The organism is Arthrobacter sp. Y3224198 (assembly GCF_059090025.1).
The window spans coordinates 1-115,343 of the sequence record NZ_JBNHFG010000008.1 but is presented as its reverse complement, the minus strand read 5'-3'; the positions used below and the strand labels follow the sequence as shown (position 1 = coordinate 115,343).

Below are 115,343 nucleotides of genomic sequence, written 5' to 3'. Positions count from 1 at the left end.
GAGCCCCGCACCGGTTTCATCGACCGCGCCCTGGTGGCCGCCTATGACGCCGGCATCTCCCCGGTCCTGTGCATCACCAAGGCGGATATCAAGGACCCCGCCGACCTGCTGGCCAATTACGAACATCTGGACCTGCAGGTCATCATCAGCCGCACTGCGGCCGCAGATGCGTCCGGCATCGATGCCCGGTCCGACGACGGGCTGTCCGCCCGGCTGCAGGGCACCGCCGTCGAGGCCCTGCACGAGGTTCTCCAAGGCCACGTCAGCGTCCTGGTGGGACCCTCCGGCGTAGGCAAATCCACCCTGGTCAACGCCCTCACCGGATCGGCGCGTGCCACCGGCGGCGTCAACGCCGTGACCGGGCGCGGCCGGCACACCTCATCCTCTGCGCTGGCCCTGCGGCTCAGCGACTCGCCCGCCGGCAGCTGGATCATCGACACCCCGGGCATCCGTTCCTTCGGCCTGGCGCATGTGGACCCGGACCGGATCCTGCAGGCCTTCCCGGACCTGGAGCCCGGCACCGCGGACTGTGAACGCGGCTGCCGGCACGATTCGGTGGCGGTCGGGTGCGGACTGGACCCCTACGTGGAGCAGGGCCATGCCGGCCCGGCCGGACCGGCCCGCCTGGCCTCCCTGCGGCGGCTGCTTGGCACCGGCACCCGCACGGAGAACAAGTCCTCCGCCAAGGAGCTGGGCGAACAGTAACCGCAGACCCCGCCGGTGCGCCCAAGGCACAGGACACTGCCTGCATTGCAGGCGTAATGCCGGGCAGTGCCCGCCGAATAAGGATAAGTTGAACAGTATGCCGTTCGTTCAGAACTACAACGATGACCTCCGCCTGGCCCATGTGATGGCCGATTCCGTGGATGACCAGACCATGTCCCGGTTCCGGGCGCTCGATTTGAAGATCGAAACCAAACCCGACTTCACCCCCGTGACCGACGCCGACAAGGCGGCCGAAGACGCCATCCGCGGCCAGCTCTCGCGTGCCCGGCCCCGCGACGCGGTATTGGGCGAGGAATTCGGCTCCAGCGGATCCGGGCCCCGGCGCTGGATCGTGGACCCGATCGACGGCACCAAGAACTTCATCCGCGGAGTCCCCGTCTGGGCCACGCTGATTGCCCTGGTCGACGACGGCGTGCCCGTCCTCGGCGTGGTCAGCGCCCCGGCGCTGGGCAAGCGCTGGTGGGCAGCCACCGGCACCGGTGCCTATATGGGCCGTTCCCTGGCCTCCGCCACCCGGCTGCGCGTCTCCAACGTCTCCCGGCTCTCCGACGCCTCGCTGTCCTACTCCAGCCTGGGCGGTTGGAAGGACCGTGGGAACCTGGAGGAATTCCTGGACCTGACCGAGTCCGTGTGGCGCACCCGGGCCTACGGAGATTTCTGGTCCTACTGCATGGTGGCCGAAGGCGCCGTCGACATTGCGTGCGAACCGGAACTGAACCTTTATGACATGGCGGCACTGGTGCCGATCGTGACCGAGGCCGGCGGCCGGTTCTCCTCCCTCGAAGGCGAGGACGGGCCGTTTGGCGGCAACGCGCTGGCCACCAACGGAACACTCCACAGCGAAGTGCTGCAGCGCCTGAACCCCGATCTGGACGATCTGCTCTAGCAATGGGCGCCTCCGGACCCCGGCTTGAGGCGCTGCGGCGCCGGCAGCTGGCCGACAGTTACCAGGAGGGCGGGGAGCACTACGACCGCATCCGGCCCGGCTACCCCGCCGAGGCCGTACGCTGGCTTGTGACCCGGCCCGGCTCCCCCGCCGTCCGTGACGTGGCCGACGTCGGCGCCGGCACCGGCAAGTACACCCGCGAACTGCACGCGGCCGGCCTCAGCGTCCACGCCGTGGACCCGTCCCGGGACATGCTCGTCCAGCTCTCCCGGTCCCTGCCCGGGGTTCCCGTACGGGTGGGCACGGCCGAGGACACGGGCCTGCCCGACGCCTCGATGGACGCCGTCACCGTGGCCCAGGCATGGCACTGGTGCGATCCGGAAGCAGCCAGCCGCGAGTTCGCCCGCGTGCTGCGGCCGGACGGAATCCTCGGACTGGTCTGGAACCAGCTGGACGTCAGTGTGCCGTGGGTGCACCGCTACTCGCGCATCATCCACGCCGGGGACGTCCTGCGGCCCGGGTTCCGCCCCGAGCTGGGCCCGGCATTCACCCTCGACACCTTCTCCACCGTGCCTTGGGTGCAGCAAATGACACCCGAAGACCTCTTTGACCTGGCCAAGTCCCGTGCCTTCTACCTGTCGGCGGACACCGCCGCCCGCGAACGGCTGCAGGCCAACCTCACCTGGTATCTGTACGAGCACCTCGGCTACCGGCCGGGCGAGGTCCTGGACCTGCCCTATCTCACCCTGACCTGGCGGGCGCTGCGGGCCTGACCGGTCCCCAGGGACACGAGGCCCGACGCCCTCCTGTCCGCTTCGGCCTGGTGCTTCACCGCCCCGCACTACATAGAATTGGTTGGATCCGGCCGGGCGGCGCAGGGAGAAAGCACGCATGGTCCATACCTTCGGGATCGAGGAGGAATTCCTCCTCCTCGATCCACTCACGGGGCTTCCCTCCGGAGCCCAGGAACCCACCCGGGCATTCCTGTCCGCTGCGCCGGGCGGCTTCACCGGTTCGGCGGAGTTGCTGGATGCCCAGGTGGAGGGCGCCACCCCCATCTGCACCGACCGGTTCCAGGCGTTGGACGCCCTCCTCGGCTTCCGGACCGGACTGGCGTCTGCGGCAGCAGCCGCAGGGGTTTCCGTGGCCGCCACCGGGGCCGCCCCACGCATCCCGGCAACGCCCGCCGTGCTCAATTCCTCCGCGCGCTACCGGAAGATGGGCCTGCTGACCGGTGCAGTGGGCAATGAACAGTACGTCAACGGCACCCATATCCACGTGGGCGTCCCCACCCGGGAAGCGGGCGTGCGCGTCCTGAACGGGCTGCGGCCCTGGTTGGGGCTGCTCGGCGCACTGAGCGCCAACTCGCCTTATTGGCGCGGGGAGGACAGCAGTTTCGCCAGCTGGCGTATGGTCCACTACCGCCGCTGGTCGGTCCAGGGCTGCCCGCCGTTTTTCCAGGATGCGGCGGACTATGCCCGCAGGCTCGGCAACCTGCTGGCCAGCGACGTGGTGCCCGACGCCGGGCACGTGGGCTGGGCGGCCAGGCTCTCCGAACGCTTCCCCACCGTCGAGGTCCGGATAGCCGACGCCCAGCTTCAGGCACAGGACTCCGTCCTGCTCGCCGTGCTCGTGCGTGCGTTGGTGGCCACCCTGGCCGCCGACGACGACGGAACCGCCCCCGCGGACCCCGACCCGGAGCTGCTGGACGCGGGGCTCTGGCAGGCAGCCCGTTTTGGCCTGCGCGGAAACCTGCTGGCCCATCCCGGTGGCAACACCCCGGCCGCCGGGCATCTTGCCGCACTGCTGGATTACGTGACACCGGCTTTGGAGGAAAGCGGGGACCGGGACTACGCAACGGCGGGCATCGACCGGGTCCGGAACCTGGGCACCGGCTCGGAAAGACAGCGCGACGCCGTCCGGGCGGGCGGTTTCGTAGCGCTCATGGAGCTGTTTGACCGTTCACTGGGCGCGGGAACGTCCTAGCTGCGACGCGGGGCATTTGGTGCGCACCCGGGTTGCCGCACTAGTCTCGGGGAAGACGAAATCACCAGCGGTGCCGTTCGGGGACGGCCTGAGTCCACGGGAGAATCACATATGGCGACACTGGGCATTGAAGAGGAATACCTGCTGCTGGATCCGTCCAGCGGCCTTCCGGTCCACAAGGCCGCGGAGGTGGAGGCGTTCCTGCACAGCTCCCCGCGGGTCACTGAGTCGGAGGTCCAGCGCGAACTGCTGAGCTGCCAGATCGAAACGGCCACCCCGGTCTCCTCCACCCTCACCGAAGCGGAAGAGTACCTGCTGAACTTCCGCACCCAGCTGGAGGCCGGAGCGCGCAAGGCCGGAGTTGTTGCGGCAGGCACCGCCAGCGCCCCGCGCATTGAGGAGCATTACCCCGAGCTCACGGACAAGGACCGTTACCGGGACCTGCAGGCCAGCGCCCCGGGCATTGTGGGCGACCAGTTCGTCAACGGCCTGCACGTACACGTCTCGGTCCCGGACCGGGAAACCGGCGTGCAGGCACTGAACCGGATCCGCGAATGGCTGCCGGCCGTTATCGCGCTGAGCACCAACTCGCCCTTCTGGCTGGACCGTGACAGCGGATTCGGCAGCTGGCGCGTGGTGCACTACCGGCGCTGGCCGGTCCAGGGCTGCGCACCGGTATTCCGTGACGCTGCCGACTATGAACGCCGTATCCAGGCCCTGGTGGACACCGGGGCCATCATTGACCGCGGTGTGCTGACCTGGATGGCCCGGCTCTCGGACAGCTACCCCACCCTTGAAGTCCGGGCCGGCGACGCACAGCTGAAGGCACGGGATTCCGTCCTGCTCGGCGGCATCATCCGCGGCCTGGTCAGCACGGCCGTTGCCCAGGCGCGCGCCGGCATCCCCTACTCGCAGCCGGACGACGAACTGCTGGATGCTGCCATGTGGCAGGCCGCGCGGGACGGACTCACCGGGAACCTGGTGGACCCGGTTTCTGCCGGGCTGGTCCCGGCCCGGGAGCGGATTGGAAAGCTGCTCGGCTTCATTGGCGGCGCCCTTGCCGAGGAAGGCGACACGGACTGGGTACACGCCGGACTCGAGGACCTGTGGCGGAACGGGACCGGCGCTCAGCAGCAGCGCCGGGCCATGGCCGGGGGCGGAATGCCGGCGCTGCTGGACCTGTACGCCGGCTCGCTGACCTCGGAATAGTCCCGTTCGGAGCAGGCCGGCTGCGCGGACTCAGCCACCGGGATAGATGGAAATATCCAGCACCCGTGCCTCCCACGGCCGCAGCACATGGTGGTCGCCGGCGTCGGCGTAGTTGCCCAGGACCAGTTCACCGGATCCAAGGTTGGACGGGACGCCCAGCTCCCCGCCGGACACGTTGCCCAGCACCAGCAGGGCCTGGTCTCCCCTGCTGCGCCGAAACGCGAACAGCGTGGGGTGGGCAGGGTCCAGCATGCGGAAGTCGCCCAGTGACACCAGCTTCGACTCGTGCCGGAGCCGGATCAGGCGCTGGTAGTAGCCGAAGACGGACTTCCCGGCGGCGCGGTCCGCTTCGACGCTCACCGACGGATAACCTGCGCCCAGGGGTATCCACGGTTCCACTGTGCTGAAGCCGGCATTCGGTCCGGAGGTCCACTGCATGGGCGTGCGGGCATTGTCGCGGCTCATCCGGCGCAGCGCCTCCAGCGCTGCTTCCCGGTCCATTCCCTGGGCCAGTGCCTCCGCGTAGTAGTTCAGCGACTCGACGTCCCGGTACTGGTCAATCGAGGTGAAACCCGCACTGGGCATGCCGATTTCCTCGCCCTGGTAGACGTAGGGGGTGCCGCGCTGCAGGTGCAGCAGGGTGGCCCACAGTGTGGCCGACTCATACCTGTACCCGGACTCGTCCCCGAAACGGGAGACCACGCGCGGCTGGTCATGGTTGTTCAGGTACAGGCTGTTCCAGCCGGTCTCGGACAGTCCGCGCTGCCACCGGTTCCAACTGGTCTTCAGGTCGGCCAGGTTCAGGCCGCGGTAATCGAACTTCCCGCCCGGGCCGTGGTCCAGGCTCACGTGCTCGAACTGGAAGACCATGTCCACTTCGTGCCGCCGCCGGTCCGTATACAGCTTGGCCTGCTCCACGGTGGCGCCGGGTGTTTCGCCCACGCTCAGGTAATCGCCCCCGCGTTCGCTGAAGACCTTCCGGTGCATCTCCTGCAGGTATTCGTGGATCCGCGGCCCGTTGACGTAGTAGGGGCTGCCGTCGCCCCAGACCCCCGACGAATCCGCCACGCCGTCCGGGAGCGCGGGATCCTTGGAGATGAAATTGATGACGTCCATGCGGAAGCCGTCCACCCCCTTGTCCAGCCACCAGTTCATCATCGCGTACACCCGCTCACGGACCCGGGCGGTCTCCCAGTTCAGGTCCGGCTGCTGCGGAGTAAAGAGGTGAAGGTAGTACTGCCGGGTGTGCTGGTCATAGGTCCAGGCCGACCCGCCGAACATGGACCGCCAGTTGTTTGGCTCGGCGCCGGGCTCCCCAGGGGCGAATCCGGGCCGGGCATCCCGCCACCAGTAACTGTCCCGGCGCGGAGAGTTGCGGGAGGACCTGGACTCCACAAAGCCCGGATACTCGCTGGAGGTGTGGTTGACCACCAGGTCCATGATCAGTTTGATGCCGCGGCGGTGCAGCCCGGCCAGCAACTCCTCATACTGTTCGTTGGTCCCGAACAGGGCATCGATCTGACGGTAGTCGCTGATGTCGTAGCCGTTATCGAACTGCGGCGACTGATGCACAGGGGAAAGCCAAAGAACATCGATGCCAAGATCAACAAGGTGGTCCAGGTGCTCGATGATGCCGCCGATATCTCCGATCCCGTCACCGGTGGAGTCGGCAAAGCTGCGCGGATAGATCTGGTACACGACGGCGTCGGCCCACCACGCCGGATGCTGCGGATCCTCCATGGACGGCCGTCCTTTCGCGGGTGTCACAGCATAGTACGTCCCGCCGCCCGGCTGGCACAGGGCTGCCGCAGGTTCCCGGGCCAGCTGCTCCGGGGACGCCGGTTTTCCTTGAACCCGGCAGGGCCCAACACTAACGTTGGCGCTGCAGACGGGTCCCGTGTGCGGTCACCGTCTGGAACCCTAACGTTTGGAGTAACTGCCATGGCAACACTGACCGTTTGGAAATTCTCTGATGCCGGGGCTGCTGAGCGCGCCACGGAAACCCTCGCCAGCCTGCAGTCGCAGGGGCTCATCAATGTCCAGGATGAAGCAGTGGTCACCTGGCCCGACGACAAGAAAAAGCCGAAGACCATCCAGGAGCACCATCTGGTGGGAGCAGGCGCCCTGGGCGGCGGCTTCTGGGGACTCCTGTTCGGCCTGATTTTCTTTGTTCCCCTGATCGGTGCCGCAGTGGGTGCCGCAGTCGGTGCGTTGTCGGCGTCCATGGTCGACGTGGGGATCAACGATGACTTCATCGCCCAGGTCCGCCAGGAAGTCACGCCGGGCACGTCCGCCCTGTTCGTGCTGTCCACCGATGCCGTGGAGGACCGGGTGGCCGAAGCCTTCAAGGACTACCAGGGTGCCAAGCTCATCTACACCAACCTCTCGAAGGATCAGGAAAGCAACCTCCGCGAGGCTTTCTTCGAGTCCACCCCGGCATGACCGGCCGGCAGGCCGCACCGGCCACGCAGCCGGCGAGGGACTGACACGCGAGCGGGACGGCGGCCGGACTGCCGTCCCGCTTCGCGTGCCCGCGCGGGGCCGGGAGCGGCTGCGGCTCCCGGTTCCGCGTATCGTTTAACCGATGACTACACGACGCCAAGCCGCACAGATTCTTGATATTCCGCTGGAAATGGCCACCCGGCACGGGATCCCGGCACACATCAGCGATGCCGAACTTGCCAAGCTGCAGGCGGACCCGCCCGGGTGGCTGCTCCAGTCCCGGGCCAACCGGACCGGCAAGCGTCCGGTGTGGGTTGAACTGACCTGCACGGTGTGCGGTTACAGCGAGACTGCCCGCCCGAAGAAGTGGTGGCCGGAGTTTACGTTCCTGGCCTGCTTCGACCACAGCGTCCGCGAGCTGCCGGCCGTGCCGGACGGTGCCGTGCGAAGCGAGTATGAAGGCGTCGGCTCCCGGTTTATCGGAGTGGTCGACTCTCCGGTAGAGCGGGCCTGACCCGGGTCTGACAGGAGGCGCCTGGTCCGCCCGGCGGCCGACCGGGCCGGGGCGGGCCGGGGCGGACCGGGCGGCCGGCGCGGCCGGGGCGGACCGTCCTGCGGGAACGCACGGCCCGCCCCGGTTCGTCCTACCGGGCGGCGGTGAGCCCGGTACGTGCCATGGCATCGGTGTAGGCCGCACGCATGTCGTCCAGCGCTTCCTGCTGGCGTTCCGCCGTGGCGCCGAAGGAACGGCCGTAGAGGGAGCGGGCCTTGTACACCTTGAAGCTGCGGCGGTAGATCATCCGGTTCTCCGTCTTGAGGAACGCCGCGGCAAGCCGCTGGGCCTCCGTGCCATGGGCCACGATCACCGAGGCACGGGGCACCAGTGCCAGGAACCGCAGCAAGGGCCGCAGGCCTTCCTGGATCTGTTCCTTGGTCAGCTTGCCGTTCGGCTCCCCCGGCACATGCCAGGGATAGGTATTCCAGGGCATAACGAACTCGGGCCGCAGGCCTGCCTGCCAGTGCACGCCCAAGAGGCGGGCAACGGCGTCGTTGTCCCCCGCCGTAATGAAGCCTGACTCGTGGGCCTCGCCGATGTTGGAGAAAAGGCTGACAATCCGGCATTCGCCGATGTCGTGCATCGGGTCGATGTAGGGCACCTGGCTTCCCGGCTTCACTTCGGCCAGGGAGTCGCAAAGCTGGTTCACTTCCGCAACATTGGGGTCATACCGTCGGTTCCAAAGATCGTCATGCTGGGATTCAAGTGCCGGGCTTTGCATAAGGTGGTGCGTCTCCTACAAGGTCTTGCGACCGGTTATATCGCCCGCTCCGGGGGAAGCCGGCGCGGGTACTGCGTACGTCAAAGTTTACCAACGAGCCCCGCCCCGCCCGGCGGGAAAAAGCGCGGAGGACCGCCGAAAGGGCGCGGGTGTGACAAATGACTCTTGCTCTTTTGCAGGTTCCGGCGGCGGTTTAACGCAAACGGCGGGGAGTGTCCGAAGACACTCCCCGCCGTGGTGGCAACTGCTGCAATGCACGTGGAGATGGGGGGAATCGAACCCCCGTCCGATGTCGCTTTGTCAGGGCTTCTCCGGGCGCAGTCTGCAGCGGATTTTCTCGGTCCCAGCCATCACGCAGACAAGTGGCTGATCCGGACCCAGCCGTCTAAAAGTCCCGAACACCCCAACGGCGAAAGTGTTCAGCAGTGGCCCTCTAAATGACGCCAGGCACCGGGGCGAGAGCATCCCCGGGCTGACGGACTATGCCTTACTGCTTAGGCAGCAAGAGCGAAGTCAGTGCGCTTTGATTCGGCACTTATTGGTTTACAGAGATCGTTAACGAGATAACCCTGTATCCTCGGCCCGCTTCCCCTGTCTCAACAAAACATCGTCGAAACCGGTCATCCCCTTATTGAGTTGCCAATCCGGCCGAAGCCGGAACACCTATTGTAGCCCATGGGCGCGCAAAGCCTAGAAGGTGAACCCGAGCACGGTGACCGGCGCCTGCCAGACCAGCAGCAGGACCCAGGAGACGGCCACGAAAAACACCGTCAGGATGCCCAGCGCCGTCATCCCGGCTGCCTTCCGGCGGAAGGCCCACAGGAACAGGGCAACGTTGGCTCCGACCAGCAGCGGAGCGACCCAGACCAGCAAATGCGCCAGGTACAGGTAATAGACCGCAAAGAAGGGCACCACCACGAGGATGACCACCGGCACCACGGCCAGCACAATGATCAGGTCGACAACGGCAACCACCCAGGTCCAGGCCGGTTTCCGCACGGCCGTTTCCTCAACGGTTTCGGTCTGGACTTCCCAGAAGGTCCCGCTCATGCGCCGCGGTTCTTGTCCCGCATGGCCCTCAGTGCCTCGCGGTTGTCCTGCTTTTCGCGCAGGCTCTGGCGCTTGTCGTACTCGCGCTTGCCTCGGGCAACGGCGATCTCCACCTTGGCGCGGCCGTCCAGGAAGTACAGCTGCAGCGGGACGATCGTGTAGCCCGATTCGCTGGTCTTGCGCATGATCTTTTCCAGCTGTTCGCGGTGCAGCAGCAGCTTGCGCCGGCGGCGCGCAGAGTGGTTGGTCCAGCTTCCGTTGAGGTATTCGGGAATGTAGGCAGCCTCGAGCCAGAGCTCATTGTTATAGAAGGTGGCGAAGCCGTCCACCAGCGACGCCCTGCCCTCACGCAACGACTTGACCTCGGTTCCCATCAGGACCATGCCGGCCTCATAGGTGTCGAGGATTTCGTAGTCATGCCGGGCCTTGCGATTGGTGGCCACTACCTTCCGGCCACTTTCCTTAGGCACGGGGCAACTCCTTAGTAGGTTTTTGCGAAAGGTCTATTGTAGGCCTACAGCAGCGACATCGGGTTCACGAGCTTACCGTTCAGGACGGTCTCGAAGTGCAGGTGGCAGCCATTCGAGTTGCCGGTGGTGCCCACGTAACCGATCAGCTGTCCCGCATTTACCCACTGCCCTTGCTGCACGACGTACTGCTGCAGGTGGTAGTAGTTCGTGGCCAGTACGTTGCCGCTCACCACGCCGTGGTTCAGCACCACATAATTGCCGGCACCGATCATCTCGCGCTGGTCATTCAGCGGCACCGCGCGCCATACCTCTCCCGCCGCGGCGGCATATACCGGCGCACCGCAGCCCGGCGCAAAGTCGATTCCGGTGTGCATGCTGCCAAGTTCCAGGGTTCCCGGAGGCGTGGGACGGTTTCCAAAGCCGGAGGAAATGGGTGCGTTGAGAACCGGGTAACGAAGCCCGAACGAGGACGACGGGTTGCCCGGTGCCGGGATCTGCTGCGGCGCCCCGCCGCCTCCGCTGCCGCGGTTTGCCGCGTCGATCCGGGCCTGCTCGCGCTTGCGGTATTCCTCCAGCAGGACGCGCTGCCGCTCCGCAATGTCGGCGTTGATCTGGGCGCTTTCCTGTTCAAGGCTGGCCATCTGCGCCTGGAGCTTCGGCTTCTGTGCCTCAAGCTCCTGGTTCATGGCCGTGGTCTGGGCAATGAGCCCGTCCACCTTTTCCTTTTCGGCCGCTGCCGCATCACGGGCGGCCTGCTCAGCCTTCAGTGCCTCTTCGGCCTGTGCCTTGAGCTTGTTGATCTCCTCAGCCACGGCTGCCAGCCGGGCTTCCGAGTTCACGTTGTTGGCATTCTGCTGCGAGAGCTTTTCCACCGCAGCGTTCTGCCCCTTCAGCGCCTGTTCGGCCATGCCGAGGGAATCCGTCAGGCTGTCGGCGCCCTTGGCACCGAACATCAGCGAGAGGGTGGAGGGAACCCCGCCGTTTTTATACGCCTGCGAGGCGATCTGCCCGATGGCCTTTTCCGTGGCCGCAATGTCCTCGCGGTCCTTCTCGATCTGGGCAGAGATGGTCTTGTGGGTTTCCTGTGCCAGGGCCACCCGGTCATTCAGGGCGCTGACCTTGCCGGCGGCAGTGTCCACCCGCCCTTCGGCGTCCGCCAGCTGCTGCTGAGCGGCGGGGAGCTGGCCGTTGTAGATGTTGAGCTTGGCGATGGTTTCGGCAATGTCGGCGCTGAGGTACTCGTAGGTCTGCTGGACCTTCTGCTTCTCGGCCTCGACGCCTGCCAGCCGGTTATCCAGATCATCCGCATTCGCTGCGGGTCCGGTGAACGCCACGGACAGGGTCAGGGCCAGGAGCGCGGCAACAGCCGCGGCGGCCCGGACTCCCGGAGTACGCCTGGACCTGTGGGGCACTGCATCAACCATCGATGGGACTCTCCATGATCTTCCGCGTTTGTTTCCGGCGTTCATATGCTGCTCATGACTTTAGACCTTCAGATACCGGCGGAGCGTCAGCAGCGAGGATACCCCCGCCAACAGCGCTCCGAGAACAAGTAGGACGGGTGTCAGGTAAAGGACCTGCTCCGAGGAAATAAAGGCCGTGGTGGGATACTGGCGTGCCAGTGCACCGATGAAGAAGTGCGCGGTGCTCCACAGCGCCGCGGAGGCCAGGATGGCGCCGATGACGGCGGCGATGACGCCCTCCAGCACGAAGGGCAGCTGGATGATCGCCTTGGAGGCGCCCACCAGGCGCATGATGCCCGTTTCCCGCCGCCGGCTGAAGGCGGAGAGCCGGATGGTGGTGGCTATCAGCAGGATGGCACAGATCAGCATGACGGCGGCCACGCCCAGGGCCGCGACCGAGGCAAGGTTCAGGTAGGTGAACATTTTCTCGAACAGTTCTCGCTGGTCACTCACCGATTCCACGCCTGGTTTCGAGGAGAAGGCCTCGTTGATGACCTCATACTTCTCGGGATCCACCAGCGACACACGGAAGGACTCCGGCAGCATCTCAGCAGTGATGCTGTCAACGATGGGTGAGTTCGCAAACTGCTCGCGGAAGTGCGAAAGCGCTGTCTCCTGGTCTTCGTACTCGACCGACTCCACGTACTTGTCCGCACGCAGGTCCGCTTCGACCGCGTCGCGTTGCTCGTCGGTGACGGCGCCGGAGGCACACGAGGCCGAAACGTCGTTGTCGGTGCACAGGTAAACGGCAACCTGCACGCGGTCGTACCAGTAGCCCTTCATCTGGCCGATCTGCAGCTGCAGCAGGCCGGCCGCGCCCACGAAGGTCAGCGACACAAAGGTCACCAGGACAACGGAGACCACCATGGAGAGGTTGCGGCGCAGGCCGGAACCGATCTCGCCGAGGACAAACGCGAGCCTCATTCCGCCACCCCGCTCTCCCGGCGTGCCGGCTCATCGGGCCGGTTGTCCGTTTCCGGGGCCGGTTCGCCCAGGTAGATGCCTTCGTGCTCGTCGCGGATGATCTTGCCGTTGCGCAGTTCCACCACGCGCTTGCGCATCGCGTTCACAATGTCGTCGTCGTGCGTGGCCATAACCACGGTGGTGCCGTTCTGGTTCACCCGGTCCAGCACCTTCATGATGCCCAGGGAGGTGGCCGGGTCCAGGTTTCCGGTGGGTTCGTCGGCCAGCAGGATGCCCGGCTTGTTGACGATTGCCCGCGCGATGGCAACGCGCTGCTGCTCGCCGCCGGAGAGCTCGTGCGGCATGCGGTTGTCCTTGCCTTCCAGCCCCACCGTCTTCAGGACCTCGGGGACGGAATCCCGGATGACGGCCCGGCTGCGGCCGATGACCTGCATGGCAAAGGCCACGTTGGCGAACACGGTTTTGTTGGGCAGCAGGCGGAAGTCCTGGAAGACGACGCCGATCCCACGCCGCAGCCGCGGCACCCGCCAGCTGGGGATCTTCGCAACGTTGGCGCCGGCCACGTAGACCGTTCCCCGGGTGGCGTGCTCTTCCTTCATGATCAGCCGGATGAAGGTGGACTTGCCGGATCCGGACGCACCCACCAGAAAGACGAACTCCCCGCGGTCAACGTCAAGGCTGACGGAGTTGAGCGCGGGCCGGGAGTTCCGGTCGTAGAGCTTGGTGACATTGTCGAAGGTAATCATGACTACTTAGCGCCCATGGAGCCGCCGGAGACACGGGCCTTGGTTCGGGGTATGGGCACCGGCCTCTCGACTATAGCCAGCAATCACGGCAATCCTCCACAACCCGTCTGCGCGTGTCGGGTGATATACCGGCGAGCCGACTTCTGGCCACTGAAGGCCTTCGGGTAGAGTCCACCAGTGCCTATAGTTCAGGCCGGAGACTCAGCCGGTAACGTCGACTCTGCTTCCCTTCCCAGCACCCCCGCTTCCCGCGCGGCGGCCTGGGACCTTTCCCGCGCGTCCCGGCGACCCTCCCGCGGTCCAACCGCCCGGTTCCGGCCGGATATCCAAGGACTGCGCACCCTGGCAGTGGGATTGGTTGTCATCTACCACGTCTGGCCCGGTGCCTTACCCGGCGGATTTGTTGGGGTGGACGTCTTTTTTGTCATTTCCGGTTACCTGATCGTCGGGTCCTTGGTGCGGGAGCTCAGCCGGACCGGAGCCATCGGGCTCACCGCCTTCTACGGGCGCCGCATCCGCAGGCTCCTGCCTGCGGCCTCCGCCGTCCTTCTGGTGACGCTGGCCATGACCGTGCTCATCTTCCCGGAAGGCCGCTGGCAGGGAGTTGCTCGCGACGCGGTGGCCTCCAGCCTGAACATACAGAACTGGAACCAGGCTTTCAGTACCACCAGCTACGCCGGCGCGACCGCTTCGGTTTCGCCCCTGCAGCATTACTGGTCCCTGGCGGTGGAGGAACAGTTCTACCTGCTGGTGCCGGTCCTGCTCCTGGGCATGGCGGCAGCTGTCCGACGGCTCCGGCTCCGGTGCAGCCTGCGGACCGCCGCCCTGGCCATGGTCAGCGCCGTCACCGTGCTGTCCTTCGTCCATTCGGTCCTGTTTTCGGCGACGTCCCCGGATCTGGCCTACTTCTTTACCACCACCCGGATCTGGGAACTCGGTCTGGGCGGCATACTGGCCGTCGCCGCCGCGAACCGGGCCCTCCCACGCGCACTGTCCGTAGCCGCGGGCTGGGCAGGCATCCTGCTGATCTGCATCTGCGCAGCGACGTTCTCCACCGCCATGTTCTTCCCCGGCTGGGTTGCCCTGGGCCCCACCGTGGGTGCTGCTTTGTGTATCCTGGCCGGCAGCCGCAGCGACGCCGTGCTTCCATGGGCCTCCGCTGCTTGGTGGCAGTCGTTGCGTCCGGTCGCCTACCTCGGCGACATCTCATATTCGCTCTACCTCTGGCACTGGCCCGTGACCGTTTTCGCCGTCTACGTTCTCGGCCGCGGCCCGGGCCCGTATTCCGGGGCAATGATCGTGGGCACCAGTGTGGTCCTGGGTGCGCTTTCCACCCGGTACGTCGAAAAGCCTTTCCGGCGGTTCGAAGGAAAATCTCCCGCCCCGGGACGGCACGGAGCCGTCCGGGTAAGCTACCGGCCGGTTTATGCCCTGGCAGCGGTGCTGATCACGGTGCCCGTTGTTTTCGCCGCCGTGCCCTACGCGATGGTGCAGCAGAAGATTGACGCCCTTGCCGCGGACTACGACTTTGATTCCTACCCGGGCGCCATGGCGCTCGACCCCGCCAACCCTGCCGAGGTACCCGAGGGCCAGCCACTCCGACCCGCTCCTGCTGCCGCCATGTCGGACCAGCCCACGCTTGCCGAGGGGTGCATCGCCTACGATCCGGCGGAGACCGAGTACTCCGAGTGCGTCTACGGTGACCCGAACGGAAGTAAGAGCATTGTCCTGGTGGGCGATTCCCACGCCGCGCATTTCATGAGTCCGCTGGACATCGCGGCCAAGGAAAACGGTTTCCGGCTGTATGTGCTGACCCGCAACGGCTGCCCGTTCAATTCCATGCCCCTGCGCAGCGATACGTTCACCTACACCAACTGTTCCTCCCAGAATCTGCAGACAGTGCAGGACATCCTGGACATTGCGCCTGAGCTGGTAGTCACCTCAGCAATGCGTCCGTCAAGCTATGCGAAGGCCCTGGGGTGGACGTGGAACGCGCCGCAGGACGCTGTGGACGGGTATGTAGCAGTGCTCGAGCCCTTGCAGAAGGCCGGGATAAGGATCGGCGTCATCGGGGATGTTCCGTATCCCGAATCCAGCATTCCGGAATGCATCGTCGAAAAGGCCGATGCAGCGGACTGTTCCGTGCCCGACCCGTCGTTGTCGGGCGAGTCGGATCCGCTGCTTCAGGCAGCCGCACGGGTTGACGGCGGCAGGGCGGTGGACCTGACCGGGTACTTCTGTGCTGACTCGCAGTGCCCCGGCGCGATCGGCAACGTACTGGTGTACCGGGACAACCACATCACCGACACCTTCGCGCGGACCCTGGTCCAGCCGCTGCGGACGGGTCTGGGGCTGTAGTTTCCGGCGCGCCGGGAACTACACGGTGGCGGGCCTACTTCGTGGCGGGGATGCTGCCGGTGGCGCGCCAGCGGATACCGGCGTCTATGAAGTCGTCAATCTCGCCGTCGAACACCGCTGAAGTGTTGCCCACCTCGTGTTCCGTCCGCAGGTCCTTGACCATCTGGTACGGGTTCAGGACGTAGGAACGCATCTGGTCGCCCCAGGAGGCCTTCACATCGCCGGCGAACGCCTTCTTTTCCGCGTCCTCCTGCTCCTTCTTCAGCAGCAGCAGCCGGGACTGCAGCACGCGCATCGCGGCAGCGCGGTTCTGCAGCTGCGACTTTTCGTTCTGCATGGACACCACCGTGCCCGTGGGGATGTGCGTCAGGCGCACGGCCGAGTCGGTGGTGTTCACGGACTGGCCGCCGGGGCCGGAGGAACGGAAGACGTCCACGCGGATCTCATTGTCCGGGATGTCGATGTGGTCGGTGGGTTCGATCAGCGGGATGACCTCAACGGCGGCAAAGGAGGTCTGCCGGCGGCCCTGGTTGTCGAAGGGACTGATGCGGACCAGGCGGTGCGTGCCTGCCTCCACCACCAGGGTGCCGAAGGCGTAGGGTGCCTTGACCTCGAAGGTCGCGGATTTCAGGCCTGCTTCTTCAGCGTACGAGGTATCCAGCACCTGGGTCGGGTAGCCGTGGCGTTCCGCCCAGCGCAGGTACATCCGCAGCAGCATTTCGGCGAAGTCGGCGGCATCCACTCCCCCGGCGCCGGAGCGGATGGTCACCACGGCCTCGCGGGCATCGTATTCACCGGAGAGGAGGGTGACCACCTCAAGCTGGGACAGGGCCTTGCGCAGGGATTCCAGCTCCGCGGCGGCCTCGGCCTTGGAATCGGCGTCGGACTCGTCCTGGGCCAGTTCCACCAGCACCTCCAGGTCGTCGATCCGGGACTGGATGGTTTCCAGGCGTTCCAACTCGGACTGGCGGTGCGAGAGCTTTGAGGTGATCTTCTGCGCTTCCGCGGGGTCATCCCAAAGATCGGGGACGCCGGCCATCTCGCTGAGCTCTTCGATGTCCTCTTTGATCTTTGCCACGTCCGAGACCTCTTCAATGGAGGCGAAGGTGGAGCGGAGGGCGCGGATTTCTGCGGGAAAATCTATATCTGCCATGGTGCTTACAGACTACGCCATGTCCCTGCACCGCTGCCGGGCGCTGTGCGGCCGGCCATCGCCGTCGGGCTGGATCCCTGCCTCCCCAGGTCCGATCATCCGCCCTGCAGAGAGCGGATCCGGGACGCGCCGGGCACGCCGCACGGCGGTGCCTGCGGGCGGCGTTAGATTAAGGGAACGGACAAGGAAATATCTGCCTTCCGGAAGGAGCCAGCAGTGGCCGATCAGCAGGTCCACCCCCAGCGCGGACGCATGTACACCCTCGATGAGCTGAACGAACTCGCCGAACAGGGCGACCCGTGGGCCATGGGCAAGGTGGACGAGTGGGAGCAGCACTTCGCCAACGAGTACGTCGGCAATATGAAGGACAGGTGCCCGGATCCGGACTGCGAGCAGTACGGCGAGCCGGTCACCATTTGCTACAGCGAAGACAACCGCATCCTGGACATCGACCACGGCGGATGGGGCCACGGCCCGGCGCGGGATGAGCAGGGGCAGAAGAAGGCTTCCTAGCTCCATGCAGCCTGGCCCGGCTACGGACCTATGTACTCCCCCGTGTAGCTGTCCACCGTGCCTGATTCGATGCCGATGCACTGGGACTCGCCCTCGGGTGTCACCGGGACGTAGTTGAGGCAGAACGCTTCGTAATACGGCATCCCCTGCTGCCATGCCGTATATGCCTCGTAATAGGTGAATCTGTACCGGGTCGGACTGTCCCGCCAGGACCGTTCGCTGTAGTCGGGAGGCGGAAGGGTGATCTCGGGATGATTGAAGTAGTAGCACATCTGGGTGTCGCCCGAGGTAAGGAACGTATCCCGGGAGCAATACTCGGCCATCGTGATTTGCCCGTTGATGGCGGCATTCATGGCCTCTTCGGGTGTCATGTCCAGAGCCGATTTCCGTTCGGTCCGGGGCGCCGGGGTGACGGGAGGCCCGGTGGAAGAAGGCGCAGGGGAAGGAGCCACCGTGGCCGGATCCGGGTCCGTTACCCGCGGGCTTCCCTCGGTCGCCCCGGATCCGCTCGGATTCGGCGCGGACGTGCTTTCCCCTGTAGCTGGTGCAGTTGACGTGGTTCCGCCGGACGCGCCGCCCTGGGACGTAGGAGAGGGCGATGCCGAACCGGACCCGTCCTCCTGTGCCGCGGTACAGGCGGCCAGCCCCAGGCAGAGGGTGGCGGAGCCGACGGCCAGCTTGGAGATACCTTTCATAACGCGCTTCCTTCGGGCGTTGCGAAGCCGTGTATCGTCCTCCCAGACTGGCCGCTCTCCACCACGTGTTTCAAGGTCAAACCACAACTAAAACACCGTATGCGCATCCAGTCCGGCCTCCCCAGGAACGGCCTCGCCCTACTGCACCAGCCGTGCCCTTGCCTCGCTGACGGCGGTGACCTGGATGCCGTCCGGGACCAGGAAGTTCACAATCGGCGGATGCACCCGCGCAGTCAGCACCACGCGGGCAGTCCGTCCGTCTGCAGTACCGGTTCCCTCCACAACGGCAAGCTCCTCGAACCGGTCCCCGGCCCCGGTGTCGGCCAGATAGGTGCGCACCGCAGCCTGAACCGCGTCCGCGTTCAGCACGGCAGCCGGGGCATCCCCGGCTGCCGACGCACCAAGGGAGAAGGTATCGGCGGCTGCCACCGCTGCCCCGTCCGCCGCGGACAGCAACTTCTTCTGACCGATGTACACCGAAGAGGCCGCGGCCATCACTGTGACGGTCAGCAGCGCCAGCAGAGTGTAGCCAATGATCAGCACACCCACCTGGCCGCTGTCCCGGGACGGGGCGGACCCGCACACCCGCCGCAACGTGCCGGGCCGGCGGACTGCCTGGCTCATCCGAAGAGCTCCACAATCTGGGTGGATTCAGAGTCGACGGTCACCACTGAAGCCTCAGCCCAGGCCAGTCCGGGCAGCGGAACGTCCACGGACACCCGGACGGTGACACTCGTGCCCGGTTGCAGGCACTCCTGTGAGCAGATGATGTCCAGCCGCATCAGGTCGCGTGCCAGCCCGAAATCGTCCAGCGCGAGTTCTGCAGCCGCAGCAGCCCGGTCCTCCGCGGTCGCACCGTCCGGTGCCGCGGCATATGTCTTTGCCGCTGCATCCGCCGCCCCGACGGCCGCGAACGACGCCGCCTGGACCTGCCCGACCGAGATCACAAGGTAGACCACCGGCACTAGCAGGAGCAGCCCCAGGAAAATGAATTCAACAATGGCGCTGCCGGACTCGTCCGCCCCGGATGACGTACCGCGCCCACTGTCCGGGGGCAGGGGACCACCCCATGGCCTACCTCCGGGCAGCATGCCCTGTCACCTCGATTCCGTCCCGGGGGCCGATCAATCCAATGACCGGCAGCGGCGCCCGTACCGTGATTTCCAGCAGGCGGGTGTCCTGAACCCTCTCTTCGGCGCTGCTGACGTCCAGGGCGTACCGCCGGCCGAGGGTTCCCTCGATCAGAGTGGAGGTGCGCTCCACCCCGTCTTCCGGGGACCGGTCCGAAAGGGTTCCATAGCGGGCACCGGCAGCAGCCGCATCAATGAGGGTGTTGCGCACATGCAGCACCAGGGCCAACTGGATGACAGCCATGAACATCAAACTGACCAACGCCCCCACGAGCACGAAATCCACGACGGCCGACCCCCGGTCCGAACCCTCCGACCGGGGGCGCCAACCGCGCCGGAGTACGTGCCGGGCTATGGCTGTACCTGTTCCATCGCGGAGTCGAACAGCTGTTCCAAGGCAGGTTGGACCACAACCAGCAGGGCCGCCACCAAAATGGCGGACATGAGGGTGATCATGACCCAGCCGGGGACATCACCCCGCTCCCGGTCGCCGGGGAAGGCGGCAGTCCTGAACCGGCGGCCGGCCCGGTGCCACCACCCTGCGAGCACGGCAACAGCCGTCTTCCAGCCTTCGACGGGGGCACCCGTGGAGTCCCGATGCCTGCTGTGACCTTGCGCCATCTTGTTCCTTTCGTTTGGATCCCTGTCTCCCACGGTGATTCCCCCTCCGGCCGCCGCTTACAGACCCAGCCGCAACAGAGCCAGCCCGGGGAACACCGCAAACAGGACAGTTAAGGGAAGAATGCCGAAAATGACCGGGGCCATCATTCCGATTTCTTTTTTGCCCGCTGTTTCCATCAAGTCCCGCCGGGCCGCGTCCCTCACGTCCTGGGCCTGGGCGCGCATCACGTCCGCCAGCGGCGTCCCGCGGTCCACCGCCACACTGACCCCGTCCACGAAACGGGCCAGCGGTGCCAGCCTGATCCGGTCGGAAAAATCCTGCAGGGCCTCCGTCAACGGCGTCCCGGACCTTGTCCGGGCCAGGACTTTCCGGAACTCTCCCGCCAGTTCCCCCTGCGCCGAGGAAACGCGTTCCAAGGCCCCCACGGCGCTCTCCCCCGCACCCACGGCGAGCGCCATCATTTCGGCCAGGCTCGGGAACTCCGCGAGGATGCGGGTATTTCGGCGGCGGATCTGCTGTGTCAGCAGGTAATCACGCAGTAGGAAACCGGCCACGGCACAAGCCGCCGTGCCCAGCACCACGCCCGCGGCTCCCATGCGGCCGTTCCCTGCCAGGAACAGGCCCATAGCTCCCCCGGCGAGGAATCCGGCACCGCTCCAAAGAACCTGTTCCGCACGGAAATCGAGCACGGTTTTCCCTCCCCCCGCCTGCTCGAGCCGGACGGCGAGGGGACCATTGGCCGGGGAAAGCCGGTTCAAGCGGCGGCCGGCGTCCCGAAGCACCGGCCGCAGGATGCGTTCCAGGGTTCCAAACGGTGTCCGGTCCGCCGGACCGGGGGAAAGCAGGCGCGACGCCGGTATCACCGAGCGCAGGTGCGGTGCCACCCGGTCGGCAAAAGTCGTCCTATGCAGCAACCTCTCCAGTACCAGCAGCAGCCCGCTTCCGAACACAGCCCCGGCCAGCACGGCAAGGGGCTCGACGGCGCTCACCGCAGAACCCTCACATCGTCCGGAAGCGCTCCGATACGGAGCATCAGCCGGTAGCACACCACCGAGACGGCAAGCCCGGCGGCCAATACGCCAGCACCCGCGCCGCTATTGTAGGCCCCCGCTGTTTCGGGCCGGGCGGAGAGGAGCAGCAACACCACCCAGGGAGCGGCTACGGCCAAGCGGGCCGCGTTCACGGTCCACGACTGCCGGGCAAGCAGTTCGCTGCGGGTCCGCGCATTTTCACGCAGGAAACCAGCCAGTGTGCCCAACAGCCTGCCCAGATCCGTGCCGCCTACCTGCCGGGTGATCCTCAGTGCTTCGACGATCCTGTCGGCCACGGGGTCGGCCAGCGCGTCCTTAAGCCTGGTCAACGCTTCCTCGAAATCGCCGGCGGACCGGTAGTCGGCGGCAAAACCTTGAAAATGGTCCCGGAGCTCGGCCGGTCCGTTGTGCGCGAGCTGGCTGAGTGCCTCCGGCAGGGACAGACCGGCCCTTATCGCCGAGCGCAGGTGATCAACGACGTCGGGCCACAGTTCGGCAAGCGACGCACGCCGCCGGCGGGCCTGCACCCGGACAAGGGCATAGGGCAGGCCGGCGCCGAAAAGACCGAAACAGCCCGCGATCGGCAGGGACAGGGTGGCGGCGAATACTGCGGCCAGGACACAGCCTCCGATTGCTGCACTGGTCGCGAGCAGTCCGGCGGCGCTGACCCGTTCAATCCCTGCCTGCCGCAACAGTTCGTCGAGATAACCGGTGCGCCTGCGCCTCGGAACCGGCGGTGTGGCCCAGCAGGACTGCCACAGAAGCAGCAGTCCCAAGCCAAGGCACAGCCCGACGGCGGCACTCATGCTCCTGCCTCAAGCAATACGGCAACGTTGATGCCGGCCTGCGCGAACTTCTCCGTTGCCGGCATGGACGACGCAGTGACGGACAGCCGGCCGTCCAGCCGGGTAAACACCGGCGAACTCTCGATAATGCCCCCTTCCACCCGGCGGCCCAGCGCCAGGATCTCCGTGACTTCCCGTTTCCCCGACGGCATCCGGGCGCAGTGGACCACCAGGTCGATGCAGGACGCCACGGTCGGGACCACGAAGGAACTGGAAATGTTGCTGCCTGCGAGCAGCGGCAAGGTGCACAGCTTGGTCACAGCGTCTCTGGCATTGTTGGCGTGGATGGTGCACATGCCCGGCAGGCCGGCGTTCAGAGCAATCAGCATGTCCAGGCTTTCCGCTTCCCGGACCTCTCCTACGATCAGCCGGTCGGGGCGCATCCGCAGTGCTTCCTTCACCAGCCGGCGCAACGGAATCTCGCCCTCCCCTTCCAGGTTTGGCTGCCGGCACTGCAGGCCCACCACGTCACGCAGCGGCAGTTGGAGCTCGAAAATTTCCTCCACGGTCACCACCCGCTCCCGGGCCCCGATCGAAGCACCAAGGCAATTGAGCATGGTGGTCTTTCCCGCTTGCGTGGCACCCGAGACAAGGATGTTCAGGCCGGCGGCGACGGCGGCGGCAAGGAACCGCGCCGCCGGCGCGGTCAGTGTTCCCAGCTCCACCAGTTGGTCGAGGCGGCGGGCCCGGGCCACGAATTTGCGGATGTTCACGGCCCAGTGCCGCCTGGTGATGTCCGGAATTGCTACGTGCAGGCGGGACCCGTCCGGTAACGAGGCATCGACAAAAGGCGAGGACAGATCCAGCCGCCGCCCGGAGGACTTCAGCATCCGTTCCACAAGGAGGCGTACCTGTTCGGGAGCCAGCGTCAGCGACGTCAGTTCGGAGCGGCCGTCCCGGGCCAGATAAATTTCCGTGGGAGAGTTCAGCCAGATCTCCTCCACACCGGGATCATCCAGGAGTGGCTGGAGCACTCCGAACCCCGCGACGGCGTCGAACACCTGCCGCCGGACGCTCTCCCGCCCGCCCAGGGGCGGCAGCGAACCGACGAGGGACCGCTCGTCGTAGTCGGAGACGGCTGCGTCCACAAGCTGCCGTACCTCGTTCACCTGCGTCTGGGGATCCAGCCCGCGCACCCGGATCAGCTCACGTACTTCGTCTTCGACGATATGAAAAGCGTCCATCAGCTTCCCCCGTTACCTGCCGGACGTAGTGGCCGGAATAAGACCGGGTGGCCGTGCCCGGGCCACGGGCCACAGGCTAGGGCGCAGGAGGCCACCGCGGGAGGGTACGGGAAGGACTTGTGGATAACTCCGGCCGGCCCGGTGCCGGCCCGCCGTCCTCAGCCCCTGGCCAGGGCCCGGAAATGGACTGCAAGTCCTGCCAGCGGCCCGATCAGCAGACTCAGCAGGCAACGGACCTCCGTGGAATACGGCAGCAGGAGAATCAGGAAACCCAGCGCGGACGCGGTAACCCAACCCGTGGTGTATGCCCGGTGCCGGCCGAGGGCCAGCAGCGCTGTCCCGGACAGCGTCAGTACGGCAACCCCGGCCGTGGCAACGGTGAGGCCCGCCAGGATCCATCCCGGAAGCCGATAATCCGGCCCGAAGAACGTCATCAGCCACGGCCCTATCCACCAGGCCAGCACGGCGCCGCCGGCGCCCAGGGCTATCACCGAGAGAATCGGCCGGGACAGTGCCTTCCAGCCCTTGCCCTCCTCCGCGCGCAGCACCGCCGTGATGGCCAGGCCCTGGAATGCCACGAGCGGCAGCATGATCGGTGCCCGGGTCAGGGAAACGGCCAGCAGCACGGGGGCAGCACGGGCGAACTCCTCCGGCGATGTGGTTGCTTTCACCAGCAGCGGATAGGAAACCACCAGGGCAGCCGAGGCCGCGGCGGAAACACAGGCCTGGCCGGTACGGCGCAGCAGCAGTCCCAATCCGACGTCGCCGCGTGCCCGCAGCCCCGCCCGCGCGTCCGGTGAGAACAGGACCAAAACGGGCCAGGCCAGCAGTGCGGCCAGGCACGCCGCCTCCAACCCATCCAAGCCCAGGCCCAGCCACCCGGCAGCCGCAACGGCAGCCAGCCGAAGCCCGGCTTCCAACAGCACCAGGGTGGAATAGCGGTGCCATTTGCCCATGGCCTGCAACGCTCCCGCCAAGGCGGCATGAACGGCAAACAGGAGGCAGGTGGCCAGCAGGATACCGAAGACCAGGCGGCCGCCCCGGGCGGACCCGCCCATACCGGACAGCACGGCCGCCAGCGTCACGAGCGCGGCGAGCACCGTGCCGGCAACCAACCCGCCCGCCGTTGTCGAACCGCCCGGTGGTGTCCCCGCAGGCGCCAGGAGAGCCCGGCCCACGGCACGCGTCGATTCGGCTGCCACCCCGTTCAGGATCCCGTAGACGGCAAAGAGTGCACCCCAGAAGGCGAGGAACTCGGCATTCGCCGGTGCGGAAAGGCTCCGCGCGGCAACAATCAGGATGAGGAACCCGGACAACGCGGCAATGACGGACGCGGCCCCCACACCCGTCGCCTCTCTGGAATCGATGCCCGGCACTCGGTATTCTCCTCCTTGCCTGCTCCTCGGAATCCCGCCAAACACTACGCGCTGTAGCGGTTTATGCGCCACAGCTTCAATCCCTGCAGGTTTAGCACCACAGCTTGTCCGGTCCGGAGCGTCCGGCCCGCCACCTGATTCGCCGTTGTCCGGATGGAAGGCAGCAGCCATGGAAACCGTCGACGTGCTCCTCCCCTACTACGGGGACGTGGACTACCTGAAAACGGCCGTGCTCAGCGTACTGAACCAGGATTATCCCGCCTGGCGGCTGCTGGTTTTGGATGACGCCTACCCGGATGAGGAACCGGCCCGTTGGTTTGCAGCCCTCGCCGATCCCAGGGTGACCTACATCCGGAACCCTGCCAACCTTGGTGCCAGCGGCAATTACCGCAAAGCCCTCGCGCTGGCGCAGTCACCCATTGTGGTGATGATGGGTGCCGACGATGTGATGCTGCCGCCTTTTCTCCGCGCGGTGGCTGACGCCCTGGCGGAACATCCGGACGCGGCAGTGATCCAGCCCGGTGTGGAGGTCATTGATGAACACGGTGAGCGGACACGCACCCTCGCCGATGCGGTCAAGCGTCTCAGCGCGCCCCGGCCCCGCCCGGAACTGACCATCGGCGGCGAGGCGATGGCAGCCAGCCTGCTGCACGCCGGCTGGCACTATTTCCCTTCCCTCGCCTGGCGGACGGTTCAGATGCAGCGCTTCGGGTTCCGTCCGGGATACGACGTCGTGCAGGACCTGGCACTGCTGCTGGACATAGCTGCCGCCGGCGGCTCAATGCTCCTGCTCCGGGACCCGGTATTCCAGTACCGGCGGCACAGCAGGTCGGACTCCTCGGTGCGGGCGGCCGACGGCAGGAGGTTTGCCGAGGAGAAGCGGTTCTTCCGCGGGGAAGCGGCCCGGTTCCGGGAGCTGGGGTGGAAAAAAGCGGCGCTGGCCGCGGATCTGCATTGGACGTCCCGCCTGCATGCACTCCTCGTCCTGCTGCACAGCGCCCGCAGGCCCAGCCTGCAGGGAACGCTCGTGTTAGCCAGGCATGTGCTGACGTAGGCAGCCCGGCGCGGGTCCAGCGGCCAGGAATTCTTCTTCTTTGCCGGGTTGATTTCGGCAGCCACCCTTCACCGATATTCATTTGAAGGTGAAGTGTTACCTCAAACGTGGCGTGCCTGCTCCGGGGTTCCCGCATTGGTTCCGGTACGCTTTAGGTCGGCTTACGGCGAATTCGCCGGCTTCTGGTTCCGCGCTGTGTCTGGAGAAACCCTTGAAAAAACCATACTTTTTCCGGATAGGAGCCGTTGCCCTGGCTATTGGGCTCACCTGCGGCATAGTCCAGCAGCCGGCCCCCGGCTGGGCCCAGGACCGGAATGCAGGGCAGGCTGTGGAAACAGCAACGGAGGATGCCCCGGCGGCCGCAACGCCCGACCAAACCCTTCCCGCCGCCGGCGAGGATGCCGGACTTCCCCCTTCATCTGCGCCCACGACGCCGGAACCGGCGCAGCCGGCGGCGCCCGGGCCCACCGCTGTTCCCGCACCTGCCAACGACACCGGGGCCGGCGAAGAGCCAACCGGCGATGAGGAGCTGCTGGACGAGGTTGGCCCGCTGGGTGCCCGCATGGGACAGGGGTTGGAACGGCTCCTGACCACCGGTGACCCGCAGGTAGCCACACCCGAGGAAGTCGGGCTCCGCGAGGAGGCCGAGGCCGGTGCGCTGCCCGAACCGGAGGCCGTGCCGCCGAATCCGGTGGCCGGCCCGGCCGCAGCGGTGAATCCCGCCGCCCCCGCGCTCTCCGCCGGCAAGGCCCGGATCGGGACGGCGTTTACGACAACCGGGGATGCCACGATTTCCCCCGCGGCCGATTGGCGGCCGCAGGGGCTTCAGGGCCTTGATGTCAGCAGCCACCAGAAGAACGTCGACTGGGCCGGAGCCTGGAACCAAGGCGCCCGCTTCGCCTATGTGAAGGCAACTGAAGGAACGTATTACAAAAACGAATATTACGGGCAGCAATACAACGGTGCCGCGAATGTGGGAATGTACCGCGGGGCGTACCACTTTGCCATTCCGAGCACGGAGGAAAGCGGAGCAGCGCAGGCAAACTTCTTCCTGGATAACGGTGGCAACTGGATTTCAAACACCGGTACGCTGCCGCCGCTGCTCGACATCGAATACAACCCGTATCCGTCACTGGGCAACACCTGCTACGGCCTGTCCCACGGACAGATGGTTTCCTGGATATCTTCCTTTTCCAACGCCGTCTACTCACGCACCGGCACGCTGCCCCTGATCTACACCACCACCGACTGGTGGCGTACCTGCACCGGAAACTCCGCCCAGTTCGCGAACCACAAGCTGCACATCGCCAACTACAACACCGTGGGGGCGGGGACACTCCCCAACGGCTGGTCCTCATACGCCATCTGGCAGTACAGCAGCGCGGGCCCTTTCGTCGGGGACTCGAATGTCTGGAACGGCAACGAAGCGAGCCTTGAAGCAGTCACCAGGTATGAAGTTCCGGCGTCTTACGAACCCGTTCGCGCGGCCAGCGGCGTGGGGATCCCCGTATCCTGGCTTGCCTGCGGTTTGAAGGACGGCGGCTGCCTTCAGGACTTCCAATATGGCACCATCTACTCCTCGCCGGCCACGGGCACCCATGCCGTCAGCGGGACCATCCGGTCGGCCTGGTGGGCGACGGGCGGCCAGGGCGGCGCCTACGGATACCCCGTCTCCGACCTGGTCTGCGGTTTGAAGGGCGGCGGCTGCCTGCAGGACTTCCAGAACGGCACCTTTTATGCCACGCCCTCCAACGGCACCCGCGGCGTCAGCGGCAGCATCCGTAACACCTGGTGGGCAGCTAAAGGCCAGGACGGACCGCAGGGCTACCCCATCTCCGACCTGGTCTGCGGCTTGAAGGACGGCGGCTGCCTGCAGGACTTCCAAAACGGCACCTTCTACGCCAGCCCGGCCACCGCCGCACGCGCCGTGAACGGCAGCATCCGATCGGCCTGGTGGGCCGCCGGCGGGCAGAACAGCCCGTACGGCTACCCCGTCTCGGACCAGGTCTGCGGCCTCAAGGACGGCGGCTGCCTGCAGGACTTCCAAAACGGCACCTACTACGTCACCCCGGCCAACGGCACCCGCCCTGTGAGCGGCTCCATCCGGGCGGCCTGGTGGGCCGCCGGCGGACAGAACAGCTCCTACGGCTACCCGGTCTCCGACCAGGTCTGCACCACCGACGGCAGTTGCCGGCAGGACTTCGAGAAGGGTTCCATCCGTAAATGAGCGCTTGGTCCCGGATCCCGGCAGAGCCTGGGAAAGCGGAGCAGGAGGCCGTCATTGGTATGATGACCTCAATGCCTTCCACAACCCGAACCCTAGTGATAATTCCGGCCTGGAATGAAGAAGCCGCGCTTCCGGACACTATCCGCGAGATCCAGGCAGCCGTCCCGGACTGCGACGTCCTGGTAGTCGACGACGGCTCTACTGACGGTACCCGGCAAAGCGCGTTGTCCGCCCAGGTGGACGTGCTGACGCTTCCCTTCAACCTCGGAGTGGGCGGTGCCATGCGTGCCGGCTTCAAGTACGCCTACTGGCGGAACTATGATGCCGTGATCCAGGTGGATGCCGACGGACAGCATGACCCGCGCGATATCCGCCGGGTGCTTGAGGGCCTGGAGTCTTCGGACATCTCGATCGGCGCCCGCTTCGCCGACCGGGGCAGCTATGAGGTCCGGGGCCCGCGGAAGTGGGCCATGCAGTTCCTTGCCGGAGTGATGTCCCGCCTGTCCGGGACCCGGCTCACCGACGTCACGTCGGGCTTCCGTGCCGGCAACCGCAGGGCAATCCGCCAGTACCTGGAGCACTACCCGGCGGAATACCTCGGCGATACCATCGACTCGCTGGTCGTGGCGATCCGCAGCGGGTGCTCAGTCACACAGGTTCCGGTGGAAATGCGTCCGCGCCAGGCCGGCGTTCCCAGCCACGATCCGTTTAAGTCCACGATCTACCTCGCGAGGTCCGGACTGGCCCTGCTCCTGGCACTGACTCGAAAGCGCTCTACGCTTACCCCCGCAGAAAGCAACTCCTAATGTCGCCCGGCAGCATCATCACCTTCGCCATTGCCTTCCTCACCGTCGCGCTGGTCTTCCGCATGCTCCGCCGCGGCCAGCTTCGCGAGAAGTATGCCATCCTCTGGCTGTCCCTCGGGCTGGTGACACTGGTACTCACCGCCTTCCCGCAGATCCTCCTCTGGACCAGCCGGCTGCTGGGCGTGCAGGTGCCCGCAAACCTCATTTTCGCCGTCGCACTGACGCTCCTGGTAGGCGTGACCCTTCATCTGTCGTGGGAACTGTCAACGGTTGAAGAGGAAGCCCGGACCCTGGCCGAGGAGGTCGGGATCCTGCGCACCAGCCTGGAGCGGGTCGAGCGCACCCTCGACAGCCTGGCCGAACGGCCCCTGCTCGAGCAGCCCACCGATGAGGCCGGCCGTACGGACCGAAGGAACTAAGTGCCAGAGCAGCGCCACCACATTGCATTTGTCGTTAACAACTATCCGCCCAAGGTCGGCGGCCTGGAACAGCATGTCTTCGCGCTGGCCCGAAGCCTCGCCAAGCTGGGCGTGCAGGTTACGGTCATTGCCCTGGGCCGGGATACCGGCGACTGGGACGATGACGGGCTCCATGTCATCCGGCTGCGCGCCACTCCCCTGGTGGCCGGCGTTATCTCGTGGCCCATGCCCGGAACCACCCTCCGGCTGACCCGCTACCTCCGCTCCATCGGCGTTACCCACGTTTCCACCCATACGCGTTTCTTCCCGATGTCCGTGGTGGGCGTCCGTGCAGCGCGCCGGCTGAAAGTGCCCGCCATCCACACCGAACACGGCTCGGACTATGTCCGGGGCGTCTCCCCACTGGTAGGGATGGCCAGCAAGCTCGTGGACCACACCCTTGGCCGGTACGTCCTGCGCACCGCCACCCAGGTCCTGGCCATCTCCGAATCCGCCCAAGCGTTTGTGCACCGGCTGTCTGGCCGCCAGGCCACTGTGTTCCACAACGCCATCGATGTTGCCGGCTTCACCGGCCATACGGCAGAACACGGCGACGAAAAGCTGGTCTTCCTGGGCCGGATCGTTCCGGGGAAGGGGTGGGAGCGCGCCCTTGCAGCGGCATCGAAGATCCTCGCGGAACGGCCCGCGGCCAGTATGCACTTCATCGGCGACGGCGCCGAACGGGCTGCCCTGGAAGCGGCCATTGCGCCCCTTCCGTTCCGGGACCGGATCCACGTGCACGGGTATCTCCGCGCCGCCGACATCAGCCGCATCCTCACCGGTGCCGTCCTGCTGAATCCCACGAAGCTGGCCGAAGGGTTCCAGACAACGCTGCTTGAAGCGGTTGCCGCCGGCGCAGCGGTAGTCAGTACCCCCGTTACGGCCGCAGAGTACCTTGCCGCGCGGGTGCCCTCGGTCGCCGTGGTGCACGAGGATACCGATGCCGCCTGGATCTCGGCGGCCCGGCAGCTCCTGGCGGAGGGCTGGTCGCCCGCCCCCGCGGATTTGATTGCCTCCTTCGACTGGGCCGAGCGCGGCAAGGAATACTTCGCTTTCCTGGAACAGAAGTGAGAGCTGAGCGCACCGGGGCCCGCCCATGAAGGCCTCGCGCTTCCGGCTCCTCCTGCACACCGCCTTCGGAGCACTGGCCTCGGCACTGGTTCCCATGCTGGCGCTGCTGACGCTCGACGCCGCCGAGTACGGCACTTTCTCCCTGGCCTACCTGATGTTCGCCTTCGGCTGGTCCCTGGAGCTGTCGGTCATCTGCGATACCTGGGCCAGGTCCCTCCGCGCGAAGGCCCTGCCCAACGGCTGGCGGGAGGTCAGCCATGCCCTCATCCAGCTGTGTGCCCTGGCGGGCCTGCTGGGCGGGGTTTTGGTGCTCCTGTTCTTCGGAGACGCCTCCAACGCGGCGGCGATGGGCCTCGCGGTATTCTTCAACCTCTACCGCCTGGGCGGCCGCTTCTTCACCGCGGCCTCGGCCAACTCCGGGCGCGCCGCCGTATCCGACGCCTTGACGGTCCTGGTCTTCGCGGCCGGTTGGGCCGCCGGACTGGCGACGGGGCATACCGGGCTGCTTGCTTTCGCCATAGCCTGGGGCGCGTCCAACCTGGCGGGCGCCCTGGTCTTCCTGCCGGCGTGGGGCGGACGTCCGTACGGCATCGGCAGCTGGATCGGCAGCCACCGGAAAACCATCAAACCCCTGCTCACGGACTCCATCCTCATGGACGTCGGTGCCATTGCCGTGCCAACGCTGTTCGCACCGTCCCTTGGGCCGGCAAATTTCGGTATCTACAGGGGCATCGCCAGCGTTGCCACGCCTGTTCAGCTGATCCTTGATCCGTTGCGGCCGGTTCTGTCCCAGGTGGAGCCGAAGACCTCCAGCAGCCCCAAGCTCCTGGCCGGCGTGCTCGGGGCAGCGGCCCTCCTGTCAGTGGCTTGCTATGCCGTCCTGGTCTTTGCCGTGCCGCATACGTTCCTGTCCGGCACCGTCTTGGGCAGCGTCGCCGCGTACGCGCTGCCCGCCTCCGTATTCGTGGCATCCAACCTGTTCGGCCACTTTTACTATGTGTGTTCGCGCGGCCAGCTCGAAGCCCGGCGCCTGTATCTGGGCCGGGTCGTCCAAACGGTGCTCAGCGTGCTGGCTCCCACGGCGGGCCTGCTGGCCAACGGGCTCACCGGCGCCATCTGGGGATTCACCCTCGCCAGCGTTGCGTCGTCGGTTGTCTGGTATGCCTTGCTGAGGCAGCAGGCCACGGCGGCTGCTCCCAGCGCCGCGGCCCGGCCCTAAGCTGCCAGCACCTGCATCCATTCATTGCGCCAAGCCTGGAAACTGAATCCTTCGGTGACGGTCGTGTAGGCACGGGCACCAAGCGCCGCCCGCTCAGGTTCGCTGGAATCCAGGAAACCGTGCAGGGAAGCTTCCCACTCATCCGTCGTCGACGGAGCCTCGGCGCCCATGGCCGAAAGCACAGAGCGGTTCGTTCCCACCGGACTGCCGAGCACAGGGAGGGCAGCAGCACCGTACTGCAGCAGCTTGTAGGCGCACTTCCCCCGGGCAAACGGATCATCCGCCAGGGGCATGATGCCCAGGTCCGCCCTGCACAGTTCGCGCGCAAAGCCCTGCTCGCTCCATTGGACCCGTTCCACAATGGCGTCCAGCGGTCCCAGGGAACGCTCCCCGGCGCTGATCACCCGCAGCCGGATAGGCCTGGTGCGGTGCACCCGCAGCAGTGCCTCGGCGATCGGGGGCAGGAACTGCTCGGTAGCCGGGGATCCCAGCCAGACCAGGGTGGGCACCTCGTTGAGCGCGTAATCCGATTTCTTCGGGTATAGGTCCGGGTTCACGCAGCTCGGGATCATGGTTACGTTGCGGGAGAACTTCGAAGCCTCCTCGGCGAGGTAGTCATTGCCCGCTATGACCCGGTCTGCGGCCTCCACGGAGCGCCGCCACACCTTGTCCTTGGGCCACAGGCTGTAGGGGAACGGGGCCGCCGAGTGGAAGATCGCGTCGTCGAAGTCATATACCGACAGCTCCGCGCGCTGCAGCAGCTTCGCTTCCAACCGTCCGTTGCTGAGCGGAGACGCTTCCCTGCTCATCAGGAGCGTGCCCGGAATCCGGCCTGAGGCCAGGCGGCGGAGGCCTATCTCCGACCCAACAGCCTTATCCAGGTTACGGCCCAGCGTGGAGATGCTGTTGTCCCCCTGGTCCGTGTAGGTGTACTTCCGCGCCTCCAGCCCCAGGAAGTCCAGCCACTCGTATATCCGTACCCGGGCGCTACTGCCCTTGCGGCCGTAGCTGGCCACGGTGGTCAGGCCCTGCAGCGCGCTCATTCAGCCTGCTCCCGGTCCCCCGCCAGACCGGCGACGTAGGCCGCCAGGCGGTCGTGGGCGGGTGCGGGCGTGAAGCCGGTGGCGCGCAGTTTCGTCAGATCCAGCATGCTGTTGAGCGGACGCGGCGCCGCCCGGCGGCCGGCAAAATAGTCCGCGGTACTGAGGCCGGTGACCTGTTCTGCAGGTTTGCCCATGAGCACAAAGACGTCCCGGGCGATGTCTGCCCAGGACATGGCCGGGCCCTCATTGCTGACGTTATAGGTTCCGTAGGCCGCCCCGGAATCGAGCAGGTGCACAGCTGCCTGCGCAATATCCCCGGCAAAACTCAGCCTGCCGATCTGGTCCTCCACAACGCCCGGGGAAATGTCCCGACCGGCAAGGGACGCCATGGTGCGTACGAAGTTGTTGCCTTCCCCGATGACCCAGCTGGTACGCAGGATGTAGTGGCGGGGCACCGTGGCAACCGCCAGGTCCCCGGCCGCCTTTGTCTGCCCGTATACGCCCAACGGGGTGAACGGCTCGTCTTCGGAATGGGTATCGCGTGTTCCGTCAAAGACGTAATCGGTGGAGACATGCACCAGGGTGAGGTCGTGATCCCGGGCGATGCGGGCCAACTCGGCCACTGCCGCTGCATTGACCCGCCAGGCGGCGGCGCGGCCGCTGTCCTCGGCCTCGTCCACAGCCGTGTAGGCCGCCGCGTTGATGACGGTGGAGTAGTCCTTCCAATTGACCTGGCCCAGCGCCTCAGGATCGCCGAGGTCCAGTTCCGCCCGGCCGGCGAAGTCCACATCGTTCCGTGCTGCCAGCACCGAGCGCAGGGCCCTGCCCAGCTGCCCGTTGGCCCCCAGGACCAACGTCCGGCGCGGCGGCATGGGCGGAACATCGGCGAGCCGCGGGTGGTCACGGTCCTTGGCCGAAATTTCCGCGTCAGCCAGGCTCACAGGCCATGGGATCGCCACCGTTTCATCTGCCAGGTTCAGGAACACGTAGCGGGACTGGGCGTCCGCTGACCAGTGGTCGTTCACCAGATACGTGTAGGCCGTGTTGTCCTCGAGGGTCTGGAACGCGTTGCCGACTCCGCGGGGGACGAAGATTGCTTTGCCGGGATCGAGTTCGGCAGTGAAGACCGTACCGAAGGACGGGCCTTCCCTCAGGTCCACCCAGGCACCAAAGACACGGCCGGTCGCCACGGAAATGTACTTATCCCACGGTTCAGCGTGGATTCCGCGGGTGGTGCCCGCCTTCTCGTTAAAGGAGATGTTGTTCTGCACGGGACCGAAGTCCGGCAGGCCCAGGGCGGTCATCTTCCCGCGCTGCCAGTTCTCCTTGAACCAGCCGCGGTTGTCACCGTGGACCGGCAGGTCATACAGGACGACGCCGGGGATCGGGGTGGGGTGGGCAGCCAGCGGCTTGGAGAATTCCGGAGCCACTACTGCCCCTGTTCCTTGTACTTGGCTTCGGTCTGTTCCTTTTGCGGCCGCCACCAGTCCTCGTTGGCCCGGTACCACGCGATGGTGTCCGCAATACCCTGCTCGAAGTTGGCGTATCGGGGTTCCCACCCCAACTCCGTACGCAGGCGGGTGGAGTCGATGGCATAGCGCATGTCGTGGCCGGGGCGGTCAATGACCTGGTCGTAGGCGTCCGCCGGCTGGCCCATGTGCTTGAGGATCAGTTCGACAACGTCCTTGTTGCTTTTCTCCCCGTCGGCGCCGATCAGGTAGGTCTGCCCAATCTCGCCCTTCTCGATGATCCGCAGGACAGCCGAGGAATGGTCATTTGCATGGATCCAGTCCCGCACGTTCTCACCTGCGCCGTAAAGCTTGGGGCGGACGCCGTCGAGCACATTGGTGATCTGCCGGGGAATGAATTTCTCTACGTGCTGGTACGGCCCGTAGTTGTTGGAGCAGTTGCTGATGGTTGCCTGCAGGCCGAAGGAGCGCACCCAGGCACGCACCAGCAGATCCGACCCTGCCTTGGTGGAGGAGTACGGGCTGGACGGATTGTAGGGGGTCTTCTCGGTGAACCGCTGCGGATCATCCAGCTCCAAGTCGCCGTAAACCTCATCGGTCGAGACATGGTGGAACCGCGTTCCATAGCGGCGCGCTGCTTCGATCAGGGTGTAGGTGCCGATGATGTTCGTGTCCAGGAAGGGACGCGGATCATGGAGCGAATTGTCATTATGCGATTCAGCGGCAAAGTGGACCACGACGTCGGCGGCCGCTACCAGCGGATCCACAACTCCGGCATCGCAGATGTCGCCGACAACCAGCCGGACACGGTCCTGCGGCAGCGACTCGATAGAGCGGGGATTTGCAGCGTAGGTCAGTTTATCCAGGACCGTCACGGTGTAATCGGTATGCCCAACCAGATGGTGGACGAAGTTGGAACCAATGAATCCGGCTCCGCCGGTCACAAGAATGTTTCGCATGAATCCAGCCTACTAGTTTGGTGAGGCCAGCATTGGCACGCGATGATGGACCCATGCGTGGAATAATTCTCGCCGGCGGCACAGGATCCCGGCTTCATCCAATCACCATGGGCATCAGCAAACAGCTGGTGCCGGTCTATGACAAGCCGATGATCTATTACCCGCTGTCGACCCTGATGCTGGCCGGCATCCGCGACATCCAGATCATCACCACCCCCGCAGATTCCGAACAGTTCCAGCGGCTCCTGGGCGATGGTTCACGCTTCGGCGTGAACCTGTCCTATGTCGAACAGAAATCCCCTGACGGGCTTGCCCAGGCCTTCATCCTCGGCGCGGACCACATCGGCAACGGCCCCGTTGGGCTGGTGCTCGGTGACAACATCTTCTACGGCCCCGGCATGGGAACCCAGCTGCGCCGTTTCACGTCCCCGGACGGCGCCGTGATTTTCGGCTACCAGGTGGCTGACCCGACGGCCTACGGCGTGGTCGAGTTCGCCGAGGACGGCAAGGTGTTGTCCCTGGAAGAAAAGCCGGCACATCCCAAGAGCAACTTCGCAGTCCCCGGACTGTACTTCTATGACAACGACGTCATTGAAATCGCCCGAAACCTCCGCCCTTCCAGCCGTGGCGAGCTGGAGATCACCGATGTGAACTCCACGTACCTGGCCGAAGGACGGCTGAAGGTCGACATCCTGCCGCGCGGCACTGCCTGGCTGGACACCGGCACCTTCGATTCCCTCAGTGAAGCCACAGACTTTATCAAGACGGTGCAGAAGCGCCAGGGCCTGTCCATCGGCTGCCCGGAAGAGATCGCCTGGCGGCTGGGCTACCTCAGTGACGAGGACCTGCTCAGCCGGGCCGAACCCCTGGTCAAGAGCGGATACGGTGCCTACCTGAGGAACCTTGTGCACGCGGCCGAAGGACAGGGTTCCGGCCTGTGAGCGATTGGTTAGCCACAATCCCCTACTTCATGTCCGGCTTTGCCATCCTTGTAGTGCCGGGCATTGCCGTGGGACTGGCTTTGAAACTCCGCGGGCTCCCCCTGCTGGGACTCGCCGCACCGCTTTCAATCACCATAATTTCGGGCACCGCCGTGGCGTGCGGCATCCTGGGGCTCCCCTGGGGATTGCCGGCTGTCGCGGCGTCGACCGTGCTTGCCGCCGCAGCGGTGTTGCTTGTCCGCCTGCTGATCGGCCGGCTGAGTCCCCGTGCCGGCATGCCCGGCCGCAGGGCCGCCGTCGCAGACGTGCCTGCTGCCCCGCCGTGGCAGGGAACCGCTGCCGCGCTTGCCGGTATGGCGGCCGGCGCCCTGATCATCGCGTGGCGCTTCATCCACATGATTCACCGCCCGGAAAACATCTCCCAGACCTTCGACGGCATCTTCCACCTCAACGCCACCGAATACATCCTGGAAACGGGCACGGCCTCGTCGCTGACGATCGGGCGGATGGTTAATGCCAGTGCGGACATCTCGTTCTACCCGGCGGCCTGGCATGACTACATCTCCCTCGTTGCGTTTACGGGCGGCATATCCGTTCCCGAAGCGATCAACGTGGGCAACATGCTTATTGCCGGCGTCGTCTGGACCAGCGGATGTATCTTCCTGGTCAGCCGCATACTCGGCACCCGTGCCATGCCGATGCTGCTGACTGGTGTCCTATCGGCTGCTTTTGCTGCCTTCCCGTACCTCATGATCGACTTCGGTGTCCTGTACCCGAACCTGCTCGCCATTGCCCTGATGCCTGCCTGCCTGGGCCTGGCAGTAGTCGCGGCGGGCGCCTGCGTGCGAAAGGATCAGGGCCGCTGGACCGCACTGGTTGCCCTGATCCTCGTTCTCCCGGGGATGCTCCTGGCCCATCCGAGCACGTTGATCTCCTTCATCGCACTGACCCTCCCGCTCGCCGGGGTGGCCGCAGCGGGCTGGTGGCGGAACCTCCGGGGCCGGGGAGCCCTTCGCGCACTCCCCCTCGCCGGGGCAGCACTGTATGCGCTGGTGGCCATGGTGCTGTGGAGCAAGGTCCGCCCGGATCCCACTGCGGCCACCTGGTATCCAGTGGAGTCCGCCGCCCAGGCGGCCGGTGAAGCTTTCCTGAACGCTCCGCTTGGCCGTCCGGTGCCCCTGGTCGTCGCCGCCCTTACCGTTGCCGGCGTGCTGTACTGCATCCGCAACTTCCGCCGTTTGTGGTGGCTGTTGGCCTCCTTTGCCGTCAGCTGCATGCTTTTCGTTATTGTGGCGGGCTTCCCGTGGGGTGAACTCCGGACTGCGTTCGCCGGGGTCTGGTACAACGACCCGTACCGCCTGGCAGCCCTGTTGCCCGTCCTGGGGCTCCCGATGGCTGCAGTGGGCGCCTGGTCCCTGCTCGAGGCCCTCCTTGGCCGCGTACGGGGCGTCCGGGGCTCCCGGAACCCCGACGGTACGGAGCCCGGGACGTCCGCGGTTCGGGCACGTCGTGCCCTGCCCGCGGCCGCCGTCGTGGTCCTGGCCCTTCTGGCACTGAGCACGCAGGGCAGAAGCATAGATGTTGCCCAGGCCTCCGGTGCCGCCAACTTTGCCCTCTCGGAGGACTCGCCCCTGCTATCCGCCGACGAAGCCGAGCTGCTTGAGCGCGTCCCTGAGGAAGTCCCGGAAGACGCCCTTGTGCTGGGAAGCCCCTGGACCGGCGCATCCCTGGTGTACGCCTTGTCAGGCCGCGAAACGCTGATGCCGCATATCTTCTATTCGCTCTCCCCCGCTGGCCAGACGCTGGCGGACCGGCTGGACGAGATGCTGACGGACCCTTCCGTCTGTCAGGCGGTTGAGGAACTGGACGCCTTCTATCTCCTGGACTTCGGCAGCAAGGAAGTCCACGGCGGCGACCATCCCTTCGGCGGATGGGACAACATCAGCCCGGCGACCGGGTTCGAACTCCTGGACGAGGAAGGCGACGCGAAGCTCTACCGGGTGGCAGGCTGCAGCTAGCCCTCCGCTTAACCGACTGCGCCCGGTGCCCCTTTCGGGGGGCACCGGGCGCAGTCGTTTAAGGCGCTGTTGCGGCTAGGCCCGCAGGCGGGCGACGACGTCGTCCACCGGCCCGTCCATGATGATCTGGCCGTGCTCAAGCAGCACACCGCGCTTGCAGATCCGGGAGACCAGATCCAGGTCATGGCTGACCACCACAAGGGTTTTGCCTTCCCCCGCCAGTTCCTTGATCTTGTCGATGCACTTTTTCTGGAACGGCTCATCGCCTACGGCCAGGATCTCATCCACCAGGAAGACCTCGGGGTCGGTATGGACCGCCACGGAGAAGGCGAGCCGGAGGTACATACCGGAGGAATAGAACTTCACTTCGGTATCAATGAACTGGCCAATCTCGGAGAATTCGACGATGGAGTCGAACTTCTCGTCGATTTCCTGCTCCGTCATACCCAGGATCGCCCCGTTCAGGTAGACGTTGTCCCGGCCGCTGAGGTCATGATGGAAGCCTGCTCCCACCTCGATCAATCCGGCCACCCGCCCGCGGGTTCCCACGGTGCCGCTGTCGGGACGCATCACACCGGAGATGTGCTTGAGCAACGTGGACTTTCCGGACCCGTTCAGGCCCAGCAAGGCCACGGTCTCCCCCTGCTCGATATCCAGGGAGACGCCCTTGAGCGCATGGAACTTCTCTGAGAGGTCGCCTTTCCGGCCCTTAATGAGCCACACAAAAGCTTCCTTCATGGAGCGGGTATGCCGCAGGACAAACTGCTTGTTGACGTTACGTACTTCAATGGCATTTGCCACGGTTCACAGCTCCTGCGCGAAACGGCCTTCAAGGCGGCGGAAAACGAACTGGCCGAGCAGCAGGACTGCAGCGGAGACGGCCAGGGCAACAGGTATCCACACCGACAGCAGGTGCGGCGGAATAGCCTCGGCACCGTCGGTCGTGGGAAGCCAGAAGGCATAGTGGAACGTCTCCACGCCTACGGTGATCGGGTTCAGCTGGTACAGGTGGAAGAAGGTCTCCCCCAGCTTGCCCTGGACCATCTGCCAGGAATAGAGCACCGGTGAAGCCCAGGTGGCGATCATCAGCAGCATATCGACCAGGTTCTCGGCGTCCCGGAAATAAACGTTGATGGCACCGAACAACAGGCCCAGGCCGGTGGCCAGCAGGGCCACGATGAGGAACCCCGCAACTGCAGCAGCCAATTGGAGCAGCGATGGACGCCACCCGTTGAACAGGCAGGCCACGATCAGGATCACGATCTGCGGGACGAAGTGCACCCCGGAGACCCACACGGATGCCACCGGGAAAAGCTGGCGCGGGAGGTAGATCTTTTTGATCAGCCCCCCGTTTCCGACAATGGAACGGGAGGCGTTGCCCAGTGCTTCAGTGAAGAAGTTGATCAGGACGATGCCGGAGAACAGGTAGATCGCATAGTTGGGCAGCCCGTCAGGATTCCCGGGACTCTGCTCGAGGTTCAGGAAAACGCCGAGGGCAATGTAGAACACGACGAACTGCACGCCGGGTTTCACATAGGACCACAGCAGGCCCAGGATGGAACCGCGGTAGCGGACCTTCAGTTCCTTGGAGACGAGGAGCTTGAGCAGGAAGCGGGACCGGAGGATATCCGCCAGTCCCGCTCCGCGGCCCGGAGTTTCGAGTGCGCCGGTGGACAAGCCTATTTACTCTCTTCCGAGTGCTGGGCGAAGGTCTTCTTCCACGCTTCAAAGGACGTGATCTCAGGAAGCGCCTCACGGTACTGTTCGCTGAGCTTCTGCCAGTTCTTCAGGATTTCGGCGTTCAGCTTGACGGCCTCAGCCAGGAGGACCCGCAGCTGCTTGGGATCACGCTTGTACCAGGAAGCTCCGGTACCCTCGGCGTTGGACACCACTGCACTGTCGTACTGGGACATCCGCCACCACTTGTTGTCCTGGTGGGCAATGTAGGCCTGCGGGTGTTCCAGGCTCGAGGCAGGAACCTTCTTGGTCAGCTGCCGGACCACGGTCTTGGCAGCCCAGGGAATCAGCGTGGCGTAGGACGGGGCGGAGAAGCCCTGCCCGTGCCGCGGCGGCTTATGCATCACAGGGGCTGGGAACGCCTCGGGCTCGGCCTCAATCTGCGAGTCGCTGAAGTCCTTGCTCATCGCCCGGATCTCCGGCAGCTTGCTGGGCAGGATCTCGTGGAGGTGGTCCGGTCCCTTCAACAGGTCCCGCAGGGCCATGACACGTCCCTGGGCAGTGAAGTACTGCATGGAGATCAGGTGCTTGAGGTCAATGTAACCGGTTTCCCGGACCACCCGGCCACCGTGCTCGTACGGGCTGTGGATCAGGGCGGCGATCATGCGGTTGCGCGTGTGGAAGTAGGCCTGCCAGCCCACAAGGTCGTCCTTGTCGATCCAGGAGACATGCCAGACGGCCGCGCCGGGCATGGACACCGTCGGGTAGCCGGCGCTCTTGGCCCGGAGCCCGTATTCGGCATCGTCCCACTTGATGAAGACCGGCAGGGAAAGGCCGATGTCACGGATGACCTGGGTGGGGATCAGGCACATCCACCACCCGTTGTAGTCCACGTCCACGCGGCGGTGCAGCCAGGGGGTGTTACGCAGGTTGGAGCGCACGAAATCGTGGCCCAGGGTCATCTCGTCGTGCGGCCGGTCCGGCTGGAAACGGTAGGGGTTCACCGTCTCGCCGAAAGTGTGCAGCACTGTCCGGTTGTACAGGTCGAACATATGCCCGCCCACGATGGTGGGGGTCTTGCACCGGTCGGCAAAGGTCAGCAGGCGCGAGATGCTCTCGGGTTCCATCACGACGTCGTCGTCCAGCAGGAGGACGTAGTCGCTTCCAGTTTCCACGGCTTCGTACATGCCGCGGGCAAAACCGCCCGAGCCGCCGAGGTTTGCCTGGTTGATGATCCGCAGCTTGCCGCCGAGCATTGCCTCGACTTCGGCAAAGCCCTCGGCGTCGGCGACCTTCTGGGTGCCCTGGTCAACAATCAGGACTTCCTTGACGAAGTCCAGCGCTTCCGGGTTTTCGCCAAGGATCCGCAGGTTGTTGATGCAGAAAGAGGTCTTGTTGAGGGTGGTGATTTCCAGCGTTACGCTCCCGCGCTTCACCGGCTCCCCCGGAGCCTGCCATTCGGCTTCCTCCAGGACGAGGGCTTCGGATCCTGCCACCAGCTCGAACCAATACCAGCCGCCGTCGCCAAAGGGCTTAAGGCTGAGTTCGAATGTGCTGGTGGAGGGAGAATCCACCCGCTGCGTCTGCACGTGCTGCAGCGAGCCGCGGGCGTTGGACTTGTAGACACTGACCGCGCCGGTGCCGGTAGTGCGCACGGAGAGGCGGACCGTATCCAGGTTGGTCCAGCGCCGCCAGTAACTGGCGGGGAACGCATTGAAGTACGTTCCGAAGGACACCCGCTCGCCGGGGCGGACGGAGGTGGAACGGCGGGAAAGGAAATCCTCGGCGTGGACTTCTTTGCCCGGAACAGCTGCGGACTGGGCACGCGAATCCTTGTGCGCGTCGCCGTTCATGGTGGAGAGCTGGACGCCTGTGGCGCTGCCCGTGTCCATGTACAGCGGAACCGTGTCCAGCTGGTCCAGCGACGGAAGGATGACCCGTTGCAGGGATGACCAGGTCTGTTCCTGAACGTCCGTTTTTGCGGCCTGTTCTACGATTGCGTTGCTCACGCGTCTACTCCTCCGCTTTCCAGCTTTGCGCCCCCGGTGAAGTGGGGCTTGATCTTATTGTCGTACATCGACAACGCCGATCCGATCGCCATGTGCATGTCGAGGTACTTGTAGGTGCCCAGCCGGCCGCCGAAGAGGACCGACTTTTCACCCTTCGCCAGGTCGCGGTATGCGAGCAGTTTCGCACGGTCCTCCGCAGTGTTCACGGGGTAATAGGGCTCGTCGCCCTTTTCCGCGAAACGGGAGAATTCACGCATGATCACCGTGGCGTCCTTGGTGTAGTCGCGCTCGGGGTGGAAGTGGCGGAACTCATGGATGCGGGTGTAGGGGACGTCTTCGTCCGGATAGTTCATGACCGATGTGCCCTGGAAGTCCTCGATCGGCAGGACCTCCTCTTCCAGGTCAATGGTGCGCCAGGACAGGTCGCCTTCGGCGTAATCGAAGTAGCGGTCAACCGGACCTGTGTAGATCACGGGAACCTGGCCGAGCGTGTTGCTGCGGGAGAACTCGTGGCCCTCATCGAAGAAATCAGTCTTCAGATGCACCTGGATGTTCGGGTGGTCGGCCATCCGCTCGATCCATGCGGTATAGCCGTCTACCGGCAGTCCCTCGTATTTGTCGTTGAAGTACCGGTTGTCATAGTTGTAGCGCACGGGCAGGCGGCTGATGATCTCGGCCGGGAGGTCCTTGGGATCGGTCTGCCACTGCTTGCCGGTGTAGTACTTGATGAACGCCTCGTACAGCGGGCGGCCGATCAGCGAGATGCCCTTGTCATTGAGGTTCGCGGGGTTGGTGCCGGCCAGCTCCCCGGCCTGTTCCTGGATCAGTGCCCGTGCTTCGCCCGGACCCATCGAGGAGCGGAAGAACTGGTTAATGGTGCCCAGGTTGATGGGCATGGAGTACACCTCGCCCTTGTGGCTGGTGTAGACCTTGTGAACGTAGTTGGTGAACTCGGTGAACCGGTTGACGTACTCCCACACCCGCTCATTGGAGGTGTGGAACAGGTGTGCACCGTAGCGGTGCACCTCGATTCCCGTCTGCGCTTCGTTCTCGCTATAGGCGTTGCCGCCAATGTGGTGCCGGCGGTCCAAAACCGCGACCTTCAGGCCCAGTTCCTTCGCGGCGCGTTCGGCTACGGTCAGGCCGAAAAAGCCGGACCCGACGACGACGAGGTCAACGTTCACATTTACTCCTGTAGATTTCCGATACGCCCATGCGGGCAGGCACCCGACGGTCAAGGTTATCCGAGATTTTGGCGCGGGGCATTCCGGCAGGCTGACATCACCATCCCACTACGTCCAGAAACCGTTGTCCAAACCGGGGTGCCGTGGTCTCCACATAGGTTCGGGTGAGGTGGTTGTTGTCCAGATAAACCCGCACGTTTCCGATGACGGCCGGACACACACCGTCGGGGCAGACGAGGTCATCGAGATCAAGCAGGCCCATCCCCGGAACCAGGTCCCCCATGACGGACAGCGACTCTTCCTCCGTGTTCCGCACACTCAGATAGGGCCGGTTGCATTCCCCGGCGTCGGCCCCGAAGAGTTCGGGGCACAGCCCCATGTCCATGTCGTAGCGGGGGTTGTCCCGGATGCCCACCAACTGGACACCCAGGTTGATGATTTCCTGGGCCGCTCCCGCGAATCCTCCCGGCAGGATTTCGTAGGGCGGCGTTTCGATGGCGTATGTAGCCGTAGTGATAACGGCGTCGGGCTGCAGGTCGGCAATGTATTTCAAGGACTGTTCATTGCGGCCGTTACACTCCTGGTCGTATTCCGCCCGCTCGGACTCGAACTGGCATCCGCCCTTGACCAGGGCGATCAATGCCCAGTTCCGCTCGGCGGATACCGGTGCCAGGGCGGCAAGCCACTGCTGGACGTGGCTGTTGCCGACGGCGACGATGACCTTGTCCGGGTTCTCCGAGGAAACGATTTCCGCGCAGTTGTAGCCCTGGAGTTCACTGGCTCCGGTGGCATACCGTCCGGTGCACCGGCTCTCCAGGCTCACATAGTCCTGCTTGACCGTATCCGCCGTCGGCAGCAGCGGAGCATCCGGGTCGCCCTCAAAGGTGAAATACGGATCCAGCACCGCGGCTCCGGGGTTGTTCCGGTCCGCGCCTGCCAGCAGGCTTTCGGACTGCAGGCGCAGCGAGGTCTGCCAGGAGAAAACAGGCACAGCCACCAGTGCCGCACAGGCGGCAATAACGAGGACGCCGTTCAACGGCCTCCGCCCCGCCCAGTCCATCCGGCGCAGGGGACGTTCGATCAACCGCGTCGTCAGGTGGGCGAGGATCAGCGATACGGCGATAATCGCTGCCCCGGACAATGGTCCGGCGGTTACCCGATCCCGGCTGATCAGGTAGATAACCAGGACCGGCCAGTGCCACAGGTAGAGCGCATACGACATATCACCCATCCGGACCAAGGGCTGCCACGAGAGCAGCCGGTCGGCACCGAAACGGCTGCCTGTCTGCCCGGCAACAATGACCAGAGCCGCGGCAGCCAAGGGCCACAGCGCCACGAATCCGGGGAACTGCCCCTGCACGTCCAGGATGAACCCGCCCGAAAGGATGGCGGCCAGGCCGAGCCATCCGGCGGCCACCCTGAGCCGTCTGCCCGGTTTCAGGTAGGGCAGGGCGAGGGCCAGCAGGGTGCCGAACGCGAACTCCCACAGGCGTGCACGCGTATCGAAGTACGCGAAGGCCTGGTTGCTGTAGGTCTCGTTCACCGAGAACGCCAGCGAGACGGCGAACACACACCCGAAGACCACCAGCACCACGGTTCGGAACCGAAGGTGCGCCGAGCGGGCGATCAGTGCGCAGAACGCAAAGAGCAGGGGCCAGAGAATAAAGACCTGGCCCTGGACCGACAGCGACCAGAAATGCTGGAACGGGCTGGCGCTGCTGTCATCAACGGCATAGTAGTCGACCGAGTCCGCCGCGAGGGCCCAGTTCTGGACGTACAGGAGCGAAGACCATGCCTGTGAAAGGATCTCCGGCCAGCGGTTCCTGGGGACAAAGAGGGCCGTGGCGGCGAGGGTGCCCGTCAGCACTATCGCGGCGGCGGGCAACAGCCGTTTGAATACGTGGAGCCAGTAGGACCGCAGGCTTATGCCGCGACCGTCTTCGACCTTCCGGATGAAGGACAGGGATAGCAGGAAGGCGGAGATCAGAAGGAAAACGTCCACCCCGCCGGACACACGGTTAAACCAGATGTGGTAGATCACGACCATAAGCACGGCAAGGGCGCGGAGTCCTTGGACTTCGGGCCGGTAGGACGGTTTACCGTTCACCGGTTCCCGTTCCCTGCCGGCGTTCAATACTGATTCTGGGTGAGTCACAGATGCCTTTCCCCGGACGGAGTTCCCCCGTGCAGTTTACTGCCCCTTGCCTGCCCGTCCTCCACAGCCCTCTCCCGCCACCGGGTTATCCCGGCACCTGCCGACTGCACGGCGGGCCCGGCAGCCCCGGATTAGCCTTTCTGCCGGCGGCTGACCCTTGTCTGAGGAGGACCCTTGTTGCTTCATGTAACCCTGGCGGAGGCGCCGGGCTGCCGGTCCGCTCAGACCGGCGGGCGGATACCTGACCGGGAGGTGGTCATCAACGCCGGCTCCACGCTGGACGGTGCCGGGGTGGCCGCCCTGCTGGCCGAACGCTACGGTCCGGCGCGCTTCAGCATTGACGGTTCGCCTCTTGATGACCTGGTCCCGGGCCAGGCTCCCTTTGCCAACGGCGCTGTCATCGCGTGTGCCCCCGGTTCCCTGCCTGCCGGCGACCGCAGCGGGTTGCCGCGGCCCGGCGCCAAGGAGGCTCCGCTGCTGCTGGTGGTGTGCAGCGGGCCGGACGCCGGCAACATCATCCCCCTGCAGCGGCGAACGTACTCCATCGGCCGGCTCTCCCCCTCCGGCGCCGGATCACGGATAGGGATCGCGGATCCGGCGCTCTCGCGCAACCATGCCCTGCTGGTGGTCGGAAAGGACTCGGTGCAGCTCCACGACCAGGGGTCGGCCAACGGAACCTGGGTTGACGGCAGGCGTGTCCGTTCGGCTGATGTGGATACCGGCTCGACCCTGGGGTTCGGCTACAGCTCCTGCCGGCTGTCGGTACCGGCGGACTTTGCCGCACCCATCCCCGGCACCGATGATCCCTTCACGCCGCTGGCCGTTCAGCTCCAGGAACAGGGGTCTAAAACGGGCCTGCTGCTGGTCGGCGGACTGCTTCCGCTCGTTATGGGCGTGGTCCTTGCCCTGGTTACGGGCATGTGGATGTTCCTGGCGTTCAGTGCACTGTCCGCCGTAACGGCCGTGCTAGGCGCTGCCGGGGCACGACGCCGCCGCCGGGAGCAGGCACACACCGTTTCCCACGCAGCGGAAGAGGACGCCCGACGGCGGCGGCAGGCGGCGCCGGACGCCGGCTCAATGGCACTAGCCGCCGTCCTGGGACTTGGCGGACCCGCGAACCCCGGCCCGGAAGCGTCCACACCGGGCAGACCGGCGGCAGATTGCCCGGTGCGTATCGGAACCGCTGCCCAGGCCGCAAACCTTCTGCCGGTGCCTGCCCGGCCCCGTTTCGTCCCTCCGGTGACGCCCGATCTGCCGGTGATCCTCCGGCTGGGCAGTGACCGGGACATTTGCCTGCGCGGAGCTGACGGCGGGGCACTGTTCCGGACCATCCTGCTGCAGGCCGCGTCATCACCGGCTGCCGGAACCCGGCTGCATGTTGTCTGCGCCGGCACCCCTGACGGCCTGGAGCCGGATGCGCGGTTCCTGCCCGGCGTCACCCTGGCGGCGTTGCCCGAAGCCGCGCCGGGGGCGGTTACCGCTGCCGCTGCCGGCATAGCCGCCCTGCATGAGGATGTGGGCCCGGGCGACGCCGCCGTGCTGGTCCTGTGCCTGCAGGGCGGCTGGGCGCACTACGGCGGCGATCTCGTTGCGGCCCTGCCCGCCAAGCTGCGTGAGAGCACGAGCCTCATCCGGCTGGGCGGCCCTCCCGCCGGGCTGACGGTCTCCCTGTCCTCGGGCCGCGGCACCGTCACCGGCGGCACCGACCTGTTGGAGTTCGTTCCGGACCTCATACAGGGGACCACCTTCGAACGCCTCAGCAGGGCGCTGGGCACGGCCCGGGCGCAGGACGCGGTGATCCGGGCGGCCCATCCCGTTCCCGGCCGGCTTCCGCCATCGGCCGCCTTCACCGGACACCACCAGCTGGACCCCGAGGTGCTCCTGAGTGCCTGGACCTCGGGCAGCGCTGGTGCCAGGGCTGTTGTCGGGGTTTCGGCGGCCGGTCCGGTGACCCTGGACCTGGTTCGGGACGGTCCCCATTTCCTGGTGGCGGGTACCACCGGTTCCGGCAAATCCGAGTTCCTGCGCAGTTTCGTCGCCTCTCTGGCAGCCAGCCAGCCACCCAGTGCCGTCGCTGTCCTGCTGATCGATTTCAAGGGCGGGGCGGGACTGGGCCCGTTGGTCCGGCTGCCGCATGCTGTGGGACTGCTGACCGATCTGTCCGCCGGGGATGTGTCCCGGGCGCTGGCATCCCTGCGGGCAGAGGTCCGCCGCAGGGAGGCCCTGCTTGCTGATGCCGGGGCGGACAATCTCGACCGATACAATTCCCGCCGGGAGTCCGCCGAAACGCTGCCGCGGCTGGTGGTGGTGGTTGACGAGTTCCGGATGCTGGCGGACGAAGTGCCGGCAGCACTGCAGGAGCTGCTGCGGATTGCGGCCGTGGGACGGTCCCTCGGCCTGCATTTGGTCCTGGCTACGCAACGGCCCCAGGGAGCCGTGACTGCCGACATCCGTGCGAACATTGCGACCAGCATCGCCCTCCGGGTCTCTTCCGCTGCCGAGTCCCGCGACGTCCTCAATTCCGACTGTGCTGCCGGCATTGCCCCGGACCTGCCGGGCCGGGCCTTCGTCAGTAAGGGAGGCGGCCCGCCGTTGGCCTTCCAGAGCGTGTCCACGGCGTTCGGCCAACCCTGCAGCGGGAACCTGCTGATGGAGCTGGACGAATACTTCCGCAGCGGGCAGGTGGCCCCGCCGGCCGACCCCTTGCCCGAAGCGGACGGCTTGGACCGCATTTGCTCGGCCGTCCGCCTGGCGGCGGCACGGGGGTGCTATCCGGAGCCGTTCCACCCCATCGCTCCTCCGCTCCCCCGGACCCTGGCCCCCGGCAGCCTCCCGGGGCACGCGGAGTCCGCCGGACCTTCCTGCGCCGGATCGGTGGTTCTCGGGCTGCTGGACGACCCCGAAAAACAGCAACAGCGCCTCCTGTCGTGGCATCCGGTCCGGGATTCGCATTTGGCCGTCCTCGGTTCACCGCGGTCCGGGGCTGCTGATTGCCTTCAGCTGGCCACTGCGGGGCTGCTCGCAGCCGGACCGGGCAGCCATCTGTACGTCCTGGACTCCGACGGTAGCCTGGCCTGCCTGGCCGACGCCGAACAGACCGGCGCCTATGTCGGGCCGCAGGAGGTGAAACGGGCGGCACGGGTCCTTGCCTACCTCGCCGCCGAAGCAGTGCACAAACGCGGCCGGGCCGATCCAGGCACCCGCGGTCCGGCCGGTGCCTCGGCCGGTCCCGGAATCATCCTGGCCGTCTCCGGCTGGGCACGGTGGTGCGCCGCGTTCCGCAGCGGGCGGGGCCTCACTGGCGAAGAGGACCTGGCAGACATCATCCGGGACGGAGAACATGCCGGCGTCTGCGTAGTCATTACGGGCGACCGGGAGCTGTTCAATTCCCGGTGCTTTCCGTTAATCCCCAACCGCGTATTATTCCCCGCCGATGCCACGCCGGAAACTCTCCTGCTCTGGCCCCGGCTGCCGTCCATGGACCGGGTCAGGGGACGTGCCCTGGCACAGGGACGGATCGCCACCGGGGACGGACTGGTGGCCCAGATCTACACCGCGGACCCGGACCCGGTGCGGCGGGCCGGTGACGGGGCATTCCCCGGCCTACCGCCGGGATGCGCTCCTCCGCACCGGATAGCGCCCCTTCCGGCGCTGGTGCAGCCCGAACACCTGTCCCCGGCCGGCGGTGCCGACTATCTGCCCGTGGGTGTCGGCGGGGATGAACTGGAGACCGTCATGGCGCGGATACCGCGGGGATCGGTTTTCCTGGTTGCCGGGCCCCGGGGGTCCGGGCGCACGTCCTTCCTGCGGCAGCTGGAACGGGCCGCGGATGGCTCCCTGCACTGCCGCTGGGCAACAGCTGGGGAGGAGCTCGATGTAGGCCGGCCTGCGGGGTCCGGGGCGGTTGATCCCCCGGCCGGCAACTTGCTGGTCCTCGTGGACGATGCCGATCTGCTGCCGCAATCCGTTCACCGGCAGCTTGCCGGCCTCCACGCCCGGGGCGCCAGGCTGGTGTTGGCTGCCGTATCCGGGCCGCAACTGACGGCGCGCGTTCCACTGGCTCTGCAGGTCCGTTCCGACCCCTTGGGCGCACTCCTGCGGCCGTTGTCCCCCGCGGACGGTGACATCTTTGGAATCCGGGTGGATCCGGGTGCCCGGCGGCCGCCGGGAAGGTGCTTCCTGGTCGACGGCGCGGAGTCCGTGGAAGCCCAGACCGCCTGGGCCGGCGGGTGATACGCCGCGGCGGCCTAAGCCTTCCGGCCCAAGTCAGAGGGTCTTGTCGGTCATGCGGGTGGTATGCGCCAGGACAGGCTTGGTGAACAACAGCAGCAGGACTGCAGCAGCGGGCAGGAGCATCGCGAGACCGGCAGCTGTCGGTCCGGCCTGCAGTGTGGGAACGGCAATGATCACCACAAAGAACTGCCAGACCATTGCGGCCGCGCGGGTCCACCGGTAGCCCCGGAAAAAGAAATGTCCCACCACCAGCAGCCAAACTGCAACGGCTACCGCGAAGAGCATGGTGAAGACCGCACCGCCCATCGACAACGGCGTGGATGTGGCCAACCCGTAGCCATACCAGCCGGCGAAGGCGAGAAGGCCCAGCGCCTCAAGCACGAGGGCAGCGGAGATGACCAGGACTGCGGGTGGACGGGTCGGAGCATTTCGGGGTGTTGACACATTGGCAGAATACCGGAGATAGTCTGTGCCAAGGCGCTTGTCCGGTTCTTTCCAGGCCCGTTCCCACACCGTGCACCTGCCGGCGGGGAACGGCTTCGGCGCCCCATCCGGGCCCTTGGCGCAATCCGCACAGGACCGGCATCTCCCCGGTACAAAACGGGCCTACTGTGATGCATCCCTCAGCCCTGTGGCCATAATTTCCGGTTGTTACCCCTTGTTTGCTTTGGCCCGACGTGCCACGCTAGATACAGGGAAATCAGGGGCCGAGACCGGCCCCTTTAGTTTGTAGTTGCTCGTGAATGTTTTCACAAACATGTAGGAGACAACTCTTCAGAGGAGATAGTGATCAACATGGATTGGCGGAGCCGCGCAGCTTGCCTGGATAAAGATCCGGAGCTTTTCTTTCCCGTGGGCAATACCGGCCCGGCCCTTCTTCAGATTGAAGAAGCCAAGAGCGTTTGCCGTCGGTGCCCGGTGATCGATACCTGCCTGCAGTGGGCCATTGAGACCGGCCAGGATGCAGGCGTTTGGGGCGGCATGAGCGAGGATGAGCGCCGCGCGCTGAAGCGCCGAGCCGCCCGCGCACGCCGGGCCTCCTAACAAGGACTTCCTGCCGGTGAGCCGGCGTCGGAAAGGGCCGTTGCCACATGTGGCAACGGCCCTTTCCCGTACCCGGGCTCCGATGCCGGCCGGATCGGTCAGGTGCGGCGGTACTCGGTGTCCAGGCCCATTTCAATGGTGACTTCGGTACCCCCGCCGACACCCGCGGACCACTCGATGGTCCCGTCGAGTTCACTTTGGACCAGGGTGCGGACAATCTGCAGTCCCAGTCCCTCCCGGCGCGGTTCGGGCGGAAGGCCCACGCCGTCGTCGGACACCGTGACCGTCAGGCGCTCCTCGCGCCCGGCAGGCCCGTGCCGCCGGGCCGTCAGCCCCACCGTCCCGCGGCGTCCGGCCAGTCCGTGTTCGACGGCGTTGGTTACCAGTTCATTAATGACCAGGGCCAGCGGGGTGGCGAGGTCGCTGGGCAGTTCACCGAAGGAACCCTCCCGCCGCGTCCGTACTTCCTGGCTGGGCGAGGCCACTTCTGCGGACATCCGGAACTGCCGGTCGATCAGCTCGTCGAAGTCCACATTCTGGGTCAGGCCCTGGGACAGCGTTTCGTGGACCAGCGCAATGGTGGAAACACGCCGCATTGCCTGCGCCAGCCCCTGTTTCCCTTCATCACTCTCCATGCGCCGGGACTGCATGCGCAGCAGCGCAGCAACGGTCTGGAGGTTGTTCTTCACCCGGTGATGGATCTCCCGGATGGTGGCGTCCTTGGAGACCAGCTCCATTTCGCGGCGGCGCAGCTCGGACACATCACGGCACAGCACCAGGGCACCGAAGCGTTCCTTTTCATCCCGCAGCGGGATGGCGCGCAGTGACAGGCTGACGCCCCGGGACTCGATTTCGGTCCGCCACGGCATCCGTCCGGTCACCACCAGCGGCAGTGTTTCATCCACCATGCGCCGGTCCTTGAGCAGTGCGGTGGTGATCTCCGCCAGCGACCTGCCTTCCAGTGTTTCCATGTCCCCCAGCCGGCGGAACGCGGATACACCGTTGGGGCTGGCGTACTGCACGATCCCTTCGGCATCGAGCCGGATCAGCCCGTCCCCGACGCGCGGGGCTCCGCGGCGCGAACCGGTGGGGGTGGCAAAGTCAGGCCAGAGACCCAGCGTCCCCATCCGCAGGAGGTCATAGGCGCACTGCCGGTAGGTCAGCTCCAGGCGCGAGGGCATCCTCGAACTGGAAAGATCCATGTGCGAGGTCACCACCGCGAGGGTGCGGCCGTTGCGGACAAACGGGATGGCTTCCACCCGCATGGCCGTCTCGGCGGTCCAGCTGGTCTCGCTGGACCGCTCGATGTGCTGGCTGCGCCATGCGGCGTCGACCAGCGGCAACAGGTCCGCCCGGATCCGCTCCCCCACAAAGTCGCTGTGGAAGACCGTGTGCGACGTCGACGGGCGCGCATGCGCCAGCGCCACGTAGCCGCCGTCGGGCACCGGGAACCACAGTGCCAGGTCTGCGAATGCGAGATCGGCTACCAGCTGCCAGTCCCCCACCAGCAGGTGGAGCCATTCGGCGTCCCCGGGACCGAAGTCGGCGTGGTCCTTGATCGGATCAGTAAAAATTGCCACCTGGACTCCGGACTAGCGACGAACGATGGAACGCAGCAGGCGCAGGGCCACCGAGAGCGAAGCCATGTCGTCCTGCTCGAGGCGGTTCACCTCGTTGAACATCTTGGTGGCGCGCTGCAGATGATCTGCGTTCTCCTTCTCCCAGACCTCGACCCGTTCCAGCGGATCCGCCCCGGACATCTCCTCAGTGGCTTCCAGCGCTGCGGTGGTCATGTCCGCCGCGGTCGAGTACAGGTCATCGCGCAGCGCGGCACGGGCCAGCGCCTGCCAGCGGTCCTCGCGGGGCAGCTTGGTGATCCGCTCCAGCAGATCATCAATGCCGTACCGGTCGTAGACCGCGTAGTAGACGGCGGCAACTTCCGTGGCCGAAACCCTGGCTGCCAGGCTCACCCGGGCGACATCGAGCAGGCCGAAGGATTCGAACTGCTCGGCCCAGTAACTGCCCAGCTCCTTCGGGATGTCCAGTTCGCGTGCTTTCTCCTGCAGTGCTTCCACGCGCTTGGCGTCACCGCCGCGCAGGTAGCGGGTCAGATCGGAAAGCAGCGGCCGGACCACCGGCTTGAAGGCCTCGATGTCCTCGTCGATGGTGGTTCCGCGGCCCACGTGGTTGACGAACCAACGCACCGCGCGGTCCAGCAGCCGGCGCAGGTCCAGGTGCATCATGGACCAGGTCTGCGTGGAGAAGCCTGCCGGCAGGCTGCCCAGTTCGGCCAGCACCTTGTCCACTCCGTAGATCTCGCGCAGCGCCGTGAAGGCGCGTGCCGCCTCCGCCTCTGTGGCGGAGGTTTCCTCGATGATCCGGAACGCAAAGGTGATGCCGCCGATGTTGATCATGTCGTTGGCGACCATGGTGGAGATGATTTCGCGGCGCAGCGGATGGGTATCGAGCTGGTCCCCGAAACGCTCCACGATCTGCTTCGGGAAGTACCGCCGCAGGGTACCGGCGAAGTAGGGGTCATCGGCGAGGTTCGAGCGGGTCAGGGCCTTGGTCAGTTCGATCTTGGCGTAGGCAGCCAACACCGCCAGTTCGGGCGAGGTCAATCCTTCCCCGGCCGCGATCCGTGCATGCAGTTCCTCATTGGTGGGCAGCGCCTCCAGCTGCCGGTCCAGGTCTGCGTGCTCCTCCAACCAGTCCATCAGCCGCTCGAAGCTGGGGCTCCATTCCAGGACCCGCTGCCGGTCATTGAGCAGCAGCATGTTCTGGTCGATGTTGTCCTGCAGGACCAGCTGGCCCACCTCATCGGTCATGGAGTGCAGGAACGCGGCGCGCTCGGCAGGGTCCAGCCGTCCGGCAGCGACCATCCGGTCCACGAAGATCTTGATGTTCACCTCGTGGTCGGAGCAGTCGACGCCGGCCGAGTTGTCAATGGCGTCGGTGTTCAGGATGACGCCGGAGCGGGCGGCTTCGATGCGGCCGCGCTGCGTCATGCCCAGGTTGCCGCCTTCACCGACCACCTTGACCCGCAGGTCGCGTCCGTCCACGCGGATCGCGTCGTTGGCCTTGTCGCCCACATCGGCGGAGGTTTCGCCGGAGGCCTTCACATAGGTGCCGATACCGCCGTTGTAAAGCAGGTCAGCCGGCGCCTTCAGGATGGCCTTGAGCAGTTCCGGCGGGCTCATTTTGGTGACGGTATCCGCCAGGCCCAGGACTTCACGGACTTCCGGCGAGAGCGGGATGCTCTTGGACTGCCGGGGGAAGATCCCGCCGCCGGCGCTGATCAGCGACTCGTCGTAGTCCGCCCAGGAAGACCGCGGCAGCTCGAAGAGCCGGCGGCGCTCGGCGTGCGAGGCTGCCGGGTCGGGGTTGGGGTCCAGGAAGATGTGCCGGTGGTCGAAGGCGGCCACGAGCTTGATGTGTTCGGACAGCAGCATGCCGTTGCCGAACACGTCTCCGCTCATGTCCCCCACGCCCACCACGGTGAAGTCCTCGGCCTGGGTGTCGATGCCCAGTTCGCTGAAGTGCCGCTTGACCGATTCCCAGGCCCCGCGGGCCGTGATGCCCATGGCCTTGTGGTCATATCCGACGGATCCGCCCGAGGCGAAGGCGTCACCCAGCCAGAAGCCGTATTCGGCGGAGATGGAGTTGGCGATGTCCGAGAACGACGCCGTGCCCTTGTCTGCGGCCACCACCAGGTAGCTGTCGTCGCCGTCGTGGCGGACGACCCGCTCGGGCGGGACCACTTCCTCGCCGGTTTCGGTGACGATCAGGTTGTCGGTCAGGTCCAGCAGGCCGCGGATGAAGGTGCGGTAGCTGTTCTTGCCTTCTTCCATCCATGCGCCGCGGTCCACTGAGGGGTCAGGCAGCTTCTTCGCGTAAAAGCCGCCCTTGGCACCGGTGGGGACAATCACGGCGTTCTTGACGGTCTGTGCCTTCACCAGACCCAGGATCTCGGTGCGGAAGTCCTCGCGCCGGTCGGACCAGCGCAGCCCGCCGCGGGCCACCTCGCCGAAACGCAGGTGCACGCCTTCCACCCGGGGGGAGTACACCCAGATTTCATACTTCGGACGCGGGAACGGGGCGCCGTCGATGGCCCCGGTGTTCAGTTTGAAGCTGACGTAGGCCTTGTCCTGGTAGAAGTTGGTCCGCAGGGTGGCATTGATCAGGGTCGCGAAGGTCCGCAGCACCCGGTCGGCGTCCAAGGTGGGCACCTTCTCCAGCCCGGCGTCGAGGGCGGCGGCCGCCTTTTCGACGGCGCCGTTGCGTTCCTCATCGCCGAGGTCGGGATTGAAACGGCCTTCGAACAGCGCAATCAGCGCGTGGGCGACGTCGGGGTTGCCCAGCAGTGTTCCGGCGACGAATCCGTAGGAGTTGGCGGTACCGACCTGGCGCATGTACTTGGCATAGGCGCGGAGGATGACCACCTGGCGCCAGGGCAGTCCCTGCTGCAGGATCAGCCGGTCGAAGGCATCGGACTCCGCGGTGCCGGACATGCCCGCACGGAATGCTTCCGCCAGGAGCGTGCCGGTTGCCACCGGATCGATGCCTGCCGGGTACACCAGGCCCAGGTCATAGAGGTGGAAGGTGGTGCCGTCGCTCCGCCTGATCTCGAACGGACGTTCGTCCAGGACTTCCAGGCCGAGGTTGTGCAGGAACGGCAGGATCTGGGTGAGCGACTTCGGTTCGGTGAGGTACAGCTTGAGCCGGGCATCCTCGTGAGCGTCGCCGTCGCTGCCTGCGGGGACGTAGACAAAGAGTTCGGGCGCCGTGTCGGGCCGTGCCACCCGGGCCTCGAAGCGGGCAATGTCCTCGAGGGCATCCTCCACCTCATAGGCCACCCGGTAGGTTGCCGGGAAGGCATCGGACCACAGGGCGGAGAGCTTCTCCGCCTCGGGCCGTGCGAACTTACTGCGGACCACTTCCTCGATGCCCTCGCCCCAGGAGCGGGTGGCCTTGACCAGCCGTGCCTCCAGGGCTGCGGTATCCACCTCGGTGATTTCCTCGCCGCGCGGCAGGCGGATGCGGAAGAACAGCCGGGCCAGTGCGGACTCGGTCATCCGGGCTTCGTAGTCAATGGACTCCGCGTTGAAGGTGGCCTTCAGTTCGTCCTGGATGCGGAGCCGGACCGGTGTGGTGTAGCGGTCGCGGGGCAGGAACACGAGCGCGGACATAAACCGGCCGTAGATATCCGGCCGCAGGAAGAGGCGGGTACGGCGGCGTTCCTGCAGCCGCAGGATGGCCAACGAGGTGTCCAGCAGCATTCCGGGATCGATCTGGAACAGCTCGTCGCGCGGATAGGTCTCCAGGATGGACAGCAGGTCCTTCCCCGAGTGCGAGTCGGCCGGGAAGCCGCAGTTGCGCATCACGTCGCGGACCTTGTCCCGGACAATCGGGATGCTGCGGACGGAGCCCGTGTACGCGCCGGTCGCGAACAGGCCGATGAACCGGCGTTCCCCGTTCACGTTGCCCTGCTCGTCAAAGCGCTTCACGCCGAGGTAATCAAGGTACGCCGGGCGGTGCACGGTGGACCGAGAGTTGGCCTTGGTGATGACCAGGGCCCGCTTTTCGCGGGCCTTCGCACGCCCGGCCCCGGTGAGGCGGTGGATCCGCCGGGAGGAGGAGTGCCGGCCCAGCAGCCCCAGCCCGCTGCCCTCGGTGGGGCGCAGGGCGTCTTCGCCGTCCTCGGTGATCAGGTCATATTCGCGGTAGCCCAGGAAAGTGAAGTTGCCGTTGTCCAGCCAGGTCAGCAGTTCCCGGGCCTGCTGGAGATCGGGAATATCGCGGGCACCGGGCACGGTCTCCAGGGACCGCGCAATGTCGTGGACCTTGGCGCGCATGGCCGGCCAGTCGGAAACGGCGACACGGACATCGCCGAGCACCTTCTGCAGGCCGTCAACGAGTTCGGTCCGCTTGCCGTCCTCGGCAATCCTGGCTACTTCGACGGCAATCCAGGATTCCACCTTGGTGGTGCCCGCGTTGCCGCCCAGCAGATCGGCCAGGTTCGGCAGCGCTGCGGTGTCACCGCTGGACACGCCGGCGGCCGCGGGAACGCGCCGGACCTGCTGCAGTTCGCCGGTACGCGGATCCCGGGTGGCCAGGAAGATGGGGTGGACCACCAGCCGGATGGCGGCGTTGCGGCGCACCACCTCTGCGGTGACGGAATCCACGAGGAAGGGCATGTCGTCGGTGACGATCAGGATGACACTGGTGTCCCCCTGGTCCACCACATCCACGGCCGCGGTGCCCTCGGCGCGGGTCATGGCGAGTTCCATGTGTTTCCGGGCCCGCTCCCGCAGGACCGACGGCGGATATGCCTGCGCATCTTCACGCGCCAGGTGCTCGTAGTAGTTCCCGATGAATTCATCCAGGGAAGTGTCCGAACTGAAAAGATCCGCGATGCTGGATCCTGACGACATGTAATACGCCTCCGATAGTACTTACGTCCGGCTGCCCCGTTGCAGCCTCCTCATATCGAGCCTAGCCGTGAATGCGTGAAAGGTCACTTTGCGCTCCGGACGCGCCGCCGGGGCCGGCTGCGGCCTGCCTGGACACCGGCCAGCTCCGCGATGGCGGCCCTGAGCACCGATGCGGGAGCTGTTTCCAGCAGTGCCGTCCCGGAGAGCAAAGCGGCATCGGCGGCGTCGTAGTCGGCGGGCAGCAACGCGGTGATCTCCGGACCCGGACCGAACCGCTCCCACGCACCGCGCAGCTGGTTCTCCGGATGCCTGCCGACGGCCGAGGCACGGACCTTGTTGAGCACTACGCGGGGCTGCGCCGCAGGCACCGCCGAGGACAGTTCCGTGAGTGCCCGGACGAGCCTGGGCACTCCCACCGAATCGGCGGATCCGACAGCGTAGACGGTGTCCGCGGCTTCCAGCAGCATCAGGGTGGCAGCGTTGCGCCGCGGCGCTATGGTGTCAAAACTCAGTTCCTCGTCGTTTTCGAGGGAGAATCCGCAGTCGATGACGGTCTCATCCGCCATGCGCCGTGCCGCGTCAAGCACGCCGGCGAGCGCCGCCGGACGCAGTTCCACCCACCGGTCCGGCCGGGTAATGCCGGTGAGCACCGACAGGCGGTGCCCCTTCAAAGCCACACCGGCGCAGAGCCGCTGCAGCGCGCCGTCGTCGAGCATCCCCTGGTCTGCAAGCCGGCAGGCCTGGGCCAGCCCGGCGGATTCATCCAGCAGCCCGAGGCTTACGGCCACGCTCGAGCCATAGGTGTCCGCATCTATCAGCAGGACATTCCGTCCGGCGGCTGCTGCTTCGGCCGCCAAATTCACGGCCAGCGTGGTCCGGCCAGGCGAGCCGGCCGGTCCCCAGACGGCGGTGACGGATCCGTTGCGGGCATTCGGCACGGCCGGAATTCCGCTTCCCGGCGCTGTATTCCCGGGGTGCCGTATCCCGGCGTCGAAAGCGGCCGCCGGATCGGCCAGGGACAGCCCTGGCGCCGCACCGCCACCGTCCGGCGCACGGTCGAGGGCCAGCACCGCCGCGGCAATGAGTCCGGCAAGGGCCTGCGCTGTCACGGTCCCGGGCGCGTTGCTGATCCCCATGGCGTCCAGCCGCTGCCGCAGGAGGGGATCGTCGGCGAGCGCCACCAGTGCAACTCCGGCCGTTCCCAGCCGTTCGGCCAGGACGGCGGTGAGGTCGGCGGCGTCGCCGGTTACGACGGCGGCACGAACGATGCCGGTTTGGGAGACCGCCACCAATTCCGTCAGTTCCGCACACCTGCGGACCACGGTGACGGGTCCCTGCAGGCGCTCCAGCCCGTCGAGGACGCCGGCGGTGGCGGCGCCCACAGTGGCTACGGGAATGTTCACTTGCCCGGGGCGGGATTGGAGACCACGGTGATCTTCGCCTGGTTGGACAGTGCGCTGAGGAGCAGCGGCAGGTCGGAGTTATCCACCAGTACCAGCAGTTCCGTGCTCCGGCTGGCTCCCAGGGCGGACTCCGAAACGGTGAGCTCGGATATTTCCGCCGCCTCGATCAGCTGCTTCGGTTCGTCGAAGCCGTTTTTCGCATTGGGCATGGCCGCCCAGATGTCCACCCGGCTACCGGTGCTTGTCCTGGCCGGCAACGGATCCTCCACGCGCAGCCCGACGGGCTTTCGGTCCAGTGAGCCGGGGTCTGCCAACGCGGACCGTGCCAGCAGCTCCCCTTCCCGCAGGACGGTCCCGGCCACGGCGCCGGGCGGCACTCCCCCGGCGACGGTGAGATAGTGCTGTTCCGTTCCGCCCAGCCGTACGGGGACGGCGACCAGGTCCTCCCCGCTGATGGGGCTGCCGGGGGGAATGTCATGCTGCACCGCATAGACCTCGGTGGTCTTGTCTGCGCTGTCCACCAGGGTGACGACACCGGCCACCGATCCAAGTACCAGCAGGATGCCCAGCAGGAGGCGGGGATCCCGCCAGGACGGCTTGCGGAGCCGTGCCGCCGGCGCGGCGTGGACAGTGCTGCCGGTGCGGTCAAGTGTCCGCCCGCTCACGCGTGGGCCCGTACTGTGTGCCGGACTCTGTCCCGAACCTTGTAGCCGACTCTGCACCGGACTGCCGGTGCTGCGCTGACCGGCACCGTGCCCGGTAACGCCAAGAACAACCTGTCCATGCTCCTCCGTTCCCCCCGCCCTGTTCCCGCCTGTTTCCCGCTTCTTTTTCGCTTCTCCCTCCTCTTCCAAGGTGGGATGAAACTACCCGCAGGAGAACAATGGAGTCATTGTGGAGTACCTGCACCGGGAAGAAAACCGTGGCCCCGGAACGGAGCGCTAACTGTGGATAACCCCGGCGGGGGTTTCTGCTGATGCCAGACTGGGGCTGCTGGTATAGAACGGGTGCAAACCGCAGTGGTGCGGTGCGAAAGGTGAGTGCCGTGGGCGATAAGAGATTCCTGACGCTGGCCGATGTCGCCGAGGTACTGAATATCTCCTCCTCGCAGACGTACGCCCTGGTCCGCAGCGGCGAACTGCCCGCCATCCAGATAGGCGGCCGGGGCCAGTGGCGGGTGGAGGCGCAGCAACTCGAGGAATACATTTCGCGGGCCTACCGGAAATCCGCTGCAGCGGTCCGCCAAGGTATCCCGGTGGAGGAAAACGCCGACAGCGCACCTGGAACGTAGCCGGCCCGGTCAGGCGCGCGAGAAGACAGCCGCAACAGACGCCGTCGGAACGACGTACACAGCCGTAACGCTGCCGTTGCGCCGTGCCTGGCCGTCCGGGACTGCTGCCAGTTCCAGGAAATCGCTGCCAACCCGGTCAATAGTCCCGTGCAAGGCGTTCTCTGCCAAGGCGCCGCCGCACCGAAGGGTTACCGTACGGCGGTCCCGGGCGATGCTCCGGAGCGCCGATGCCAAGCCCAGACGCACTCTCCCCGCATGCCCGGCGGCGTAGCGGTCCATTCCCTTGATGGAAACGACGTGCGGCAGGACGGCCAGCGTCTGTCCTCGGTTGTCTTCCAGCGCAACCCACCCGTTGCCCGACTGCTGCAGCGTGCCCTCCACCGTGCCCGCCAAACCCAGGTCGAACACGAGGTGCTTGCCGTGCTGGCTGCGAAGCCTGTCCTGGAGGCTGACCGCCCCTAGTTCAATCCGCACCCGCTCTGAAATCTCGCTCTCGGCTTCTATGACACCCGATGCGGCCATCTGAGCTTCCATGTCCCTGAACAGGGCATCCCATCGCATCGGCCAAGGCTAGTACCCACCGGCACCGTCCGGCCACTCTGGACACGCATCAGAGCGAAGTGTAGACACGTCCATCACACGGACCAGACAAGCACCAAGACAGCTCAATTCCCACTAACTGGCAGAACCATAGCCAAACGACAAATAAACACGACAAACGACATCAATCGCAGCAAACCGTGATCCATCGAAAGCCGCATTGCGGGAAGCTCACAAGCGCCTGCGGGTATAGGGAGAGTGCAATGACAGCCAATAGCTCCGGCCAGCGTTCAGACGCACTGCTGACTGCCGGTGTCGTCCTGTGCGGAGGCGCCCTCCTGTGGTGCGGAGCCCGGCTCCTCCCCTCCGCCGCGGCCGCCGGAGGGGACCTGCTGGCATTCACGAACCGTTCAGCCGGGCCCGCCCCATCCTCGGTACTGATCCTTATGACGGGATTTGCTGCCGCGGCAGCCGGAGTCATGCTGACCCTTTGGTGGGTCGCCGGGGCCCTGTGTGTGCTCACCGGTTACCTGTTGCACCGCATCGGCTTCCATACCGCAGGATCCCGGGCCCTGTCCCTGGCTCCAGGCCCACTGCGCCGCATATCGGCGGCAACACTCGGACTGTCGCTTGCGGCGGGCATCCCGGCCCAGGCTGCCACCGCATCCGGGCTCCAGGCTCCGCCGGCAGCGGCCGCCCTTCCGGTTGCCGCCCTTCCGGTGATACCTCCGGCCAATGCAGGCATTGCCGCCGGCCCGGGAGAATCCGGCGCTTCAGCCGACACAGCAGAGGAGGAGAGCATCTCCCCGCTGTGGCGTCCACTCCCTCCCCAGCCTGCCGGAAGCAACCTCGTCACCGGGACTCCCCTGCGGAATACGAACGAGATGGTTGTCACGGCCGGCGATACGCTCTGGTCCCTGGCCGGGCAGCAGCTGGGTCCGCTGGCCACCGACGCCGAAATAGCAGCTCTTTGGCCCCGCTGGTATGAGCTCAACCGGCAAACCATCGGCCCCGATCCGGGATTGATCCATCCGGGCCAGGTGTTGTCGGTGCCGCCGCCCTGAACCGCTCCAGCTGCCCAACGCCATCCGGCACACATTGGTCTTCCCCCTCCCCCGCAAAGGACCAAACCATGACCAGCGTGATTTATCTCCCCGCCCCCGGAGCGCCAGTCGGACCGCTGCTGACGGATCCCGCTGAGGACGGCGACACACCGATAGCCGTCTACCGGGCGCCGCTGCAGGTTCCGGCCCCGGTACCGGCGTCCCCGCGGGAATCCGCCGCGCCGGCATCAGCGGCCGCACCGCCCCCGGAGGGATCCGGGACGGGAGCTGTCCCTGCCCCCAACTGGAGTTCCGACCCCGCCGACGATGCCCGGGTCAAGGCAATCTGCCAGTCCGTTGCCCTGGCCGCGCTGGAGGTGCTTGGCGGGGTCCGCCCGCTCCAGCAGATGTCCCGCTGGCTGGATCCGGAGAACTATGAGCGGATGCAGCTGCGGACCAACCTGGTGCGCGGGCTGCGGCAAAACCCCGAAAGCCGCTTGCGGACGGCGCCGGATCCGCAGCGGCTGCACCGCGGGGTCCGCATCCGGACCTGCCGCATCTGCCCCGTTGCCGAGGGAATCTACGAGGCTGCGGTGGTGGCGTTGGAGAACGACAGAGCCCGCGCCGTCGCGCTGAGGGTTCAGCTGCGGCGCGGGCTCTGGAAAGTCACCGCGTTGGAGATCGGCTAGGGACCGCTCAGGCCCCGGCGCTTACTTGCGGCGCTTGTTGCCCTTCCTGGCTCCGGACTTGCTGCCCGGCTGGGCCGCCTTGCGTGCTGCCGGAGCAGACTGCTTGGCACCGGCACCGTCGCGTGCCGTGGTCCGTTCCACCCTGGTCTCCACGCCGCCCTGTGAGTTGGGAGCGGTGAACTGCAGGCTGGCGGGCTGCTGCGGGGCATCCAGTCCCGCCGCCTTGATCACCGGGGAGCCGACGACGCCGCGGGCGTCCTTGACGCCGGAGAGCGGCCCCGATGCAGGTGTGGACGGTTCGCTGACCTGCACGTCGGCGTTGAACAGGTAGCCGATGCTTTCCTCGCGGATGGCTTCCATCATGGTCTGGAACATCACGAAGCCCTCGCGCTGGTATTCCACCAGCGGGTCGCGCTGGGCCATGGCGCGCAAGCCGATACCTTCCTTGAGGTAGTCCATCTCATAAAGGTGTTCCTGCCACTTGCGGCCGATCACCGACAGCACCACCCGGCGCTCCAGCTCACGCATGGTCGCCGATCCCAGGGCTTCCTCGCGGGCCTGGTAGGCCAGCTTTGCGTCCGAGAGGATCTCGTTGTGGAGGAACTCGCGGGTGATCCGGGACTTCCCGCCCGCCTCGTCCACCACTTCATCGATGGTCAGGCCAACGGGGTAAAGCGTCTTGAGGTTGGTCCACAGCTGCTCGAGGTCCCAGTCATCGCCGTGGCCCTCGGCCGTGGCTTCGTTGACCACGGCGGTGACGACATCCTCCAGGAAGAAGCCGATCTTTTCCTGCAGGTCGCCGCCTTCAAGAATCCGGCGGCGGTCGCCGTAAATGGCCTCGCGCTGGCGGTTCAGGACGTCATCGTACTTGAGGACGTTCTTGCGCTGTTCGGCGTTGCGCCCTTCAACCTGCCCCTGTGCGTTCTGGATGGCCTTGGAGACCAGCTTCGACTCCAGTGCGACGTCGTCCGGCATGGAAGAGCTGTTCATGATCCGCTCAGCGGCACCGGAGTTGAACAGGCGCATCAGATCATCGGTCAGCGACAGATAGAAGCGTGATTCGCCCGGGTCGCCCTGGCGGCCGGAGCGGCCGCGCAGCTGGTTGTCGATGCGGCGGGATTCGTGGCGCTCGGTGCCCAGGACGTACAGGCCACCCAGTTCAACCACTTCCTGCTGCTCCGCAGCCACCGCGTGCCGGGCCTTCTCCAAGGCGTCGGGCCACGCCGCTTCGTAGTCCTCGGGGTTTTCGTTCGGGTCCAGGCCACGGCGTTCCAGCTCGGCAATCGCGTTGAACTCGGCATTGCCGCCCAGCATGATGTCAGTACCGCGGCCGGCCATGTTGGTAGCCACGGTGACGGCACCCTTGCGGCCTGCCTGGGCCACGATGGCCGCTTCACGCGCGTGGTTCTTGGCGTTGAGGACCTCGTGCCGGATTCCTGCCTTGGCCAGCTGCTTGGACAGGTATTCGCTCTTTTCGACGCTGGTGGTGCCCACCAGGACCGGCTGTCCGGAAGCGTGCCGCTCGGCGATGTCCTTGACGACGGCGTCGAACTTCGCCACTTCGTTCTTGTAGATCAGGTCCGGCTGGTCGATGCGGGCCATCGGCTTGTTGGTGGGGATGGGCACCACGCCGAGCTTGTACGTGCTCATGAACTCGGCTGCCTCGGTCTCGGCGGTGCCCGTCATGCCCGCGAGCTTCTCGTAAAGGCGGAAGTAGTTCTGCAGTGTCACCGTGGCGAGAGTCTGGTTCTCGGCCTTGATGGTCACGCCTTCCTTGGCCTCGATGGCCTGGTGCATGCCCTCGTTGTAGCGGCGGCCGGCCAGGATGCGGCCGGTGTGCTCATCAACGATCATGACCTCGCCGTTGAGGACCACGTAGTCCTTGTCCCGCTTGAACAGTTCCTTGGCCTTGATGGCGTTGTTCAGGAACCCGATCAGCGGCGTATTGGCCGCTTCGTAGAGGTTCGAAATGCCGAGGTAGTCCTCTACCTTTTCAATGCCCGGTTCCAGGATGCCGACCGTGCGCTTCTTCTCGTCGACCTCATAGTCGGTATCCAGCGTCAGCCGCTGCACCACCTTGGAGAACTCGGTGTACCAGCGGTTCACGTCCCCGCTGGCCGCACCGGAAATAATCAGCGGCGTGCGGGCCTCGTCGATGAGGATGGAGTCCACTTCGTCAACGATGGCGAAGTGGTGGCCGCGCTGGACCAGTTCCGACGCGCTCCACGCCATGTTGTCACGCAGGTAGTCAAACCCGAACTCGTTGTTGGTGCCGTAGGTGATGTCGGCAGCGTACTGCTCGCGCCGGGTCGCGGGGTCCTGGTTGGACAGGATGCAGCCGCTGGTCATACCCAGGAAGCGGAAAACACGCCCCATCAGGTCCGACTGGTACTCGGCCAGGTAGTCGTTGACCGTCACGATGTGCACGCCGCGCCCGGTAAGTGCGTTCAGGTAGGCCGGGGCGGTGGCCACGAGGGTCTTGCCTTCACCTGTCTTCATTTCGGCAATATTGCCCAGGTGCAGCGCGGCACCACCCATAAGCTGGACGTCGAAGTGCCGCATGCCGAGGGTGCGGCCGGCGGCCTCACGCACTGCGGCGAAGGCCTCGGGCAGCAGGTCGTCGAGGGACTCGCCGTTGTTGTAGCGCTCCTTCAGACGGTCGGTTTCACCCCTGAGTTCGGCATCGCTCATGCCCTTGAACTCGTCCTCGAGCACGTTGATCGCGTCGGCGTAGTTACGCAGGGTCTTCAGCGTCTTCTTGTCGCCGGTACGAAGAACTCGTTCGAGTAGTGATGCCACTGATTTGCTCCCAATCTAGTGTTGCCGAAATCTGGCGTCCCCAGTCTACGTGAGAGACGTATGGTGCGGGCCCGTGGTTCCCCAATGACCGTTATTCCCTGCATACTGCCAGCTTCAGGGCCGGTGCCAGGTCCCCCACGGGACGCACCGAAATCTCCTCCAGCCCCAGCCACTGTGCCATGAGCGTCAGCTCGGCAGCCAGTTGACGCGCCGTGTGCGGCGGCGCCCCGGGTTCTGCGTAGGCGCCCTGGACAAGCAGCCTGCCGCCGGTGCGGTCCGCCTTGAGGTCCACCCGGGCCACCAGGTCCTCCCCCAAAAGGAACGGCAGTACGTAATATCCGAACCGGCGTGCGTGCGCCGGGGTGTAAATCTCGATCCGGTAGTGGAAACCGAACAGCTCCTCCAGGCGGCGGCGCTCGAAGACCAGCGAATCGAACGGACTGAGCAGCGCCTGTCCGGATGCCTTCCGGGGAATCGACGCTTCGGTGTGCAGGTAGGCCGGCTGTTTCCATCCGGCGACTTCAACCTGCTCCAGGACTCCCTTGGCTGCCAGTACGGACGCGGCCTCGGCGGTTTCCCGCTGCGGAAGCCTGAAATAGTCGGCGAGGCCGCGGACCGTGGCGATGCCGTGTGCCCTTCCCGCAGTCTCGGTGAGACGCAGCACTGCCTGTTCGGGATCCGCCGGCTCCAGGGCTGCGGCACCGGCCGGGTGAACCTTGGCTGTGGGTGCGTACAGGCGTTCAAACTGTGGTGTCCGGCCGGCCGAGGTGATCAGCCCGGCGGCGAACAGGTCTTCCAGCACCCGTTTGACGGCATTCCAGTTCCAGCCCCAGTTAGCGGTGTCCCGTACCGTGCTGTGGCCCAGCAGCTCCGCCGTCCGGCGTGAGGTCAGCGGCCGCGGCGTGGAATCCAGCAGCTCGAGGATGCGGCCGCGGAGGTCCTCGGCAAGGGCCGGCGACAGTGAATGTGCCGTCATCCAGGTCCGGCGCTGGACGGCGCGGAGGTCCGGGAAAAGGTCGGGCCGGACGTAGCTGGCCTCATGCGCCCAGTACTCGACCATCCGGCGCGGACGGCGGACGGCCAGCCGGTCCAGCACTGCCGGATCATACGGTCCGAGCCGGGAGAAGAGCGGAAGGTAGTGGCTGCGGGCCAGGACATTGACCGAATCGATCTGCAGCAGCGCCAACCGGTCAAAGGTACGGCCCACCTGCCTTGTGCCAACAAGGCCGGCGGGCCGTACCCGGGCCAGACCCTGCGCCGACAGCGCCGCGCGGCGGGCCTGTCGGAGCGAGAGCGTGGTTGTCATCCCCTCATCCTAGGGGAACCTGCGAACGGTCAGGCGGTGGCCCGCTCGTCGACGTCGGTTTCGGTGACCCGGTATCCCCTGGTCTCTTCGCGGGGGTCCTCGGTGCCATCTGCGCACTTGGAATCGAGGGTGATCACGCCGTAGGTCCAGCCCCGGCGGCGGTAGACCACCGAGGGGGCTCCGGTGGCGGAATCCACGAACAGGTAGAAGTCGTGACCGACCAGCTCCATATTGTCCACGGCGTCGTCAAGGCTCATGGGGGCACCCGGGAAAACCTTGCGCCGGATCAGTACGGGGCATTCGCCGTTAGCTTCTTCCGCCGCGGCGTCATCGCCGGCCGGCTCTTCGGTGTCGTCCCCCGTTGCCCCGCCCATCTGGGTGTAAAGGGGTTCGGAGGTGCTTACCGGACCAAGATCAGCGGTCGCGACCCGGACGGGCACCGGGGCGTGGCGCCCGTGGTGCACCTTGCGCCGGTCGCTTGCCCGGCGGAGGCGTTCCAGGAGCTTTCCGTAGGCAAGGTCGAAGGCCGCGAACTTGTCTCCCGAGGTCGCTTCGGCGCGGACCACCGGGCCGCGTCCGGTCACGGTGATTTCCACGGTCAGGGCGCTGTCTGCGTCCCGGACGTTTCCCTGCTTGGTGACTCTGGCCTCTACCCGCTGGACTTTGTCCCCCAGCGCTTCCACTTTGCCGATCTTTTCTTCGGCGTATTCGCGGAACCGGTCAGATACTGCAACGTTGCGTCCGCTGATCATGAATTCCATGGTGCCCTCCAATAGATTCGGTGACACAACAACGGCCGCTGCCAGTTTCCTTCGCGGCCGTTGCCGCAGGATAACTCCGCTTCTTGAAGCTATCCATACCAACACGTTAGAACACTGCCGACCTTTATTCACGTCCCCTTATTCCGTTTCCGTCCCCTTGCGGAAGCGCCCCCGTCACGACAGCGGATGTGGGGGAAGTGTTACGTGCCGGGGCCGGTGTTGCGGCGATGACCGCTGCGCACCAGACATGTGCACCGGCGGCCCGGAGGGCCCGGACGGTTTCCCCGACAGTGGCCCCGGTGGTCAGCACATCATCCACCACCACGCAGTTGAGGCCTTCGAGTCCGGGGCGCCGGGCGGTCATGGTGTCGCGGACATTGCGCCTCCGGCCGCCGCTGCCAAGCCCTTTCTGCGTCCGGCGCGGTCCCTTGCAACCGCCCCGGAGAGCCGGCAAGGCCGCCCGGTACCGGACCAACGGCAGAACGGAGCATTCCGGCGGCAGCAGACCCTTGCGCTTCACGGCCCGCATCAGCAATGCCAGGGGCAGGTAGCCCCGCCGGCGCCGGGAATGCGCCGACCCCGGCACCGGAACCAGAACAAGCCGTTCGGAGCCGGAGGCCAGGGACGCCTGTGCGGCGGCCGCGCGCAGCACGCCGGCCAGGACCGGTACCAGAAAACCGGTGAGGTCGGTATGTCCCCGGTTCTTGAAGGCAAGCAGAATCCGGGCAAGGCCGCCGCCGTAGGCACCTGCCGCCAGGACCGGCAGCGGGTCGTCATGCTCTGCCCGCGGCAGCCCCGGTGGCTGCTCCGCGGCAGGCAGCGCGGCGGCGCCGTCCTGCGCCTGGAAGGGGTGCAAGGTCCGCCGGCGTACCCCCGCGGCACATGCCGGGCACAGCGAACGGTCAACAGATCCGCAGACAACGCACGCCACCGGCGCTGCCACGGCGGCCAGGTCCCACAGCGCGGCAGCTGCTGCCTGCCCGGCCGGCGAGAAAAGCAGCCGGTCGAGCCATTCGGGAGGGATGAACATGGTGCCATGCTCGCCCCTCCCCGACCCTGCCGCCGCGCCAGGCCGGCGGAGCCGGACGGTGCCGGACAGTTCATGACCTGTGGAGGCGCGGTGACCGCGCAACGCTCATCAGCCCGGGAAGGCGGGGTCCCGCACCCCTTCGGTCCTCAGCGGCCAGCTGCTGCCTACCCTGTTGAAGATGCCGGCCTCGGTTTGGATAAAGACATCCTCGACGCCGTTGCCGGCGCTGAGTCCCAGAATCCCTTCCTCGGGAGCGAGACGTTCCGCGGCCCGTCCCAGGCGCAGGATCACGGGCGTGGCCTCCTCTGCCCCCGCATGGACGGCCACCACCGTGTCTTCGGATGCCCACTTCACGCGGTTGACGGCGCCTGCTTCCTCGGGAACCCCGAGGGTGGCCGGTGCGGTCAGCGTGACGGGAACGCCTTCGGGTGAACGTACGATTCCGGCGATCAGGATGATGCTCCGGCCGGCTTGGCTGGCGGCAACCAGGACCCGGGTTCCGTCACGGGAAACCCTCAGTTCCGTGACGGTCAGGCCTTCCAGCCAGGCTGCGGCAGGCACTGCCGCGGTTTCCCGGGTTCCGCCCGGGGGTATGGCCAGCACCTGGGAGCCGGCACCCGACGGCTGAGCGGTCCAGATCCACTGTTTCCGGTCAATGCTGGGGGCAGTAAACCTGCCGCCTTCCGCCACAACACGGACGTCCTGCCCCGCTCCGGTGGCCAGCAGGGTGTCTTCCTGGCTGTCGAGGAACGCAATGGTGGCGCCGCCCACGGACATGGCCGGGTTCCTCGGACCGTACTCGGCGACCGCGGGCACGCCCTCAATCGCCTTGGGACCGTCGTCGTAATACGCCAGCTCACCTTGATAGACCACAATCTGGGTCGGACCGGCGGACGGGTCCGCCGTTGCGTTTTTGACGTCTCCGGTGCCCTTGCCCAGGTCAACGGGACGCTGGCCTTCAGTCATGGCGACCGAGGTGATGTTGTTGAGGCTGCGCAGGTTCTGTTCAAGCTGTTTGAGCATTTGCTGCCGGTTAAGGTCCGGGGAGTCACGCAGCGAATCGGCGGCGAAATCAACCGTCGCCTCGCCGGAGGCCACTGGCACGGCGTCGCGGGCCATGACCGTACCCGCGGGGAAAGCGCTCACGACGGCGCCGCGAAGGTAGGGTGCCGGGCCCACGAGCATGGCGTTGACGATATTGGCTGCGATTCCAGCCCGCTGGATGAACCAACGGGTGTCCGGCACCCAGAACTCGTAGTCGCTCGAGTAGAAGTAGAGGTTGTGCGCCGTAAACACGGCCGGGAAGCTGGCCAGGGTCAGCATGATGCCGTCGGGAACGTCACTGATCCGCCACTCGCCCTGCACTTTTTCCATCCGTACCGGGATGGTCTCGGTGCTGCCCGGCGGAACCTCGTTGCGGATACCCTGTCCGTCCACCTTGCTCTGGATCTCCAACTGGATCTGGAAGAGGTTCGGATCCGCGGTGGCCACCACCCGCGACGAGCTGTAGACGATGGCCTGCTCTGCCGGCGACCAGGTGTCCACCATCAGCGGGGAGAGGAACTGGCGGGCGACGTTGTAGTCGTCCGCAGCTCCCGTTCCTGCGTCCATGAAGCCGCGGATGATCTCCTGGGCGGTGGAACCTGCCGTAGGCGCTTCCGGTGAGAACACGGCCTCTTCACGCTGCTCGCCACCCTGTTTGGCGGATGCGGTCCCGACGGGACCGACGGTGGGAATGGAAGAACACCCGGCCAGGACCAGGACGGCGCCAAGCCACAGCGCCAGGAGGCGGACAGCCTTCCCGCTGCGGGGCGCGCGGGCCGCGGCCGGGGCCTTCCGAGTCGAATCAGAAAACATCGGGCTCCTCCTGCGCAACGGTTCCCGCGGCACTCAGCGCACGTGGAGCAACGACGGCGTCCCGCGGGGAAAGCGGTACGGGTGAGGCCTCGAAACTTTCGCCGTGGCGTCGGGGAAGTGTGAGGCGGAAACAGGATCCGTTGCCGGGCTCTCCCCAGGCTTCCAGCCAGCCGCCGTGCAGCCGGGTGTCTTCGGCTGCGATGGACAGGCCCAGGCCGCTGCCGCCGGTGGTGCGGGCACGGGCGGGATCTGCCCGCCAGAAACGGTCGAAAACGTGTCCGGCGTCTTCTTCAGTCATGCCGATGCCGTGGTCGCGCACGGCAATGCCCACGGCATCGGCGTTCGCGGCGACCGCGATCTCGATCGGTTCTCCCTCGCCGTGCTCCAGGGCATTCACCAGGAGATTGCGCAGGATGCGTTCCAGCCGGCGTGGATCGGCGTCAACAACGCAACTGGACTCCTTGGACACCACCACCACTTCCGAACCGGAGTTGTTGGCCAGGGGTTCGGTGGCATCCATGACATCACGCACGATGTGGAAGACGTCGGTCGGTTCAAGGTCGGGCGCTGCGGCACCGGCGTCGAACCGGGAGATCTCCAGCAGGTCGGCGAGGAGCGCCTGGAAACGTTCCACCTGGTGGTACAGCAGTTCCGTGGAACGCCGGTACATCGGGTCGAAGCTCTCGCGGGCCTCGTAGAGCACTTCCGCCGCCATCCGCACCGTGGTCAGGGGCGTGCGCAGTTCGTGGGACACATCCGAGACGAACACCTGCTGCATGCGGGAGAGGGTGGCAAGCTGGGTGATCTGGTCCTGGAGGGTTCCGGCCATGTGGTTGAAGGAAGCGGCCAGCCGCGCCACTTCATCCTCGCCCTTGACCTCCATGCGTTCCTGCAGCTCGCCTGCCGCCAGCTTTTCGGACACGGCCGCGGCGTCGCTGACAGCACCCAGCCCGGCCTTGGCAACGATCCAGGCAATGGTGCCGCTGATGCCAAGCAGCAGGAACCCCGCGATCCAGAGGATCCGGTGGATATCGTCGAGGGTCTCCTGCATGGAGGACAGGTCGTAAATCAGGTACAGCGCATACTCGGCGTTGTCCGGCGGCAGGGCCACCTTGGTTCCGAAAGCGATCCCCGGCTCACCGTGGGACAGCTCCAAGGGCGACCAGTAGACGTAATCGGCCTCCGCGTCCCCGCCAGTGCTGCCGGCAACCGCCTCGCTCAGGGCCACCGGAATGCCGCCGGCAGTAATGTTGCCGCTGTTGATCGATGTGGTGACGTAGAGCGGGTCCGTGGTGGGCAGCGGCGTCAGCAGATAGGTGCGCTTCGCGTCGGCACCCTCGCCCACCAGTACCGGAAGGGTGTCCATGACCAGCCGTTCGGTACTCTCCCGGTCATTGGCCGTGGTGTCCCGGAAGTTGTCCTTCACGCTGGAAAGTCCCTTGACCGCTTCGGTCCGGAACTGCGTCAGCCGCTCCTCGTACAGCGATCCGGCAATCTGGTGCGAAAGGAAGGCGCCGATTCCCGCGCCCGCCAGCGCCACCAGCAGCAGCGTGGAGACAATCGTCTTGAATTGCAGCGAGCGGCGCCACTGGCGGGCAACGCGGTGGAAGGTGGCCCGGCGCACGGACTCGCGGACGTGCCGCAAGACCGGAAGCACCTTGGCGAGGATCCGGGAGTTCCCGGCCGGGCCGGCCAGGAACTCCGGCAACTTAACTCTGGCCTGCTTTGTATCCGACACCACGCACCGTCAAGACAATCTCGGGTGCTTCGGGGTCGCGTTCGATCTTCGAGCGGAGCCTCTGCACATGCACATTCACCAGCCGCGTATCGGCGGCGTGGCGGTATCCCCAGACCTGTTCCAGCAGCATCTCCCGGGTGAACACCTGCCAGGGCTTCCGGGCCAGTGCAACGAGCAGGTCGAACTCGAGCGGGGTCAGCGAAACCGTGTCGCCGCCGCGGGTCACCGCGTGCCCTGCCACGTCAATGGAGACTTCGCCGATGCGCAGCGTTTCCGGGGATTTCTGATCACCGGGACGCAGCCGCGCCCGGACCCGGGCCACGAGTTCGGCGGGCTTGAACGGCTTGGGCACGTAGTCATCGGCGCCGGATTCGAGCCCGCGCACGACGTCGGCCGTGTCGGATTTGGCGGTGAGCATCACGATGGGCGTGTCGGCTTCGCTGCGGATCTGCCGGCAGACTTCGATTCCGTCGATGCCGGGCAGCATGAGGTCCAGCAGCACGAGGTCGGGCTTGCTGTTACGGAAGATTTCCAGGGCGGAGGAGCCGTCTGCACAGAACACCGGTTCGAACCCGTCGTTGCGCAGGACGATGCCGATCATTTCGGCCAGTGCTTCGTCGTCGTCTACGACCAGTATTCGTGACTTCATAGCTCCCTGTTTCACTGCTTGCGTCCGTATGCGCGCAGTTGCGCGCCGGAGCCAGCAGTCCTGGCGGCCTGCCGCTCCCCCGAGGCGTGCGTTGCCGCCCAAGTTAATCCCTATCATCCTAGAGGACACAAATCCGGCCACGGCTCGCGTCCCGTGCCGATTCGGTGCCGGATAACTATAGTCGAGGTAATTATCACGATTTTCTCCGGGGGAACGAGTCATATGAGCGAGCAGGAACACAATCGGCCGGGCACTCCGGGGCCACCTTCCCCCGCCCCGTACCCGCCCGACGCCACCGCCTACGGTCAGGGTCCTGCGCAGGGCAACCAGTGGGCACAACAGCAGGGCAACCCCAACCCCTACGGGCAGGGTCCCGCACAGGGCAACCAGTGGGGACAGCAGCAGGGCAACCCCTGGGCCCAGCAGAATCCCTGGGCCCAGCCGAACCCGTGGGGCGGGGCTTATCCGTCTCCCGGTTCCGTGCCCCAGCCCCCTGCCGGTTACCTGCCTCCGCCCAAGCCCGGAATCGTCCCCCTGCGTCCGCTCGGTCTTGGCGAGATCCTGGACGGCGCCTTCCGTGCCTGCCGGCGCAGTGCGGGTGCGACATTCGGCAGCGCCCTGCTGATCCAGGCTGTCATCACGGTGGTGGGGATTGTCCTTGGTTTCATTTTCTCCGACTCCTTCATCGAACCCACGCCTTACATGTCCGATGCCGAGGCACTGCGCTCTGCCTTGGGAATTTTTTCCCTCTTCGGCTGGCTGACGTTGGGAACGATGGCCGGGAGCCTTCTGATCCAGGGCGTCATGGTGGTCGCCACGGCACGCGCCGTGCTCAACCTCAAAACCGGATTCGGCCAGGTGTGGCGCATCCTGCGCCCGAGGCTGCTGCCCCTGGCCGGGCTTGTACTGCTGATGATTGCCGCACCCGCGGTCGCCTTCACCGTGCTGGTTTTCCTCTTCGCCGCGATGGTCAGCCTGCTGGACACGGCCGGCATCGTGATTACCGTCATCGGCTCCCTGGCTGCGGTGGCAGCCAGCGTGTGGGTTTCGGTGAAGGTGGCCCTCGCTCCGGCTGTCATTGTCCTGGAGGGAACCGGAGTGTTCCGCTCCCTGGCGCGTGCCTGGCAGGTGACCCGGACGAATTGGTGGCGGGTTTTCGGAATCCTGCTGCTGACCGGGCTGATTGTCTCGGTGTTGCTGCAGGTGCTGAGTGTTCCCCTGACCCTTGTCTCCGGTTTGGCGTTCGGCGCCTCAGGAGACCCTGCCCTGGCTGTCGTCGGCGTAGTGGCGGCATCGGCCGGATCGCTGCTGATTGCCGGCCTTGCCTACGCTTTCCAATCGGCCGTAACCTCCCTCGTCTATGTGGACCTGCGGATGAGGCGTGAAGGTTTCGATGTGGCGCTCATGAGGGAACAGGAGAATCCCAGCATCAAGGACCCGGATTTCCTGCCCGGCAGGACCGCTCCGGTGCCGCCGGGGGGCTCCTACCCCGGTTCCGGGGCCGTGTAGCCATGGAGGGTGCACACCGGTTCTTCCCGCCCGGGAGACCCGCAGCCTCACTTCCCGGGGAGGTCCCGGTGGATCCCGATGCGGACCAGGCAAGGGAATGGCTGACCAGCGAGTTGTCCGGGAACGTCTACGCCGAGGCCCGCCCGGGGCTGCTCGAGCGGATCTGGAAGGCCGTCACCGAGTGGCTGGAGGAGTTGTCCGACGGTTTCCAGGGCCTGGACGCCGGACCCGGAACGCTGGTGCTGGGGCTGGCCGCCGCAGCGGTTGTCGCGGTCCTTGTCCTGGTGGTGCGACCGCGGTTCAACCGGGCGGCCAAACAAAACGCTGACGTCTTCGTGAACGACGTGGTCGAAGCGGCACAGGACCACCGCGACCGCGCTGCACATGCCGCTGCGGCGCAACGCTGGGACGAGGCCTTGGCGGAACACTTCCGTGCCATGGTCCGTTCCGCGGAGGAACGGGTGATCTGCGAAGCCCGCCCGGCGCGCACGGCGGCGGAAGCCGGAACGGCCCTCGCTGCGGCCTTCCCCGGATCCCACAGCGAGATCATGTGGCTGGGCCGCCGCTTCGACGAGGTCCGGTACGGCACGCTGCATGCTTCCGCCGAGGACTGCCGGCGCGCCGCCGCCCTGGACGCGGCTTTGGAAGATGCCCGCCCGGTTCCGCAGGGCTCCGCAGAGCCAGTAATGGCGGCTCCGCAGTGAGCGCCGCTGCCCCCGCGAAACCCCTTCCCGCCGGCCAGCGGGTCCGTGCCGGGTTCCGCCGTTCGCGCGTTTTGCTCGCAGTTCTCCTGGTGCTGGTCACCGTGGCAGTATTCTCGGTGCTCGCCCGGCCCCGGCAGGACAACGAGCCCCTGTCTCCAACGAACCCCGCCCCCGAGGGGGCCATGGCCGTGGCCGAGGTGTTGGCGGACCGGGGCGTGGATATCGTGCGCCCGCCTGACCTTGCCGGGGCGCAGTCCTCACTGGCGGAGCATCCGGGTGCCACCCTGCTGTTCCTGGACCCGCAGGAGTTCCTCAACAGCGACCAGCGCCAGGCCCTTTCGGACGACGCCGGGCGGGTTGTCCTGGTGGCACCCTCCTTCGGACAGCTGGCCGACTTTGCCTCCGACATCCATCCCGCGGGCATTGTGCCCGACGCCGGCGGGCGGCAGGCCGTCGAAGCCCGCTGTTCCAACGACGATGCGCGTGCCGCCGGCACCATCCGGGCCGGGGGCCAGAGCTACCGCGGCCCGGTGACCTGCTTCCCTTCGGAAGGCGCGGGAGCAGGAGACGCCGCCGGCTCCTACGCGGCCACCCGGGACGGAAACACCGTGGTGCTGGGCAGCCCCGAGCTGGTTGCCAACGCCACCGTCACGGATGAGGGCAATGCCGCCCTGGCGCTGCGCACCCTGGGACAGGACGACACGCTGGTGTGGTACGAGGCCGGGCCGCAGGATATCGCCGCCTCCGACGAGCCCGCGGACCCGCTGGCCTATCTGCCCCCGTGGGTGTACCCGCTGGGAGCCTGGCTCGTGCTGGTTGCCGGGCTGGCTGCCTTCTGGCGGGGCCGCAGGCTGGGCCCGCTCGCCGCGGAACCGATGCCCGTAGTGGTTCCCGCCGCCGAGACGGTCGAGGGCAGGGCCCGCCTCTACCGGGACGGCAACGCCGTGGCCCACGCGGCGGAAAACCTTCGTGCCGCGGCCATGACCCGTATGGCTGCATACCTGCGGCTGGGCCCGGGAGCCGGCGCCGACGCCGTAACGCACGCCGTCGCCTCCGCCACCGGCCGCAGTTACTCCGAGATCAATAACCTGCTTAACCTTTCCACGCCCCGGACCAGCGCCGAACTGGTGCGCTGGGCCTGGGACCTGCAAGACCTAGAGGAAGAGGCCACTTCACCATGAGCCAGCAGTACGAGCCCTACCCGGCGGCCCCCGCACCAACCGGTGCGGCCAACACCGTTACCGCCCCTCCCCTGCCGCCGGCACACGACCCGGTCCGCGCTGCGCTTGCCCAGGTACGGCGGGAAGTGGCCAAGGCCGTGGTGGGACAGGATGCCGCCGTGACCGGACTGATCATCGCCCTCCTGGCACGGGGACACGTCCTGCTCGAAGGCGTGCCCGGGGTGGCGAAAACGCTGCTGGTCCGCGCCCTGTCCGAGGCCCTGAGCCTGGATACCAAGCGGGTGCAGTTCACCCCGGACCTGATGCCCGGCGACGTCACCGGTTCGCTGATCTATGACAGCCGTTCCTCTGAGTTCTCCTTCAGGGAAGGTCCTGTTTTTACCAACATCCTGCTCGCCGACGAGATCAACCGCACCCCGCCCAAGACGCAGGCCTCCCTGTTGGAAGCCATGGAGGAACGCCAGGTGACAGTGGACGGCACCACCCGTGCCCTGCCCGAACCGTTCATTGTGGCCGCCACCCAGAATCCCGTCGAGTATGAGGGGACCTACCCGCTTCCCGAAGCCCAGCTGGACAGGTTCCTGCTGAAAATGACGCTGGACCTGCCCGGCCGGGAGGATGAGATTGAAGTGATCCGCCGGCACAGCGGCGGCTTTGATCCCCGCAACCTGTCCGCTGCCGGTGTCCGGCCCGTAGCCTCGGCGAGGGACCTGGAACTGGCCCGCGAAGCGGTGGCCAGGGTCGCCATCGCTCCGGAAGTCCTGGCCTACATTGTGGACGTGGTGCGCGCAACGCGTGTGGCGCCGTCGTTCCAGCTGGGCGTTTCACCGCGCGGGGCAACCGCCCTGCTCAACACCGCCCGGGCATGGGCCTGGCTCTCGGAGCGGACGTTTGTCACGCCGGACGATGTGAAGGCCCTGACCCTTCCCGCCCTGCGGCACCGGGTGGCGCTGCGCCCCGAGGCGCAGATGGACGGCGTCAGCGTGGACCAGGTGCTGGGCAGCATCCTCGCCACCGTTCCGGTACCGCGGTAACCGGGAACCCGGATGGCTGTTTCCGGACGGTTGGTCCTGCTCGCCTTGCTGGGCGCAGGCGCCGTGTTCCTTTACCCCGGTGCTGTTTCCATGCTCCTGTGGCTGGGCCTGCTCGCAGCCGGGTCGGCCCTGGACCTGGTCCTGGCTGCCCCGGTGAGGGGGCTGCGGGTAGACCGGAGGCTTCCCGAGAGTGTGCGGCTGGGTGAACAGACTGCCGGCACCCTGGTGGTGCACAACCCCGGGAACCGGCCGTTGCGGGCTGTGATCCGCGATGTCTGGCAGCCCTCCGCCGGCGCCCGCGACCCCGAACAGAAACTGGCGGTTCCCCCCGGTGAGTCCCGTCGGATGGACGTGCATCTGGAGCCGGAGCGGCGGAGCGTGCTGGCCGGCGGAAAGGTAGGGGTGCGAAGCTTCGGCCCGCTCGGCCTGGCCGCCCGGCAACGTACCCTGAACGTGCCCGGCGAAATCCGGGTGCTGCCGCCCTTCCGGTCCAAGCGGCACCTCGCCTCGAAGCTGAGGCGGCTGCGCGAACTGGACGGCAACGCCTCCGTCCAGCTGCGCGGAGGCGGCACCGAGTTCGATTCCCTGCGCGAATACGTCCGCGGCGACGACGTACGCTCCATCGACTGGCGGGCCACCGCCCGCCGGCAGGAGACGGTGGTGCGGACCTGGCGGCCGGAACGGGACCGCCGGGTGATCATAGCCCTGGACACGTCCCGGACCTCGGCCGCCCGGATCGAGGACGAACCGAGGCTGGATACCGGTATTGAGGCGGCCCTCCTGCTCGGAGTGCTGGCCGGCAGCAGCGGGGACCGGGTGGACTTCCTGGCCTTCGACCGCCGCATCCGTGCCCGCGTGGATTCGGGCGGCAAGGGAAACCTGCTGGGCCGGCTGGCCACGGCCAGCGCCCCGCTGGTGCCGGAACTCATCGAAGCTGACTTCTCCCTGCTTCCGACTGCGGTCCGGCAGATCTCCGCCCACCGATCCCTCGTGGTGCTGATTACCGCCCTCGACTCCGGCGCACTGGAAGAAGGGCTGCTGCCGGTGCTGCCCCGGCTGCTGGAGAAGCACGTGGTGGTGGTTGCCTCAGTCCGGGATCCCGAACTGGACGGGCTCCGCCAAGCCGGCGGGACGACGTCGTCTGTATTCCGTGCCGCCGCCGCCGAACGTGCCCTGCTCGACCGGGCCGCCGTGAGTGACCAGCTGCGCTCCATGGGCGCCGAAGTGGTGGATGCCCCGCCGCACGACCTGCCGCCCCGGCTCGCCGATATGTACATCCGGCTCAAGGCCGCAGGGCAGCTGTAGCCATGGGCTCCGTGTACCGCGCCGTCCTGGGGCACGACTTCGCACGGCTGCAGCCGGAGCTCCAGGACTATTTCGGTCTGGACGACGGCGCAAAGCGTTTCGGCGAGGGCACGGGGGTCTTCAGCCGGGCCGGCTGTCCGCGGCCCTGGCTTCGGCCCCTGCTGCCGATGGTCCCGGTCGCCAACGCCTTCTTCCCCGACTACGGGCAGGACGTGCCGTTCAGCATCCGCAACTATCCGCACACAGACCCTTGGGGCAGGCCTGCCCTCACCGCCGTCCGGACCTTCCGGTTCCCCGGACGTCCGCGGGTCTTCGAAGACTCCACCGTGCTGACCGCACCCGGAACGCTCACGGATTACCTCGGCCGGCGGCGGAACCTCGCCACGGACCTGCTGCTGCGGGTCTCGGAGGACGGGCACCTGCACATGGATTCACCGGGCAGCCGCCTGTTCCTCGGCCGGCTGCGCCTGCCCCTGCCGCGCTTTGCGGGTGCGGATGCGCAGGTGGAACAGTGGTGGGACGCCGCCGGGCAGCAGTTCCGGATCCGTGCCCGGGTTATCCAGAAGCAGGTGGGCACCGTGTTTGAATACGACGGCGCGTTCACCTATGCGTACCGGGAGTTCGACGGCGCCCTCCCAGCCGGAGCAGAACCGGAACGCTGGGAACGCCGCACCTGACGGGTCAGCCCTCGGCCACCACCTGGTCCAGGGCCGAGGCGGTCTGCGTCAGCCGGGCCAGCACCTTCCGCGCCGCCTCCGGTGACAGGTCGGCCAGGTCCAGCCCGGGCGTCAGGCGGAGTGCCGGCAGGTCCTTCACCGCGAGGCCGAGCTTGCGCCAGGGGCGAAGGACCTTCTCCACCAGCTCGGTTACTTGGGGCAGCCCGGCGTCGCCCGGCGGAACCGGCAGCAGGCCCAGCCAGACCCGTTCCCCGTTTTCCACGGCCTCGGCGATGCCTTCCCAGTCACGGGCCTGCAGCCCGGCGGCGGACACGGCAATCCCCTGCGCCCCGGCCCCTCTGGCGAGTTCGAACGGCGACGGGGTGCCCGGCCGCAGCACAGCCCCGGCACGCGGCAGCGACAGGACAGTGCCGGCGCCGGCGGCACCCACCGCTTCGCAGAGCTCATGCCAGGCGGCGGAGACCTCTGCGGACGGAACGGACCGCAGCGTACGGTAGCCGCTGGCGGTGGGGATGCCCCCGGACAGGACGGCGGCTATCTCGGGTTCGTCCACCTGGACGGTGATCCGGGCACCCGGTGCGGAGGCTGCGGCGCGGGCAATGTAGTCCCCCACCCCGGCGGTCAGTGACTGCAGCAATTCGCGCCGGGCACCGGCGTCGGACAACGCACGTTCGCCGTTGTGCAGGTACAGGTTCGCGGCCAGTGAGAACGGACCCCGCAGGGAAATCTTCAACGCGCGGCCCACGGTTTCCTCCGCGCCGACCACGTCAGCCAGGGCGTTCAGGTCCTGGTTCAGCAGGGACACCGCACGCCGGTGGTCCTTTCCCGGACGTTCCACCAGCCGCCAGCCGTGCGGCTGGAGATCGACAAACAGGTCAACCAGCAGGGCGGCGGTGCGTCCCACCGCGTCCGCACCCGGGCCGCGCTGCGGCAATTCCACCAGGAACGGCAGGTGCGGGTCGCCAAGCTCGCCCCGGATGATGCGGCTGGCTTCCACCGGATCGTCGCCGGGCCAGCTGCCGCCGGCGGTGGCTGTAACGGTGCTGCCCGGCGTTTCCGGCCGGTCCGGCCTGGCGGCTTCCCCCTGCGGTTCCGGCCCGCCGGCGGACTCAGGCGTCTGCATCGGTTCCGGCGGCGTTGTTTTCGGTAGCGGCGTTGTTGCCGGCAGTGTTGTTGCCGGCCGCGTTGTTTTCGGCTGCCTGCGGGGAATCCGCCGCAGGACGTTCCGCCCCGCCATTGCGGGTCTGGGAAATGGCCTGATGGTGGCGGATGACCTCGCTGATGATGAAGTTGAGGAACTTCTCCGCGAAGGCCGGATCCAAGTGGGCATCCGCAGCAAGCCGGCGCAGGCGCGCTATCTGGGCCACCTCGCGGCCCGGGTCGGCCGGGGGCAGGTTGTGCTCCGCCTTCAGGTGGCCCACCCGCTGGGTGGCCTTGAACCGTTCGGCGAGCAGATACACCAGAGTGGCGTCAATGTTGTCGATGCTGCTGCGCATGGCAAGCAGCTCGTCCATGACGTCCTGGGCAACTTTCCCGGAGAGGGAACTCGCCCGCGGATCGAACTCCATGTCCGGTGATTCCGGTGATTCGCTTCTGCTCTGGCTCATTGGTCCAGTTTAGGCGGCAGCGGTGCCCGTCCCGCGCACGTTACGGACTCCCGCGCAGGTCGGCGCGCACGGCCTACGAAACTGCTGCCGGGTCCCATTCGAGCGAACGGGCGGAGTCGATGGTTGCCTGGCCGAGCACGCGGGTGCCCTGGTACAGCACCATGGACTGGCCGGGGGCCACCCCGCGCATGGGCTCGGCGAGCCGGACCACAAGCTCCGTGTGCACGGTTCCGGTGGCCTCGTCAGCGGTGTCTTCCATCCAGCCGGTGGCGGCAACGGGGTCGCCGTGCGCGCGGACCTGGACCATGCAGTCGAACGGCGTGCGGGCGTCGATCTCGGGGATCGGCCGCCCGGCCCAGGAAATCTTGATGCCGCGCATCTGGTCGATGTTCAGGAGCTTCTCCGGACCCACAACAACCTTGTTCTCCTTGGGCCGGATCTCCAGGACGAAACGCGGCTTGCCGTCGGCTGCAGGGGTGCCGAGTTTCAGGCCGCGGCGCTGTCCCACGGTGTAGGCATTGGCGCCGGGGTGGGTGCCGAGCTTGGCGCCCGTTTCATCCACGATGTCGCCCTCGGACATGTTGATCCGCTCTTCGAGCCAGCCGCGGGTGTCGCCGTCGGGGATGAAGCAGATGTCGTGGCTGTCCGGCTTGTTGGCGACGGACAGGCCGCGGCGCTCGGCCTCGGCCCGGACCTCGGCCTTGGACGGCGTTTCCGCCAGCGGGAACATGCAGTGCCGCAGCTGTTCTTCGGTGAGCACCCCCAGCACGTAGGACTGGTCCTTGGCCCAGTCGGCGGCGCGGTGCAGCTCCGGGTTTCCGTCCGCCGTAGTGATTACCTTGGCATAGTGTCCCGTGCACACTGCATCAAAGCCCAGCGCCAGGGCCTTCTCCAGCAGGGCAGCGAACTTGATCCGCTCGTTGCAGCGCATGCAGGGGTTCGGGGTGCGGCCGGCGGCGTATTCCGCCACGAAGTCGTCCACCACGTCTTCCTTGAACCGCTCGGAGAAGTCCCACACGTAGTACGGGATGCCCAGGATGTCGCAGGCACGCCATGCGTCGCGGGAGTCCTCGATGGTGCAGCAGCCGCGGCTGCCGGTGCGCAGGGTGCCGGGCATGCGGGACAGTGCCAGGTGGACGCCGACGACGTCGTGCCCGGCCTCCACTGCCCGTGCCGCTGCCACGGCGGAGTCCACTCCGCCGCTCATTGCTGCCAAAACCTTCATGAAGTAAAACCTGTTCCTGCTGTCTGGATGCTGCTTACGTGTCCGGCCATCCCGGCCTTCTTGGCCCGCTCATATGCTTCGGGCAATACCTGCAATAACGTGTCAACGTCTTCGGCGGTGGTTGTATGCCCGAGGCTGAACCGCTGCGCCCCGCGGGCCTGCGTTTCGCTCAGTCCCATGGCCAGCAAAACGTGTGAAGGGCGCGGCACACCGGCCGTGCAGGCCGAACCGGTGGAGGACTCCACACCGGCCAGGTCCAGGAGGAAGAGCAGTGAATCCCCCTCGCACCCGGGGAAGGTGAAGTGTGCGTTGCCCGGCAGCCGCCGTCCGCCGTCGGCGTCGCGGGGACCGCTCAGCACGGCGTCGGGAATGGCCCGTTGGACGCCGGTGATGAGGTAGTCCCGAAGCGTGCGCAGCCGTTCCGACTCGTCCGGCAGGTGCTCGACGGCGTCCTGCGCCGCCGCCGCAAACGCGGCAATCCCCGCGGTGTCCAGGGTGCCCGAGCGGATATCGCGCTCCTGGCCTCCCCCGTGAAGCACCGGCGTGAGCTTGACCGAGCGGCCCACCACCAGGGCACCGACACCCACCGGGCCGCCGATCTTGTGGGCGCTCAGGGCCATGGTGTCCAGCCCGGCAGCGCGGAAGTCCACGGGCACGGCACCGAAGGCCTGGACAGCGTCCGAATGCACCGGCACGCCGTATTCATGGGCCAGGGCCGCGAGCGCACGGACATCCTGCACGGTGCCGACCTCGTTGTTGGCCCACATCACGGTCAGCAGGGCCGTGCTGGCCGCGTGCTCTTCCAGCTCGCGGCGGACCGCGTCATGGGACACCACGCCCTCGGCGTCGACGGGGATCCACACCGGCACCGCGCCCTCGTGCTTCTCCAGCCATTCCACAGTGTCGAGAACGGCATGGTGTTCAATGCCGGAGACCAGGATCCGGGTACGGGCGGGGTCGGCGTCGCGGCGGGCCCAGAACAGGCCCTTGACGGCCAGGTTGTCCGCTTCGGTGCCGCCGGAGGTGAAGATAATTTCCGACGAATGGCACCCGGCGGCTGCAGCCAGGACCTCCCGTGATTCCTCCACCACCATCCGGGCACGGCGGCCGGAGCCGTGCAGCGAGGACGGGTTGCCGCTGCGGCTGAGTTCTGAAGTGAGTGCGGCGAGGGCCGAAGCCGAGATCGGCGTGGTCGCCGCGTGATCTAGATACACGGGCACCAACCAATTCTAGCCGCCATCCCGGGCGGGGCCCATTTCCTGAAACTGGGACTTTCCTGATGGTTGCCGCGGCGGCGGTTCCGGTCCGGCTTTCACTGACCGGATAGGGTCCTGTTATGCACGTTGCTGATACACCGGACCCGCTGGCTGCTGCCGGGCGGAACTGCGGACGGGCCGCGGTTATCGCAGGGCTGGCCGCGTTCCTGCGAACCCGGCAACCCGGGGAACGGCTGCTGGTGGCCGTGGACGGCGTCGACGGGGCCGGCAAAACCACATTCGCCGATGAACTGGCTTCCGCCCTCAGCGCCGGCGGCCCGCGCCGGATCCTTCGGGTAGGACTTGACGACTTCCACAATGTGCGCGAGGCCAGGTACCGGCTCGGCCGCAGCTCCCCCGAGGGATTCTGGCGCGATTCCTACAACCTGCGCCAGTTCACGGAGTACGTGCTGGCTCCCCTGTCATCCGGGATGCCCGTCTTCCGGGACCGTGGCCATGACCTGGAGACGGATGCCGTGCTGGATCCGGTCCCGGTTCCGGCAGCCGCGGACGCCGTCGTCGTTGTGGACGGAATGTTCCTTCACCGGGAGGAGCTGCGCGCCTTCTGGGATTTCTCGCTGTTCCTGGATGTGCCCTTCGAGGTGACGGCGGCCCGCATGGCATTGCGGGAAGGTTCCGGCGCCGTGCCTCCGAACGCCGTGCATCCGAACCGCGACCGGTACGTGGGCGGGCAGCAGCGTTACTTCGCGGCCGCCGATCCGGCTGCCCGTGCCGACCTGGTGTTGGATAACAGCCGGGAGGGGACACTTCGGGTCATTGCCGCCCGGGACGTGAGCTACCGGTTCGGGCCGTAATAGTCGCTAGAATTGCTCCACCATGCCGCCCGGCACCGCCTGACCCGTCCAACCGCCCCGAGAGGAACCGCCGTGAGCCCGTCACCCCGGACGCTCTATGAGGTCCTGGGTCTGGAGGCCGATGCTTCGGACGCGGACATCAGGTCCGCCTACCGGAAGGCGGCACGTGAGACCCATCCCGACCACGGCGGCGACGGCGAGCGCTTCCACCAGGTGTCCGAGGCCTACCGGACACTCTCCGACCCCGCCCGGAAGGCGGCGTACGACCGGCAGTTGGGCAACCGGACCGGTACCGGGGCCGCCGGGTCAGCGAGCAGCTCCGGCACCCGGGGAAATCCTGCCCGCCCGGCGGGAACGGCCGGAACGGGACCCGGCACCGGCAGGGCAGCCGGCGACCTCTCCCTTCCACCCGTTTTCGTACCGGACTTCTCCCCGCAGAACCCACCGCTGATCCCCCTTGCCCTTGCCGGCCAGCAGGTCAACGGCGCTCCCCGGCGGCCGGGCATCCTGTCCCGCTTCGGATCAGGCGCCGGCCGGTTCGACGCGGAAACCCGGACCATCCGTCTGCTGGAACGGGAACTGCTGGACGAGTATCCGGCCGGCCGGCTGGTCAACGGCCTGCACATCCCGGACGCAGGTCCGCGCGGCGGGAACCTGGACATCGGCCATGTGCTGCTGGGCGGTTACCGGATGGCGGTCCTTGGCTCGCTGCCGGCCTCGCCCGGGAACTACCGGTGGGACGGACGGCACCTGCTGCACCGCGGCCGGGAGGTGTCCACCCTCCGCCTTGCCGACGCCGTCCGCACCCTGCAGCTGCGCTTCCCCGGATGCAACGTGGCCGGCTGGCTTGTCCTGCACAGCCCCAACGGGAACCCCTTTGAACCGATCATCGATTACCCGCCCGCACTGGACAGGTCCGCCCCGGCCACCCTGCATATAGCGAACCCCGGCGGACTGGTCCGTGAGCTCCGTCGCTTCTTTGCCGAAGGCCCCGCTCCCACTACCGTCCAGCTGCCCGTGCTCGGCCCGCTGATTGACGCGTCGGCGCGTTGACGGTTGTCCCCGGGTACCGGCGCCGGGCTTAGGATGGAGCTGTGTTCCGCATCCTCTTTCATTCCCCCGAAATCCCGGGCAACACGGGAAACGCCATCCGCCTCGCCGCCATCACCGGCGCCGAACTCCACCTTGTTGAGCCGCTGGGCTTCAGCCTCGAGGATTCCAAGCTGCGCCGGGCGGGCCTGGACTATCACGACCTCGCTGTCCTCCATGTGCACAAGAGCCTCGAGGATGCCTGGAAAGCCCTGCAGCCCGAACGCGTATACGCGTTCACCTCGGACGGCGATACGTCCTACACGGATATCGAGTATCGTGCCGGAGACGTCCTGATGTTCGGCCGCGAGTCGGTGGGACTGTCCGACGAAGTGAAGAAAGACCCGCACGTCACCGCCCGGGTGCGGCTGCCCATGCTGCCGTCACTGCGCTCCCTGAACCTTGCCAATTCCGCCTCCATTGCCGTTTACGAAGCCTGGCGCCAGCACGGCTTCGCCGGTGCCCAGCTCTAGCTAAGGACACACCCCATGCCTGAACACCACATCGGCACTGTTTTCGACGACGGCGCCGCGGACTTTGAGCGCCTCGCACCGCCGCTGTGGAATCCCATGGGCAATGCACTGGTGGCGGCCGCGGACATCAGCCTGGGCGACCGGGTCCTGGACGCCTGCTGCGGCAGCGGAGCCACCACTATCCCTGCCGCACAGTTCGCCGGCCCCGACGGAGTGGTCGACGGCGTGGACCTCAGCGGTGAGCTGCTGGCCTTGAACCAGGCGAAGGCGGAGACCCTGTCCCTCAACGGAGTCCGGCTGGCCAAGGGGGACGTGGCCACATGGCAGTCCGACGTTCCCTACGACGCCGCGCTCTGCGCCTACGCCGTGTTCCTGCTGCCGGACATGGATGCCGCTGCCGCGCACATGGTCTCCCTCCTGCGCAGCGGCGGGCGGTTTGCCCTGAGTGTCTGGCAGGAGGGCGCCGGATCGCCGTTCAACGAACTCTTGTGGAAGGCCTGCCTGCAGGAACGGCCTGAACTGGCGGATACCCCGCAGCCCAAGGCGGACAACCTGCAGCGCGTGAACACGCCGGAGAAACTCACGGCGTGGCTCCAGTCCCTCGGCCTGACGGACATCACGGTGACTCCGACACCGGGACGGGTCCAGCTGAACGGTTCGCTGGCCTGGTCACTGGTCCTCGGCAGCGCGTTCCGCTCCCAGCTGCCCACGGACCCCGCGGCCGTGGAACGGGTCCGCACGGCTTTCCTGGCCGAACTCGGCGACGATTTCGAACTGAACACCGACACCCTGATCGCCACGGCCGTGCGCAGCTAGCGCCCTTTGGGCGGCGCCCGGCCTAGAACCCGGCGATCGTGTCCGGGGTATTGACGCCGACCACGTGGAAAACCTCCGCGCTGGTGCCCTCGGGCAGGCCGTGGCGGCGGGCGTTGTCCTGCAGGAACCGGCGCACCGAGGCATCCATGCCCTCAATGTCCGGGTGCTGGCTGGCGTGCACGCGGATGGCTGCCAGCTTGGTATCCACGGTTGCCGTGACGTCCACGGCCCGGTTCTCGCGTTCCCGCGGCGCACCGTAGAACCACAGCCACGGGACCTTGTACGCTTCCAGTCCCTGCCCTGCCAGTACGGGATAGGCAAAGGGGTTTTCCGCTGCCGGATACACCGCCCGGGTGACAATCTCGCCGCAGGCAAGATGGTCCGGGTGGCTGGCCTGGATCCGCTCCCAGTTGCGTTCCGGGTGCATGGAGAGCACGACGTCGGGGCGCACCCGGCGGATCTGGGCAACCGCTTTGGCGATCACCGCGTGGTTGGCCTCCAGGTAACCGTCCCGCTCGCCCAGGAACACCACCTCGCGGGCACCCACCCGGCGGGCCGCGGCGCGCTGTTCCTCGTTGCGCAGCTCGCTTACCCCGGTGCGGTCGGCCGGGTCGAAGCCTCCGGCGTCTCCGGAGGTCATGATGCAGTAGGTGATCTCGGCGCCGTCGGACGCCCACCGGGCCAGGGTGCCCGCGGCACCGAAGTCGATGTCATCCGGGTGCGCGGCAAAGGCCAGCACCCGGCGGGGCACCGGAGCCGGGTCCATACTCATGCCCTGCGCTTCCGGATCTCTGCGGCGGCCTGCGGGAGGACGGAAAACAGGTCTCCCACAACGCCGAAGTCGGCGATCTCGAACACCGGGGCGTCGGCATCCTTGTTGACGGCGACAATCACCTGGGCCGTCTGCATGCCGGCCTTCTGCTGGATGGCACCGGAGATGCCGGCGGAAATGTACAGCTGCGGGGAAACCGTCTTGCCGGTCTGCCCCACCTGCGCCGAGTGCTCGATCCAGCCGGCGTCCGTGGCGGCACGGGAGGCACCCACTGCGCCGCCGAGCAGGTCCGCCAGTTCCTCCACCGGGCCGAAGTCACCGTCCATGCCGCGGCCGCCGGCCACGATCACCCGTGCTTCTGCAAGCTCCGGGCGTCCGCTGACCCGCTTGCCGGTGCGGCCGGTAATCCGTGCGGCAGGTCCCGTTTCGGGGACCGGGAGCTCGATGGCCTGCAGTGCCCCGCCGTCGGAAGCCGGCTCCGCAGGCTCCACGCTGTTGGCCTTGACCGTGATGATGGGGGTTCCGGTCCGGACCCGGCAGGTAGACGTGTATGAACCGGCCAGCACCGACTTGGTCACGGCGAGGTCCGGGGCAACGGCCACGGCGTCGGTAATCACGCCCGAACCGAGCCGGATACCGGCCCGCGCCGCGATTTCCCGGTCCTCGAAGGAGTTGCCCAGGAAGATGGCCGCAGGTTGTTCGGCCTGTGCGGCCTCGGCCAGGAAAGCTGCCTTGGCGGCGACCAGGACACCGTCCAGGTCTCCGGCCGGTTCGTAGGCCTTGCGCACGCCGTCGGCGGCCAGCGCCTCCCGCACGCCGGGATCCAGCGCACGGGCGGCCACCACCACAGGTTCACCGACAGTGCGGGCCAGGGTCAGCAGCTCGCGGGCAGCACGCGGCAGTGGCAGGGCGGGGACATCTAGGAAAACGAGGACGGACGCCATGGGATGCGCTCCTTCGGGATGTGTGCGGCGGCACGCGGAACGCGCCGGTCCAACGAAGTGGTGGGTCTAAATCAGTTTCTGCGCGGCGAGGTAATCCACCAGCTGCACGCCGGCCGTTCCGTCGTCGGTGATGATGGTTCCCTGTGAGCGCGGCGGGCGGGGCGCCGATGCGGCGACGGCGGTCCAGGCCCCGTCCCGGCCAACCTGGGCAGGCTCGACGCCGATGTCGGCCAGGGTGAGCACGGTGACTGTTTTCTTCTTCGCGGCCATGATGCCCTTGAAATTCGGGTAGCGCGGGTCATTGGCCTGGTCCGTCACCGAGACCAGGGCGGGCAGCGGCGCCTCAACGGTCTCCGTAAAGGAGTCCCCGTCGCGCCGGGCCTTCACAAGGGGGCCGCCTGCCGCATCCACAACCTCGAGGTCGGCGGCAAAGGTCACCTGCGCGCACTGCAGCCGCTCGGCCAGCTGGGCCGGAACCAGGGAGGTCTCCCCGTCCGTGGAGGACATGCCGGTGATGACCAGGTCCACCGGTCCGTCAGCGGCCGCGACGGCCCGCACTGCAGCAGCCAGGGCGAGGGAGGTCCCGGCGGCGTCGGAGCCGGCCAGGGCATCGTCGGTAACGTGGACGCCTGCGTAGGCGCCGATCTGCAGGGCCTTCTTCACGGCGTTCACGGCCGCGGCCGGGCCCATCGACAGGGCGGTCACCCGGTTGCCGGCGCTTTCGCCGCCGCGCGCCTCGGACAGTTGCAGGGCGGCTTCGAGCGCGTATTCGTCCAGTTCGGAAAGGATGCTCTCGGAGCGGTCCAAGGTATGGTCCGGGCCGGTAAGGTGCCGGTCGAACTGTGTGTCCGGGACATGCTTCACCAAGACGACTATGTTCAGCGGACGGTTGGCTGACTCCTGCATTCCGGCCTTTCCGGTAGGAAAATCGGTTCCCGGCGGCTTGGAAATCCTCCCGCCGACGCGCGCCGCCGGTGGGACGGCGCGTTTAAAGCTAATCACACCCGGGGGGTTCAATGCCGCCCGGACAGCGGCGGGGGCCGCCCCCGGACAGTTCCGGAAGCGGCCCCCTCCTGCCGCAGTGCGTGCCCCGTGCGGGTTACTGCTGGGAAGAATCCCCCAGGGTCGTCTCCGTGCTGTCGGCCTTCCCGTCGCGGGTGTAGTCAATGGTGACCTTACCGCCCGCGGGCTGCATGCGGATGGCCGCGGTCAGCGACTGGGCATCCGTGACCGGGATGCCGTTGACCGAGGTGATCACGTCACCCTCCTTCAGCCCCGCCTTGGCGCCCGGCGAACCGGAAACCACCTCGGCGACGTCTGCGCCCACCGTGAAAGTGGAGTTGGAGTTCGACGCCGTGGCGGGCTTGACGGACACGCCCAGGTACCCGTGGGTGGCGGCACCGTTGTCGATGATCTCCTGGGCAACCCGTTCGGCGTAGCTGATCGGAATGGCGAAGCCCACGCCGATGCTGCCGCTTTCCTCCCCTGCCGTGCCGGACGCTGCGGAGGCAATGGCCACGTTCACCCCGATGACTTCGCCGTTGGTGTTCACCAGCGCGCCGCCGGAGTTGCCGTGGTTGATCGCGGCATCGGTCTGCAGCACATTCAGGAAGATGGAGCTCTCCCCTGAACTCTGGCTCTGGGACGAACCATCCGGCGGAGCGAAACGGAACCCGTTGCCGTCATCTTCGGGCACTTCAGAGGAGTCGGAATCCGACTCGGGAGCTGCGGAGGACTGGACGCTGATGGTCCGGTTGAGTGTGGAGACAATCCCGTCGGTGACGGTGCCTGCCAGACCGAGCGGGGCACCGATGGCAATCACGGTATCGCCCACATTGAGCTTTTCGGAGTCGCCCAGGGCCGCAGGCGTCAGGTCCCGGGCGTCCACCTTGATGACCGCCAGGTCGGACACCGGATCCGTGCCCACCACGGTTGCGGAGAGGACCCGACCGTCGGAGGTCTGCACTTCCACGTCCGGATCGGCTGCCGTGCCGCCCAGGGTCACCACATGGGTGTTGGTGAGGATATGCCCGTCGTTGTCCAGGATGATCCCGGAACCGGTGCCGGTGCTGCCCGAAGCAGCAACTTCAATAGTCACCACGCTCGGGGACGCCTTAACCGCGGCCGCGGTGACGGCATTGACGCTGTCCTTGTTGTTCACCACCACGGTGTTGGACTGGCCGGCCTGGCCCGCACCGGCCGCGCCGTCGTCCAGCAGCTGGTTGGCTCCGACGGCGACGCCGCCGCCGAGAAGCCCGGCCAGTACCATTCCGGCCACGAGGGTTCCCGCGCCGAACTTCTTCGCACGGCCCTGGTGGGCCGGCGGCGGGCCGGCAGGGGCCTGGAAGGTGGAGGCAGAGGACCCGTAGAAGGCTGACCCGCCGGGCGCAGCCGGCTGTCCGGCGGAGGCCGTATCGGTGTTGTCATAAGATGTGCTGCCATTGGACCCGGCCGGTCGGGTTGACGGTTCGGCGGGCGGCTGGCCCGGCAGGTCCGTCCGGTGTCCCTGCGCGGCCCCTGAGTACGACGGCGGTGCCGGCGGCCGGGGAGGCAGGTGGCGCTCAGGGCCGTCGGTTTCCCCGTGTTGCTCAGTCATGTGGGTGTCCTTTCAAAGTTCGGTTTACCCATGGTGTAGCCACAACCTTTATGTATCCACTATGACAGTGCTTTCTGGGACATACGGGGACGGATGCTGGGCGTCGGCTGTGAACATCCCGAATACGGCGCCGGCCCAGGAACGGGAAAACGGCAGGTCAGAGGGGGGTACGGCAGCACAGGCGGGTGTTGCCGCGGCAGTCAGTCCGTGGTGGACGCGGTATGGGGCTGCCCCTAGAATCGGTACCAAGGCCCGCAGGCCGCACATGGGCCGGCGGCGCCTGCAACCGAGCGGGAAATAACCAAAGGATACTTTATGCGGTCACGGAACAGGTTGGGGGCCGTGCTTGGCCTGAGTGGATTATCGATCCTGGCCCCCGCCGCCGCGTATGCCGGGCCCGACGCACCGGTCCCGGCCGGCGCGGCCCCCGCCGCGGTTGTACAGGCCGGTCCGCACACTGCAGCCGGTCCACACAGCGCCGCCGGGCCGCTAACCGCAGCGCCTGCCACCGTCCGCTCCGTCCTTCCCTCCGAATCCCCCGTCCGCATCCCGCCCGGCCAGGTTGTGGTGGACCCGGACAATGTCCTGGGCGGGGACGCCTCCGAGGTGCAGCAGGCCATCACCGACGTGCAGCGGAACACCGGTTACACCCTCTACGTGGTGTACGTCGATTCCTTCACTGATCCCTCCGATCCCACCGCCTGGTCCCGGGAGGTCGTCGAAGCCAAAGGCATGGGCAGCAAGGAGGCGCTGCTGAGCATTGCCACGGAAGAGCGCAAGATCGAGGTGGCGACCGGCGACCAAAGCGTGCTGAACCAGGCACGCCGCAATGCCATCCTTGCCGCTGCCACCAATCCGCTGCTCGGATCGCAGGACATTTCCTCCGCCCAGTGGTCCGCCGCCGCACTCAATGCCGCCGATTCCCTCGAAGACATTGCGCGGGGCGGGGACGGCGAGGTCTCCTCCTCCGGATCCGGCGGCGGCATAAGCGCGGCTCCCCTGGTGGTGGGCGGCGTGGTGGTGGCCGGCGGCGTCGGAACGGCCCTGCTGCTGCGCAACCGCCGCCGCAAGGCTGTGGCGGCCTCCCCGGCGCAGCAGCAGGGTCCGGCCGCTCCGACGGATCCGCTGGACACCCTGAGCGTGCCGGATCTGCGCAAACGGGCCGGCAGCCTGCTCGTGGCGGCCGACGACGCCATCAAGTCCAGTGAGCAGGAACTGGCCTTTGCCATGGCTGCGTACGGCGAGGATGCCGTCACCACCTTCTCCGAGGACCTGGCGGCTGCCCGGAACCACATGGGTGAATCCTTCAAGCTGCAGCAGCAGCTGGATGACCACATTCCGGATACCGAGCAGCAGCAGCGCGCCTGGCTGAAGGAAATCATCCGCCGGTGCGAAGCGGTGAACGATTCCCTGCAGGCGCACAAGGAGGAATTCGATGCCCTCCGGGAACTTGAAAAGAACGCGCCTGCCGCGCTGGCTGCGGCCCAGGCAGCGGCCGACCAGGCCGCGTCCCGCCTGAGCACCTCCGCCGCGGCCCTCGATTCGCTGCGGAGCCGGTACGCCGCGTCGGCGGTAAACCAGGTCAGTGACAATATCGACCAGGCCAATGAACGGCTTGCCTTTGTCGCCAATGCCGCCGCAACCGCCAATGAAAAGCTCGGTGAGGGTGATACGTCTTCGGCAGTGGTCTCGGTGCGGGCCGCGGAAGAGGCTGTCCACCAGGCCAATGTCCTGCTGGATGCCATCGACAAACGCGGCAAGGAACTGGACGGGGCGCGGGAGGAACTGCAGCGGGCGGTGGCCGATGCGAACCAGGACCTGGTCCAGGCGGAGGCCTTCGCGACCGGCGGGACCCAGCCAGGACTGGCCGGGCCGGCGGCGGGTGTACGGAACGCCCTGGAAGCCGTGCGCCAGGCAACCGCTGCCGGACCGATTGATCCGGTGGACCTCCTGCGGCGACTGGAAACCGCCAACGGCCAGCTCGACACCGCCCTCGAAGGCATCCGCGACCGCCAGGAGCAGGAGCGGCGTGCCCGTGACTCCCTGCAGCACGCCATCATGGCGGCGCAGGCTCAGATCTCCGGTACCTCGGACTACATCCGGGCCCGCCGCGGCGGCGTCGGCAGCGAAGCACGTACCCGGCTGGCCGAAGCTGAGCGCAACCTGCAGCAGGCCGTGGCGCTGCAGGCCGGTGACCCGGTGAGTGCCCTTGCCTACGCCCAGCAGGCCAACGCGCTCGCTGCCCAGGCAGCCGACATGGCCCAGCAGGACGTCGACGGGTTCGGCGGCTTCGGCGGGGGCGGGTTCGGCGGCGGGGGCTACGGCGGACGCGGCGGCAACGGACTGGGCGGTGCCATCCTTGGCGGCATCCTGATTGATTCCATCCTGCGCGGCGGTTCGCATGGCGGCGGCTGGGGCGGCGGCGGGTTCGGCGGCTTCGGCGGCGGCGGATTCGGCGGCGGCGGGTTCGGCGGCGGAGGAGGCTTCGGTTCCTCCGGAGGGAACTTCTGACACCGGGCCCCAAAGGGCGGACAAGTACACAAAGATGTACCCGTAACGGTTTCATGGCGAACGCGGGCAATTTTCCGAACAGAGCAGATTGAAAGGCAGACACCGTGGTTAAGCAGTCGATTTTCGGACGTATCACCCAGCTGGCGAAGGCCAACATCAACGCAATCCTCGACCAGGCCGAGGACCCGCAGAAGATGCTGGACCAGATGGTGCGGGACTACAGCAACAACATCGCCGAGGCGGAGAGCGCCGTGGCGCAGACCATCGGCAACCTGCGCATGCTCCAGGACGATTACAACGAAGACATCCAGAACGCACAGAACTGGGGCAACAAGGCCCTTGCCGCCTCTCGCAAGGCCGACGAATTCCGCGCAGCAGGCAACACCGTGGATGCCGAAAAGTTTGACAACCTGGCCAAGGTCGCCATCCAGCGCCAGATCGCCTCGGAGAACGAGGCCAAGGGAGCCCAGCCCACCATCGCCTCGCAGGAGGAGATTGTCGAACGGCTCAAGACCGGCCTGAACCAGATGAAGGGCAAGCTGGACCAGCTCACCAGCAAGCGGGACGAGCTCATTGCCCGGGCCCGGAACGCTGCCGCGCAGACCCAGATGCACGATGCGATGAAGAGCATCGACGTGATGGACTCCACCTCCGAGGTGGGCCGCTTTGAAGAGAAGATCCGCCGGGAGGAAGCCAAGGTCCGCGGCGCCAACGAACTGGCTGCCTCCAGCCTGGATGCCCAGTTTGAAAGCCTTGAGGATCTGGGCGAGCAGACCGAGGTGGAGGCACGCCTGGCCGCGCTGAAGTCCGCTGCCGGGACCAAGCAGTCCGCGATCGAGGAGTAGCCTCTCCGCAGCGTGGGAAGGGGACGGACACCGCTAGCGGTGGCCGTCCCCTTCCTGTCGGTTGCGCAGTGCCCGGCGGCGCAACAGCCTCGGCAGGAGCAGCCACAGCAACGCCACCACCAGTGCCACTGCCGATGCGCCCAGCGCCCCGGCGGCGGTCGAGAGCACAATGTCGAAGATCAGCCCGACGGTCCCCACCAGGATCAATCCCACCAGCACGAGCGTGAACCGAAGCAACACATCCGCGTTGTTGACCAGATCGGGTTTGATGCGGCGCTGGAAAAAGGTCCGGTGCATCACCACGGTGGACATCAGCAGTGCCGTCACCAGGACCGACAGCACCACCAGGCACAGGTAGATTGCGGTCTGGACCGGGTTGAGTTCGGCAAACCGCTGCTGGAAAGGCAGCGTCAGCAGGAATCCGGTAAGGATCTGTATTCCGGTTTGAAGTACCCGCAGTTCCTGCAGCAGGTCCGTCCAGTTGCGGTCCAGCTTCTGCAACAGGGTCTCGCCGCGGTCCGGATCGCGCTCCACGGGACTGTTTGGCATACCGGAAGTGTAGTTCCCCGCAGTGTGTGCAAAGCCACAGGAAAAGCGAAAGTCCCCCAAGGTTCCGTTGCGGATCCTTGGGGGACTTTCCTATGTGGTTGCGGGGGCAAGATTTGAACTTGCGACCTCTGGGTTATGAGCCCAGCGAGCTACCGAACTGCTCCACCCCGCGGCGTGATAAACAACTTTACCCGCCGCGGGGCCCGGGCGCAAACCGGCCCGGTGCATCCCGGCCTAGTCGCCGTTGCCGCCGTCCGCGGGCGGGGCGGAGGCGCCGTCGGTCGGGGCGTCGGTCGAGCCGTCGCCGCTTCCGCCCTCCATCCGCTCCTGGGCCGCGGTGGCCCGGGCAATGGCGTCCTTGAGCCGGTTCTGCGTCTCGCCGTAGGCTGCAAAGTCGCCGCGGCCCAGGGCTGCCTGTCCGTCCTGGATGGCCTTGCCTGCATCGGAGAGCGCGGTAGCCAGTTCGGACTGCGCCGTAATGTCGGTTCCCGGCGTCTCCGGTGTGGCACCGACGTTGCCGGCGTCGCCCGTTTGAGCGCCGGAGTCTCCCCCGAAGATCTGGTTCAGGGCCTCGTCAAGCGTGGGTGCAAAGCCGACCTTTTCACCGAAGTTCACCAGCACCCGCTGCAGCGTCGGGTAGGACGATGCACCGGAGGACTGGACGTAGACCGGCTGGACATACAGGATGCCGTCACCGACCGGCAGGGTCAGCAGGTTGCCGTTGATAACCTCCGAGGCGCCTTGGCGCAGCAGGTTCAAGGCGTTGGAGACGGTCGGATCGGAGTTGAACGTGTTCTGCGCCTGGCCCGGACCCGGGACAGCCGTATCCGTCGGCAGCGCCAGCAGCCTGAGCTTGCCGTAGCTCTCGCTCTTGACGCCCGCCTCGCCGGTGCCGGCATCGGCGTCGGCCGAAAGGAAACCGTAGAGGACGTTGCGGGCCTCGCCGGTTTCCGTCACGAACGGAATGAACGGCGTGGTCAGCGAGAAGGTGGCCTCGTCCTGTCCCGGCATCTGCAGGGACAGGTAGTACGGCGGCTGCTTGACGCTCGAGTTGCCGCCGGTGGGATCGGAGGGCACGCTCCACGCGTCGTCGTTTTTGTAGAACGAGTCGGGGTCTGTGACGTGGTACTTGCCCAGCAGCTCCCGCTGGACCTTGAACTGGTCCTCCGGGTAGCGGACGTGGGCGAGCAGGTCCGCGGACATCTCGCTGTACGGCTTCAGCGTGGACGGGAACACACTCTGCCAGGACTGCAGCAGCGGATCCTGGTCATCCCACGCGTAGAGGGTCACCGAACCGTCGTAGGCGTCAACGGTGGCCTTCACCGCGTTGCGGATGTAGTTCACCTGCTCCTGCGGCAGGGCAGCGGCACCGGGGGTCAGGGAGTCGGTGGTTGCGTCCTGCAGCTCCTGCTGCGTGGAGTACGGGAAGTACTTGCTGGTGGTGTAGCCGTCCACGATCCACTTCACGCGGCCGTCGATGATGGCCGGGTAGGCATTGCCGTCCACGGTCAGGTACGGGGCAACCTTCTCCACACGCTCGCGGGGATCGCGGTCGTACAGGATCTGGGATTCCTCGTTGATGGCGTCGGACAGCAGCAGCTCGGTGGACTGGAACTTGATCGCGTACACCAGCTGGTTGAAGAGGTTGCCCACGCTGGGGCCGCCGTCGCCGCTGAAGGTGGTCTGCGATTCCTCCTCCGAGTTGCCGGTCTGCGGCCGGTCGATTTCCACCGGAGCGCTGCCTTCGGGGGCTCCCACCACGGAGTACTGCGGAGAGTTTTCGCCGAAGTAGATGCGCGGCTCGTAGGACCCGTCTTCGGTCAGCACGCCCGTGGAGGGGATACCGGATTCCATGAAGCTGGGCTTGCCGTCGGCCTCCACCGTGGAGCCGCGGGCGGCCACCACGCCGTAGCCGTGGGTGTAGAGGATGTGCTCGTTGACCCAGCCGGTAGGCACGCCGCCGACGTTCAGTTCACGGACGGCGATCACAGTGTCCTGGACCTCACCGTCGATCTCATAGCGGTCCACGTTCAGCGTCTGCGGGAACTGGTAGTACTGCCGGAACTGCTGCAGCTGGCTGAACGCGTCGGACACAACGTTCGGATCCAGCAGGCGGATGTTGGTGGTGGTCCCGGCGTCCTGGGCCAGGGCTCCCGCATTGGCGTTCACCGTGGCGTCGTAGGGAATGACCTCGGTATCGGAGAGGCCGTAGGCTTCGCGGGTCAGGTCGATATTGCGCTGGATGTATTCGCGTTCCAGGTTCAGCTCGGATGGCTGGACCTGGTAGCGCTGGACGATCCAGGGGTAGACACCGCCGGCCACGATGGCCGTGATGATCAGCATGGCGGTGCCGATGATCGGCAGCCGCCAGCGGCCGATGACCGCGGAGAGAATGAACAGGACAGCCACGATGGCGGAGGCGACCGCCAGGATGGCCTTGGTGGGGATGACGGCCTCGACGTCGGTGTAGAGGGCGCCGGTCCAGGTGCCGGACGTGCTCAGCAGGGTGTCATAGCGGTCCAGCCAGAAGTTGATGCCCTGCAGGATCAGGAAGGCCGCGGCGATGATGGCCAGGTGCAGGCGGGCCGGGCGGCTGACGAAAACGCCCTTTTCCTCGAGCCTGATCCCGCCGTAAAGGTAGTGGGTCAGCAGTCCCGCGATGCCGGCAATGACCACCACGCTGATGAGGAAGCCCACCAGGAAGCCGATGAACGGCAGGGTGTTCAGGTAGAAGCTGTAGTCCATGTTGAACTGCGGGTCGGTCTTCCCGAAGTCGCGGCGGTTGAAGAACAGCAGTGCCTGCTGCCACATGGACATGGCTGCCGTACCGGCAAAGCCGCCGACCACGATTGGAATGCCGATCATCAGCAGTTTGCGGACCGGCTCAAGCTGCGCCTGGTAGCGGTTCAGGTTGTCCTGCAGCGCGCTGTCCGGGGCGTAGATGGGCCGGGACACGTAGGCCACCCGGATACTGGTGAACACACCGGCCGCCATCACCAGGAAGGCGGCGAGGAACATGGAAATCCGGGTCAGGTTTTCCTTGACGAAGACTTCCAGGTAGCCCAGCTGGTTGTACCACAGGACATTTGCGTAGACCTGGGAGAAATACACGAAGCCGATCACCAGCACGGCAACGACTATCAGCGTGGCGATCAGCGGGCTGCGCCGGCGTCGCCTGCCGGCGGCCGTGGCCGTACCGGGTCGGGAAAATGGGCCGTTTGGTCCGGAAGTCACAGTTACCTCATCGTTCGGTGCGTCGGCTCGCGGCCTCGCCGGGATGCACCGGAGGGAGTGGTTGCGGGGCGCGATTTCCGCCCCGTTTCCCCGCCGGAAGACCCGGAAGCCGTCCGTAGACCATTCTGCCTTGGATTGTTCTTCGGCGGCCACTTCGATCCGCCGCCGGAAAGAACCTTGTCCCGATCGTAACGAGGCGCGGGTGCCCTCTGCTAGGGCCCTGCTGTCAGAGCGTGCATTGCTTCAGTTCGGACGGGTCCGTGCCCGAGGCAAGCTTTTCCACGGCGTCCCGCGCCTCGGAGAGGGTGGAAACGCCCACCACAGCCAGGCCGTCGGGAATGTGGCCGACCACCTCAGCACAGTTCGCCTCGGGTGCCAGGAAGTAGCGGGCACCGGCGTCGGAAGCCCCGATGAGCTTCTGCCGGATCCCGCCGATCGGGCCCACGTTGCCGGCGGCGTCGATGGTTCCCGTGCCGGCAAAGTGCTTGCCGTCCGTCAGCTGTTCCGGGGTGAGCCGGTCCACGATGCCCAGGGCGAACATCATGCCGGCGGAAGGGCCGCCCACCTGGTCAATGCCCTCGCCGATCTTCACCTCGAACGGGAAGTCGTATGTGGTGGCCAGCTGAATCCCGAGCTGGTACGTGCCGGACTCGGCCAGGCGGGGCGTGATCTTTTCGGTGACCTCGGAGCCGTTCCGGCGGACCGTGACCTCGGCCGTTTCGCCGCCGACGTCGTTCAGTGCGGCCCGCAGGGTATCGATCCCGTCGATGGGTTCCTCCCCCACGGCCACCACCGTGTCGCCGTCCTGGAGCACGCCCTCTGCCGGGGAACCCTCCACCACCTCGGCGACGAACAGCTCCTGCGTGTAGTCGATGTCCAGCAGGGTCAGGGCGGCCGCGACCGCTGATTCCTGCGACGACGTCATGGCAGCAGCGTTCTCCTCATCGACATCCTCCCCGGTGGTCCCCGGAGCGTAGAGGAAATCCGCGGGGTACACGACATCCTCCGTGCTGAGCCAACCGCCGAGCGCCTGGAAAATACTGATATCGGTACTCGGGCCGCCGGCGACATAGACAGTGGTCAGGTCCAGCTGGCCGTCCGTGGGATAGCTGCGCTCCCCTTCGATCTGGATGATGTCCTTCCCGCCGGCGGTACCCAGCGTGTTGAACGTGGGCCCCGGGGACTCCACCACATACCGGGCCGGCAGGAGCAGCCCGGCGGCGCCCAGGACGACGGCGAGCGCTCCGGAAACCAGGATGCCCCGGGAGCGCGGGGTCCGCTTGGCGGGGACGGGACGGCCTCCGCCAAACCCCTGGTAGGGGTACACGGAATAGCTGCCGTCCGGTTGCGGTGCCGGGGCGGGTGAACCTGGCTGCCCGGGATTTCCCGGTCCGCTGTGCCCCGTACCGCTGCTGTCTTCATGTGAGGGGCGCAACTGACCAACCTTTTCCTGCGTATGTAGTGCCGTTCATTTATCCGTGCCTGCAAGCCTACGCCCGGGCCGGAGCACAGGCGCGCAGGCGGGCTTTGCCGTCAGCGAACGAAATACGGCTGTGCGGGACAGGCGTCCGGCCCTGCCGGTAACGTAAGGGCAATATGGTCGGCACTTGCCGGGCATCGTAAGCGTTAGTTTCCTTCCACAGGACCGGTGGTATCCCATGAGCTCCAATCCATCCGACCGCGGGGACAACCCCCAGGATCCGCTCTCCGAAATGCTTGCGCGCCTGTTCGGCGGCGGCGGTGCCGGCGGCATGGACCCCTCCGAGCTGGCGAAGGCGGCCGGGCTGCCCTCGGATCCCAATGCCATGGCCATGATCTTCCAGCAGGTGCAGGCCATGTTCAGCGCGTCCTCCGACGGCCCCGTTAACTGGCAGCTGGCCAAGGACAACGCGCGCCGCGTGGCAGCGACGGGCAGCGATCCCTCGACCGGGCCCACGGCGGCCCGCGAGGTGGATGAGGCCCTGCACCTGGCCGGACTGTGGCTGGACTCCGCCACCGACTTCGCCGCCGTCTCCACGCTGGGCCGCGCCTGGTCGCGCGCCGAATGGGTCGAAGCCACCATGGATTCCTGGCGCCAGCTCACCGAACCCGTGGCGGTCAGCATTTCCGAGGCACTCTCCAACGCCATCACCACGCAGATGCCCGAGGAGATGAAGTCCATGATGGGCGGTGCGTCCTCCATGCTGGCGAACATGGGCGGCGCGATGTTCGGTATCCAGCTGGGCCAGGCAATCGGCGCCCTTTCCAAGGAGGTCGTCAGCTCCACCGACGTCGGGCTGCCGCTCGCCGCCGGAACCATGGCCCTGCTTCCGGCCAACGTTGCCGCCTTCGGCGAAGGCCTGGACGTGCCCGCCGAGGAAATCCGGCTGTACCTTGCCGTTCGGGAAGCGGCGCACGCCCGGCTGTTTGCCCACGCACCGTGGCTGGCCGCGCACCTCTTCGGGGCCATTGAAAGCTACGCCCGCGGCATCCACATCGACATTTCCAAGATCGAGGAAGCCGCCCGCGACATCGACCCGGCCAATCCCGAGTCCATCCAGTCCGCCCTTTCCGGCGGTGTCTTCCAGCCGCAGCGCACGCCGGCACAGAACGCCGCCCTCGAACGCCTTGAAACGGCTCTTGCCCTCGTGGAGGGCTGGGTGGACGAGGTGACCGCAGCGGCCACCTCGAACCTGCCCTCTGCCGGCGCACTGCGCGAGATGATCCGCCGCCGCCGGGCCAGCGGCGGACCGGCGGAGCACACGTTCGCTTCCCTGGTGGGACTTGAGCTCCGTCCCCGGCGGCTGCGCGATGCCGCCGCCCTGTGGGCGCACCTGACGGAGGAACGCGGCATTGAGGGCCGCGACGCCGTCTGGGAGCACCCGGACCTCCTGCCCACCTCCGAGGACCTGGATGACCCGCAGGGCTTCAGCAAGCGGCGCCAGCTGCTGGAAGCCGCTGATTCCGACGTCGACGCCGCCCTGAAGCGCCTGCTTGAGGGCGGGTTCGACACCCCGGCGGAGACAACGGGCGAAGACACGGAATCCGGCGGCGCAGCAGCCGACGGCGGTCCGGAAGCCGGCGGCGGTCCGGAAGCCGGCGGCGGTCCTGATGGGGACGCCGGGGACACTTCTGACGGCGACACCGACGGCAAGCCCGGAGCCAACTGACCGGGAGGACAACTCCCGAAGTGCCAAAAAGGCCGGTCCCGGCGGATAACACCGCCGGGACCGGCCCTTTCCGCATCTTCCCCTAGTCCTCGGCCATTTCCCCCTGGAGCCCGCGCGCGCTGGCAAAGGCTGCCCCGGAAAGGAACGCCTTGGCCGTTTCCGTGTGCGGATAGCTTTCCAGGAGCCGCCAAAAGGCCGGGCCGTGGGAGGGGACCAGGAGATGCGCAAGTTCATGCAGCAGCACGTAGTCGACCACCCAGTCCGGCATCCCCTGCAGCTTGTCCGAGAGCCGGATGGTTCCCCGGGCCGGTGTCGCGGAACCCCAGCGTGAATTCTGGTTGGTGACCCACCGGACCGATTCCGGCTGCGCCCGCCCGGAAAGGTAGGCCCGGGAGAGCTCCCCTGCCCGTGCCATCAGCTCGCTGTCCGTGGCCTGCGTGCTCGCTGCCCGGGCCGAGCGCTGCTCCAGGCGGGCCACCATGCGCCGGACCCACTCCGCCTCCTGTTCCCGGCTGAAGTGCGCCGGTATGGACACCAGGGCGACGCCGTCGCGGAAGACTGCATTCACGGTCCGTTTGCGCCGTGCGGACCGCCGCACCTGGATGGGGATCCCCGAACTGGTGGTGGCAGGAACGGACGCGCCGGACGTGGGACGGAGTTGAGGCATATTTCCAGCCTAGACGCACAGGCAGGCCCGTCCGCACCTTGTGGATAACCACCGGCCGGGTGTGCTCCGTGCCAGCATGGGTCTCCACTCAGGCCGGCGCGGCCGGAAAACCGTCCGGCAGCTGGACGAGCAGCTCAATGAGAGGGAGCGGACCATGCGGATCAATCCGGGAGTACATGTATTGGAAGTCTCGCCCGGTTCCAGGCAGCTGGGTATCGGCCCCGGCTCGCTGCTGCTGCGCAACCTGCAAGGAGCAGACCTCGCCTTCCTTGCCGCCCTGCAGCACGGCGTGCCGGACGGCACGGAGCCAGCCGCAGCGGCGGCACTGGCACTGCCGCAGGAACGGGCCGCGTCCCTGCTGGAAGTACTGGGCCCGCTGCTTGTCAGGCAGGAACCGGCTGCTCCCCCTGTCCCCTCCCTGCGCTCGGAGCGGCTGCAGCCGGATACGCAGCGCCTCTCCTCCGCCTACGGCGTCAACGGCGAGGAGACAGTGCGGCTCCGGGCCGCTGCCACGGTCCTGGTGGAGGGGCTGGGACGCACCGGTGCGCTGGTGGCCCGCACCCTTGCTTCCGCCGGGATCGGAACCCTGTTGCTGGCCGACGCCGGCACCGTGTCCCCTGCGGATGTGGGGCCCGCCTACGCAGTGACGGATATCGGCATGAACCGGGCGGCGGCTGTCAAACGGCACCTGTTCCGGGTTGATCCCACCCTGCAGGTGCTCGCGGTCGCGGGTCTTCCCGACCGGACCGGAGGTGCGTCCGTTGACCTGGCCGTTTCGGTACGGGCGGTCGGCTCCGGTTCCGGCCCGGCACGCCCCGCGGACGGAACCGGGGGCCCGCAGCTGGTACTCACGGCGCAGGAAGACGGCTGGGATGTAGGGCCGCTGGTGGTTCCAGGCGCCACGCCCTGCCTCGAGTGCCTGGACCGGCACCGTGCCGATACCGATCCGGGCTGGTACGCGGCCGCCGATGCCCTGGGACGGCGGGTCCCCGCCGGCGGGGGCACCGGGCCGGATTGCTCGGGTCCCGAGGGAGAGGAGACGGCCGGGGCCGTCCTGGCCGCCGGTGCGGCGGCCGCAGCGGCCCTGTCCTTCCTGGACGGCATCAACCGTCCCGCGCTCTACTCGGCGGTCCTGCGGCTGCGCACGGCGGACGGTTTTCCCCGCCTGCAGAAACTCGACTACCACCCGGCGTGCGGCTGCCGGCTGCAGCACCGGGTCCACAAGGTGGCGTAGCCGCTGTCCGTTTTCGGCCGCCCGTTTCCCTGCGCCGCGCCGCAGTCTAGGAACCGGTGCCGGCCTCCAGCACTTTCAGGACCGCTTCGCCGTACTTCTCCAGTTTCGACGGTCCCACCCCGGGCAGGGTGGCCAGACGGTTCAGCGACGGCGGGCGGTCTTCGGCAATCGCCACCAGCGTGGCGTCGGTGAACACCACAAAGGCAGGTATGCCGGCTTCGGACGCCGCTTCCCGCCGCCACTCGCGCAGAGCCTCAAACGTGGCTTCCTCGTAGGTCACCGGGCAGTCTCCGCAGCGACCCACCTTCCGCTCGGCGCCGGTGGTCAGCAGGGCTCCGCAGCTGCGGCATTTTGCCGGACCGGTGACTTTCCGCCGGGACGGCTTGGCCGGTCCGGCTGTCCGCCCGGCGTCACGCTCGGTGCGCGGACGCAACCCGTCCAGGAACCGTGACGGTTTCCGGTTGGCCCGCCCGCCCGGCGTCCGAGCCGTGGACCAGGACAGCGCCAGGTGCTCCCGGGCACGGGTGATCCCCACGTACAGCAGCCGGCGTTCCTCATCCACTGCCTCGGCCGTGTCGGCAAAGGAAATCGGCATGAGCCCCTCGCTCAGGCCCACCAGGAACACGGCGTCCCATTCCAGGCCCTTGGCCGAGTGCAGCGACGCCAGGGTGACACCCTGGACCCGCGGGGCATGCTGCGCCGCTGCACGTTCCTCGAGTTCGGCTACGAAATCCTGCAGCGTAAAGATGGCTTCGGGATCCCGGGTCCGCGTGACCTGCAGTTCCTCGGCCAGCGCCACCAGGGCCGCCAGTGATTCCCAGCGCTCCCGGGTAGCTCCGCCGCCGGCCGGAGCCTCGGGGGTGTAGCCCAGGGAGGCCAGGATGTCGCGGACCAGCTGCGGCACCGGTTCGTTTCCCACGGACCGGGAGGCCGCGCGCAGCTGCAGCACGGCGTCGCGCACCTCGCGGCGGGCGAAGAACCGCTCGCCGCCGCGCAGCTGGTAGCCGATCCCGGCCGAAGCCAGCGCCTGCTCGTAGGCCTGCGACTGGCCGTTGGTGCGGAACAGGATGGCGATTTCGCTGGCCTGCACGCCCTGCTCCAGCAGCGCCTTGATGGCGGAGGCAACATGGGCTGCCTCGGCTTCGTCGTCGGCGCATTCGGTGAACGTGGGTTCGGGGCCCGCGGGCCGTTGCGCCATCAGCTCCAGCGGGGTGGGCCACGGCGGGGCGGACCGGTTCCGCTCCCCCTCGGCAGTGCGGGCGGCCAGGATCCGGTTCGCCAGCCCCACCACCTGCGGGGTGGAGCGGTAGTCGCGGACCAGCTTGACGACGTCGGCGTCCGGGAACCGCTTGGTGAACTCGAGCAGGTGCCGGGACGTGGCCCCGGTGAACGAGTAGATGGTCTGGCTGGAGTCGCCCACCACGCAGAGCTCGTCCCGGGCGCCCAGCCACAGGTCCAGGAGCCGCTGCTGCAGCGGGGAAACGTCCTGGTATTCGTCCACCACGAAGTGCCGGTACTGGTCCCGCACCATGGCGGCCACGCGCTCATCTTCCTGCAGGATCCCCACCATGATCAGCAGGACGTCCTCAAAGTCGATGATGTTGCGGTCCACCTTCACGTCCTCGTAGGACTGGAAGATGCGGGAGATGGCGGTGAGGTCGAATCCCGCCGGCGGTTCCCGGTCCGCCGCGGCACGTACATAGCTGTCCGGGGTCAGCATGGACACCTTCGCCCATTCGATTTCAGCGGCGACGTCGCGGATGGCGGCCCGGTCCGTGGACAGACGCAGCCTCCGGGCTGCCTCGGCGATAATCTGGGCCTTGTGGTCCAGCAGCCCCGGCATGGCACCGCCCACGGTGTGCGGCCAGAAGTACTGCAGCTGCTTGAGCGCGGCGGCGTGGAAGGTCTTGGCCTGGACACCGTTGGCGCCGAGGTCCCGCAGCCGGGTGCGCATTTCCGCCGCCGCCCGGGCGGTGAAGGTCACCGCCAGCACCTGCTGGGGTTTGTAGACGCCGGTGGCCACGCCGTATGCCATGCGGTGGGTGATGGCACGGGTCTTGCCCGTGCCGGCGCCGGCCAGGACGCAGAGCGGGCCTGTCAGGGTGGTGGCGACGGCGCGCTGCTCGTCATCGAGTCCGGCCAGGATGCGTGCTTCGGGTGATTCGCTGCTCATGCGCGGGTGCTGGCCTCCGGTTCGGTAATGGTCCCGCCGTACCAGCGCTCGATCAGGTTCCGGGCAATGGAAATGGGGCCTGCAATAGTGATTTCGCCGCTGGATACTGCGTGCGCAAGTTCGGTCCGGCTGAACCAGCGTACGTCCGACATTTCGACGCCGTCGGCCCGCGCGGCAGGGTTGGCGGTGCGGGCCGTGAAGCCGAGCATCAGTGAACACGGGAACGGCCACGGCTGGGAACCGAGGTACTGCGGAGAGTGGACAACCACCCCCGACTCCTCCTCCACTTCCCGGATGACCGCCGCTTCCAGTGATTCCCCCGGCTCAACGAAACCGGCCAGCGTGGAATAACGGTTGCCCGGCCAGGCAGCGGCCGATCCGAGCAGGATGCGGTCCTGCTCGTCGGTCACGGCGACAATGATGGCCGGGTCGGTCCGCGGGAAATGGGAACTGCCGTCCTCGGGGCAGCGGCGGACCCAGCCGCCCTGTTCCGGTACGGTCCGGGCACCGCAGCGGGGGCAATGGGTATGCACGGCATGCCAGTTGGCCACGGCGGCGGCTTCCACGAACAATCCGGCGTCCAGCGCTCCGAGGTCGGTAGCGGACTGCCGCAGGCTGACCCAGGCGGCGCCGTCGACGGCGAGCGCCGGATCGGGCTCCGGCAAAGTGACCAGCACGATGTCCGATCCCGCGGGCACCTGGGCGTCTTCCAGCGTGCGACCGAGGTAAACGGGGACCTCACCGAACCCTTCCGCCGCTGGTTCCGACAGCACCAGTGCCGCATCCCGGACAAGTGTGCGCCCCTGCGCGAAGTACATGATGCGCGTCCCGGCGCTGCCCCGGATGGCCTCGAAGAGATCAGGGGCCACCCGGCGGTCGGAGCCGCGGTCTACCGCAGTCCGGGCCAGCGGTAACAATCCAAGGGGAGAAACATCTGCTGCCGGTGCCGGAATACTCATACCACCTACCGTACTGACTGAGTCCCCCCAAACTGTAGTTGACCGCCGGAGCCGGGACGGGCTTGAGGTTTTCCTCACGGTTTGGGCGACTCGCCGCCGCACTAAGGTTATTCGGACCACATCAGCCCATACGGTTGAAGATGTGAAACGGACTCCCATGGAATTGGCTGCAATGGCCAGCGCTGCCGTCCCAGGGCTGACCCCGACCGGCGTTGCCGGCTCCCCCGACGATGCCGCGGATTTCGACGCCGCGCTGCTTGTCGACGACGCCGGGCGCAGGTGGCGGGTACGGGCACCCAAGCATCTGGAAGCAAGCATGCGCCTGGAAACCGAACTGCTTGTCCTGCGCACCTTTATCCCTGCGGTCCGCGCCGAGCTGCCCTTTGTGCTGCCCTATGTGGCCGGAACCGTCCGCCAGGGCGAGCTGTGCACGTTTGTCTACTCCCATCTTCCCGGCGCCACCCGCAGCATTGACGCACTGATGACCTCCGGGCGGTCCGTTGCGGAAGAAATCGGCCGGGCCATGGCTGCCATCCACGGGCTCCCGAGGGAACTGGTCACCCGGGCAGACCTGCCCAGTTACAGTGCCAACGAGTTCCGCCAGCGGCGGCTGAATGAACTGGACCAGGCCGCCACCACCGGCCTGATTCCCTCCGTGCTGCTGCGGCGCTGGGAACATGCCCTCGAGGATGTCTCGCTCTGGCGCTTCAAGCCCACCGTGGTGCACGGTGACCTGCATGAAGACAACATCCTGCTCACGGGCGAGCGCGTCAGTGCCATCACCGGTTGGACGGATCTGCGCGTGGGCGATCCGGCCGATGACTTCGCCTGGCTTATTGCCGCCAATGACCAGCGGTTCACCGACACCGTACACAGCGCCTACCTGTCGGCAAGCAGCGATCCGGAGGACCCGCACTTGATCCGCCGCGCGGCGCTGTCGGCCGAATTCGCGCTGGCTCAGTGGCTGGTGCGCGGCGTTGCAGCGGAGAACTCCACAATGGTGGACGAAGCCGTGGAGATGCTCGGCACGCTCGAGGCCGACGTCCTGGCCCAGGAAGCCGCGGACAAACGCACCGGACAGGCCCGCCAGGTGGCAGCAGCCGCCCGTGCCGCGAAGGTGGTCGTGACGCCCATCGAGCCCGCCGTGGCGCCCGCGTCCGGAACCGACGGCTCTCCCACCGGCACTGCGGCTGACACTCCGGGTTCCGATGACACAGCCGCTGCCGAACCCGCCACTTCCGACGCACCGGGGGACGCCGCCGGGGATGACGCCGCCGGGGACGCCACAGCGGCCTCCCACGACGTCACCGGCGGGAACGATGGCGGGGACAGCGAGGGCGACGCGGCCAAGGACTCGGATACAGCCGGCGAAGCGGACCCGGTCCTGGCCGAGGTGATTGTGCTGCCCGCCCGGCCCGGTGCCGCAGCACCGGGCCGGGATGTTGGTGCCGTGCCGGCAGAGGACGCAGCAGGCACCACAGACAGTGCAGACACCTCAGACGCCGAAGACCCCACAGACATCAAAGACACAGACATCAAAGACACAGACACCGAAGACAAGGTTCCCGCGGGTGACGGCGATGCCGCAGACCGGGACGGGGACGCGAAACCCGCTTCCCCGGACAGCGGAGAAACAGCCACCACTTCACTGCCGCTGGTTCCCGTCCGGGACAAATAGCGCCCCTCCTTCGATCGTGCCCCGCCGTTTCGGCGGGGCACTTTTTTGTGTGCCGAACATGCTTCGCGGCAAGTGATTGCCAAGCGGCCCTTTCGGTTCTATGGTTAGTTACGCAAGTAATGAACCACCTAACCGATTGCATCGAACTACCAGGAGCCGTTTTGATCGATGACAGCAGGCCGATCTTCCAGCAGATCGCCGAACGGATCGAGGGCGACATCCTGGACGGGATCCTCCTGGAGGAAGGCCAAGTTCCTTCCACCAATGAATTCGCAGCTTTCTACCGGATCAATCCGGCAACGGCAGCGAAGGGCATCAACCTCCTCGTCGACGAGGGCATCCTCTACAAGCGCCGCGGTATCGGCATGTTCGTTGCTCCCGGGGCCCGGGAAACGGTCCTGACGAAGAGGCGCGAACAGTTCTACCAGCAGTACGTCCGTCCGCTGACAACCGAAGCACGGAGACTGGGCCTCACCGGTGAGCAGATCACCGAACTGATCCGGCGCAGCACCGTGGACACCGAAGGGAGCATGGCACCATGACTGCCGGCACCGAGAACGTCATAGAAACCCGGAACCTCACCCGCCGCTACCGGGACCAGCTAGCGCTCGACAACGTTGACCTCAGCATCGCCGGCGGCCGCATCTACGGGCTGCTCGGACGCAACGGGGCCGGCAAGACAACACTGATGTCGATCCTCACCGCCCAGGGCTTCGAGTCGTCCGGGGAAGTGCGGGTCTTCGGCGAACATCCCTTCGAAAACGAACGGGTACTGCGCCGGCTCTGCTTTGTCCGCGAATCCCAGAAGTATCCGGACGATTTCACGGCGGCGAATGCCTTTGCCTCGGCGCGCCTGCTCTACCCCAACTGGGACGCAGACCTTGCCGCTTCGCTGGCCGGCGAGTTCCAGCTCCCGCTTAAACGGCGGCTGAAGAAGCTTTCGCGCGGCCAGCTCTCTGCCGTGGGCGTGGTCCTCGGGCTGGCCTCGCGTGCCGAGCTCACCTTTTTCGACGAGCCCTATCTGGGACTCGATGCCGTAGCCCGCCAGATCTTCTATGACCGCCTGGTGGAGGACTTCGCCGAGCATCCGCGGACCATCCTGCTCTCCTCCCACCTCATCGATGAGGTCGCCAACCTGTTGGAGCACGTCATCGTGATCGACAACGGCCGGATTGTGCTTGATGAGGACGCCGAAGACATCCGGGGGCGGGCGGTCACGATCACCGGGACGGCCGACGTCGTGGAGGCCTTCGTCTCCGGCCGTCCGGTTATCCACCGGGATTCGCTCGGATCCCTGGTCTCGGTGACCCTGGACCAGCGGTTGGACAACGCCGAGCGCCGCGAGGCGGCAGAGCTGGGACTGGACCTGGCCCCGGTGTCCCTGCAGCAGCTGATTGTCCGCAAAACCCGGCACGCCGGAACCGGGCCGGACTCGGTGTCCGGCAGCACATCAACCGACAGTGTGGAGGCTTTCTGATGAACCGCGCAGTAGCAGTTGCACGGATGCAGCTGACCAACAAATGGATCTACCTGGGCATCCCGCTGATCATCCTTGCCGGGTCCACGCTGATTTCGCTGGCCATCTTCGCGATGATTCCGGACGACGCCTCCAACGTCATTTCGGGTTCCGGCCAAGCGGTGATGTGGTACTTCTTCGCGCTCGGCGTCCAGGCCCTGACCCTGCTTTTCCCCTTTTCCCAGGCGCTCAGCGTCAGCCGGCGCTCCTTCTACATCGGCACCGTCGGACTGTTCACAGTGGTGGCCCTTGCCCTTGCCGTCCTTTACTGGGTGCTGGGCCTGATCGAGCAGGCCACCGACGGGTGGGGCATGAAGGGTGCCATCTTCGCCATTCCCTGGATAGCAGAGGGTGAATGGTACGCCCAGATCCTCTTCTACTTCGCCGTCACCAGCCTGTTCTTCCTGCTGGGCTTCTGGAGCTCCACCATTTACAAGCGGTGGCGGACGGTCGGCCTGACGGCAGCATTGGTCGGACTCGGCGCCGTGCTGCTCGGGGTCATCGCACTGATCACCTGGCGCGATGCCTGGCCGTCGGTGGGAGCCTGGCTGGTGGAGCTCACGCCACTCTCGCTGGCCGGATGGGTGCTTGCCGCCGCCGCACTGCTGGCCCTTACCTCCTACGCAACCCTCCGCAGGGCCGTGCCGTAAGGGCCGTGCCGTAAGGGCCGTGCCGTAAGGGCGGGGAAGCCCATCCGCCGGAATCAGAATCCGGCGGACGGGCTTTCCGCTGCCTCACGGATGATCCGCTCCAGCTCCGCTTCCCCGGCAAGGTTGTACGGACGGATGACCTTGTCCGCCGCGACGTAGTAGAACGCGGCGCGGACCTTCTCCAACGGGACGCCCTTGAGGCGCGACCAGGCCAGCCGGTAAACCGCCAGCTGCACGGCACGCACATCCAGCTTGGCCGCCGACGGCGGTGCGCCGGTTTTCCAGTCGATCAGGTCCCAGCCGCCGTCGGCGTCCTGGAAGACGGCGTCGATGCGTCCGCGGACGACGACGGTATCCACCTTGGTTTCCACGGGAACTTCGATGTAGGCCGGGGTCCGCTGCGCCCATTCCGAGGCCTCGAACGTGGCAACCATGTCCTCGAGCTGGTAGGCCTCATCCACGTAGGCGTCGGCGGCTCCCGGGTATTCGTCGATGTCCAGCATGCCGCTGGTGCCGAAGAACTCCTCCACCCAGGCATGGAAGGCGGTGCCTTTGCGGGCGGCCATGCCGGGCTGGCGCGGAACCGGCCGGCGCAGCTGCCGCGTCACTTCGGCCGGGTCGTCCTTCAGGTCCACCAGCATGGAGGCCGAGATGTGCGCGGGCAGCTGAACCTGGACCACCTCGTTGGGCGGCCGGTGCCGGGCCAGCAGCAGTTCCGTCTCCTGACTCCAGCGGCCGGCCGCCGGAGCGGGGCCGTCAGCTGAGGCAGCTTCCAGTACCGCCTGCGCGGCCGTTTCCATCCGCTGCCGGCGCGCGCCCAGGGGATCCACCGGCCATACAGCCCGCTCGGCCTCGGCCAGGGCGGGGTTCTCCGTTCCCTCCTGCTCGGCGGTCAGCCACTGTTCCAGGTGGTAGCCGGCCGCCCCCTCCTGTTCGAGGGTGTACAGGTCCTGCAGGTAGCGCGAAGGGGCCAGCGGCTTGGAGCGTCCCCCGCCCCAGGCGGAGGACGTGCAGATCAGCACGGACTTTGCCCGGGTGAAGGCCACATAGGCAAGCCGGCGTTCCTCGCGTTCGGCATGGCCCTTGGCGTCTTCGCTGAACAGCTTTTCGCTCTCCAGCCAGGACTTCTGGTCCACCTGTTCCCAGTCCCACTGGGGCAGGTCGAGGCTGTCCCCGCGCAGGGTCCACGGCAATGAGGAGTCGCCGCTGCTCCAGCGTGAATCCTTATCACTGGGGAAGGACGCCTCGTTCAGGCCCGGGACGGCAACAATGTCCCATTCCAGCCCCTTGGAGGCATGCACGGTCAGCAGCTGCACCGCTTCCCGGCTCGGCTCGAGCGGCGTGACGGGCAGGCCGTTTTCCTCCGCGTTGGCGGCTTCGAGCCAGGCCAGGAACGCCGCGAGGTCCACCCGTTCGGACGAGGAGCTGAAGGTTGCCGCGGCGTCGATGAAGGCATCAAGGTTGCGGCGCGATTCGTGCAGGGTGACGCCGGGCTTCGCAGCCACCTCAATATCAAGCAGGATCCGTCGTTCCACTTCGCCGATGAGCGTGGTCAGGTCCTCCCCCACAAATCCGCGCAGGTCCCGCAGCTCGTTGCGCAGCAGCGTCAGGCGGCGCAACCCTTCCTCGGAGAGGGACCGTCCGGCATTGGAGACCCAGCCGGGACGGGGCAGGGAATCCACCGCTTCCACCAGGCTGCCGGCCTCCACCAGGTCGGCTTCCACCACCAGGTCCGGTTCTTCGTCCGGGCCGTGGATATCGGCGGCATCGGCCACCCGGACGGCGCGTTCGCGTACCCGGACCAGGTGCCGGGACCAGTCGGCCAGGGCCATCAGGTCCGCCGGTCCCAGGCGCCAGCGCGCTCCGGCCAGGATGCGCAGCATCGAGTCCGAGCGTCCCGGATCGCCCAGCACGCGCAGGACCGCCAGGAGGTCCACCACCTCAGGGGTGGACAACAGCCCGCCCAGCCCGACAATCTGCACCGGGATGCCGAGCAGTTCCAGTTCCTTCCGGATGGCTTCGAACTGCTTGCGGCCGCGGCACAGGACCGCGACGGTGGGCCACAGAACCGTGCGGCGGTCGTCGTATTCGGCTTTCTGCTGCCGGTGCTTGGCAATCAGGCCGGCAACGGCTTCGGCCTCGCCGAGGATGCGCTCCGGGTTGTGCTTACCCGGTTCCACCGAGACGTCGCAGAGATAGCGCCCCAGGTACACCTCGCCGAGCGGGGCATTCGGCCGGGCCTGCAGCTCCGGGACGTGCGGCAGCCGCTGGTGCTTGAGCCAGGGTGCCACCCCGTTGAGCGGAGCGGAAACCGTGTTGGCCGCTTCCAGCACGGAGGTGGAATTGCGCCAGGCCACGGACAGGTTTGCCAGCGGCGCCAGTTCCCTGCCGTGGTCGGTGATGAGCGGAAACTTTTCCCGGAAGGTACCCAGCTGACCCGCGGAGGCACCCCGGAACCCGTAGATCGACTGATGCGGATCGCCCACGGCGGTGACCGAGCGGCCGTCACCGAACAGCTTGGAGAACAGCACCATCTGCGCATGGGAGGTGTCCTGGAATTCATCCAGCAACACCACCTTGAACTTGGCGCGTTCCATTTCCACGGCCTCGGGAATGGTGGTGGCGATGCGCGCCGCCAGCTCCACGAGGTCGCCGAAGTCCAGCTGCCGGCGTTCGGCCTTGGCCTGCCGGTAGGCCTCGACCAGTTCCGTCACGGAGATGCGGGTGCGCAGGCGGTTGAGCAGTTTCCGGGCCGCCTGGGTTGGTTCCTTGGGCTTGCCGAACTGGTATGGCAGCGACGCGACGGCGTCGACGTGCGCGGATAGTTCGGCCCGCACCTCGGCCGGGGTGCGCAGATGCTCGGAGCATTCCCCGGCCATTTGCAGGACGGCACTGACCAGGGTCGACTTGGCCGCGGTGAAATGTTCGTAGTCACCGGAATAGGCCTCGACCACTTCGTTGGCCAGCTGCCAGGACTGGGCCCCGCCAAGCATCACCGAGTCGCGTTCCACCCCGATCCGCAGGCCGTAGTCATTCACGATGCCGTTGGCGTAGGAGTGGTACGTGGAAACGGTGGGTTCCATCCGTTCCTCCGCCGTTTCGCCGTCGGCGCCCGCGTCGGCACCGTCCAGCTGGCGGTACAGCAGGTTCAGCCGCCCGCGGATCCGCGAAGCCAGCTCCCCCGCGGCCTTCCGGGTGAACGTCACGCCGAGGATCTGCTCGGGGCGCACGAGTTTGTTGGCCACGAGCCAGACCACGCGGTCGGCCATGGTCTTGGTTTTCCCGGACCCCGCACCGGCGATCACCAGCAACGGTTCCAGCGGCCCCTCGATGATGCCGATCTGGTCTTCCGTGGGGTACTGCACCGGAACGCCCGGCTCGGTATGCAGCAGCTCCGCGAGGTCACGTGCCGAGTAGCGGGGCGCGGTGCCGCCGTCGGGCCCGCTGTCCGGAACAGTCACTTCATCGGTTACGGAGGTGCTCACTCGGTGACCTGCTTTCCTTCAGCACACAGCGGACAGATTTCGGGCAGCCGGCAGCCGTTGCCGCCGAAGCCGCTCCGGCCCGGATCGTGGACAGTCTCGAAGAACGCTGCGGACATCAGTTTGGCTGCGTCCCGGACCATGTCACGTGCCGTGGTGTCGTTGGGGTCCAGGGGCGGCTGCTCCTGGACGGAGACGCCCTTGTTGGAGGTGCCCAGCTGCACCAGGGCGGCCCCGCCCGGCACCCGCGAGGCATCGGGAACCGCTCCTTCACGGACCGCTTCCTGATAGGCGGCGAGCTGCGGATGGCCCTGCAGGTCATCCTTTTTCGGCGCGGACTTGCCGGTCTTGAGGTCCACGATGAACAGCCTGCCGGCGGCGTCGACCTCCAACCGGTCAATCTGGCCGCGCAGCAGTGCGGTGCGCACCGCGCCGTCTATCTCCACCGGCAGTTCCACTTCGAAATCCTTTTCCACGGCGGCCAGTGAACGGCCGCTGCGGCGCATGCTGATCACATATTCGGCCAGCTTGCGGACCATGGTCTCTGCCCGCTGATGGTCCATCTGCCCTTCCCAGTTGTCCTTCATGCCCAGCGACGGCCAGCGCTTGGCCAGCTCGGCCACGTATTCGGTGCCGGTGGCATCCGGCATGTCCTGGGCGATGGCATGTACCAGGGTGCCCAGCGACCGGGCGAAGTCGGTGGCCTGCTCTCCACCCGCGGCGGAAACAAACCAGCTCAAGGGTGACTTGAGCACCGCGTCGACCTTCGACGGGGAGACCGGGATGGCCGCATCCGGGGGAAGGATGGGCGCTTCGGTGGACAGCGGCAGCAAGCCCCACCACTGGTCCGGACGTGCGCCGGGAACGGGCACCTCGTGGCGGACCATGGTGCCCAGGTGGTGGACGGCTTCGGCCGCGCCCTCCGGGTCTATGTCCGCCTGTTGGGCGTATCGGCGCAGTTCCGAAACCAGCGAGCGCAGTGTGCTCGGCCGCAGCACTTCGGTGCGGGGGCGTTTCTCCGCCCCCGGCTCCAGCGGAGCCACCAGGTCCAGAAACTGCGAGGGCTGTTCGTCCTCCGAGGAGACCGCGGTGCAGATGAGCAGTTCCCGGGCACGCGAGATGGCGGTGGAGAAGCTGCGGAGCTCGTCGAAGCGGATGGACTGCATCAGGGTCAGCGGGCTGCGGTGCGCACGGAAGTTGTCTCCATATTCCACGGCGGCAACCAGCTCGCCGCTGCCCAGCAGCTCGCCGCGCAGCCGGAGGTTGGGCCAGACATCCTGCTGGATGCCGGCCACGATCACCATGGGCCATTCCCGGCCTGCCGCGCTGGCCGGGGTCAGCAGTTCCACGGCGTCCCGGCGCTGGGCGCGGGCGGCCAGCGTGTCCATGGGCAGTTCGGAGCTGGTCAGGTAGTCCAGGAACTGGGCAGGCGTGGAACCGGGCAGCTGGTCGACGTAGCGTTCGGCTGTCTGGAACAGCGCCATGATGGCGTCCAGGTCCCGGTCTGCGCGGGAGGCGGTGGGTCCGCCCGCCAGCGCGGCCTCGGCCCACTTCCTGGACCAGCCGGAGGCCGACCAGAGCGCCCACAGCACGGTTTCGGCGGTGGCCCCCGGTTCGGCGGCGGCGGTGCGTCCGGCGGTCAGCATGCCCGCGATGCGCTGGGCGGCCAGCCGGGCGTCCCAGGTCAGGCCGGCCAGGGCCCGTCCCGAATCTGAGGACGGGTCAAGCAGCGATTCCACCAGCAGCGCGTCGCTGGTCCTGCCGCCGCCCGAACTGCGCTCCTCGCGCCGCAGGGCCTGCCGCAGCCGGCGGAGTTCCAGGGTGCTGGCGCCGCCGATGCGTGAGGTCAGCAGTGAGACGGCCAGTTCGGGGGTGAGCAGTTCGGGATCAAGCACGACGGCGAACGCGTCCAGCAGCGGTCGGACGGCCGCTTCGTCGCGGACAGCCTTTTCAGCTACGGGAACCTTCACCTCGATGCCCTGCCCGGTGAGGTAGCGCTGCAGCGCGGCCAGCTGGCCGCCGGTGCGGACAATGACGGCAATGTCCTCCAGCGAGCGCCCGTGCAGCAGCTGGGCCTCCAGGATCCGCTGGGCAACGTAGCGCTGCTCGTGCATGGGCGAGTCCACCACGTGCGCTTCAACCGCCGGCAGCTGCGGCAGTTGACGGCCGGTCTCGGTGTCGGCGGCGGTTCCGGCATCGGCGGTGCCGTTCGGGCCGGCTGCTTCTGCGGGGGCTGCGTCTGCGTCCCCGAAGGTTGTGTCCTTGGAGGTCGTGTCGTCGTCGGGAGCTGCGGAACCGGTGTGCCGGGCATCGGCCACCGCCGTCCGGTAGGAGGGCAGCTGCCCCACTACCGAAATGCGGGAGGCGGTGCGCGTCCAGGCCGCAGCCAGGGGACCTGAGAGCCGGTGCGAGGTGGTCAGCACGTGCGTCTGGAGCCGGCCGCCAAACCGTTCCGCCAGGCGCCCCACCAGGTCCGGACGGGCCCCGCGGAACCCCTGCACCACGGTGTCGGGGCAGGCCGCGGCAATGGAATCCGCGTCGCCCCTGCCGGCCAGCAGTGCATACAGGCTGTGGATGGCCGGATTGGCTTCCTGCAGGTCATCCACCAGGACCAGCTGCTGGCGTGCCTGCTCGGCTTCGAGGAACTCGGGGTCCGAACGCAGGATGTTCAGGGCCGAGGTGATGATGCCGGCCGGGTCGAAGGATTCGGGCATCCGCAGGTCCAGGACGTCCCGGTATTCGGCGTAGAGGGCGGCGGACGCCACCCAGTCGGGACGGCCGTGCCGCTCCCCCAGCCCGCGGAGCTCTTCGGCGGAGATACCGTATTCGATGACCCGGTCAAAAAGCTGGCGGATTTCCTGCCGGAAGCCGCGGGTGCCCAGGGCAAGCTCCAACCCGTCCGGCCACGGCGGCTGCGGGACACCCTGTTCACCGTGCCCGGCCAGCAGTTCCTTGATGATGACGTCCTGTTCGGCACCGGAGAGCAGCTTGGGTGCACGCGTGATGTACGGCAGCCGGCCCTCGGTCTTGGCCCGCCGGATGAGGTCGAAGGCGTATGAAGCCCAGGTCCTGGCCGGGGCGGTGCTCAGTGTCCCCTGCAGCCGGGCGGACAGCGCATCCCTCAGCGAGGCGGCGGCCAGGCGGGACGGGGCCAGCAGCAGCAGGTTGGAAGGATCCAGGCCGTCCCGTTCAATCCGGGCGACGGCGGCTTCCACCAGGACGGTGGACTTGCCGGTGCCGGGCGCGCCGAGGACCAGCACGGGACCGCTGCCGGTGTGCAGGTCCACCACGGCCTGCTGGTCGGCGCTGAGCCGCGGGGCGGCCGATGCAGCCGCGGCCGGCCCTACCAGTTGGAGTTCAACGCTCATGGTTCCACTTCATCATGTCCCACCGACATTCCTGATATTGACGTGCCCCCGCCGCTCCGCTCATCCGTCCCCGTCCGGCCCGGCGGGGTTCTGCAGCCCCTCGCGCAGGGCGTCCAGGGCCGCCCAGCCGGC

Annotated in this window: 93 protein-coding genes, 1 tRNA gene, 1 other RNA gene and 1 pseudogene (1 of these 96 running past the window's edge); 40 read left to right on the top strand and 56 right to left on the bottom strand. The window is 66.9% G+C overall.

What is annotated here, in order from left to right; genetic code table 11:
- The 5 genes from rsgA to AC5RUF_RS06740 all read left to right on the top strand — a co-directional run.
- Positions 1-705, top strand: partial view of a ribosome small subunit-dependent GTPase A gene (gene rsgA, locus AC5RUF_RS06760; RefSeq protein WP_494130066.1) — the 3' portion only. Its footprint begins 411 nt before the window's first position; 705 of the gene's 1,116 nt are visible here — the last part of the coding sequence; its start codon lies beyond the left edge, outside the window; the stop codon is at positions 703-705.
- Between the two features lie 97 nt (positions 706-802).
- Positions 803-1,612: a histidinol-phosphatase gene (gene hisN, locus AC5RUF_RS06755; protein WP_493998312.1), complete on the top strand. Its 810-nt coding sequence runs from the start codon at positions 803-805 to the stop codon at positions 1,610-1,612.
- Positions 1,613-1,614: 2 nt separating this feature from the next.
- Complete coding sequence (locus tag AC5RUF_RS06750; RefSeq protein WP_494130065.1) at positions 1,615-2,385, top strand: class I SAM-dependent methyltransferase; 771 nt, start codon at positions 1,615-1,617, stop codon at positions 2,383-2,385.
- Between the two features lie 118 nt (positions 2,386-2,503).
- Entirely contained in the window at positions 2,504-3,598 is a 1,095-nt protein-coding gene (locus tag AC5RUF_RS06745) for a carboxylate-amine ligase (protein ID WP_494130064.1), read from the top strand.
- Between the two features lie 111 nt (positions 3,599-3,709).
- The gene (locus AC5RUF_RS06740) at positions 3,710-4,807 is read left to right on the top strand and encodes a carboxylate-amine ligase (RefSeq protein WP_493997849.1); all 1,098 of its coding nucleotides are present in this window, start codon (positions 3,710-3,712) and stop codon (positions 4,805-4,807) included.
- A gap of 30 nt (positions 4,808-4,837) precedes the next feature.
- On the opposite strand, the gene AC5RUF_RS06735 is transcribed toward AC5RUF_RS06740, so the two are convergent.
- Positions 4,838-6,547, bottom strand: coding sequence for an alpha-glucosidase (locus AC5RUF_RS06735; RefSeq protein WP_494130063.1), 1,710 nt, complete (start codon positions 6,545-6,547; stop codon positions 4,838-4,840).
- A gap of 201 nt (positions 6,548-6,748) precedes the next feature.
- On the opposite strand from AC5RUF_RS06735, the gene AC5RUF_RS06730 reads away from it, so the two are divergent.
- Positions 6,749-7,249 carry a DUF1269 domain-containing protein gene (locus AC5RUF_RS06730; RefSeq protein WP_493997851.1) on the top strand — a complete coding sequence of 167 codons (501 nt, stop codon included), beginning with the start codon at positions 6,749-6,751 and terminating at the stop codon, positions 7,247-7,249.
- A gap of 142 nt (positions 7,250-7,391) precedes the next feature.
- Positions 7,392-7,763, top strand: a complete 372-nt coding sequence (locus AC5RUF_RS06725) for a hypothetical protein (RefSeq protein WP_493999292.1) — start codon at positions 7,392-7,394, stop codon at positions 7,761-7,763.
- Positions 7,764-7,893: 130 nt separating this feature from the next.
- On the opposite strand, the gene AC5RUF_RS06720 is transcribed toward AC5RUF_RS06725, so the two are convergent.
- From AC5RUF_RS06720 to ftsE, 7 genes are all read right to left on the bottom strand, one after another.
- Positions 7,894-8,526, bottom strand: coding sequence for a uracil-DNA glycosylase family protein (locus tag AC5RUF_RS06720; RefSeq protein WP_493996171.1), 633 nt, complete (start codon positions 8,524-8,526; stop codon positions 7,894-7,896).
- 256 nt (positions 8,527-8,782) lie between these two features.
- Positions 8,783-9,154, bottom strand: a transfer-messenger RNA (tmRNA) gene (gene ssrA, locus AC5RUF_RS06715).
- A gap of 62 nt (positions 9,155-9,216) precedes the next feature.
- Complete coding sequence (locus tag AC5RUF_RS06710) at positions 9,217-9,576, bottom strand: hypothetical protein (protein ID WP_493996172.1); 360 nt, start codon at positions 9,574-9,576, stop codon at positions 9,217-9,219.
- The gene (gene smpB / locus AC5RUF_RS06705) at positions 9,573-10,046 is read right to left on the bottom strand and encodes an SsrA-binding protein SmpB (RefSeq protein WP_493996173.1); all 474 of its coding nucleotides are present in this window, start codon (positions 10,044-10,046) and stop codon (positions 9,573-9,575) included. The genes AC5RUF_RS06710 and smpB overlap by 4 nt, the downstream gene beginning before the upstream one ends.
- 44 nt (positions 10,047-10,090) lie before the next feature.
- Complete coding sequence (locus tag AC5RUF_RS06700) at positions 10,091-11,458, bottom strand: peptidoglycan DD-metalloendopeptidase family protein (RefSeq protein WP_493996174.1); 1,368 nt, start codon at positions 11,456-11,458, stop codon at positions 10,091-10,093.
- A 72-nt stretch (positions 11,459-11,530) separates the two neighbouring features.
- On the bottom strand, positions 11,531-12,433 hold the full coding sequence (ftsX, locus tag AC5RUF_RS06695; protein ID WP_493996175.1) for a permease-like cell division protein FtsX: 903 nt from the start codon (positions 12,431-12,433) through the stop codon (positions 11,531-11,533).
- On the bottom strand, positions 12,430-13,179 hold the full coding sequence (ftsE, locus tag AC5RUF_RS06690) for a cell division ATP-binding protein FtsE (RefSeq protein WP_494130062.1): 750 nt from the start codon (positions 13,177-13,179) through the stop codon (positions 12,430-12,432). Before ftsE ends, ftsX begins: the two co-directional genes overlap by 4 nt.
- A 177-nt stretch (positions 13,180-13,356) precedes the next feature.
- Between ftsE and AC5RUF_RS06685 the strand changes: the two genes are divergently transcribed.
- Positions 13,357-15,537: an acyltransferase family protein gene (locus AC5RUF_RS06685; protein WP_494130061.1), complete on the top strand. Its 2,181-nt coding sequence runs from the start codon at positions 13,357-13,359 to the stop codon at positions 15,535-15,537.
- A 34-nt stretch (positions 15,538-15,571) separates the two neighbouring features.
- Here the strand turns inward: AC5RUF_RS06685 and prfB are convergent, their stop codons facing one another.
- A complete protein-coding gene (gene prfB, locus AC5RUF_RS06680) occupies positions 15,572-16,690 on the bottom strand; it encodes a peptide chain release factor 2 (protein ID WP_493996177.1) in 1,119 nt (372 codons plus the stop codon).
- Between the two features lie 216 nt (positions 16,691-16,906).
- Here prfB and AC5RUF_RS06675 point away from each other — a divergent pair, with 216 nt between their 5' ends.
- On the top strand, positions 16,907-17,203 hold the full coding sequence (locus AC5RUF_RS06675) for a hypothetical protein (RefSeq protein WP_493996178.1): 297 nt from the start codon (positions 16,907-16,909) through the stop codon (positions 17,201-17,203).
- A 20-nt stretch (positions 17,204-17,223) separates the two neighbouring features.
- On the opposite strand, the gene AC5RUF_RS06670 is transcribed toward AC5RUF_RS06675, so the two are convergent.
- The 9 genes from AC5RUF_RS06670 to AC5RUF_RS06630 form a co-directional block, all read right to left on the bottom strand.
- Positions 17,224-17,898 carry a hypothetical protein gene (locus AC5RUF_RS06670; RefSeq protein WP_494130060.1) on the bottom strand — a complete coding sequence of 225 codons (675 nt, stop codon included), beginning with the start codon at positions 17,896-17,898 and terminating at the stop codon, positions 17,224-17,226.
- Positions 17,899-18,036: 138 nt separating this feature from the next.
- Entirely contained in the window at positions 18,037-18,522 is a 486-nt protein-coding gene (locus tag AC5RUF_RS06665) for a hypothetical protein (protein ID WP_493996180.1), read from the bottom strand.
- Positions 18,519-18,989, bottom strand: a complete 471-nt coding sequence (locus AC5RUF_RS06660) for a hypothetical protein (RefSeq protein WP_493996181.1) — start codon at positions 18,987-18,989, stop codon at positions 18,519-18,521. Before AC5RUF_RS06660 ends, AC5RUF_RS06665 begins: the two co-directional genes overlap by 4 nt.
- Positions 18,973-19,314, bottom strand: coding sequence for a TadE family protein (locus AC5RUF_RS06655; protein ID WP_493996182.1), 342 nt, complete (start codon positions 19,312-19,314; stop codon positions 18,973-18,975). The genes AC5RUF_RS06660 and AC5RUF_RS06655 overlap by 17 nt, the downstream gene beginning before the upstream one ends.
- 65 nt (positions 19,315-19,379) lie before the next feature.
- The gene (locus tag AC5RUF_RS06650) at positions 19,380-19,649 is read right to left on the bottom strand and encodes a hypothetical protein (protein ID WP_493996183.1); all 270 of its coding nucleotides are present in this window, start codon (positions 19,647-19,649) and stop codon (positions 19,380-19,382) included.
- Positions 19,650-19,706: 57 nt separating this feature from the next.
- Positions 19,707-20,639, bottom strand: a complete 933-nt coding sequence (locus AC5RUF_RS06645) for a type II secretion system F family protein (RefSeq protein ID WP_494130059.1) — start codon at positions 20,637-20,639, stop codon at positions 19,707-19,709.
- Complete coding sequence (locus AC5RUF_RS06640) at positions 20,636-21,487, bottom strand: type II secretion system F family protein (RefSeq protein WP_494130058.1); 852 nt, start codon at positions 21,485-21,487, stop codon at positions 20,636-20,638. Before AC5RUF_RS06640 ends, AC5RUF_RS06645 begins: the two co-directional genes overlap by 4 nt.
- Positions 21,484-22,710, bottom strand: a complete 1,227-nt coding sequence (locus AC5RUF_RS06635; RefSeq protein WP_493996186.1) for a TadA family conjugal transfer-associated ATPase — start codon at positions 22,708-22,710, stop codon at positions 21,484-21,486. The genes AC5RUF_RS06640 and AC5RUF_RS06635 overlap by 4 nt, the downstream gene beginning before the upstream one ends.
- Positions 22,711-22,868: 158 nt before the next feature.
- Complete coding sequence (locus AC5RUF_RS06630) at positions 22,869-24,086, bottom strand: hypothetical protein (protein ID WP_494130057.1); 1,218 nt, start codon at positions 24,084-24,086, stop codon at positions 22,869-22,871.
- Positions 24,087-24,255: 169 nt separating this feature from the next.
- Here AC5RUF_RS06630 and AC5RUF_RS06625 point away from each other — a divergent pair, with 169 nt between their 5' ends.
- The 6 genes from AC5RUF_RS06625 to AC5RUF_RS06600 all read left to right on the top strand — a co-directional run bounded on the left by AC5RUF_RS06625 (position 24,256) and on the right by AC5RUF_RS06600 (position 30,921).
- The gene (locus AC5RUF_RS06625) at positions 24,256-25,140 is read left to right on the top strand and encodes a glycosyltransferase family 2 protein (RefSeq protein WP_493998700.1); all 885 of its coding nucleotides are present in this window, start codon (positions 24,256-24,258) and stop codon (positions 25,138-25,140) included.
- A gap of 328 nt (positions 25,141-25,468) precedes the next feature.
- A complete protein-coding gene (locus AC5RUF_RS06620; RefSeq protein WP_494130056.1) occupies positions 25,469-27,367 on the top strand; it encodes a GH25 family lysozyme in 1,899 nt (632 codons plus the stop codon).
- Between the two features lie 62 nt (positions 27,368-27,429).
- Positions 27,430-28,173, top strand: a complete 744-nt coding sequence (locus AC5RUF_RS06615; RefSeq protein ID WP_493996574.1) for a glycosyltransferase family 2 protein — start codon at positions 27,430-27,432, stop codon at positions 28,171-28,173.
- Positions 28,173-28,592 carry a DUF2304 domain-containing protein gene (locus AC5RUF_RS06610; protein ID WP_493996566.1) on the top strand — a complete coding sequence of 140 codons (420 nt, stop codon included), beginning with the start codon at positions 28,173-28,175 and terminating at the stop codon, positions 28,590-28,592. The genes AC5RUF_RS06615 and AC5RUF_RS06610 overlap by 1 nt, the downstream gene beginning before the upstream one ends.
- The gene (locus AC5RUF_RS06605; protein WP_493996567.1) at positions 28,593-29,702 is read left to right on the top strand and encodes a glycosyltransferase family 4 protein; all 1,110 of its coding nucleotides are present in this window, start codon (positions 28,593-28,595) and stop codon (positions 29,700-29,702) included.
- A gap of 25 nt (positions 29,703-29,727) precedes the next feature.
- Positions 29,728-30,921: an MATE family efflux transporter gene (locus AC5RUF_RS06600; RefSeq protein ID WP_493996568.1), complete on the top strand. Its 1,194-nt coding sequence runs from the start codon at positions 29,728-29,730 to the stop codon at positions 30,919-30,921.
- Here the strand turns inward: AC5RUF_RS06600 and AC5RUF_RS06595 are convergent.
- The 3 genes from AC5RUF_RS06595 to rfbB are packed head-to-tail and all read right to left on the bottom strand — an operon-like array spanning position 30,918 to position 34,392.
- On the bottom strand, positions 30,918-31,964 hold the full coding sequence (locus AC5RUF_RS06595; RefSeq protein ID WP_494130055.1) for a glycosyltransferase family protein: 1,047 nt from the start codon (positions 31,962-31,964) through the stop codon (positions 30,918-30,920). The genes AC5RUF_RS06600 and AC5RUF_RS06595 overlap by 4 nt on opposite strands.
- Entirely contained in the window at positions 31,961-33,394 is a 1,434-nt protein-coding gene (locus tag AC5RUF_RS06590; protein ID WP_493996570.1) for a sugar nucleotide-binding protein, read from the bottom strand. The genes AC5RUF_RS06595 and AC5RUF_RS06590 overlap by 4 nt, the downstream gene beginning before the upstream one ends.
- A complete protein-coding gene (gene rfbB / locus AC5RUF_RS06585; protein WP_493996571.1) occupies positions 33,394-34,392 on the bottom strand; it encodes a dTDP-glucose 4,6-dehydratase in 999 nt (332 codons plus the stop codon). The genes AC5RUF_RS06590 and rfbB overlap by 1 nt, the downstream gene beginning before the upstream one ends.
- Before the next feature lie 53 nt (positions 34,393-34,445).
- Between rfbB and rfbA the strand changes: the two genes are divergently transcribed.
- Together rfbA and AC5RUF_RS06575 are read left to right on the top strand one after the other, a co-directional pair.
- On the top strand, positions 34,446-35,333 hold the full coding sequence (rfbA, locus tag AC5RUF_RS06580) for a glucose-1-phosphate thymidylyltransferase RfbA (RefSeq protein ID WP_493996572.1): 888 nt from the start codon (positions 34,446-34,448) through the stop codon (positions 35,331-35,333).
- A complete protein-coding gene (locus AC5RUF_RS06575; RefSeq protein ID WP_494130054.1) occupies positions 35,330-37,351 on the top strand; it encodes a DUF6541 family protein in 2,022 nt (673 codons plus the stop codon). The genes rfbA and AC5RUF_RS06575 overlap by 4 nt, the downstream gene beginning before the upstream one ends.
- Positions 37,352-37,426: 75 nt before the next feature.
- Here AC5RUF_RS06575 and AC5RUF_RS06570 read toward each other — a convergent pair whose 3' ends face one another.
- From AC5RUF_RS06570 to AC5RUF_RS06550, 5 genes are all read right to left on the bottom strand, one after another.
- Entirely contained in the window at positions 37,427-38,152 is a 726-nt protein-coding gene (locus tag AC5RUF_RS06570; protein ID WP_493996527.1) for an ABC transporter ATP-binding protein, read from the bottom strand.
- Positions 38,153-38,155: 3 nt separating this feature from the next.
- On the bottom strand, positions 38,156-39,028 hold the full coding sequence (locus AC5RUF_RS06565; RefSeq protein ID WP_493996528.1) for an ABC transporter permease: 873 nt from the start codon (positions 39,026-39,028) through the stop codon (positions 38,156-38,158).
- 2 nt (positions 39,029-39,030) lie between these two features.
- Complete coding sequence (locus AC5RUF_RS06560) at positions 39,031-40,920, bottom strand: glycosyltransferase (protein WP_494130079.1); 1,890 nt, start codon at positions 40,918-40,920, stop codon at positions 39,031-39,033.
- 113 nt (positions 40,921-41,033) lie between these two features.
- On the bottom strand, positions 41,034-42,221 hold the full coding sequence (gene glf / locus AC5RUF_RS06555; protein ID WP_493996529.1) for a UDP-galactopyranose mutase: 1,188 nt from the start codon (positions 42,219-42,221) through the stop codon (positions 41,034-41,036).
- Between the two features lie 97 nt (positions 42,222-42,318).
- Positions 42,319-44,328, bottom strand: coding sequence for an acyltransferase family protein (locus AC5RUF_RS06550; protein WP_494130053.1), 2,010 nt, complete (start codon positions 44,326-44,328; stop codon positions 42,319-42,321).
- 222 nt (positions 44,329-44,550) lie between these two features.
- On the opposite strand from AC5RUF_RS06550, the gene AC5RUF_RS06545 reads away from it, so the two are divergent.
- Positions 44,551-48,609, top strand: a complete 4,059-nt coding sequence (locus AC5RUF_RS06545) for an FtsK/SpoIIIE domain-containing protein (protein WP_494130052.1) — start codon at positions 44,551-44,553, stop codon at positions 48,607-48,609.
- A gap of 33 nt (positions 48,610-48,642) precedes the next feature.
- Here the strand turns inward: AC5RUF_RS06545 and AC5RUF_RS06540 are convergent, their stop codons facing one another.
- Entirely contained in the window at positions 48,643-49,053 is a 411-nt protein-coding gene (locus AC5RUF_RS06540; RefSeq protein WP_494130051.1) for a hypothetical protein, read from the bottom strand.
- 351 nt (positions 49,054-49,404) lie between these two features.
- Between AC5RUF_RS06540 and AC5RUF_RS06535 the strand changes: the two genes are divergently transcribed.
- Positions 49,405-49,653 carry a WhiB family transcriptional regulator gene (locus AC5RUF_RS06535; protein ID WP_055239553.1) on the top strand — a complete coding sequence of 83 codons (249 nt, stop codon included), beginning with the start codon at positions 49,405-49,407 and terminating at the stop codon, positions 49,651-49,653.
- Positions 49,654-49,751: 98 nt separating this feature from the next.
- Here AC5RUF_RS06535 and AC5RUF_RS06530 read toward each other — a convergent pair whose 3' ends face one another.
- From AC5RUF_RS06530 to AC5RUF_RS06515, 4 genes are all read right to left on the bottom strand, one after another.
- Positions 49,752-51,233, bottom strand: a complete 1,482-nt coding sequence (locus AC5RUF_RS06530; protein ID WP_494130050.1) for a sensor histidine kinase — start codon at positions 51,231-51,233, stop codon at positions 49,752-49,754.
- 12 nt (positions 51,234-51,245) lie between these two features.
- Positions 51,246-56,087, bottom strand: coding sequence for an NAD-glutamate dehydrogenase (locus AC5RUF_RS06525; protein ID WP_494130049.1), 4,842 nt, complete (start codon positions 56,085-56,087; stop codon positions 51,246-51,248).
- An 83-nt stretch (positions 56,088-56,170) separates the two neighbouring features.
- On the bottom strand, positions 56,171-57,490 hold the full coding sequence (locus AC5RUF_RS06520) for a CpaE/TadZ family protein (protein WP_494130048.1): 1,320 nt from the start codon (positions 57,488-57,490) through the stop codon (positions 56,171-56,173).
- Positions 57,487-58,155, bottom strand: coding sequence for a hypothetical protein (locus AC5RUF_RS06515; RefSeq protein WP_493996615.1), 669 nt, complete (start codon positions 58,153-58,155; stop codon positions 57,487-57,489). The genes AC5RUF_RS06520 and AC5RUF_RS06515 overlap by 4 nt, the downstream gene beginning before the upstream one ends.
- A gap of 380 nt (positions 58,156-58,535) precedes the next feature.
- Here AC5RUF_RS06515 and AC5RUF_RS06510 point away from each other — a divergent pair, with 380 nt between their 5' ends.
- Positions 58,536-58,781: a helix-turn-helix domain-containing protein gene (locus AC5RUF_RS06510; RefSeq protein ID WP_493996614.1), complete on the top strand. Its 246-nt coding sequence runs from the start codon at positions 58,536-58,538 to the stop codon at positions 58,779-58,781.
- Between the two features lie 9 nt (positions 58,782-58,790).
- Here AC5RUF_RS06510 and AC5RUF_RS06505 read toward each other — a convergent pair whose 3' ends face one another.
- Positions 58,791-59,342: a hypothetical protein gene (locus AC5RUF_RS06505; protein ID WP_494130047.1), complete on the bottom strand. Its 552-nt coding sequence runs from the start codon at positions 59,340-59,342 to the stop codon at positions 58,791-58,793.
- 242 nt (positions 59,343-59,584) lie between these two features.
- Here AC5RUF_RS06505 and AC5RUF_RS06500 point away from each other — a divergent pair, with 242 nt between their 5' ends.
- Together AC5RUF_RS06500 and AC5RUF_RS06495 are read left to right on the top strand one after the other, a co-directional pair.
- Positions 59,585-60,385, top strand: a complete 801-nt coding sequence (locus AC5RUF_RS06500) for a LysM peptidoglycan-binding domain-containing protein (RefSeq protein WP_494130046.1) — start codon at positions 59,585-59,587, stop codon at positions 60,383-60,385.
- Positions 60,386-60,453: 68 nt separating this feature from the next.
- Positions 60,454-61,053: an Rv3235 family protein gene (locus AC5RUF_RS06495; RefSeq protein WP_493996611.1), complete on the top strand. Its 600-nt coding sequence runs from the start codon at positions 60,454-60,456 to the stop codon at positions 61,051-61,053.
- A 21-nt stretch (positions 61,054-61,074) separates the two neighbouring features.
- On the opposite strand, the gene secA is transcribed toward AC5RUF_RS06495, so the two are convergent.
- From secA to mtrA, 7 genes are all read right to left on the bottom strand, one after another.
- Complete coding sequence (gene secA, locus AC5RUF_RS06490) at positions 61,075-63,852, bottom strand: preprotein translocase subunit SecA (protein ID WP_493996610.1); 2,778 nt, start codon at positions 63,850-63,852, stop codon at positions 61,075-61,077.
- A gap of 91 nt (positions 63,853-63,943) precedes the next feature.
- A complete protein-coding gene (locus AC5RUF_RS06485) occupies positions 63,944-65,158 on the bottom strand; it encodes a winged helix-turn-helix domain-containing protein (RefSeq protein ID WP_494130045.1) in 1,215 nt (404 codons plus the stop codon).
- A gap of 29 nt (positions 65,159-65,187) precedes the next feature.
- On the bottom strand, positions 65,188-65,919 hold the full coding sequence (hpf, locus tag AC5RUF_RS06480; protein ID WP_494130044.1) for a ribosome hibernation-promoting factor, HPF/YfiA family: 732 nt from the start codon (positions 65,917-65,919) through the stop codon (positions 65,188-65,190).
- A 124-nt stretch (positions 65,920-66,043) separates the two neighbouring features.
- A complete protein-coding gene (locus AC5RUF_RS06475; protein WP_494130043.1) occupies positions 66,044-66,949 on the bottom strand; it encodes a ComF family protein in 906 nt (301 codons plus the stop codon).
- A gap of 108 nt (positions 66,950-67,057) precedes the next feature.
- A complete protein-coding gene (locus AC5RUF_RS06470; protein ID WP_494130042.1) occupies positions 67,058-68,806 on the bottom strand; it encodes an LpqB family beta-propeller domain-containing protein in 1,749 nt (582 codons plus the stop codon).
- On the bottom strand, positions 68,796-70,514 hold the full coding sequence (gene mtrB / locus AC5RUF_RS06465; protein WP_494130041.1) for an MtrAB system histidine kinase MtrB: 1,719 nt from the start codon (positions 70,512-70,514) through the stop codon (positions 68,796-68,798). Before mtrB ends, AC5RUF_RS06470 begins: the two co-directional genes overlap by 11 nt.
- Before the next feature lies 1 nt (position 70,515).
- A complete protein-coding gene (mtrA, locus tag AC5RUF_RS06460; RefSeq protein WP_493997149.1) occupies positions 70,516-71,193 on the bottom strand; it encodes an MtrAB system response regulator MtrA in 678 nt (225 codons plus the stop codon).
- Positions 71,194-71,415: 222 nt separating this feature from the next.
- On the opposite strand from mtrA, the gene AC5RUF_RS06455 reads away from it, so the two are divergent.
- From AC5RUF_RS06455 to AC5RUF_RS06430, 6 genes are all read left to right on the top strand, one after another.
- The gene (locus AC5RUF_RS06455) at positions 71,416-72,702 is read left to right on the top strand and encodes a DUF7847 domain-containing protein (RefSeq protein ID WP_494130040.1); all 1,287 of its coding nucleotides are present in this window, start codon (positions 71,416-71,418) and stop codon (positions 72,700-72,702) included.
- Between the two features lie 68 nt (positions 72,703-72,770).
- Entirely contained in the window at positions 72,771-73,406 is a 636-nt protein-coding gene (locus AC5RUF_RS06450) for a DUF4129 domain-containing protein (protein ID WP_494130039.1), read from the top strand.
- On the top strand, positions 73,403-74,587 hold the full coding sequence (locus AC5RUF_RS06445) for a DUF4350 domain-containing protein (RefSeq protein ID WP_494130038.1): 1,185 nt from the start codon (positions 73,403-73,405) through the stop codon (positions 74,585-74,587). The genes AC5RUF_RS06450 and AC5RUF_RS06445 overlap by 4 nt, the downstream gene beginning before the upstream one ends.
- Positions 74,584-75,621 (top strand): AAA family ATPase, encoded by a 1,038-nt coding sequence (locus tag AC5RUF_RS06440; protein ID WP_493998062.1) that lies wholly within the window; start codon positions 74,584-74,586, stop codon positions 75,619-75,621. Before AC5RUF_RS06445 ends, AC5RUF_RS06440 begins: the two co-directional genes overlap by 4 nt.
- Positions 75,622-75,633: 12 nt before the next feature.
- Positions 75,634-76,926 carry a DUF58 domain-containing protein gene (locus AC5RUF_RS06435; RefSeq protein ID WP_493998061.1) on the top strand — a complete coding sequence of 431 codons (1,293 nt, stop codon included), beginning with the start codon at positions 75,634-75,636 and terminating at the stop codon, positions 76,924-76,926.
- Positions 76,927-76,928: 2 nt separating this feature from the next.
- Entirely contained in the window at positions 76,929-77,603 is a 675-nt protein-coding gene (locus tag AC5RUF_RS06430; protein ID WP_494130037.1) for a DUF4166 domain-containing protein, read from the top strand.
- 4 nt (positions 77,604-77,607) lie between these two features.
- Here AC5RUF_RS06430 and AC5RUF_RS06425 read toward each other — a convergent pair whose 3' ends face one another.
- The 4 genes and pseudogenes from AC5RUF_RS06425 to AC5RUF_RS06410 all read right to left on the bottom strand — a co-directional run bounded on the left by AC5RUF_RS06425 (position 77,608) and on the right by AC5RUF_RS06410 (position 81,655).
- A complete protein-coding gene (locus AC5RUF_RS06425; RefSeq protein WP_494130036.1) occupies positions 77,608-78,726 on the bottom strand; it encodes a uroporphyrinogen decarboxylase/cobalamine-independent methonine synthase family protein in 1,119 nt (372 codons plus the stop codon).
- A 97-nt stretch (positions 78,727-78,823) separates the two neighbouring features.
- A pseudogene (locus AC5RUF_RS06420) lies at positions 78,824-79,210 on the bottom strand (chorismate mutase); the annotation flags it as partial.
- A 73-nt stretch (positions 79,211-79,283) separates the two neighbouring features.
- A complete protein-coding gene (gene mnmA / locus AC5RUF_RS06415; protein ID WP_493997134.1) occupies positions 79,284-80,435 on the bottom strand; it encodes a tRNA 2-thiouridine(34) synthase MnmA in 1,152 nt (383 codons plus the stop codon).
- Positions 80,432-81,655 (bottom strand): cysteine desulfurase family protein, encoded by a 1,224-nt coding sequence (locus tag AC5RUF_RS06410; protein ID WP_493997135.1) that lies wholly within the window; start codon positions 81,653-81,655, stop codon positions 80,432-80,434. Before AC5RUF_RS06410 ends, mnmA begins: the two co-directional genes overlap by 4 nt.
- Positions 81,656-81,771: 116 nt before the next feature.
- Here AC5RUF_RS06410 and AC5RUF_RS06405 point away from each other — a divergent pair, with 116 nt between their 5' ends.
- The 4 genes from AC5RUF_RS06405 (at position 81,772) to AC5RUF_RS06390 (ending at position 84,884) form a co-directional block, all read left to right on the top strand.
- A complete protein-coding gene (locus tag AC5RUF_RS06405; RefSeq protein WP_493997136.1) occupies positions 81,772-82,506 on the top strand; it encodes a nucleoside/nucleotide kinase family protein in 735 nt (244 codons plus the stop codon).
- Between the two features lie 72 nt (positions 82,507-82,578).
- A complete protein-coding gene (locus AC5RUF_RS06400) occupies positions 82,579-83,559 on the top strand; it encodes a J domain-containing protein (RefSeq protein ID WP_493997137.1) in 981 nt (326 codons plus the stop codon).
- A gap of 41 nt (positions 83,560-83,600) precedes the next feature.
- Positions 83,601-84,068 (top strand): tRNA (cytidine(34)-2'-O)-methyltransferase, encoded by a 468-nt coding sequence (locus tag AC5RUF_RS06395; RefSeq protein ID WP_493997138.1) that lies wholly within the window; start codon positions 83,601-83,603, stop codon positions 84,066-84,068.
- A 15-nt stretch (positions 84,069-84,083) separates the two neighbouring features.
- Complete coding sequence (locus AC5RUF_RS06390; RefSeq protein ID WP_493997139.1) at positions 84,084-84,884, top strand: class I SAM-dependent methyltransferase; 801 nt, start codon at positions 84,084-84,086, stop codon at positions 84,882-84,884.
- Positions 84,885-84,906: 22 nt separating this feature from the next.
- Here the strand turns inward: AC5RUF_RS06390 and AC5RUF_RS06385 are convergent, their stop codons facing one another.
- The 4 genes from AC5RUF_RS06385 to AC5RUF_RS06370 all read right to left on the bottom strand — a co-directional run bounded on the left by AC5RUF_RS06385 (position 84,907) and on the right by AC5RUF_RS06370 (position 89,196).
- The gene (locus AC5RUF_RS06385) at positions 84,907-85,656 is read right to left on the bottom strand and encodes a PIG-L deacetylase family protein (RefSeq protein ID WP_494130035.1); all 750 of its coding nucleotides are present in this window, start codon (positions 85,654-85,656) and stop codon (positions 84,907-84,909) included.
- Positions 85,653-86,600, bottom strand: a complete 948-nt coding sequence (locus tag AC5RUF_RS06380; RefSeq protein ID WP_494130034.1) for an electron transfer flavoprotein subunit alpha/FixB family protein — start codon at positions 86,598-86,600, stop codon at positions 85,653-85,655. The genes AC5RUF_RS06385 and AC5RUF_RS06380 overlap by 4 nt, the downstream gene beginning before the upstream one ends.
- A 66-nt stretch (positions 86,601-86,666) precedes the next feature.
- Entirely contained in the window at positions 86,667-87,506 is an 840-nt protein-coding gene (locus AC5RUF_RS06375; RefSeq protein WP_493998261.1) for an electron transfer flavoprotein subunit beta/FixA family protein, read from the bottom strand.
- Positions 87,507-87,699: 193 nt separating this feature from the next.
- Entirely contained in the window at positions 87,700-89,196 is a 1,497-nt protein-coding gene (locus AC5RUF_RS06370; protein ID WP_494130033.1) for a S1C family serine protease, read from the bottom strand.
- A gap of 315 nt (positions 89,197-89,511) precedes the next feature.
- On the opposite strand from AC5RUF_RS06370, the gene AC5RUF_RS06365 reads away from it, so the two are divergent.
- Positions 89,512-91,707 (top strand): TPM domain-containing protein, encoded by a 2,196-nt coding sequence (locus AC5RUF_RS06365; RefSeq protein WP_494130032.1) that lies wholly within the window; start codon positions 89,512-89,514, stop codon positions 91,705-91,707.
- A gap of 104 nt (positions 91,708-91,811) precedes the next feature.
- A complete protein-coding gene (locus AC5RUF_RS06360) occupies positions 91,812-92,552 on the top strand; it encodes a PspA/IM30 family protein (RefSeq protein WP_493998552.1) in 741 nt (246 codons plus the stop codon).
- 33 nt (positions 92,553-92,585) lie between these two features.
- On the opposite strand, the gene AC5RUF_RS06355 is transcribed toward AC5RUF_RS06360, so the two are convergent.
- The 4 genes from AC5RUF_RS06355 to AC5RUF_RS06340 form a co-directional block, all read right to left on the bottom strand.
- The gene (locus tag AC5RUF_RS06355) at positions 92,586-93,101 is read right to left on the bottom strand and encodes a DUF6328 family protein (RefSeq protein WP_493998553.1); all 516 of its coding nucleotides are present in this window, start codon (positions 93,099-93,101) and stop codon (positions 92,586-92,588) included.
- Positions 93,102-93,196: 95 nt separating this feature from the next.
- Positions 93,197-93,273, bottom strand: a tRNA-Met gene (locus AC5RUF_RS06350).
- Between the two features lie 62 nt (positions 93,274-93,335).
- Positions 93,336-96,335, bottom strand: coding sequence for a UPF0182 family membrane protein (locus tag AC5RUF_RS06345; protein ID WP_494130031.1), 3,000 nt, complete (start codon positions 96,333-96,335; stop codon positions 93,336-93,338).
- 226 nt (positions 96,336-96,561) lie between these two features.
- Entirely contained in the window at positions 96,562-97,662 is a 1,101-nt protein-coding gene (locus AC5RUF_RS06340) for a YlbL family protein (protein ID WP_493997084.1), read from the bottom strand.
- A gap of 331 nt (positions 97,663-97,993) precedes the next feature.
- Between AC5RUF_RS06340 and AC5RUF_RS06335 the strand changes: the two genes are divergently transcribed.
- Complete coding sequence (locus tag AC5RUF_RS06335; RefSeq protein WP_493997085.1) at positions 97,994-99,484, top strand: zinc-dependent metalloprotease; 1,491 nt, start codon at positions 97,994-97,996, stop codon at positions 99,482-99,484.
- Between the two features lie 82 nt (positions 99,485-99,566).
- Here AC5RUF_RS06335 and AC5RUF_RS06330 read toward each other — a convergent pair whose 3' ends face one another.
- A complete protein-coding gene (locus AC5RUF_RS06330) occupies positions 99,567-100,151 on the bottom strand; it encodes a M48 family metallopeptidase (RefSeq protein WP_493997086.1) in 585 nt (194 codons plus the stop codon).
- A gap of 76 nt (positions 100,152-100,227) precedes the next feature.
- Here AC5RUF_RS06330 and AC5RUF_RS06325 point away from each other — a divergent pair, with 76 nt between their 5' ends.
- Positions 100,228-101,385 (top strand): ThiF family adenylyltransferase, encoded by a 1,158-nt coding sequence (locus tag AC5RUF_RS06325; protein ID WP_494130030.1) that lies wholly within the window; start codon positions 100,228-100,230, stop codon positions 101,383-101,385.
- A 46-nt stretch (positions 101,386-101,431) separates the two neighbouring features.
- On the opposite strand, the gene AC5RUF_RS06320 is transcribed toward AC5RUF_RS06325, so the two are convergent.
- Complete coding sequence (locus AC5RUF_RS06320; RefSeq protein WP_494130029.1) at positions 101,432-103,558, bottom strand: ATP-dependent DNA helicase UvrD2; 2,127 nt, start codon at positions 103,556-103,558, stop codon at positions 101,432-101,434.
- Positions 103,555-104,517 (bottom strand): NAD(+) diphosphatase, encoded by a 963-nt coding sequence (gene nudC / locus AC5RUF_RS06315; RefSeq protein ID WP_493998091.1) that lies wholly within the window; start codon positions 104,515-104,517, stop codon positions 103,555-103,557. The genes AC5RUF_RS06320 and nudC overlap by 4 nt, the downstream gene beginning before the upstream one ends.
- 142 nt (positions 104,518-104,659) lie before the next feature.
- Here nudC and AC5RUF_RS06310 point away from each other — a divergent pair, with 142 nt between their 5' ends.
- The 4 genes from AC5RUF_RS06310 to AC5RUF_RS06295 all read left to right on the top strand — a co-directional run bounded on the left by AC5RUF_RS06310 (position 104,660) and on the right by AC5RUF_RS06295 (position 108,361).
- The gene (locus tag AC5RUF_RS06310; protein ID WP_494130028.1) at positions 104,660-106,195 is read left to right on the top strand and encodes a phosphotransferase; all 1,536 of its coding nucleotides are present in this window, start codon (positions 104,660-104,662) and stop codon (positions 106,193-106,195) included.
- 161 nt (positions 106,196-106,356) lie between these two features.
- A complete protein-coding gene (locus tag AC5RUF_RS06305) occupies positions 106,357-106,737 on the top strand; it encodes a GntR family transcriptional regulator (protein ID WP_493998080.1) in 381 nt (126 codons plus the stop codon).
- Positions 106,734-107,672 (top strand): ABC transporter ATP-binding protein, encoded by a 939-nt coding sequence (locus AC5RUF_RS06300; protein WP_493998079.1) that lies wholly within the window; start codon positions 106,734-106,736, stop codon positions 107,670-107,672. Before AC5RUF_RS06305 ends, AC5RUF_RS06300 begins: the two co-directional genes overlap by 4 nt.
- Positions 107,672-108,361 carry a hypothetical protein gene (locus tag AC5RUF_RS06295; protein ID WP_494130027.1) on the top strand — a complete coding sequence of 230 codons (690 nt, stop codon included), beginning with the start codon at positions 107,672-107,674 and terminating at the stop codon, positions 108,359-108,361. Before AC5RUF_RS06300 ends, AC5RUF_RS06295 begins: the two co-directional genes overlap by 1 nt.
- A gap of 53 nt (positions 108,362-108,414) precedes the next feature.
- On the opposite strand, the gene AC5RUF_RS06290 is transcribed toward AC5RUF_RS06295, so the two are convergent.
- Positions 108,415-111,846, bottom strand: a complete 3,432-nt coding sequence (locus AC5RUF_RS06290; RefSeq protein ID WP_494130026.1) for an ATP-dependent helicase — start codon at positions 111,844-111,846, stop codon at positions 108,415-108,417.
- Positions 111,843-115,211, bottom strand: coding sequence for an ATP-dependent helicase (locus AC5RUF_RS06285; RefSeq protein ID WP_494130025.1), 3,369 nt, complete (start codon positions 115,209-115,211; stop codon positions 111,843-111,845). The genes AC5RUF_RS06290 and AC5RUF_RS06285 overlap by 4 nt, the downstream gene beginning before the upstream one ends.
- Positions 115,212-115,343 lie beyond the last annotated feature (132 nt).

Excerpts from the sequence above, each read along its gene's own strand:
- AC5RUF_RS06505 (WP_494130047.1), bottom strand. The coding sequence starts at position 59,342 with ATGCGATGGGATGCCCTGTTCAGGGACATGGAAGCTCAGATGGCCGCA.
- rfbB (WP_493996571.1), bottom strand. The coding sequence starts at position 34,392 with ATGCGAAACATTCTTGTGACCGGCGGAGCCGGATTCATTGGTTCCAAC.
- AC5RUF_RS06385 (WP_494130035.1), bottom strand. The coding sequence starts at position 85,656 with ATGAGTATGGACCCGGCTCCGGTGCCCCGCCGGGTGCTGGCCTTTGCC.
- rfbA (WP_493996572.1), top strand. The coding sequence starts at position 34,446 with ATGCGTGGAATAATTCTCGCCGGCGGCACAGGATCCCGGCTTCATCCA.
- hisN (WP_493998312.1), top strand. The coding sequence starts at position 803 with ATGCCGTTCGTTCAGAACTACAACGATGACCTCCGCCTGGCCCATGTG.
- AC5RUF_RS06455 (WP_494130040.1), top strand. The coding sequence starts at position 71,416 with ATGAGCGAGCAGGAACACAATCGGCCGGGCACTCCGGGGCCACCTTCC.
- AC5RUF_RS06355 (WP_493998553.1), bottom strand. The coding sequence starts at position 93,101 with ATGCCAAACAGTCCCGTGGAGCGCGATCCGGACCGCGGCGAGACCCTG.
- AC5RUF_RS06495 (WP_493996611.1), top strand. The coding sequence starts at position 60,454 with ATGACCAGCGTGATTTATCTCCCCGCCCCCGGAGCGCCAGTCGGACCG.
- AC5RUF_RS06670 (WP_494130060.1), bottom strand. The coding sequence starts at position 17,898 with ATGAAAGGTATCTCCAAGCTGGCCGTCGGCTCCGCCACCCTCTGCCTG.
- AC5RUF_RS06330 (WP_493997086.1), bottom strand. The coding sequence starts at position 100,151 with ATGCCTCAACTCCGTCCCACGTCCGGCGCGTCCGTTCCTGCCACCACC.
- AC5RUF_RS06745 (WP_494130064.1), top strand. The coding sequence starts at position 2,504 with ATGGTCCATACCTTCGGGATCGAGGAGGAATTCCTCCTCCTCGATCCA.
- AC5RUF_RS06500 (WP_494130046.1), top strand. The coding sequence starts at position 59,585 with ATGACAGCCAATAGCTCCGGCCAGCGTTCAGACGCACTGCTGACTGCC.
- AC5RUF_RS06390 (WP_493997139.1), top strand. The coding sequence starts at position 84,084 with ATGCCTGAACACCACATCGGCACTGTTTTCGACGACGGCGCCGCGGAC.
- AC5RUF_RS06325 (WP_494130030.1), top strand. The coding sequence starts at position 100,228 with ATGGGTCTCCACTCAGGCCGGCGCGGCCGGAAAACCGTCCGGCAGCTG.
- AC5RUF_RS06470 (WP_494130042.1), bottom strand. The coding sequence starts at position 68,806 with ATGTTTTCTGATTCGACTCGGAAGGCCCCGGCCGCGGCCCGCGCGCCC.
- AC5RUF_RS06370 (WP_494130033.1), bottom strand. The coding sequence starts at position 89,196 with ATGACTGAGCAACACGGGGAAACCGACGGCCCTGAGCGCCACCTGCCT.
- AC5RUF_RS06285 (WP_494130025.1), bottom strand. The coding sequence starts at position 115,211 with ATGAGCGTTGAACTCCAACTGGTAGGGCCGGCCGCGGCTGCATCGGCC.
- AC5RUF_RS06485 (WP_494130045.1), bottom strand. The coding sequence starts at position 65,158 with ATGACAACCACGCTCTCGCTCCGACAGGCCCGCCGCGCGGCGCTGTCG.
- AC5RUF_RS06430 (WP_494130037.1), top strand. The coding sequence starts at position 76,929 with ATGGGCTCCGTGTACCGCGCCGTCCTGGGGCACGACTTCGCACGGCTG.
- AC5RUF_RS06375 (WP_493998261.1), bottom strand. The coding sequence starts at position 87,506 with ATGCAGGAGTCAGCCAACCGTCCGCTGAACATAGTCGTCTTGGTGAAG.
- AC5RUF_RS06380 (WP_494130034.1), bottom strand. The coding sequence starts at position 86,600 with ATGGCGTCCGTCCTCGTTTTCCTAGATGTCCCCGCCCTGCCACTGCCG.
- AC5RUF_RS06740 (WP_493997849.1), top strand. The coding sequence starts at position 3,710 with ATGGCGACACTGGGCATTGAAGAGGAATACCTGCTGCTGGATCCGTCC.
- hpf (WP_494130044.1), bottom strand. The coding sequence starts at position 65,919 with ATGGAATTCATGATCAGCGGACGCAACGTTGCAGTATCTGACCGGTTC.
- AC5RUF_RS06730 (WP_493997851.1), top strand. The coding sequence starts at position 6,749 with ATGGCAACACTGACCGTTTGGAAATTCTCTGATGCCGGGGCTGCTGAG.
- AC5RUF_RS06435 (WP_493998061.1), top strand. The coding sequence starts at position 75,634 with ATGGCTGTTTCCGGACGGTTGGTCCTGCTCGCCTTGCTGGGCGCAGGC.
- AC5RUF_RS06525 (WP_494130049.1), bottom strand. The coding sequence starts at position 56,087 with ATGTCGTCAGGATCCAGCATCGCGGATCTTTTCAGTTCGGACACTTCC.
- AC5RUF_RS06720 (WP_493996171.1), bottom strand. The coding sequence starts at position 8,526 with ATGCAAAGCCCGGCACTTGAATCCCAGCATGACGATCTTTGGAACCGA.
- AC5RUF_RS06735 (WP_494130063.1), bottom strand. The coding sequence starts at position 6,547 with ATGGAGGATCCGCAGCATCCGGCGTGGTGGGCCGACGCCGTCGTGTAC.
- AC5RUF_RS06625 (WP_493998700.1), top strand. The coding sequence starts at position 24,256 with ATGGAAACCGTCGACGTGCTCCTCCCCTACTACGGGGACGTGGACTAC.
- AC5RUF_RS06365 (WP_494130032.1), top strand. The coding sequence starts at position 89,512 with ATGCGGTCACGGAACAGGTTGGGGGCCGTGCTTGGCCTGAGTGGATTA.
- AC5RUF_RS06635 (WP_493996186.1), bottom strand. The coding sequence starts at position 22,710 with ATGGACGCTTTTCATATCGTCGAAGACGAAGTACGTGAGCTGATCCGG.
- mtrA (WP_493997149.1), bottom strand. The coding sequence starts at position 71,193 with ATGAAGTCACGAATACTGGTCGTAGACGACGACGAAGCACTGGCCGAA.
- AC5RUF_RS06300 (WP_493998079.1), top strand. The coding sequence starts at position 106,734 with ATGACTGCCGGCACCGAGAACGTCATAGAAACCCGGAACCTCACCCGC.
- AC5RUF_RS06640 (WP_494130058.1), bottom strand. The coding sequence starts at position 21,487 with ATGAGTGCCGCCGTCGGGCTGTGCCTTGGCTTGGGACTGCTGCTTCTG.
- AC5RUF_RS06725 (WP_493999292.1), top strand. The coding sequence starts at position 7,392 with ATGACTACACGACGCCAAGCCGCACAGATTCTTGATATTCCGCTGGAA.
- AC5RUF_RS06750 (WP_494130065.1), top strand. The coding sequence starts at position 1,615 with ATGGGCGCCTCCGGACCCCGGCTTGAGGCGCTGCGGCGCCGGCAGCTG.
- AC5RUF_RS06295 (WP_494130027.1), top strand. The coding sequence starts at position 107,672 with ATGAACCGCGCAGTAGCAGTTGCACGGATGCAGCTGACCAACAAATGG.
- AC5RUF_RS06595 (WP_494130055.1), bottom strand. The coding sequence starts at position 31,964 with ATGAGCGCGCTGCAGGGCCTGACCACCGTGGCCAGCTACGGCCGCAAG.
- AC5RUF_RS06710 (WP_493996172.1), bottom strand. The coding sequence starts at position 9,576 with ATGAGCGGGACCTTCTGGGAAGTCCAGACCGAAACCGTTGAGGAAACG.
- AC5RUF_RS06320 (WP_494130029.1), bottom strand. The coding sequence starts at position 103,558 with ATGAGCAGCGAATCACCCGAAGCACGCATCCTGGCCGGACTCGATGAC.
- AC5RUF_RS06615 (WP_493996574.1), top strand. The coding sequence starts at position 27,430 with ATGACCTCAATGCCTTCCACAACCCGAACCCTAGTGATAATTCCGGCC.
- AC5RUF_RS06560 (WP_494130079.1), bottom strand. The coding sequence starts at position 40,920 with ATGGACACGGGCAGCGCCACAGGCGTCCAGCTCTCCACCATGAACGGC.
- AC5RUF_RS06600 (WP_493996568.1), top strand. The coding sequence starts at position 29,728 with ATGAAGGCCTCGCGCTTCCGGCTCCTCCTGCACACCGCCTTCGGAGCA.
- ftsX (WP_493996175.1), bottom strand. The coding sequence starts at position 12,433 with ATGAGGCTCGCGTTTGTCCTCGGCGAGATCGGTTCCGGCCTGCGCCGC.
- AC5RUF_RS06440 (WP_493998062.1), top strand. The coding sequence starts at position 74,584 with ATGAGCCAGCAGTACGAGCCCTACCCGGCGGCCCCCGCACCAACCGGT.
- mnmA (WP_493997134.1), bottom strand. The coding sequence starts at position 80,435 with ATGAAGGTTTTGGCAGCAATGAGCGGCGGAGTGGACTCCGCCGTGGCA.
- AC5RUF_RS06535 (WP_055239553.1), top strand. The coding sequence starts at position 49,405 with ATGGATTGGCGGAGCCGCGCAGCTTGCCTGGATAAAGATCCGGAGCTT.
- ftsE (WP_494130062.1), bottom strand. The coding sequence starts at position 13,179 with ATGATTACCTTCGACAATGTCACCAAGCTCTACGACCGGAACTCCCGG.
- nudC (WP_493998091.1), bottom strand. The coding sequence starts at position 104,517 with ATGAGTATTCCGGCACCGGCAGCAGATGTTTCTCCCCTTGGATTGTTA.
- AC5RUF_RS06660 (WP_493996181.1), bottom strand. The coding sequence starts at position 18,989 with ATGCTGCCCGGAGGTAGGCCATGGGGTGGTCCCCTGCCCCCGGACAGT.
- AC5RUF_RS06475 (WP_494130043.1), bottom strand. The coding sequence starts at position 66,949 with ATGTTCATCCCTCCCGAATGGCTCGACCGGCTGCTTTTCTCGCCGGCC.
- prfB (WP_493996177.1), bottom strand. The coding sequence starts at position 16,690 with ATGGCAGATATAGATTTTCCCGCAGAAATCCGCGCCCTCCGCTCCACC.
- AC5RUF_RS06405 (WP_493997136.1), top strand. The coding sequence starts at position 81,772 with ATGCACGTTGCTGATACACCGGACCCGCTGGCTGCTGCCGGGCGGAAC.
- AC5RUF_RS06335 (WP_493997085.1), top strand. The coding sequence starts at position 97,994 with ATGAGCTCCAATCCATCCGACCGCGGGGACAACCCCCAGGATCCGCTC.
- AC5RUF_RS06610 (WP_493996566.1), top strand. The coding sequence starts at position 28,173 with ATGTCGCCCGGCAGCATCATCACCTTCGCCATTGCCTTCCTCACCGTC.
- AC5RUF_RS06665 (WP_493996180.1), bottom strand. The coding sequence starts at position 18,522 with ATGAGCCAGGCAGTCCGCCGGCCCGGCACGTTGCGGCGGGTGTGCGGG.
- AC5RUF_RS06425 (WP_494130036.1), bottom strand. The coding sequence starts at position 78,726 with ATGCAGACGCCTGAGTCCGCCGGCGGGCCGGAACCGCAGGGGGAAGCC.
- AC5RUF_RS06650 (WP_493996183.1), bottom strand. The coding sequence starts at position 19,649 with ATGGCGCAAGGTCACAGCAGGCATCGGGACTCCACGGGTGCCCCCGTC.